The organism is Actomonas spartinae (assembly GCF_051209155.1).
Lineage (GTDB): Bacteria > Verrucomicrobiota > Verrucomicrobiia > Opitutales > Opitutaceae > Actomonas.
The window spans coordinates 1724776-1840118 of sequence record NZ_JBPJGB010000001.1 but is presented as its reverse complement, the minus strand read 5'-3'; the positions used below and the strand labels follow the sequence as shown (position 1 = coordinate 1840118).

At 64.3% G+C, this 115343-nt stretch carries 97 protein-coding genes and 2 tRNA genes (1 of these 99 running past the window's edge); 26 read left to right on the top strand and 73 right to left on the bottom strand.

Annotated features, from left to right (window positions below; all coding sequences use genetic code 11):
* The first annotated feature begins 35 nt into the window (after positions 1-35).
* Together AC0MRV_RS07485 and AC0MRV_RS07480 are read left to right on the top strand one after the other, a co-directional pair.
* The gene (locus AC0MRV_RS07485; protein WP_472763821.1) at positions 36-1592 is read left to right on the top strand and encodes a carboxylesterase/lipase family protein; all 1557 of its coding nucleotides are present in this window, start codon (positions 36-38) and stop codon (positions 1590-1592) included.
* A gap of 222 nt (positions 1593-1814) precedes the next feature.
* Entirely contained in the window at positions 1815-2957 is a 1143-nt protein-coding gene (locus AC0MRV_RS07480) for an alpha/beta hydrolase-fold protein (protein ID WP_472763820.1), read from the top strand.
* A 151-nt stretch (positions 2958-3108) separates the two neighbouring features.
* On the opposite strand, the gene AC0MRV_RS07475 is transcribed toward AC0MRV_RS07480, so the two are convergent.
* Positions 3109-4950: an Ig-like domain-containing protein gene (locus AC0MRV_RS07475; RefSeq protein ID WP_472763819.1), complete on the bottom strand. Its 1842-nt coding sequence runs from the start codon at positions 4948-4950 to the stop codon at positions 3109-3111.
* Positions 4951-5076: 126 nt separating this feature from the next.
* Between AC0MRV_RS07475 and AC0MRV_RS07470 the strand changes: the two genes are divergently transcribed.
* The gene (locus AC0MRV_RS07470) at positions 5077-6225 is read left to right on the top strand and encodes an alpha/beta hydrolase-fold protein (RefSeq protein WP_472763818.1); all 1149 of its coding nucleotides are present in this window, start codon (positions 5077-5079) and stop codon (positions 6223-6225) included.
* 16 nt (positions 6226-6241) lie between these two features.
* On the opposite strand, the gene AC0MRV_RS07465 is transcribed toward AC0MRV_RS07470, so the two are convergent.
* On the bottom strand, positions 6242-7219 hold the full coding sequence (locus AC0MRV_RS07465; RefSeq protein WP_472763817.1) for an NAD(P)-dependent alcohol dehydrogenase: 978 nt from the start codon (positions 7217-7219) through the stop codon (positions 6242-6244).
* A gap of 264 nt (positions 7220-7483) precedes the next feature.
* Between AC0MRV_RS07465 and AC0MRV_RS07460 the strand changes: the two genes are divergently transcribed.
* The 7 genes from AC0MRV_RS07460 to AC0MRV_RS07430 all read left to right on the top strand — a co-directional run bounded on the left by AC0MRV_RS07460 (position 7484) and on the right by AC0MRV_RS07430 (position 23186).
* The gene (locus tag AC0MRV_RS07460) at positions 7484-9421 is read left to right on the top strand and encodes an alpha-L-arabinofuranosidase C-terminal domain-containing protein (RefSeq protein WP_472763816.1); all 1938 of its coding nucleotides are present in this window, start codon (positions 7484-7486) and stop codon (positions 9419-9421) included.
* A 37-nt stretch (positions 9422-9458) separates the two neighbouring features.
* The gene (locus tag AC0MRV_RS07455; RefSeq protein ID WP_472763815.1) at positions 9459-11441 is read left to right on the top strand and encodes an alpha-L-arabinofuranosidase C-terminal domain-containing protein; all 1983 of its coding nucleotides are present in this window, start codon (positions 9459-9461) and stop codon (positions 11439-11441) included.
* A gap of 172 nt (positions 11442-11613) precedes the next feature.
* A complete protein-coding gene (locus AC0MRV_RS07450) occupies positions 11614-16002 on the top strand; it encodes a beta-L-arabinofuranosidase domain-containing protein (RefSeq protein WP_472763814.1) in 4389 nt (1462 codons plus the stop codon).
* Positions 16003-16129: 127 nt separating this feature from the next.
* Positions 16130-17833 (top strand): glycoside hydrolase family 43 protein, encoded by a 1704-nt coding sequence (locus AC0MRV_RS07445; RefSeq protein ID WP_472763813.1) that lies wholly within the window; start codon positions 16130-16132, stop codon positions 17831-17833.
* A 131-nt stretch (positions 17834-17964) separates the two neighbouring features.
* Complete coding sequence (locus tag AC0MRV_RS07440; RefSeq protein WP_472763812.1) at positions 17965-18378, top strand: PH domain-containing protein; 414 nt, start codon at positions 17965-17967, stop codon at positions 18376-18378.
* 458 nt (positions 18379-18836) lie between these two features.
* A complete protein-coding gene (locus AC0MRV_RS07435) occupies positions 18837-19286 on the top strand; it encodes a GNAT family N-acetyltransferase (RefSeq protein ID WP_472763811.1) in 450 nt (149 codons plus the stop codon).
* Between the two features lie 30 nt (positions 19287-19316).
* A complete protein-coding gene (locus AC0MRV_RS07430) occupies positions 19317-23186 on the top strand; it encodes an ATP-binding protein (RefSeq protein WP_472763810.1) in 3870 nt (1289 codons plus the stop codon).
* Between the two features lie 508 nt (positions 23187-23694).
* Here the strand turns inward: AC0MRV_RS07430 and AC0MRV_RS07425 are convergent.
* Both AC0MRV_RS07425 and AC0MRV_RS07420 read right to left on the bottom strand, forming a co-directional pair.
* Positions 23695-23771 (bottom strand) — tRNA-Pro (locus AC0MRV_RS07425).
* Between the two features lie 103 nt (positions 23772-23874).
* Positions 23875-24726 (bottom strand): MBL fold metallo-hydrolase, encoded by an 852-nt coding sequence (locus AC0MRV_RS07420; RefSeq protein WP_472763809.1) that lies wholly within the window; start codon positions 24724-24726, stop codon positions 23875-23877.
* Positions 24727-24802: 76 nt separating this feature from the next.
* Between AC0MRV_RS07420 and pyrE the strand changes: the two genes are divergently transcribed.
* Positions 24803-25372, top strand: a complete 570-nt coding sequence (pyrE, locus tag AC0MRV_RS07415) for an orotate phosphoribosyltransferase (RefSeq protein WP_472763808.1) — start codon at positions 24803-24805, stop codon at positions 25370-25372.
* Positions 25373-25491: 119 nt separating this feature from the next.
* Here the strand turns inward: pyrE and AC0MRV_RS07410 are convergent, their stop codons facing one another.
* The 10 genes from AC0MRV_RS07410 to AC0MRV_RS07365 all read right to left on the bottom strand — a co-directional run bounded on the left by AC0MRV_RS07410 (position 25492) and on the right by AC0MRV_RS07365 (position 34933).
* Positions 25492-26445: a ribose-phosphate diphosphokinase gene (locus tag AC0MRV_RS07410; protein ID WP_472763807.1), complete on the bottom strand. Its 954-nt coding sequence runs from the start codon at positions 26443-26445 to the stop codon at positions 25492-25494.
* A gap of 24 nt (positions 26446-26469) precedes the next feature.
* Entirely contained in the window at positions 26470-27525 is a 1056-nt protein-coding gene (lpxD, locus tag AC0MRV_RS07405; RefSeq protein ID WP_472763806.1) for a UDP-3-O-(3-hydroxymyristoyl)glucosamine N-acyltransferase, read from the bottom strand.
* Positions 27526-27652: 127 nt separating this feature from the next.
* Positions 27653-28318 (bottom strand): OmpH/Skp family outer membrane protein, encoded by a 666-nt coding sequence (locus AC0MRV_RS07400; RefSeq protein WP_472763805.1) that lies wholly within the window; start codon positions 28316-28318, stop codon positions 27653-27655.
* A 27-nt stretch (positions 28319-28345) separates the two neighbouring features.
* Positions 28346-30643 carry an outer membrane protein assembly factor BamA gene (gene bamA / locus AC0MRV_RS07395; RefSeq protein ID WP_472763804.1) on the bottom strand — a complete coding sequence of 766 codons (2298 nt, stop codon included), beginning with the start codon at positions 30641-30643 and terminating at the stop codon, positions 28346-28348.
* 40 nt (positions 30644-30683) lie between these two features.
* Positions 30684-32120: a replicative DNA helicase gene (gene dnaB / locus AC0MRV_RS07390; RefSeq protein ID WP_472763803.1), complete on the bottom strand. Its 1437-nt coding sequence runs from the start codon at positions 32118-32120 to the stop codon at positions 30684-30686.
* Between the two features lie 202 nt (positions 32121-32322).
* Positions 32323-32820 carry a 50S ribosomal protein L9 gene (gene rplI, locus AC0MRV_RS07385; RefSeq protein WP_472763802.1) on the bottom strand — a complete coding sequence of 166 codons (498 nt, stop codon included), beginning with the start codon at positions 32818-32820 and terminating at the stop codon, positions 32323-32325.
* A 53-nt stretch (positions 32821-32873) separates the two neighbouring features.
* Positions 32874-33350, bottom strand: a complete 477-nt coding sequence (locus AC0MRV_RS07380; protein WP_472763801.1) for a single-stranded DNA-binding protein — start codon at positions 33348-33350, stop codon at positions 32874-32876.
* A 33-nt stretch (positions 33351-33383) separates the two neighbouring features.
* A complete protein-coding gene (locus AC0MRV_RS07375) occupies positions 33384-33680 on the bottom strand; it encodes a 30S ribosomal protein S6 (RefSeq protein WP_472763800.1) in 297 nt (98 codons plus the stop codon).
* Entirely contained in the window at positions 33661-34260 is a 600-nt protein-coding gene (gene pth, locus AC0MRV_RS07370; RefSeq protein ID WP_472763799.1) for an aminoacyl-tRNA hydrolase, read from the bottom strand. The genes AC0MRV_RS07375 and pth overlap by 20 nt, the downstream gene beginning before the upstream one ends.
* Before the next feature lie 58 nt (positions 34261-34318).
* Positions 34319-34933, bottom strand: a complete 615-nt coding sequence (locus AC0MRV_RS07365) for a 50S ribosomal protein L25 (protein WP_472763798.1) — start codon at positions 34931-34933, stop codon at positions 34319-34321.
* A gap of 180 nt (positions 34934-35113) precedes the next feature.
* Here AC0MRV_RS07365 and AC0MRV_RS07360 point away from each other — a divergent pair.
* Positions 35114-35188: transfer RNA gene (locus AC0MRV_RS07360), tRNA-Asn, on the top strand.
* Between the two features lie 373 nt (positions 35189-35561).
* On the opposite strand, the gene AC0MRV_RS07355 is transcribed toward AC0MRV_RS07360, so the two are convergent.
* From AC0MRV_RS07355 to AC0MRV_RS07250, 22 genes are all read right to left on the bottom strand, one after another.
* The gene (locus AC0MRV_RS07355) at positions 35562-36701 is read right to left on the bottom strand and encodes a glycoside hydrolase family 43 protein (RefSeq protein WP_472763797.1); all 1140 of its coding nucleotides are present in this window, start codon (positions 36699-36701) and stop codon (positions 35562-35564) included.
* A 178-nt stretch (positions 36702-36879) separates the two neighbouring features.
* Positions 36880-38877: a methyl-accepting chemotaxis protein gene (locus AC0MRV_RS07350; RefSeq protein WP_472763796.1), complete on the bottom strand. Its 1998-nt coding sequence runs from the start codon at positions 38875-38877 to the stop codon at positions 36880-36882.
* Positions 38878-38902: 25 nt separating this feature from the next.
* A complete protein-coding gene (locus tag AC0MRV_RS07345; RefSeq protein WP_472763795.1) occupies positions 38903-39253 on the bottom strand; it encodes an energy transducer TonB in 351 nt (116 codons plus the stop codon).
* A gap of 144 nt (positions 39254-39397) precedes the next feature.
* Positions 39398-41800, bottom strand: a complete 2403-nt coding sequence (locus AC0MRV_RS07340) for a PAS domain-containing protein (RefSeq protein WP_472763794.1) — start codon at positions 41798-41800, stop codon at positions 39398-39400.
* Between the two features lie 70 nt (positions 41801-41870).
* Complete coding sequence (locus AC0MRV_RS07335) at positions 41871-42350, bottom strand: response regulator (RefSeq protein ID WP_472763793.1); 480 nt, start codon at positions 42348-42350, stop codon at positions 41871-41873.
* Positions 42351-42781: 431 nt separating this feature from the next.
* Positions 42782-43030 (bottom strand): carbon storage regulator CsrA, encoded by a 249-nt coding sequence (csrA, locus tag AC0MRV_RS07330; RefSeq protein WP_472763792.1) that lies wholly within the window; start codon positions 43028-43030, stop codon positions 42782-42784.
* 18 nt (positions 43031-43048) lie between these two features.
* Positions 43049-43477: a flagellar assembly protein FliW gene (fliW, locus tag AC0MRV_RS07325; RefSeq protein WP_472763791.1), complete on the bottom strand. Its 429-nt coding sequence runs from the start codon at positions 43475-43477 to the stop codon at positions 43049-43051.
* A gap of 17 nt (positions 43478-43494) precedes the next feature.
* Positions 43495-44391, bottom strand: a complete 897-nt coding sequence (locus AC0MRV_RS07320) for a flagellin N-terminal helical domain-containing protein (RefSeq protein ID WP_472763790.1) — start codon at positions 44389-44391, stop codon at positions 43495-43497.
* Positions 44392-44408: 17 nt separating this feature from the next.
* Positions 44409-45821 (bottom strand): flagellar hook-associated protein FlgK, encoded by a 1413-nt coding sequence (gene flgK, locus AC0MRV_RS07315; RefSeq protein WP_472763789.1) that lies wholly within the window; start codon positions 45819-45821, stop codon positions 44409-44411.
* Between the two features lie 20 nt (positions 45822-45841).
* Complete coding sequence (flgN, locus tag AC0MRV_RS07310; protein ID WP_472763788.1) at positions 45842-46333, bottom strand: flagellar export chaperone FlgN; 492 nt, start codon at positions 46331-46333, stop codon at positions 45842-45844.
* Positions 46330-46746, bottom strand: coding sequence for a hypothetical protein (locus AC0MRV_RS07305; RefSeq protein ID WP_472763787.1), 417 nt, complete (start codon positions 46744-46746; stop codon positions 46330-46332). Before AC0MRV_RS07305 ends, flgN begins: the two co-directional genes overlap by 4 nt.
* A gap of 21 nt (positions 46747-46767) precedes the next feature.
* On the bottom strand, positions 46768-47880 hold the full coding sequence (locus AC0MRV_RS07300; RefSeq protein WP_472763786.1) for a flagellar basal body P-ring protein FlgI: 1113 nt from the start codon (positions 47878-47880) through the stop codon (positions 46768-46770).
* 27 nt (positions 47881-47907) lie between these two features.
* Positions 47908-48528 carry a flagellar basal body L-ring protein FlgH gene (locus AC0MRV_RS07295; RefSeq protein ID WP_472763785.1) on the bottom strand — a complete coding sequence of 207 codons (621 nt, stop codon included), beginning with the start codon at positions 48526-48528 and terminating at the stop codon, positions 47908-47910.
* 15 nt (positions 48529-48543) lie between these two features.
* Positions 48544-49263, bottom strand: coding sequence for a flagellar basal body P-ring formation chaperone FlgA (gene flgA / locus AC0MRV_RS07290; RefSeq protein WP_472763784.1), 720 nt, complete (start codon positions 49261-49263; stop codon positions 48544-48546).
* Between the two features lie 41 nt (positions 49264-49304).
* Positions 49305-50087 carry a flagellar basal-body rod protein FlgG gene (gene flgG / locus AC0MRV_RS07285; protein ID WP_472763783.1) on the bottom strand — a complete coding sequence of 261 codons (783 nt, stop codon included), beginning with the start codon at positions 50085-50087 and terminating at the stop codon, positions 49305-49307.
* A 46-nt stretch (positions 50088-50133) separates the two neighbouring features.
* Positions 50134-50883 carry a flagellar hook-basal body protein gene (locus tag AC0MRV_RS07280; RefSeq protein ID WP_472763782.1) on the bottom strand — a complete coding sequence of 250 codons (750 nt, stop codon included), beginning with the start codon at positions 50881-50883 and terminating at the stop codon, positions 50134-50136.
* Between the two features lie 252 nt (positions 50884-51135).
* Positions 51136-51519 (bottom strand): glycine cleavage system protein GcvH, encoded by a 384-nt coding sequence (gene gcvH / locus AC0MRV_RS07275; protein WP_472763781.1) that lies wholly within the window; start codon positions 51517-51519, stop codon positions 51136-51138.
* A complete protein-coding gene (gene gcvT / locus AC0MRV_RS07270) occupies positions 51516-52622 on the bottom strand; it encodes a glycine cleavage system aminomethyltransferase GcvT (protein ID WP_472763780.1) in 1107 nt (368 codons plus the stop codon). Before gcvT ends, gcvH begins: the two co-directional genes overlap by 4 nt.
* 76 nt (positions 52623-52698) lie before the next feature.
* Entirely contained in the window at positions 52699-54201 is a 1503-nt protein-coding gene (locus AC0MRV_RS07265) for a cytochrome c3 family protein (protein WP_472763779.1), read from the bottom strand.
* Between the two features lie 12 nt (positions 54202-54213).
* Positions 54214-54558, bottom strand: a complete 345-nt coding sequence (locus AC0MRV_RS07260) for a c-type cytochrome (protein ID WP_472763778.1) — start codon at positions 54556-54558, stop codon at positions 54214-54216.
* Positions 54559-54605: 47 nt separating this feature from the next.
* Positions 54606-56648, bottom strand: coding sequence for a TonB-dependent receptor (locus tag AC0MRV_RS07255; protein ID WP_472763777.1), 2043 nt, complete (start codon positions 56646-56648; stop codon positions 54606-54608).
* Positions 56649-56692: 44 nt separating this feature from the next.
* Positions 56693-57472, bottom strand: coding sequence for a cytochrome c3 family protein (locus AC0MRV_RS07250; protein WP_472763776.1), 780 nt, complete (start codon positions 57470-57472; stop codon positions 56693-56695).
* A 385-nt stretch (positions 57473-57857) separates the two neighbouring features.
* Here AC0MRV_RS07250 and AC0MRV_RS07245 point away from each other — a divergent pair, with 385 nt between their 5' ends.
* The 3 genes from AC0MRV_RS07245 (at position 57858) to AC0MRV_RS07235 (ending at position 60403) form a co-directional block, all read left to right on the top strand.
* Positions 57858-58961, top strand: a complete 1104-nt coding sequence (locus tag AC0MRV_RS07245; protein WP_472763775.1) for a hemolysin family protein — start codon at positions 57858-57860, stop codon at positions 58959-58961.
* 24 nt (positions 58962-58985) lie between these two features.
* Positions 58986-59816, top strand: a complete 831-nt coding sequence (lgt, locus tag AC0MRV_RS07240; RefSeq protein ID WP_472763774.1) for a prolipoprotein diacylglyceryl transferase — start codon at positions 58986-58988, stop codon at positions 59814-59816.
* Positions 59817-59890: 74 nt separating this feature from the next.
* A complete protein-coding gene (locus AC0MRV_RS07235) occupies positions 59891-60403 on the top strand; it encodes a S24/S26 family peptidase (protein ID WP_472763773.1) in 513 nt (170 codons plus the stop codon).
* On the opposite strand, the gene pcp is transcribed toward AC0MRV_RS07235, so the two are convergent.
* From pcp to pxpB, 3 genes are read right to left on the bottom strand one after another with little or no spacing between them, the layout of a single operon-like run.
* Positions 60369-60989, bottom strand: a complete 621-nt coding sequence (gene pcp, locus AC0MRV_RS07230; RefSeq protein WP_472763772.1) for a pyroglutamyl-peptidase I — start codon at positions 60987-60989, stop codon at positions 60369-60371. The two genes, AC0MRV_RS07235 and pcp, sit on opposite strands and share 35 nt — an antisense overlap.
* A complete protein-coding gene (locus AC0MRV_RS07225) occupies positions 60986-61732 on the bottom strand; it encodes a LamB/YcsF family protein (protein ID WP_472763771.1) in 747 nt (248 codons plus the stop codon). The genes pcp and AC0MRV_RS07225 overlap by 4 nt, the downstream gene beginning before the upstream one ends.
* Positions 61729-63396: a 5-oxoprolinase subunit PxpB gene (pxpB, locus tag AC0MRV_RS07220; protein ID WP_472763770.1), complete on the bottom strand. Its 1668-nt coding sequence runs from the start codon at positions 63394-63396 to the stop codon at positions 61729-61731. Before pxpB ends, AC0MRV_RS07225 begins: the two co-directional genes overlap by 4 nt.
* 121 nt (positions 63397-63517) lie before the next feature.
* Between pxpB and AC0MRV_RS07215 the strand changes: the two genes are divergently transcribed.
* From AC0MRV_RS07215 to AC0MRV_RS07205, 3 genes are read left to right on the top strand one after another with little or no spacing between them, the layout of a single operon-like run.
* Positions 63518-64096, top strand: coding sequence for a hypothetical protein (locus AC0MRV_RS07215; protein WP_472763769.1), 579 nt, complete (start codon positions 63518-63520; stop codon positions 64094-64096).
* 2 nt (positions 64097-64098) lie between these two features.
* Complete coding sequence (locus AC0MRV_RS07210) at positions 64099-65268, top strand: cytochrome c biogenesis ResB family protein (RefSeq protein WP_472763768.1); 1170 nt, start codon at positions 64099-64101, stop codon at positions 65266-65268.
* A 21-nt stretch (positions 65269-65289) separates the two neighbouring features.
* Positions 65290-67140, top strand: a complete 1851-nt coding sequence (locus AC0MRV_RS07205) for a cytochrome c biogenesis protein (RefSeq protein ID WP_472763767.1) — start codon at positions 65290-65292, stop codon at positions 67138-67140.
* A gap of 110 nt (positions 67141-67250) precedes the next feature.
* On the opposite strand, the gene AC0MRV_RS07200 is transcribed toward AC0MRV_RS07205, so the two are convergent.
* The 28 genes from AC0MRV_RS07200 to AC0MRV_RS07065 all read right to left on the bottom strand — a co-directional run bounded on the left by AC0MRV_RS07200 (position 67251) and on the right by AC0MRV_RS07065 (position 99572).
* Positions 67251-68006: a cysteine hydrolase family protein gene (locus AC0MRV_RS07200; protein WP_472763766.1), complete on the bottom strand. Its 756-nt coding sequence runs from the start codon at positions 68004-68006 to the stop codon at positions 67251-67253.
* 6 nt (positions 68007-68012) lie between these two features.
* Entirely contained in the window at positions 68013-69299 is a 1287-nt protein-coding gene (locus AC0MRV_RS07195; protein WP_472763765.1) for an allantoate amidohydrolase, read from the bottom strand.
* 130 nt (positions 69300-69429) lie between these two features.
* On the bottom strand, positions 69430-71388 hold the full coding sequence (gene asnB, locus AC0MRV_RS07190; protein ID WP_472763764.1) for an asparagine synthase (glutamine-hydrolyzing): 1959 nt from the start codon (positions 71386-71388) through the stop codon (positions 69430-69432).
* Entirely contained in the window at positions 71388-72497 is a 1110-nt protein-coding gene (locus AC0MRV_RS07185; RefSeq protein ID WP_472763763.1) for an aspartate/ornithine carbamoyltransferase family protein, read from the bottom strand. The genes asnB and AC0MRV_RS07185 overlap by 1 nt, the downstream gene beginning before the upstream one ends.
* A gap of 173 nt (positions 72498-72670) precedes the next feature.
* A complete protein-coding gene (locus AC0MRV_RS07180; protein ID WP_472763762.1) occupies positions 72671-74089 on the bottom strand; it encodes a sodium:solute symporter family transporter in 1419 nt (472 codons plus the stop codon).
* Positions 74090-74097: 8 nt separating this feature from the next.
* On the bottom strand, positions 74098-74604 hold the full coding sequence (locus AC0MRV_RS07175) for a hypothetical protein (protein ID WP_472763761.1): 507 nt from the start codon (positions 74602-74604) through the stop codon (positions 74098-74100).
* A gap of 264 nt (positions 74605-74868) precedes the next feature.
* The gene (locus tag AC0MRV_RS07170) at positions 74869-75492 is read right to left on the bottom strand and encodes a LysE family transporter (protein ID WP_472763760.1); all 624 of its coding nucleotides are present in this window, start codon (positions 75490-75492) and stop codon (positions 74869-74871) included.
* Positions 75489-76322, bottom strand: coding sequence for a GNAT family N-acetyltransferase (locus tag AC0MRV_RS07165; protein ID WP_472763759.1), 834 nt, complete (start codon positions 76320-76322; stop codon positions 75489-75491). The genes AC0MRV_RS07170 and AC0MRV_RS07165 overlap by 4 nt, the downstream gene beginning before the upstream one ends.
* A gap of 17 nt (positions 76323-76339) precedes the next feature.
* Entirely contained in the window at positions 76340-78046 is a 1707-nt protein-coding gene (locus AC0MRV_RS07160; protein WP_472763758.1) for a GspE/PulE family protein, read from the bottom strand.
* A gap of 6 nt (positions 78047-78052) precedes the next feature.
* On the bottom strand, positions 78053-78703 hold the full coding sequence (locus AC0MRV_RS07155) for a hypothetical protein (RefSeq protein ID WP_472763757.1): 651 nt from the start codon (positions 78701-78703) through the stop codon (positions 78053-78055).
* Between the two features lie 35 nt (positions 78704-78738).
* Positions 78739-79761 carry a GTPase ObgE gene (obgE, locus tag AC0MRV_RS07150; RefSeq protein WP_472763756.1) on the bottom strand — a complete coding sequence of 341 codons (1023 nt, stop codon included), beginning with the start codon at positions 79759-79761 and terminating at the stop codon, positions 78739-78741.
* An 87-nt stretch (positions 79762-79848) separates the two neighbouring features.
* Positions 79849-81138: a cell division protein FtsZ gene (gene ftsZ / locus AC0MRV_RS07145; protein WP_472763755.1), complete on the bottom strand. Its 1290-nt coding sequence runs from the start codon at positions 81136-81138 to the stop codon at positions 79849-79851.
* An 11-nt stretch (positions 81139-81149) separates the two neighbouring features.
* Positions 81150-82364: a cell division protein FtsA gene (ftsA, locus tag AC0MRV_RS07140; protein ID WP_472763754.1), complete on the bottom strand. Its 1215-nt coding sequence runs from the start codon at positions 82362-82364 to the stop codon at positions 81150-81152.
* Positions 82365-82376: 12 nt separating this feature from the next.
* Positions 82377-83321, bottom strand: coding sequence for a cell division protein FtsQ/DivIB (locus AC0MRV_RS07135; protein ID WP_472763753.1), 945 nt, complete (start codon positions 83319-83321; stop codon positions 82377-82379).
* Positions 83318-84268: a D-alanine--D-alanine ligase family protein gene (locus AC0MRV_RS07130; RefSeq protein ID WP_472763752.1), complete on the bottom strand. Its 951-nt coding sequence runs from the start codon at positions 84266-84268 to the stop codon at positions 83318-83320. Before AC0MRV_RS07130 ends, AC0MRV_RS07135 begins: the two co-directional genes overlap by 4 nt.
* On the bottom strand, positions 84265-86604 hold the full coding sequence (gene murB / locus AC0MRV_RS07125; protein WP_472763751.1) for a UDP-N-acetylmuramate dehydrogenase: 2340 nt from the start codon (positions 86602-86604) through the stop codon (positions 84265-84267). Before murB ends, AC0MRV_RS07130 begins: the two co-directional genes overlap by 4 nt.
* On the bottom strand, positions 86601-87734 hold the full coding sequence (locus tag AC0MRV_RS07120) for a UDP-N-acetylglucosamine--N-acetylmuramyl-(pentapeptide) pyrophosphoryl-undecaprenol N-acetylglucosamine transferase (RefSeq protein ID WP_472763750.1): 1134 nt from the start codon (positions 87732-87734) through the stop codon (positions 86601-86603). Before AC0MRV_RS07120 ends, murB begins: the two co-directional genes overlap by 4 nt.
* Positions 87731-88888 carry an FtsW/RodA/SpoVE family cell cycle protein gene (locus AC0MRV_RS07115; RefSeq protein ID WP_472763749.1) on the bottom strand — a complete coding sequence of 386 codons (1158 nt, stop codon included), beginning with the start codon at positions 88886-88888 and terminating at the stop codon, positions 87731-87733. Before AC0MRV_RS07115 ends, AC0MRV_RS07120 begins: the two co-directional genes overlap by 4 nt.
* A gap of 51 nt (positions 88889-88939) precedes the next feature.
* Positions 88940-90121, bottom strand: coding sequence for a LysM peptidoglycan-binding domain-containing protein (locus AC0MRV_RS07110; protein WP_472763748.1), 1182 nt, complete (start codon positions 90119-90121; stop codon positions 88940-88942).
* A 31-nt stretch (positions 90122-90152) separates the two neighbouring features.
* A complete protein-coding gene (gene murD / locus AC0MRV_RS07105) occupies positions 90153-91406 on the bottom strand; it encodes a UDP-N-acetylmuramoyl-L-alanine--D-glutamate ligase (RefSeq protein WP_472763747.1) in 1254 nt (417 codons plus the stop codon).
* A gap of 41 nt (positions 91407-91447) precedes the next feature.
* Positions 91448-92569, bottom strand: coding sequence for a phospho-N-acetylmuramoyl-pentapeptide-transferase (gene mraY, locus AC0MRV_RS07100; RefSeq protein ID WP_472763746.1), 1122 nt, complete (start codon positions 92567-92569; stop codon positions 91448-91450).
* Between the two features lie 4 nt (positions 92570-92573).
* Positions 92574-93965: a UDP-N-acetylmuramoyl-tripeptide--D-alanyl-D-alanine ligase gene (locus AC0MRV_RS07095; protein ID WP_472763745.1), complete on the bottom strand. Its 1392-nt coding sequence runs from the start codon at positions 93963-93965 to the stop codon at positions 92574-92576.
* 8 nt (positions 93966-93973) lie between these two features.
* On the bottom strand, positions 93974-95572 hold the full coding sequence (locus AC0MRV_RS07090) for a UDP-N-acetylmuramoyl-L-alanyl-D-glutamate--2,6-diaminopimelate ligase (RefSeq protein ID WP_472763744.1): 1599 nt from the start codon (positions 95570-95572) through the stop codon (positions 93974-93976).
* Entirely contained in the window at positions 95569-97485 is a 1917-nt protein-coding gene (locus tag AC0MRV_RS07085) for a peptidoglycan D,D-transpeptidase FtsI family protein (protein WP_472763743.1), read from the bottom strand. Before AC0MRV_RS07085 ends, AC0MRV_RS07090 begins: the two co-directional genes overlap by 4 nt.
* A gap of 16 nt (positions 97486-97501) precedes the next feature.
* The gene (locus tag AC0MRV_RS07080) at positions 97502-97906 is read right to left on the bottom strand and encodes a hypothetical protein (protein ID WP_472763742.1); all 405 of its coding nucleotides are present in this window, start codon (positions 97904-97906) and stop codon (positions 97502-97504) included.
* Positions 97907-97934: 28 nt separating this feature from the next.
* Positions 97935-98894: a 16S rRNA (cytosine(1402)-N(4))-methyltransferase RsmH gene (gene rsmH / locus AC0MRV_RS07075; protein ID WP_472763741.1), complete on the bottom strand. Its 960-nt coding sequence runs from the start codon at positions 98892-98894 to the stop codon at positions 97935-97937.
* A complete protein-coding gene (locus AC0MRV_RS07070; protein WP_472763740.1) occupies positions 98872-99108 on the bottom strand; it encodes a hypothetical protein in 237 nt (78 codons plus the stop codon). Before AC0MRV_RS07070 ends, rsmH begins: the two co-directional genes overlap by 23 nt.
* A 2-nt stretch (positions 99109-99110) precedes the next feature.
* Positions 99111-99572 (bottom strand): division/cell wall cluster transcriptional repressor MraZ, encoded by a 462-nt coding sequence (locus AC0MRV_RS07065; protein WP_472763739.1) that lies wholly within the window; start codon positions 99570-99572, stop codon positions 99111-99113.
* Between the two features lie 277 nt (positions 99573-99849).
* Here AC0MRV_RS07065 and AC0MRV_RS07060 point away from each other — a divergent pair, with 277 nt between their 5' ends.
* Entirely contained in the window at positions 99850-100155 is a 306-nt protein-coding gene (locus AC0MRV_RS07060) for a gamma-butyrobetaine hydroxylase-like domain-containing protein (RefSeq protein ID WP_472763738.1), read from the top strand.
* Between the two features lie 17 nt (positions 100156-100172).
* On the opposite strand, the gene AC0MRV_RS07055 is transcribed toward AC0MRV_RS07060, so the two are convergent.
* A complete protein-coding gene (locus AC0MRV_RS07055) occupies positions 100173-100994 on the bottom strand; it encodes a PP2C family protein-serine/threonine phosphatase (RefSeq protein ID WP_472763737.1) in 822 nt (273 codons plus the stop codon).
* A gap of 130 nt (positions 100995-101124) precedes the next feature.
* On the opposite strand from AC0MRV_RS07055, the gene hisI reads away from it, so the two are divergent.
* On the top strand, positions 101125-101571 hold the full coding sequence (gene hisI, locus AC0MRV_RS07050) for a phosphoribosyl-AMP cyclohydrolase (RefSeq protein ID WP_472763736.1): 447 nt from the start codon (positions 101125-101127) through the stop codon (positions 101569-101571).
* A 124-nt stretch (positions 101572-101695) separates the two neighbouring features.
* Here the strand turns inward: hisI and lpxA are convergent, their stop codons facing one another.
* On the bottom strand, positions 101696-102481 hold the full coding sequence (gene lpxA / locus AC0MRV_RS07045; RefSeq protein ID WP_472763735.1) for an acyl-ACP--UDP-N-acetylglucosamine O-acyltransferase: 786 nt from the start codon (positions 102479-102481) through the stop codon (positions 101696-101698).
* A gap of 13 nt (positions 102482-102494) precedes the next feature.
* Positions 102495-103811, bottom strand: coding sequence for a bifunctional UDP-3-O-[3-hydroxymyristoyl] N-acetylglucosamine deacetylase/3-hydroxyacyl-ACP dehydratase (locus AC0MRV_RS07040; RefSeq protein WP_472763734.1), 1317 nt, complete (start codon positions 103809-103811; stop codon positions 102495-102497).
* Between the two features lie 148 nt (positions 103812-103959).
* Here AC0MRV_RS07040 and efp point away from each other — a divergent pair, with 148 nt between their 5' ends.
* Positions 103960-104517 carry an elongation factor P gene (gene efp, locus AC0MRV_RS07035; protein WP_472763733.1) on the top strand — a complete coding sequence of 186 codons (558 nt, stop codon included), beginning with the start codon at positions 103960-103962 and terminating at the stop codon, positions 104515-104517.
* A 137-nt stretch (positions 104518-104654) separates the two neighbouring features.
* On the opposite strand, the gene AC0MRV_RS07030 is transcribed toward efp, so the two are convergent.
* Together AC0MRV_RS07030 and AC0MRV_RS07025 are read right to left on the bottom strand one after the other, a co-directional pair.
* Positions 104655-105875, bottom strand: coding sequence for a class I SAM-dependent rRNA methyltransferase (locus tag AC0MRV_RS07030; RefSeq protein WP_472763732.1), 1221 nt, complete (start codon positions 105873-105875; stop codon positions 104655-104657).
* Between the two features lie 103 nt (positions 105876-105978).
* Positions 105979-107322, bottom strand: a complete 1344-nt coding sequence (locus AC0MRV_RS07025; protein ID WP_472763731.1) for a thymidine phosphorylase — start codon at positions 107320-107322, stop codon at positions 105979-105981.
* A 238-nt stretch (positions 107323-107560) separates the two neighbouring features.
* Between AC0MRV_RS07025 and argS the strand changes: the two genes are divergently transcribed.
* From argS to AC0MRV_RS07000, 5 genes are all read left to right on the top strand, one after another.
* Complete coding sequence (gene argS / locus AC0MRV_RS07020; protein ID WP_472763730.1) at positions 107561-109324, top strand: arginine--tRNA ligase; 1764 nt, start codon at positions 107561-107563, stop codon at positions 109322-109324.
* Positions 109325-109401: 77 nt separating this feature from the next.
* Positions 109402-110154, top strand: a complete 753-nt coding sequence (locus tag AC0MRV_RS07015) for a hypothetical protein (RefSeq protein WP_472763729.1) — start codon at positions 109402-109404, stop codon at positions 110152-110154.
* A 22-nt stretch (positions 110155-110176) separates the two neighbouring features.
* The gene (locus tag AC0MRV_RS07010) at positions 110177-111727 is read left to right on the top strand and encodes a YihY/virulence factor BrkB family protein (RefSeq protein WP_472763728.1); all 1551 of its coding nucleotides are present in this window, start codon (positions 110177-110179) and stop codon (positions 111725-111727) included.
* A gap of 74 nt (positions 111728-111801) precedes the next feature.
* Complete coding sequence (locus tag AC0MRV_RS07005; protein ID WP_472763727.1) at positions 111802-113481, top strand: hypothetical protein; 1680 nt, start codon at positions 111802-111804, stop codon at positions 113479-113481.
* Positions 113482-113724: 243 nt separating this feature from the next.
* Positions 113725-115203 (top strand): TolC family protein, encoded by a 1479-nt coding sequence (locus tag AC0MRV_RS07000; protein ID WP_472763726.1) that lies wholly within the window; start codon positions 113725-113727, stop codon positions 115201-115203.
* A 9-nt stretch (positions 115204-115212) separates the two neighbouring features.
* Here the strand turns inward: AC0MRV_RS07000 and miaA are convergent, their stop codons facing one another.
* A protein-coding gene (gene miaA, locus AC0MRV_RS06995; RefSeq protein ID WP_472763725.1) for a tRNA (adenosine(37)-N6)-dimethylallyltransferase MiaA crosses the window boundary here: on the bottom strand, positions 115213-115343 show its 3' portion. The gene runs 793 nt beyond the window's last position; only the last 131 of its 924 coding nucleotides appear in the window; the start codon falls outside the window, past its right edge — the gene reads right to left on this strand; the stop codon is at positions 115213-115215.

Genomic DNA, 115343 nt, shown 5'->3' with positions numbered 1-115343 from the left:
CTGTTTCGTCCCCCACCCCACAACCCCGCGTGTTGATGAAAAAACTCCTCCTCCCTCTCGCCGTGCTGTGCGCGGCTCAACTGAGTTTCGCCGCCGATCGTCCCGATCCGGTCCGCACCCAACAGGGACTCGTGCAAGGCACGACCGCCGATGGCCTCACCATCTACAAGGGTATCCCATTTGCCGCGCCGCCGGTGGGTGAACTGCGCTGGAAAGCACCGCAGCCCGCCGCCACCTGGGACGGGGTGAAGCAGACGACCGAATACGGTCCCGATCCCTTTCAGGGCGACGGCTCCGGCAACGTCAGCGAGGATTGCCTCTACCTCAACATCTGGACCCCCGCCACCTCCGCCGACGAGAAGTTGCCCGTCCTGGTTTGGATTTACGGCGGCGGCTTCGCCTTCGGTGGCAACGACAATCCCACCCACAATGGCGAACACCTCGCGCGCAAGGGCATCATCCTCGTCACCGTCAACTACCGCGTCGGCCCGCTCGGTTTCCTCGCCCACCCGGAGTTGAGCGCTGAGTCGCCACACGGCGTGTCCGGCAACTACGGCCTGCTCGACCAAATCGCCGGCCTGCAGTGGATTCAGGACAACATCGCCGCGTTTGGCGGCGACCCGGCCAAGGTCACCATCTTCGGCGAATCGGCCGGCGGCATCTCGGTGAGTATGCTCTGCGCCTCGCCCTTGGCCAAGGGCCTCTTCCGCGGCGCCATTTCGCAGAGCGGCGGCTCCTTCGGTCCGCACCGTGAGACCACCTACCCGGGCGAGAACATGCACCTGCTGGCCGACGCCGAACAGGCTGGCGTGGCCTTCGCCGCGCGGGCCGGCGCCAGCAGCCTCGCCGAGTTCCGGGCCATGGATCCCGGCAAGATTCCGCCCGGATTCGGCAGCGGAGCCAGCTGGCCGATCGTTGATGGCTACGTCATCCCCGGCGACCAATACACCCTCTACGAAGCCGGCGATTTCAACAACGTCGACATCCTCGTGGGCTACAACTCCGATGAAGGTCTGAGCTTCTCCCGCGAGACCGATCCGGCGGTCTTCACCGCCAACGTCGAAAAGCGCTACGGCCCCTATGCCGAGAAGCTGCTCGCCGCGTATCCACTCGATGGTGACCGCATCGGCAAGACCGCCCGCGATCTCATGCGCGACGCCGCCTTTGGCTGGCACACCTGGAGCTGGGCGCGCCTGCAGGCCCAACACGGCGGGGCCAACGTCTTCCTCTACTACTTCGACCAGCATCCCGAGCGCCCGCCCACCGGTCCGCAGGCCGACCACGGCATGCCCCACGGCGTCGATGTGCCCTACGTGTTCCAGACCCTGAATCGCGACGACGCCAACCTGACCGACGGCGACTGGGCGATCTCCGAAACCGTCGCCACCTACTGGACCAACTTCACCAAACACGGCAACCCCAACGGGCCAACCGTGCCGACCTGGCCCGAGTTCACCAACGAAGAGCCCAAGGCGATGTATTTTCATAACGAAGCCACGGTCGGCCCGGTCCCGAGCGAAGCCTCCCTCCACGTCCTCGATGACTACTACCGCTGGCGCCGCACCCCCGCAGGCGCCGAGTGGGCAAAATAGACGTTTTGTTTTACAGGAGCGAACAGAGGGCAACGGAGCCCACTGGATGAAGTTATTTCACAGAAGGTAACGAAGAGCACGAGGCCACTCCTCCGCCCTCCGTTTCAGTATCCCTTACGTCCTGCCTATTTCTTCGTTCCCTTCGTTTCCTTCTGTAAAAACAAACCACCCTGCCCCTCCGCTCTGTTTCACTCTGTTGCCTCCTGTAAAATCTGTCACCCCATGCGCGCTCTCCTCACCGCCACCCTGCTCGTTTCCTCGCTGTTTGCCGAACCCGCCGATTCCTGGCCGGCGTCTTCCAACGTGCCCGGCGCGGCCTATCCGCGCATCGACAGCGAGGGCCGCGGCATCTTCCGCATCAAAGCCCCGGACGCCCACCACGTGCAGGTCAATCTGCCGCAGGGTCACTTCGAGCTGACGCGCGAGGACGGCGACGAAGGGTTCTGGTCGGTCACCACCGAACCGCTCGAACCGGGCTTCCACTACTACGCCTTCCGCGTGGACGGCGCCATGGTGTTTGATACCGGCAGCCACGCCTTCTACGGCGCCGGCCGGCACGGCAGCGGCATCGAAGTGCCGGAGCCCGGCGTGGACTTCTATGAACGCCTCGACGTGCCGCACGGCGACGTGCGTTTCCGCGACTACTTCTCCGAAATCACCAACGAGTGGCGCCGCTGCCTCATCTACACCCCGCCGGGGTATGACGAGAACCCGGACGAGCGTTACCCGGTGCTCTACCTCCAGCACGGATCCTACGAGGACGAGACGAGCTGGTTCTTCCAAGGTCGCGCCAACCTCATCCTCGACAACCTCATCGCCGGTGATGAGGCCGTGCCGATGCTCATCGTGATGGACAACTGCTACGCGGCCTACCCCGACGCCGATCCGTCCGATCGCCGCAGCGCCACCGCCGCCTTTCCCGAGGTCGTCATCAAAGAACTCATTCCGATGATCGACCGCGATTTCCGCACCATCCCGGATCGCCATCACCGCGCCATGGCCGGACTCTCCATGGGCGGCAACATGACCTTCCGCGTCGTGGTGCCCAACCTCGATCACTTCGTCAACATCGGCTCCTTCAGTGGCACCATGAACGGCATCAGCGGCGACCCGCTCGACCACCGCACCTTTGCTGACGGCGCCTTCGCGGACGGTGACGCCTTCAACTCAAAAATGGATGTGCTCTGGATCGGCATGGGCACCAACGAACCCGACATCTTCCCCAAGGCGATCGGCGCCTTCCGCACCATGCTCGACGACGCCGGCATCGACTACGTTTACGTCGAGTCCCCCGGCACCCGCCACGAATGGCTGACCTGGCGCCGGGCCCTGCACGACTTCGCCCCGCGGCTTTTCCGGGAATAGGTCTTACAGGAGGGAACAGCGGGTAACGGAGCCGGTTGACTGAAGCTTTTTACAGCAGGGAACGAAGAGCACGAAGCCCCTCCACCGTCCTTCACTTTGTTTCCTTCGTTACCTCCTGCAAAACCCTCGGAGCGTTAAGTGAGTTCTTAACTCACTGGTGCTCTTCGTAGGTGATCTCAATCTGCGCGGCGAAGGCCTTTCGTTTGGCCTCACCTTGGAAACGAATGCTGTGCGTCAGTTCGTCGTAGACGTAACCGTCCACCGGGTCGGCGGGAATCTCCTCGCCATCGACGACGACGCGCAGACTGGGCACGTAGAGCGTCGCGCCGATTTCGACCGGGTCGAGCGCCACCGCCACCGTGTCGGCGATGCGGTCGCCGAGCGCGGCGAGGTCGGCGGAGAAGTCGCTCTCGATGTTGAGCACGCTGCCGCCGGTGAGTTCAGCGGCGCGCCGGTGCGACACGTTCCGCGGTGAAACGACGGCGTTCATCTCGATCTTTCCGCGCTGATTGCCCTTCACGATGATGAAGGGACGCAACACCCAGTAGTTGATGTAGCCGTCAAGCGTCTGCCGGTCGTCCGGATGCGTTGAATTGTAGTCCTGCAAGAGCTCGGGCAGCGTGCCGTCCTCGATCCACTTGGCCTCGCGCTCGCCTTTGCGATTTTCCTGCCAGGTGGCCATGCGCGTTTCCTCTTCATCCATGAAAAAGACCACGATGGTCGTGGCCTCGGGCCGGAGCAGCGCGTGCTGCCCGTTGTAGGCTCCGGCGACGAAGTTGTAGACGGCGGTGAAGGCGGTGCGGTTGCTGTCACCGTTGGTGCCAACCCGCACGAGTTCGGCAAACACGCTGTCGGGGGTTGCCGGCGTGATCCACGGCTGCCGCATCACCGGCAGCGTCACGAGGTTGCCGTTGCTGGCCACCCGTTTGGTGGTCGTTTTGGGCTCCCCTTTGCGGTCGAGCACCGGCTCGCCGGCGGCGTCGAGTTCGGTGCCGCGCACGCGCTTGTAGGGGCGTTGACTGGTGGTGACAAAGTCGGTGGTCAGCACGCCGATGCGGTAATCGAGCTGCTTCTCGTCAAAGAGCTGGCGGAAACGGCGCAGGTTGTCGGCGATACGGCTCTGGTGCGGCGCCATCGACGGCGAGTTGTTGATCACGAAGACGAGATCCACTTCGCGACTGGCGGAACGATCCGCTACTTTGCGCTTGGGCAGGCGAATCGGCTCCACACTCACCGACACGACGTTCTCCACGCCGAGCGCGGGGTTGTTCTCGTCGATCGTGTAGTAGGTGAAACGATCCTGACCGATGAAGTTGGGGGCCGGCGCGTAAGTCAGCTCGCCCGTGGCGCGGTCGAGCCGCGCGGTCCCGTGCTGGGGCCGATCGGCTTCGTCGATCACGAAGGCGATCTGCGGATTTTCAATCTCGAGCCGATCCGCTTCCGCCATGAAATCCGCGTGGCTCGGCAAGGTGGCGTTCACCGCGAGGTTGGGTCGCGTCTGGAGACTGACCGGCACCGCCGGGAGATCGTAGGCGCGCTCGGCACTCACTTCGAGTTCGTCCATTTCGATCGGCGGCGGAGGCACCACGTCGATCAACACCCGATTCCGAAACACCAGGCCGGTGGTGCGATTCAGCACTTCATAGGTAAAGGTGTCTGTGCCCTCAAACTCGTCGACCGGTCGGTAGGCGAAGTAGCCGAGGCGGGCCGTCTTGTTGGCGAACACATCTTCGTCGGCGCCGCCAGCCAACCCGACCTGCCCGCTCAGCGGTTCGGTCGTAATCGTGAACACGAGGTCGTCCGCCATCTGATTGCTCCGAATAGCCGATGCGACCGTGAGTTGCCCGGCCACCCCCTCACCGTCCGCCACCAGAAATTGGTTGAGCGTCACATCCGTGATCGGCGCGGTTTCCGCCGTCGGACTCTGCGCCGGAAGCAGCGGCAAGGCCGCCGTCCACATCACCGCGGCAAGCAAGGTTCGGGAGAAATTCATCTTCATGGCTGGAATGCAGATTCTATGGATGCCGAAAAACGACAACAGGTTCCGCGCAGCGTTTTTTCGTTTCCCCCCACCGGAACCGCCGCCCACGGTAAACCTCCGCCCCGTATCCCCTTTGCCATGAAAACCTCGCTTCGCCCCACCCTGCTCGCTCTCACCTTCGCTCTCGCCAGCGCGCTCCCGACCTCCGTGGACGCGGCCACCCCGGCCCCTTCCAACGTGCCGGGGGCCGACTACCCGCAACTCGACGCCGAGGGTCGCGGCACCTTCCGCCTCGAAGCGCCGCAAGCCACCGCCGTGAAGGTCAACCTGCCCCAGGGCAGCTTCGATCTCACCCGGGACGAGGAGGGCGTCTGGATGGTCACCACCCCGCCCCTCGAGCCGGGTTTCCACTACTACGCGTTTGAGGTCGATGGCCTCATGGTGTTCGACCGCGGCAGTCGCGCCTTCTACGGCGCCAGCCGGCATGGCAGCGGCATCGAGGTGCCCGAACCCGGCGTCGATTTCTACGCCGTGCAGGATGTGCCGCACGGCGACCTCCGACGGGAGCGTTACCACTCTTCCGCAACCGATTCCTGGCGCGAGTTGATCGTCTATACGCCGCCCGGATATGACACTTCGACCGACCGTTACCCGGTCCTCTACCTCCAGCACGGCGGCGGCGAGGACGAGACCGGCTGGGCCAACCAAGGCAAAACCGATCTCATTCTCGACAACCTCATCGCCGCCCAAGAGGCCGTGCCGATGCTCGTCGTGATCGCCAACGGCAACCTGCCGCGCCCTGCCGATGCTCCGCCCGGCTACAGCCGCGCCGGCATGGTTAATTTCGCGGCCGAGATGCTCGAAGTCATCGTGCCCTTCATCGATGGTCACTACCGCACGCAACCCGACGCCGCGCACCGCGCGCTGGCCGGTCTTTCCATGGGCGGTGGCCAATCCTTTATCGTCGGCCTCGCCCACCCCGAAACCTTTGGCTCCGTCGCCTCCTTCAGCACGGGCCTCTTCGGCGGGATTCGGCAGAGCGGTCCGTTTGAGGTTGAGGCCTACGTCCCCGGCTTGCTCGACGACGTCGCCGCCACCAACGCCGCCTTTGACCTCTTCTACCTCTCCTGTGGCGAGCAGGATGGCCGCATCGAACACACCCGCGCCGTGGTCGAATCGTTGCGAGCCGCCGGCCTTGAGGTCGCGTTCAACAGCTTCCCCGGTGGCCACGAATGGCAGGTGTGGCGCAAGTCCCTCCACGACCTCGCCTCCCGTTTGTTTCGCTAGGGCGGCGTGCCGCCCATCAGGGCACCAATACGACGGAGCCCAGCCGCTCTTCGGTCTCGACCAGCCGGTGCGCTTCGGCGACCTCGTCCAAGCCGAGCGTGCGATCCACGATCGGCGCGAGCGTGCCGTCCGCCAACATCGCGGCAATCGTATCCAGCTCGGCCTGAGTTTCTCCGGCAAACGCGATGTGAGCGCGTTTGCCATCCGGCGCTTTGCCGAACCCGGCCCGCAGCATGTCGGGGAAACGCGGGTTGCCCAACAACACCCGCCCGCCCGGTTTCGCGAGCCCGAGGGCGTCGGCCAAGGTCACGGCCACCGGCATGCTGAATACCACATCGTAACGGGCGCCATCCGCGCCGGGCGCCGTTTGCGTGTAGTCGATGAAATGGTCCGCGCCCGCCTGCCGGACAAGGGGCGCCTTGGCGGACTTGTCCACCGCCGTGACCACGGCACTACGCGACTTCGCGATCTGGATCGCCAGCAAACCGATGCTGCCGCCCGCGCCGATGATGAGCAGGTGATCCCCCGCCTTCACCGTGCCGAGGTTCAGAAAATGCAGCGCGTTCAAACCGCCCAACAAGGCCGCCGCCGCCGGCGCGAAATCCACGGCGTTCGGTAGTTTCGCGATCGTATAGTTTTCCGGATACACCGCGTATTCGGCGTAAGCGCCCATGCGCAGCTTGGCGCAGCCCAACACCCGATCCCCCGGCGCGAATCGCGTCACCGCCTCACCGCAAGCCTCCACCTCGCCGGCCCAATACCCCCCCAGCACCCGATGCGACCGGCGCGGACCGCGCACGCCCCAAGCCAGTCGCAACGCCCAGGCAAACCACTTGACCGGAAAACGCATGCTGCGCAGTTCGCAGTCGCCCTTCGTCGCTTCCACCGCACGGATGCGCACCAGGACCTCGTTGGCCTTCGGCTCCGGCCGGGGCAGCTCGGTGACCTGTAATACATCCGGCGGACCGTAACGCTCGTAAACCAAGGCTCGCATGGAACCTAGCTTCGACCGCGCCTCCCGCTTACCTCAACCCCGGAAATGAGGCAACGCATCCCCCACTCGATTCTCCCCGGGATCGTGCGCCGCCCGGCTTGGTGTCCGCCGGTGCGGCGGAGCGCGTGTCGTTCGCGGACTCAAAAACGCCACCCACACAGTGCAGGTGACAGAAACTTGGGCTATATAACCGTTTGGCCCGTCGAACGGCTGACACTCCCCCGCCCCCACGCAGGCTTTTAACGCCCCCAACCCCTGAGTTTCATGCGCGCTCTCGTTTGCCCCCGTTTTCGCCCCCTTGCCCTCTGCGGCAGCCTGATTCTTGCCGGGATCACCCTCCGCGCTGAATCCGTCGACTACACGGTCCACGTCGACCGCACGACCGCCACCGTGAGCGAAGGCATCTACGGGCAGTTCCTCGAACACATCTTCAACTCGGTGCACGGCGGCCTGTGGGGGGACCAGATTCTCAACGGCATGCTCGAGGACGCGCCGCCCTCGCCCTGGGCGCGGGCCGAGGAAAAGGCGGCCGCCGAATCCGCTGCCCCCACCCCGCTCAACTGGGAACTGCTCAACGGCGCCACGCTCGACGGTGACACGCCGCTCAACGCCAAATTCGCCGCCCTCCTGCCCGCCTCCGGTGCCGCCCTGCGCCAGAGTCACCTCGACCTCAAAGCGGGCGAGACCTACACGCTCGGCCTCTACCTGCGCGGCGAAGGCGACGTCGAGGTGTTGATCGAAGCCGATGGCCTCACCCCGATCAGCGAAACGGTCAAAGCCCCGGGCAAAGACCGCCAGGGCAATGCCGATTGGCGTCAACGTCTCGTCAAGTTCACCGCCCCGTCCGCCACCTCGGAGGCGACCCTCACCCTGCGCTCCGCCTCCACCGAGCCGCTGCGGGTCGAGCAGGTTTCGTTGTTCTCCGCCTCCGCCCTCGCCACCGGCGGCTACCGACCCGACTTGCTCAAAGCCGTCGCCGACCTTCGCCCCATGTCCATGCGCTGGCCCGGCGGGTCCTTCGTGAGCTTCTATAACTGGCAGGACGCCATTGGTCCGCGCGAGCGTCGCAGCCCGCACCCCATCGTGCAGTGGGACGACCGCGACACCTACCAGTTTGGCACCGACGAATTCATCCAGTTCTGCGAGCTCGTCGGCGCCGAACCCATCCTCGTGCTCAACACCCGCCGCGGCGTCGAAGACGCCCTCGACTGGCTCGAGTATTGCCTGGGCGACACCACCACCGAGTGGGGTGCCCGCCGCGCCGCCAACGGGCATCCCGAACCCTACGAGCTCAAGACCCTCGAGATCGACAACGAGACCTGGCGTATGGGCTTCGAGCGCTACCGCGATGTCGTCATCGAATTCTGCACCGCCATCCGCGCCCGCTACCCCGAGTTGAAACTCTCCGTTGTCGGCAGCTACGGCTACGAAACCCCGCGCGGCCAGGGCTGGGAGGTGGATTGGGACCCGCGCCTGATCGCGCAGGCCGGCACCACCTTTGACCTGCTCTCGCCCCACTACTACAACGGCATCTTCGTCGCCGACGATTACGCCGAGGATCCCTACCGCTACGAGGATTACCTCGCCACCCGGGCCGACCTCATCCGCCAATCGGACAACCCGGACATGAAGATCTACGTGTCCGAGTGGAACCTCACCGTGCACGAGCGCGGCAACGACTGGCGCATGGGGCTCTATGCCGGCGGACTGCTCAACGGCTTCGAACGCCAGGCCGACATCGTCACAATGTCCTGCCCCGCGCTTTTCATGCGCCGTCTCGGGGTGACCACCCAATGGGACAACGCCCTCATCAACTTCGACCAGACCACGTGGTATCCAGGCAGCACCTACGTCGTGATGAAGCTCTGGCGCGACGCCTACGCACCCCACCTGCTGGCCGTCGACGGCCCGACGCATCCGCTCAACTTCGTGGCCACCCGCAGCGCCGATGGACTCACCACCATCCTCAAGGCCGTGAATCCGACCGAGCAGCCCATCATCGCCAACATTCAACTCGAGGGTGGCGTGCTCCCCGCCCAAGCCGACGTGCAAGTCGTCGCGCCCGGCTCTCTCGACGCCCGCAACTCGCTCGCGGAACCCCGCGCCATCACCGCGGTCCCCGGCACCGCCAAGCTCGCCGGCCGCACCGTCACCTTCACCCTGCCCGCTCTCTCCGCCGCCGTCGTGAAGCTCACGCCCTGAGTGGCGCGAACACTCAGCCTTCCCGCCCTTCCTTCGCATGAAACCCCGCTGCACCAGCCTCCTGACGATCGTTACAGCGGTCGCCGCCTCTGCCGCGTCGCTCCACGTCGATTTGAACGATGGCAAGGCCATCAGTCCCGATCTCCTCGGCATCTTCTACGAGGACCTCAACTACGCGGCCGACGGCGGCCTCTACGCCGAGCTCCTGCAAAACCGCTCCTTCGAATACAGCGCCACCGAACAGTCGACGTGGACCAACTTTTCCTTCTGGGAACTCGAAAAACGCGGCGAGGCCGAGGGTCACTGGGGCCTCGGCGACGCCCGCCCCGTGCACCCGCGCAACAAACACTACCTGCTGCTCGCCGCCACGGCCGCCGGTGAAGGTCTCGGTATCAGTAACCCGGGCTTTGACCAAATTCCCGTCACCGCCGGTGCCGCTTACGAGGCCTCGTTCTGGGCTTACCAAACCTACAACGGCATCAAGTGGCGCGGCCAAGGCATCGATCAGGAAGCGCCGATGCCAGTCACCGTCCGCCTCGAAGCCGACGACGGCGAGGTGCTCGCCGAGGCTTCGTTTGCGATCACCGGCCGCGACTGGACGAAATACGCCGCCACCCTCACCCCCTCGCGCACCGACGAGCATGCGCGATTTGTCCTGCTGCTCCACGCCGTCGGCGGCGTCGCCCTCGACATGGTCTCACTCATGCCGCACGACACCTTCCGCGGCCACGCCAACGGTCTGCGCCGGGACCTCGCGCAAACCATCGCCGACCTACACCCGAAGTTCATGCGTTTTCCCGGTGGTTGCCTCGTGCACGGTCCCGGCATCCGGCATTTCTACGATTGGAAGAAAACCGTTGGCCCGCTCGAAGCGCGCCAGGCCGAACGCAACTCCTGGGGCTACCATCAGACCTACGGTCTCGGCTTTTTTGAGTTCTTTCAATTCTGTGAGGACATCGGCGCCAAACCCATCCCGGTCGTGTCCGCCGGCGTCTGCTGCCAACACGCCGGCGACAGCCCCGGTCGCGGGCAGGAGGGTCTGCCGATGGAGGAAATGCCGGCCTACATTCAGGACGTGCTCGACCTCATCGAATGGGCCAACGGTCCGGCCGATTCCACCTGGGGCGCCGTCCGCGCCGCCGCCGGTCACCCCGAACCCTTCGGCCTCGTCTACCTCGGCGTCGGCAACGAGGACGCGATCACCCCGATCTTCGAAACCCGCTTTAAAATGATCCGAGACGCGGTCAAAGCGCGCCATCCCGAGATCGTGGTCATCGGCACCTCCGGCCCCTTCGCCTCCGGTGTAGACTACGACAACGGCTGGGCCTTCGCCAAAAAGATCAACGTCGAGATGGTCGACGAGCACTACTACGTGCCACCCGCCTTCTTCTGGAAGAACCAGCACCGCTACGACACCTACGACCGCGCCGGCCCCAAGGTCTACCTCGGCGAATACGCCGCCCACGAACCCGACCGCCGCAACACCCTGCGCAGCGCCCTGGCCGAGGCCGCCGGCCTCATCAGCTACGAGCGCAACGGCGACCTGGTGCACTTCGTCTCCTACGCCCCGCTGCTCGCCCGCCGCGATCACACCCAATGGCACCCCGACATGATCTACTTCGACGCCACCGCGGTGTATCCGAGCGCCAACTACTACACCCAGCAGCTCTTTGGTCAAAACGCCGGTGACACCTACCACGCCACGACCGCGGGCGATCTGCCCGCCGGCACCAAACTCGTCGCCGGCACGGTCAGCGACTCCGCCACCGGTGACGTCATCGTGAAGATCGTCAACGGCGAGGACACCGACCAATCGCTCGACGTCGTCCTGCAGGGACTCGACCCGCAGACTGCCTACCGGATGACGCGCACCTTGCTCACCGCCGACTCCCCCGACGCCGTCAACGAGGACGGCCAGATCCCCGCGGTGCAGCCCGTCACCACGACCGTCACCACCGGCCCGGCGTTCGACTACGTCGCCCCCGCCCACTCCCTCACCATCCTCCGCTTCCAACGCTGATTTTTGACCACGGATGAACACAGATAAACACTGATACTTTTCAGTGCGTAGCCGGTAGGCGAAGCCATCTGCGTGCATCCGTGGTAAAACAAAGCCCTGCCTCGCGGTCTCTGTGCCCATCTGTGAAATCTGTGGTCAATCACTCCCCTGCCTCACCGCCATAACCTTCCCCATGCGTCGACTCCTCCTCGCCTCCACCCTCCTGCTCACCGCCGCCCTCCACGCTCAGACCTGGACGGCCGACAACGGTGACGGTTCCTACACCAATCCGCTCTTCGCCGACGAGTTCTCCGACCCCGACATGATTCGGGTCGGCGACGACTTCTACATGACCGGCACGACCATGCACTCCATGCCCGGCCTCCCCGTGCTGCACTCCAAGGACTTGGTCAATTGGGAGCTCGCCAGCTACGCCCTCACCGAACTCAACCTCGGCCCAGAATACCGGCTCGAAAACGGTGAAAGCGCCTACGGCCGGGGCATCTGGGCCCCCACCTTCCGCTACCACGACGGCGTTTTCCACATCTTCGCCAACGTCAACAATCATAAGACGCAGCACTTCTACACCACCGACCCGCACGGCGAATGGACGCACGAGGAGATGAACATCTCCCTGCACGACCTCTCCATCCTCTTCGAGGACGATGGCACCGCGTGGGTCATCTGGGGCTACCGCGGCATCCGCCTCGCACAACTCACCCCCGACCTCAAGGACATCGTGCCCGGCACCGAGCGCGAGTTGCTCGGCCCCGGCCGCGGCATCGGCGAGGGCGTGCACTTCTACAAGTGGGACGGCCGCTACTACATCACGTCCTCCAACTATGACCCGGTGGGTTACATGTCCTGCGCCCGCGCCGACTCCCTTGAAGGTCCTTGGGAAGTCACCACCATCAGCGCCTACGAAACGTGGGGCACCGGCAACGGCTACCGCCTCGGCGGCGTGGGCCGCGGCGCCTACGGCGAGTTCACCATCCATCCGCGCCGCCCGCACGAGATGGGCGTCATCCCCATGCATCAGGGCGCCATCGTCGACACGCCCACCGGCGAATGGTGGGCCGTATCGATGTCCGACCACAATTCCCTCGGTCGCGTCACCGGCCTCTCCCCCATCACCTGGCAGGACGGCTGGCCCTACTTCGGCCTGCCCAACAACCTGCTGCGCTCGCCACGCACCTGGATCAAACCCGACACCGGCACCGTCGTCGACACGCCGCACGCGCCCTACCAGCGGAACGACGATTTCTCCGGTCCCGCCCTGGCCAACGTCTGGCAGTGGAATCACATGCCGGTGCCCGACGCGTGGTCCCTCACCGCCCGTCCCGGCCACCTGCGCCTCACCGCCCTGCCGGCCAACGAACTCTGGTTCGCGCGCAACACCCTAACCCAGCGCGCGCTCGGGCCGGAGTCGGTCGCCACCACCGTCATCGACACCAACGGCATGCAGCCCGGCGACCACGGCGGTCTCGCCATTTTCAACTACCCCTACAGCTGGATCGGCGTGAGCAAACAGGCCGACGGCTCCCTCCGCCTCCGCCGCGTCGACCAAAACGGCGGCGAAAAATTCAGCCAACCCATCAACGCCGACCGCGTGTGGCTCCGCACGGCCTTCGATTTCGAAATCGAGGAAGCCACCCTCAGCTACTCCACCGACGGCCAGACCTTCACGACCGTCGGCGAACCTTTCCTCACCATCTTCCAGCTCCGCACTTTCCAGGGCGTGCGGTATGGGCTCTTCCACTACAACGATTCCGGCCACACCGGCGGCCACCTCGACTTCGACGCCTTCACCGTCGAGGAGCCGCGCGCGGTCCGCAGCATCCCGACGGGCAAGGCGATCCGCCTCACCAGCCGCGCCCACGGTTCCGTGCTGGCCAACTGGCGCGACCGCCTGCGCCTCGTGCCGGCCGACTCCGAGGTCGCTCAATCCGACGCCGCCTGGTTCAAGGTCATCGACCGCGGTCAGGGCCGTGTCGCGCTCGAAGCCGCCGATGGTTCGGGTTACCTCACCGTCACCGGCCTCGGCGCCATCGCCGACGTCAAGTTCCTGCCCGACCTCGACGAGACCGCCTCCGTTTTCCAGTGGCAGCACATGCTGCGCGACGACGCCATGTTCCTGTCGCTCGCGACGAACCGCCACCTCACCGCCTCACCCGGTATGGGCGGACTTGCCTCGGCCGATTCCCCCGGCGCGTCTCCCGGCCGCGAGGGCGGTGCAACGTTCCTCGTCGAGGTGCGTGAACCGCATCCCGTCACCACGCCGCTCAGCTACTTCGACCTCAAGGACGTCGAGCTGCTCGAAGGTCCGTTCAAACACGCGCAGGACCTCAACAAAGGTTACCTGCTCGCCCTTGAACCCGATCGCCTGCTCGCCGGCTTCCGGCTGGAAGCCGGTCTCGAACCGCGCGCCGAAAAATACGGTAACTGGGAGAACATCGGCCTCGATGGCCACACCCTCGGCCACTACCTCACCGCCACCGCACAAATGTGGGCCGCCACCGGCGACCCCGAAATGAAACGCCGCCTCGACTACTGCATCGAGGAACTCGCGCTCTGCCAGGCCGCCAACGGCAACGGCTACGTGGGCGGCGTGCCGAAGTCATCCGAGGTTTGGTCCCGCGTTGCCTCCGGTGGCTTCGACGCCCAAGGCTTCAGCCTCGGCGGCGCCTGGGTGCCCTGGTATAACCTGCACAAAACCTATGCCGGACTGCGCGACGCCTACCTCGTCGCTGGCAACACCCAGGCGCGCGATATCCTGATTAAACTCACCGACTGGTGCGCCGACCTCATCGGTCCGCTCTCCGACGAAGACGTCGAGATCATGCTCCGCGCCGAGCACGGCGGCATGACCGAAACGATTGCCGACGTCTACGCGATCACCGGCGACGAGAAATACCTTCGCCTCGCGCAGCGCTTCACCCACCGCGCCATCCTCGACGACCTGCTCGTCCGCCGCGACAAGCTCACCGGCAAACACGCCAACACCCAGATCCCGAAGATCATCGGTTTTGCCCGAATCGCCGAGCTCGGCGGCGACCCCAACTGGGACGACGCTTCCCGCTACTTCTGGGAGACCGTCGCCACGCACCGCAGCGTCGCCTTCGGCGGCAACAGCGTGCGCGAACACTTTAACGCCACCGACGACTTCCTCGGCATGCTCGAGTCGCGCGAAGGTCCCGAGTCCTGCAATACCTACAACATGCTCCGCCTCTCCGAGGCCCTCTTCCGCCGCGACGGTGACGCCCGTTACGCCGACTACTACGAACGCGCGCTCTACAACCACATCCTTTCCACCCAGCATCCCGACCACGGCGGCTTCGTCTACTTCACGCCCATCCGCCCCCGCCACTACCGCGTGTATTCGCAGCCCGATCAGTGCTTCTGGTGCTGCGTCGGCTCCGGCATCGAGAACCACGGCAAATACGGCCAGTTCATCTACGCCAAGAACGAGGCCGGCGACCTCTGGGTGAACCTCTTCATCGCGTCGCAACTCGAAGCGGGTAACGGGCTCGGCATCCGCCAAGAGACGGCCTTTCCCGATGCCGAGAGCACCCGACTCACCCTCTCGCTCGACGCCCCGCGTCGCTTCGCGCTGCACCTGCGCCAACCGAACTGGGTGAACGCCGCCGATTTCGCCGTAATTGTGAACGGCGAACGCCAACGCCTCCGCCCCGCCACCGACGGTTATGTCACCGTCGAACGCGAGTGGCGCGACGGCGACGTCGTCGAACTCACCTTGCCGATGACCACCCGGCTCGAGCGACTGCCCGACGGATCGGACTACGCCGCCATCCTGCACGGTCCCATCCTGCTCGCGGCCAAGACCAGCACCGACGACCTCGCGGGTCTCGTCGCCGACGACTCCCGCATGGGTCACGCCGCGCCAGGCGCATTCAAACCCTTGGACGCCGCCCCCATGCTCGTCGGCAACCCCAACAACGTCGCCGCCGCCATCCGTCCCGTGCCCGGCGAACCGCTGCATTTCACCGCCGCAACGGTGATCCGTCCCGACAGTTTCGATACGCTCGTGCTCAAGCCCTTCTTCCGCGTGCACGACGCCCGCTACATGATGTATTGGCGCGTCGCTTCCGCGGCCGACTACGATCAGGTGGTGGCCGACCTCCATGCCAGCGAAGCCGCCCGCCTCGCGCTCGACGCCCGCACGATCGACCTCGTCATGCCCGGCGAGCAGCAACCCGAGGTGGAGCACGATTTCGCCGGCGGCGACAGCTGGCAGGGACACAGCTTCGGCCGCTCAAACCGCTCTGCCAACGACTGGTTCTCCTACCGCCTCAACCCCCGTGGCGAAACCGCGCTCGAGCTTCAGCTCACCTACTGGGGCAACGCCTGGCGCCCCGAGCACCTCGCGGTTGAAATCAACGGCACGCCGCTCGCCACCGTCACAGTCCCCGGCAACGAGGGCGAAGCCTTCATCACCAAGTCGCTCGCCTTGCCCGCGTCCCTGCCCAGCAACGCTCCCTTCACGATCACCTTCCGCCCCGGCGAAGGCTCCGAACGCACCCCCGCCCTCTACGAAGTCCGCCTGCTCAAAACATCCGACTGACTGGTTTTTTCACCAAGGATGAACACAGATAAACACGGATGACCTGCTGAACGAGATTCTGAACGATCCGTGTCTATCCGTGTTCATCCGTGGTAAGAAACTCCCTGCTCCCCCGCCCGACCTTTTCATGAAACACCTCCACCCAACCCTCACTGCCCTCGCACTCTCCGCGACTGTGCTCACCGCCGCCGAACCAGTCGTGTTCGAGTCCTTCGACTACACCGGCAACGACGAGATCTACAACAAGCCGCTCGCCGAAGGCGAATACCGCAATCCCATCCTCGCCGGCTACTACCCGGATCCGTCGATCTGCCGCGTTGGTGACGACTACTATCTCATCAACTCCTCCTTCGCCCACTTCCCGGGCCTGCCCATCTTCCACTCCACCGACATGGTGAACTGGAAGCAGATCGGCAACGCCATCGACCGCATCGACCAGATGCCGTCCCAGGGCCTGCGCATCACCCGCGGCATCTTCGCTCCGGCCATCAGCTACCACGACGGTCTCTTCTACATCGTCTGCACCAACGTCGACGCCGGCGGCAACTTCATCCTCACCGCCGAAGACCCGGCCGGTCCGTGGTCCGATCCCATCTGGCTCGAGTTCGACGGCATCGACCCGTCCATCTTCTTCGACGAATCCACCGACCGTGCCTGGATCATCAACAACGGCAACCCGCCCGACAACAAGCCGCTCTACAACGGCCACCGCGCCATCTGGATCCAGGAGTGGAGCATTCCGGACAAGAAGCCCTTCGGTCCGCGCAAGATAATCATCAACGGCGGCGTCGACCTCGCCGCCGAGCCGGTCTGGATCGAAGGCCCGCACATCTACAAGCGCGGCGACTGGTATTACCTCAACTGCGCCGAGGGCGGCACCTCCGTCAATCACTCGCAGGTCATCTTCCGCTCCAAAAATCCCGACGGTCCCTACGTGCCGTTCACCGATCATCCCACCCTCACTCAGCGTGATCTGCCCGAGGATCGCGACCATCCCGTCACCTGCACCGGCCACGCCGACTTTGAGATCGGCCCCGACGGCGAATGGTGGACCGTCTTCCTCGCCTGCACGCCGTATGTGGACGGCCACTACAACACCGGCCGTCAGACCTTCCTCCTGCCCGTCACCTGGGGCGACGACGACTGGCCCACCATCCTCGAGCCCGGCCTCGAGGTGCCCTACGTGCACGCCAGCCCGGCCGGCGCCACCTTCCAGGAAGCGACCGACGTCGTGATGGCGCCCGAGTTCCCGCTCACCGGTAACTTCACCTGGCGCGACGAGTTCGACCGCGCCGAACTCGGCAACCCCTGGCTCTTCCTGCGCGCCCCGCAGGAGGTGTTCTGGAAACTCGACAACGGCGCCCTGCACCTCACCCCGCAGCACCTGAACCTGCGCGACCTCTCCACCCCGAGCTTCGTCGGTCGTCGCCTGCAGCACAACCGCTTCGTCACCTCCACGACCCTGCAGCTCCCGGCCGAGACGGGCGTCAGCGCCGGCCTCTCCGCCTTCCACAACGAGACGCGCCAATACAACTTCCTCGTGCGCCGCACCGCCACCGCCGGCAACCGCTACGAGGTCCTGGTTGAAACCCTGCGGGGCCGCGATCCGGCCGACAACCAAGTCACCGTCGGTCAGCTCGACGCCGCCCCCGGCACGAGCATCTCCCTGCGCCTCACCGGCCACGACGAGAACTACGTCTTCGACTACAGCACCGACGGCGGCGCGAACTGGACCCAACTCGGCGGCGTCTTCGACGCCCGCAACCTGAGCGTCTCCACCAGCTACGATTTCATCGGCGTGCTCCTCGGCCCCTACGCCACCACGAAGTAAGCCCTCGATCTCGCACTCGTTCCCGCTTTACCCAAGGGGCACCTCCAAAGGCGTCCCTTTTTTGTATTCCAGTTGGTTCAGGCGCGACGCGGCGGTGTTTGCGTGCAAACTTCTCCCCGCTTCATCCGCCCATGAAAAAGACTTACCCTTCTGCCATCGACTGGTGGATCGCGATCACGCTCATCGGCACGCCGGCCGCCTGCATCATTGGCGGCGCGATCCTGTTGTCCGCTTCGGCGATCGACGGTTTGATTATCATCGGCACTGGACTCTTCGTGGCCGGCATCACCGCCCTGCTGGCCTATCCCTGCACCTACACCCTCACGGCCACGTCCCTCACCATTCGCGCCGGGCTGATGAACGAGGAGATCCCGCTGACGAAGATCGAGGGCGCCGAGCCCTGCTTCAGCCTCTGGTCCAGCCCCGCCCTTTCGCTCAAACGCGTGCGCGTCGTCCTGCAGGATGGTGGCTCCCGCCTGATCTCCCCGAAAGACCGCGAGGCCTTCGTCGCCGACCTCGCGACGGCCATCACCCAAGCCAGGTAGTCACCCAAACGAAGGGTCTCAGCCGATGGCACAACCGGGCAGGTCAAGGAAGCGCTACAAAGTCCACTATGCCGGCGTGCCTGACAGTGAGCGCATCGTCTACGCCTACACGGCCAAGGAGGCCGGTTTTGAATACTTCCGACCGGAGATGCATCGGAACCATCTCTTCGTCAGCCGCGGGCTCCGGGAAGAAATTTTCAGTTGGAAAGACTATCGTGACCAGATCCCGAACTTTGACGAAAAGCGGCCACCTTTCTGCGCCTCCCACCGGAACCCCTCAAGCCTCGCACGTTCTGGTCGGATCTGATCGAAAATATCTTCAAGGGCCCGTTCCGCACATGGGATTGGCATCACCGCAAGTAAAGGCGACGAGGACTGGTGCTCACGCCCCTTAACCTTCGCGGCGCGCTCCTGCACCCAAGCTTGCTCCGTCGCGACCGGTGGCCGTTCTGGACTGCATGGCGCCGGCCCTCCGTTTTTCTCCCGCGACCCACCAGGACTTCGATCAATTGCTCGCCCTGCGCTTGGCTGCCATGCGTCCGAGCCTAGAGGCGATCGGTCGCTTCGACGTCGCGCGCAGCACCGAACGGTTTCGCGCCAGCTTCGATCCCGCTGTCACCACGATGATCCTCGACGGCGACACTCTGGTCGGATTCTACGCCGCTACGCGGCATCCCGATCACCTGCACCTTGACCACCTCTACGTGAATCCGGCGGCGCAGTCCCGCGGCATCGGCGGCCGCGCCCTGCAGCGCGTCATCGACGTCGCGGAATCACTCGGCCTGCCCATCCGACTCGGCGCCCTGCGCGCCAGTCGCTCCAACCCATTCTACCGGCGCCACGGCTTCGAGGTGACTCACGAAGACGAGTGGGATCTTTACTACTCGCGCCGACCTTCCTCGGATTGACGGTCTGAAACCGGTCTGCACTCTGGCGCGATGCTTCCCACCCGGCCGTCGGCGCTCCGCCGGCTTGTTGTTCTCCTGAGTTGCACGCTGGTTTCGTCGGCCGCGATCGCTCAACCCACCGCACTCGAGCTCGGCTTCCCCGTGCTGCGTTCCTTCAGCTCGTCCGACTATGAGGGCCACTATCAAACCTGGGGTGGCGTGCAGACGGCCGACGGAGTCATCCACATCGGCGCCTACGGCGACCTCATCCAGTTCGACGGTCAGAACTGGGACCGCGTCGCCATCGACGGCACCGCCGTGCGCAGTCAAGCCATCGGCCCCGACGGCCTCGTCTACCTCGCCGGCGACAACTTTTTCGGACGCGTCGAAACCGACGCCGCCGGAGTGCAGTCGTTCCAATCCCTGCTACGCGACATCGACGGCGAACCCATCACCGGCCAAGCCGCCCGCACCCTCGCCGCCAGCGCCGACGGCGTGTTCGTCGGCACCGGCGAAGGCGTGCTGCGCTACGATCCGGCGTCCGATGAGCTGACTCGTTTCGTGCTCTCGCCCACCGGCCAAAACCGGGTCTTCCGGCTCGGCGAGCGCATCGTCAATTTCGCCATGGGGACCAACCTCACCGAATACCGCGACGGCGCCTGGCACGTCATCAGCGAGGCCGCTCCTCTGCAGCAGGCCGGCTGGCATTTCTGGGCCGACCCCGTCGAACCTGGCGACATCGGACTCTACGGCCTGACCGGCCAAGGCATCTTCCGCATCACGGCCGACGGCGCCGCCGTGCCGTGGACCACCGCCGCCGACGAACTCCTCGCGCCGCGCCAATTCTTCACCGCTCGGGTGCTGCGCGACGGTTCCGTCGCCATCGGCACGGTCGACAACGGCCTCATCCTGGTCTCCGCCGATCGCCAGTCCTACCGCCACTACCCACCCGAGAGCGTCCTGCCCACTCCGACCGTGCTGGGCATTCTCGAAGACCGTGAGGGCGGACTCTGGATCTCCACCCTCAACGGCATCGTGCGCCTCGAACCGCGTGCCCCGGTGACCGTGTTCGACGAACGCAACGGTATCGCCAAGGGCGGCATGAGCGCGATCTTCCGCCACGAGGGCGAGCTCTACGGCGTCAACAACGTCAACTTCGTCAAACTTGTGCCCGGCGAACACCCGGCCGGTCCGTCGCAATTCGTGCGCGACGAACGCGTGCCCGCCACGACCATCGTCATGGGGGCCATCGCCCATCCCAGCGGAATCCTGCTCACCACCCGCGCCGGCATCGAACGTCTCACGGCCGACGGACTCGAAACAGTGATCCCCATCGGCCAGGGCGCCTCCACGCCCCGCCTGTCCGTCACCGACCCCGACCGCGTCTTTTACTCCAGCGCCCTCTCCATCGGCAGTGCGCGCTACGAAAACGACACCTGGATCGACGAAGGGGTGGTGCCGGACAGCCTCGGCGAAGCCCGCCAGATCATCGAGGAAGCGGATGGCACGATTTGGTGGGCCACCGACTCGCAGGGACTCATCCGCATCCGCCGCCAAGACCCGAACACTTGGGTCGATGCGGAAATCCGGCGCTACGGCCACGACGAGGGCGTGCTCGATTGCATCAAAGGCATGCGGCTCCAGAACTGGGGCGACGACATCCTCGCCAATACGCCGGCCGGCAATCAGCGCTACGATCGCCAGCTCGACCGCTTTGTGCCCGACACCCGCTGGCGCCTGAACGTGCCTGGGAAGGCCTACGTGCTGGCACAAATCGCGGATGGTCCCCGCGGCTGGGGTCCCATCGGCACCAAGGACAGTTTGGTCGCCACCGCCAAGCTGCAGGAGTATACCGTCCAACCCGATGGCACCATCGTGGGTCGCAGCCTCTTTCCCGGCATCGACGACCTGCTCGGCATCGCCGGCGCCAACTCCGCCCTCTACGAACCAGCCACCGCGGATCGTCCCGCCGTGCTCTGGGCCAAGGGTCTCGACAGCCTGCTGCGCTTCGAGCTGCGCGAAGAACCCGCCGTGCGCTTCGCCTGGGCTCCGCTGCTCCACCGCATCCGCGCCGCCGGGCAATCCGTGCCGCTGCGCTCGCCGGCGGCACCGGTTTTCCCCTACAGCACGGCCCCGACCGAGTTTGACTACAGCGCGCCACTCTTCGACGTCGTCCGCCGCGTCGAATACCAGACGCGCCTCCTGGGCTTTCAGCCGGAATGGAGCGAGTGGACGACTGATACGAAGGTTAGCTTCACCAACCTTGAGGGCGGTCCTTTCACCCTCGAAGTCCGCGCCCGCGACTCCTTCGGCAACCTGAGCGAGCCGATGCGCACCACCTTTCACATCTCCCCGCCGTGGTATCGCTCGGGCCTTGCCCGCGCCCTCTACACGGTGCTTGGCCTCGCGCTCGTGGTCGGTTTTGTGCGCTGGCGCCTCGCCGCCACCGAACGCGAACGTCTGCGCCTCGAGGGACTGGTGCAGACCCGCACCGCCGAACTCCAGGTCGCCCGGGAAAAGGCCGACCAGGCCAGCCGCGCCAAAAGCGATTTTCTCGCCAGCATGAGCCACGAGCTGCGCACCCCGCTCAACGGCATCATCGGCTACTCGCAGATCCTGCGCCGCAGCCCGACCGTGGCCGGCGAAGACCGCCGCAAACTCGAGGTCGTCAACTCCAGCGGCGAACACCTCATGCGCATGATCAACGAAGTGCTCGACTTCGCGAAGATCGAGGCCGGCCGCCTCGACGTGCGCCCCGCCCCCTTTGAGCTCTCCCAAGTCGTGCGTGACGTCGCCGCGAGTTCCGAAATCCGCGCACGCCAGAAGGGACTCAGCTTCACCGTCGAAACCGCCGCCGATCTCGGCGAGGGCTACGTGCTCGGCGACGCGCAGAAGGTGCGGCAAATCTTCGAAAACCTCCTCGGCAACGCCGTGAAGTTCACTGCCACCGGCACCGTTTCCCTGGCGGTGCGACGGGACGGCGACCACGTTTTCGCCCAGATCACCGATACCGGACCGGGCATCTCTGCGGCCGACCAAGCCAACCTCTTCGCCCCTTTTCAGCAGGCACGCGAAAACCGACCGGCCGAACCGGGCACGGGACTCGGACTCGCCATCAGTCGTCGCCTGGCCGAGCTCATGGACGGCACGCTCGAGCTGCGCAGCCCGGCCCACGCCTCGCCGCAGAACGGCGGAGGCCCCGGCGCAACTTTCATCGTGCGCCTGCCGCTGCCGCAGATCGAAAGCGACGCCACCGCAAACGGTGAACGCCGCCCGATCACCGGCTACACCGGTCCGCGGCGCCGCCTGCTCGTCGTCGACGACGTCGAGGTGAACCGCGAGCTGTTGCGCGACCTGCTCACGCCCCTCGGCTTCACCGTCGACCTCGCCGCCAACGGCACCGAAGGCCTGCGCCTCGCCCAAGAGCAGCATCCCGATCTCATCTTCCTCGACCTGCGGATGCCCGACATCGACGGCCTCCAGGTCGCTCAGCAGCTGCGCGACAATCCCACCACCCGCGACATCGCGATCCTCGCCATGTCGGCCAGTGTGCTGTCCTTCAATCGTGAGGACGCCTTCGCCGCCGGCTGCGATGGCTTTCTGCCCAAACCTTATCGCGAGGCCGACCTGTTCGACGCTCTCACCGCTGCCCTCAACCTCACCTGGGAAGAATCCACGCCCGAACCCGAGGCCACCGTCGTGGATCTCGCTGGCGCCGCCACCAATGCCGGCGACGAGACCGCGGCGCTGCACGATCTGCGCGAAGCCGCCCAACGCGGCAGCATCGCCGCCGTGCGCAAAGCACTGGCCACCCTGCGCGCCACGCGTCCCGCCGACGATCCCTGGCTCAACGCAGTGGAAAAGGCTGCCGCCAGTTTTCGGATGGAAGAATTGCGCCAGCTGATCGACCAACCCCGGTAGGGCCTTCCCGACCCCGCCGCACGCGCTGCCGCTCTGCCGATGGCCGTCCCGCCGCCCTCGGCACTTTCGGCGAAAGCGCCCTACCTTACCAGCCCCCCCTCCTGAATTTTAGCAGGAAAATGCTCGGGGTGAGAGGATTGGTCCCGCGAGCGCGGGAGTCCTTCGGACTCAACCCGCCTTGCGGGTTACCCCTTCGCCGGCGTCTGCTTCGCAGCCGCCTCCGTCGAACCGAGGTTCTCATCCTCTCTCGTCGCTGCGCCCTAAGGATTGTGAACGGGATAAGACGTTTTGCATCCCTTCCGCCCCAGGGAAAATGGTCGGGGTGAGAGGATTGGTCCCGCGAGCGCGGGAGTCCTTCAGACTCAACCCGCCTTGCGGGTTACCCCTTCTCCGGCGTCTGCTTCGCAGCCGCCTTCGTCGAACCGAGGTTCTCATCCTCTCTCGTCGCTGCGCCCTAAGGATTGTGAACGGGATAAGACGTTTTGCATCCCTTCCGCCCCAGGGAAAATGGTCGGGGTGAGAGGATTCGAACCTCCGGCCTCTACGTCCCGAACGTAGCGCTCTACCAGGCTAAGCTACACCCCGACGGTGTATCCTCCGGACGGCTTGCCATCCGTGAGGAGGGCAGAGCGAAAGGCGCGACCTGAGTCGGCGCAATCAAAATGTTTCACTCGATTTGCCCCCTGCGCTACTCACCCAAAAAGGGATTGTAGCGCCGTTCGTTGGCCATCGTGGTGAGCGGTCCGTGCCCCGGTGCCACCACCGTTTCGGGAGCGCAGCGGGCAAAGACTTCACGCAGGCTGTGCGACAGCCGTCGGGCGCAGAAAAACGCTCCACCCACCGAACCCGCAAAGAAGAGGTCACCCGACACCAGCAGCGAGCGGCCCTGCGGCGCGCCCGGCACCTCCACATGGTAGCAGTGGTGCCCTTCGGCGTGGCCCGGCGTGGACCATACTTTGACCATAAAATCCCGTTCACGCACAACCGCGCCGTCCTCGAGAGCCACCACCCCGGCCGGCCGCTCCTCGGCCGACGGACCAAACACCGGCACGTCGCGGTAGCGTTCACGCACCGCCGCGAGCCCACCACAATGTTCGGTCTCGTAGTGGGTCAGAAACACGGCCGCCACGCGCTTGATTTTGTGCGGCCAACTCCGCCACAGCCCTTCTGCCCCGGTGCCGGTATCGAAAAGGATGCCCCAGTCCTCGCAGCAGTTGGCGATGAGGTAGGCGTTGGCCACGCCAATGCCATGCGACATGCGCAAGGGGTAGAGGCAGAACGGCAGTCCACTGATCTCCGGCAGTGGATAGGCCTCGCTCGCGACCGCCTGCGTGCCGATCTCGTTGAGCTTCAACACACCGGCCAGTCGCGTGATTTCCGCCGTGCTCAGGCGTTCGAGATAATCAATCGCTCCCTGCAAGCGCTCGACCTGCAGTCCGGCCTTCTCCGCGACCTCGGCCTCGGTCATGCCGCTGCATCCGATGGCCTTGTCGAGCACGTCGCCCAACTCGTCTTCCAAAGGTGCCCGTTCAATGACCATGCCCGCAGCGTAGCGACCCGCGTGCCCAGCGCAAAAATGTTTTGGCGTGAAACGCGCGCCGGCTCAGCGTGGCGCCATGTCCGACCACCAGCAGGAAGTCCTCGATATTTTCACGGCCACCAAGGCGCTCTTGCGCGGCCATTTTGTGCTGCGCTCCGGTTTGCACAGCGGGCACTTTTTCCAATGCGCCAAGGTCTGCCAGAACATGGCGGCGGTGACGCGATTGACCGAGCTGCTCGTGCCCAAGCTGGCGGACCTGGAGTTCGACACCGTGCTCGCGCCCGCCATGGGCGGACTCGTGATCGGTCAGGAAGTCGCTCGTCAGACCAACAAGCGCTACATCTTCGCCGAGAAAGTCGACGACAAGCTGGCGATCCGACGCGGCTTCACCTTCGCGCCCGGCGAAAAGGTGCTCGTGGTGGAGGACGTGATCACGCGCGGCGGCCGGGTCAATGAGGCCTTGGCCCTCGTCAAAGCCGGAGGCGGCACGGCCGTCGGCGTCGGCGTGCTGGTGGATCGCAGTGCGGGGCAGACCACGTTTGATGTGCCCTGCGTGTCCCTGCTCGAGCTGAGTTTCCCGACCTACCCGGCCGACCAACTCCCGCCGGAGTTGGCCGCGCTCCCGGCCGAAAAGCCGGGAAGCTGATGTCGCGGCCAAGGCCGGATCGCCGGGGCAGCCGATGGCTCGGTGCGAGATCGACCGAGGTCAAAAAAAAACCGGGCTCAACGAGCCCGGCTACAGTCGCGATCAAACCAAAGGTCGCCTTAGAAGCCCTTCACCTTGAAGAGGCCGGTGACGCTTTCGTTGTTGTGAATGCGTTGGATCGCGGTGCCCAGGAGATCGGCGACGCTGAGCACCGTGATGGGCAAACCGCGCGGTTCGACCGGGATGGAGTTGGTCGTGATGAGCTCGTCGATGTGACCGAGCTTGAGGCGGTCGTAGGCCATCGGGCTGAGCAAGGAGTGGCTGACCGCGGCGCGCACGCTCAAGGCCCCATGCTCGCGCATAAGCTTGGCGGCGTTCATGAGAGTGCCGGCGGTCTCGGTGATGTCGTCCACCAGCAACACATCCTTGCCCTTCACTTCACCGACAATGTTGACCGATTCCACGGTCGTCGCGCTGGTGCGTTTCTTCCACACCATGCCGAGTTGCGAGCTCATCAGGCCGGCGTAGGCCGCGGCCATTTTCATGCCGCCGACGTCGGGCGACACCACGACCATGTTGTCGCTGCGCATCTTGATCTTCTCGACGTGGTCAAAGAAGACCGGCGAGGCGAAGAGGTGGTCGACCGGGATGTCGAAGAAGCCCTGGATCTGCTGCGAGTGCAGGTCCATGGTGAGAATGCGATTGGCCCCGGCGGCGACCACGAGGTTGGCGACCAGCTTGGCGGTGATCGGCACCCGGGGCTGATCCTTGCGGTCCTGACGGGCGTAACCGTAGAACGGCATCACCGCCGTGATGCGATGCGCGGACGCGCGCCGGGCCGCATCAATCATGATGAGCAGCTCCATCAGGTGATGGTTCGTCGGGGTGCAGGTTGACTGCACGATGAACACATCCTGACCGCGGATGTTTTCGTTAATCTTCACGAACGACTCACCGTCAGGAAAACTGGTGACGGTGGCTTCCCCCAGGGGAACACCAATCGCCGTGCAGATTTCCTCGGCGAGGGGCCGATTGGAGTTTCCGGAGAAAATTTTAAGGCCGGGCACGCTCATCAGGCCGCCATCCTGCCCACACTCTTACTCGGCGGAAGTCTTTTTTATTTCCTGCAGCAAGGTATCGAGCTGATCCACCCGTTTGAACAGATCCGGCAACTTGCGATTCAGCACCACGAGGCGGCGCTCCAAATGGAATGGCAGGGCCGGCGTGCCATTGAGGGTGACACCGGGTTCGGTGTTGGCCGTGATGCCCGCCTGCCCGCCGGCCTGGGTGCCTTTGGCAACGGTGATGTGACCGGCGACGCCGGCCTGTCCGCCCAACACCACGTAGTCCTCGAGGGTGGTGCTGCCGGCGATTCCCACCTGCGCGCACAGGATGCAGTGCTTCCCGATCACGACGTTGTGGCCGACCTGCACCAGGTTGTCGATTTTGGTCCCCTGCCCGATCAAGGTGCGGGAGAAACGGGCGCGATCGATGGTGGAGTTGGCGCCGATCTCCACGTCGTCCTCGATCACCACCTTGCCCACCTGGGGCACCTTGGCGTGCCGTCCCTCCACCATCTCGTAGCCAAAACCGTCGGCGCCAACGACCACGCCGCTATGCAGGCGCACCCGATCGCCGAGCTCACAGGCTGCGCCGACCTGGGAGGACGGGCCCAACCAGCAGTCGGCGCCGAGCTTGGCTCCCCGCCCGATAAAAACGTGCGCTTCCAGATGCGACCCCGGACCGATCTGCGCTCCCCCCTCGATCACACAGAACGGCCCGATCGCCACGCTATCGTCGATGCGGGCATCCGCCGCGATGACCGCCGAGGGGTGAATCCCGGCGACACGCGCCGGCCGCAGCTTTTGCTCGATGTGGCTGCAGAGCTTCGCGAGGGCCGCAGACGGATTGTCCACCAGCAACAAACATTGATCGGGCTGGGCGTCGCCCTCGTAATCCACCGGCACCAGCACGAGCGAAGCGCGCGAGACCGCGACATCGGCCCGGTATTTGGCGTTGCCCAGGAAGGATATGTCACCGGGTTGAGCTTCTTTCAGCGCGGCGATTCCAGTGAGGTGCCGCGAGGTGGAGCCACGCACCTCCCTGGGGTGGAGCATGTCCTGAATTTCGTCCCATTGATAGGAGAGCTGCATGGAATCAACGTGCTGAGAGACGATGCCGAGGCAACTCGGGAGTCGCTCCGAAAGCGCGGGATCCGGACACAAAAAACCCCGCTGCACCGAGCGGGGTTTCGCAGCAAGGGGCAATGACGGGCCGAACTTAGTTGGCGCCGGGGAAGCTGACCGTGGGGGCCTCGTCGCCCATGCTGGAGGTCGAAGCCGGACCTTCGGACGGAGCCACCGCGGAGTCGGCCGGACGATCCTTGTTGATCTCGGCGAGCACGGTCTCGGTGATTTCGAGGGAAGCGTCATTGAAGAGCACCGACGGCATGCCGAGCACGGAGGGGCCGGACTTGTCGAGCAGCAGGGTCGCGCCCTGACGCTTGGCCACTTCGACGGCCACCTTGGCGATCTCGTCGAGGAGGAGGCTGCGGAAGTTCATCACCCGCTTGCGCAGAGACTCGGTGCTGTTGTTCACCAGTTGGTTCATCTCGTTCTGCTTGCGCTGGAGCTCACCGACCTTGGCGCGGGCCTCGTCTTCGATCTTGGCCTTGGCGTCCTCGGAGAGGACCGGGTTGTTAAGCTGCTCGGCGATGCTTTGGGCTTCTTCCTGGAGCGCGAGACCTTCGCCGTTGAGGCGGTTGATCTCCGCTTTGACGCGCTCCTGCTCGTTCTTGAAAACGGTGTTTTGCTCGGCGGTCTTGTAGTGATTGTCGAACAAGTAGGCCATGTCGACGATCGCGATCTTGGGCGCTTGGGCGGAGGCGGTCACGGCCGCCGCGGCCACGGCCACGAGTGCAAAGAGGGTTTTGAGGGGATTCTTCATGAGTGGTAAAAGGTTCTGACTAGCAAATTAGAAGCGGGTGCCGAAGGAAAAATTGAACTGGTTGCCTTTGTCGTTGGTGCCGTCGCTGGTGAGCGGGATACCGAAGTCCAAACGCAGGGGGGCACCGGCCACGAAGAGACCGAGACCCACACCAAAGTTGTCGTTGTAGCCGGCGGGATTGAAGTCCCACGCGTCCTCGTTGACGAAACCGGCGTCGTAGAAGATGGCGAAACGAACCGGGGACACGACGTCCAAGGTGTATTCGATCGTCAACATACCGTAGGAACTGCCGCCGATCGGCTCGGTGGAACCGGGTGCCTTGGGACCCACTTCACGATATTCGAAGCCGCGCAGGGTGTAGGGACCGCCGAGGAAGAAGCGCTCGTAGAACGGCACCTGCGGCGTGTCGCCGTAGGCATCCACCACACCACCGCGCAGGATGACGGCGAGGACCTGCTCCTGGAACTCAAAGAGCGGGTAGAACTGGGAGCCGCGGAATTCGAGGCGGTAATATTCAGCGTCTCCGCCGAAGGGACCACCGGCGAGGTCCATGCGAAGCTCGGCCCGGTTGCCCGCCGTGGTGTTGACGATCTTGTTGCGGGTGTCCCGCTCGAGCGTGAGCCCGACCTTGGAAATGATCGTGTCGCCGGCCAACTGCTGGATCGGCAAGGGCGCATTGGGCGAAACGCCGTCGATGCTGACCACTTGGTAGGAGTAGGACAGCTGGCCGTTGACGAGCTCGAACAGGCGCTTGCGCATGTAGATCTCACCACCGGTGCGGATTTCGTTATAGATCGACGAATTATAGTCGGAGGTCGTGCGGAAGAGCGTGAAGCCGGTCGCGAGTTGCTTCTCGAAGAGCCAGGGCTCTTCAAACGACAGCACCACTTCGGACGAGTAATCACCCAGCTGCATGCGCAGGCGGAACTTCTGGCCGTCGCCCTGGAAGAAGGAACGGCGGTTGAAGATGTCGAAGTTGGATTGGGTGAGCTCGGCGAAAATCACGGCGCGCTCGAGTGAGCTGAAGCCGGCGCCGAAGGTGAGGTTGCCGGTGCGACCTTCGCGGACCGCGACCTTCATGTTGCGGCGTCCAGGGATGTTGGTCGTCTCATCGGTGAGGTTCACATCCTCGAAGAAGCGGGTGTTTTCCAGACGCAGCTTGGAAATCTCCATGCGGGAGGTGTCGAAGAGTTCGCCCGGACCCAGCACGAGTTCACGCAGGATGACGATGCTCTTGGTCTTGGTGTTACCTTCGATGCGCACGGACTCGACGTCGTAGGAATCGCCCTCGTCGATGATGTATTCCAAGTCGATGTCGCCGGTCTGCAGGTTCGGGATACGCAGCAAATTGACGCGGGCGTCGAGATGGCCGCCGCGACCGTAGAATTTCTGAATCTCCTCCGCGTCCTCATCGAGTTTCGTGGGGCGGAACACATCGCCGGTCTTGTTCTTCAGACCCAGGCGGATGAGTTCACCGGGGACCTTCGTCGCGCCGGAAACCTTGATGTCACCGATGCGATACTGCCGACCCTCATTCACATTGATGGTGATGATCAGCTTCTCCGGATTGGGATAGTCGTATTGGATCTGCTCCGGCGGGATCGAGACGTCGAGGTAACCCTCCTCACGGTAGTAATCGCGGAGCTTTTCGAGGTCGTCCTCGAAAACGTCGTCCTTGAAGCGGCCGGTGCCGAGCAACCAGGACCAAATCCACCAGCGCTTGGTCTCCATCTCCTTGCGGAGTTTGCGGGCCTTCACGTGGTCATTCCCGACAAATTTCACGCCACCGATCTTCACCTTGGCACCTTCGCGGATCTTGAAGGTCACGGTGCCGAAACCGGTCGAGCGGTCGCGATCGATCTCGTAGTAGACCGAAACACGGTTGAAGCCGACCTTCTGGTAATACTCGCGAATCTTTTCGGAGTCCTCCTTCACCTGGCGCTCGTCGAGCACGAGGTTGGCCTTGGTCTTGATCTCCTTGGCCAGGCGCTTGTCGCGCAGGCGCTCGTTGCCATCAAAAACCACCGCCAGCACGCGGTAGCGGGGCGTGAGTTCGAAGACGAGATTTACATTCCCATCCGGCAGGGTCTCGCGCTTGACCTCGATGAACTCGAAGAGCGCGGTGCGGTAAAGGGACCGAATGTCACGGTCAATGAGCACTTCGTTGAGGACATCGCCCTCCCGCACCTGCATGTTGGCGCGCACGATTTGCTCGCTCACGTTGGTCGCCCCTTGGAAACGAATGATGACCTTCTCAATCGACTGAGTGCCCGGGGCGGCGCCAAAAGCCTGCGCCAGAGCGGACGTGCCACTCCACGAGACCAAGGCAAATAAGACGATAAATCGAGCGATCCGGACGAGCGGATTACGGTGTGTAGTTTTCAAAGCGAGTGATGTCTCGGAGGAACGTAAGCTTCAAGTCTCCTACCGGTCCGTTTCGTTGCTTGGCAACGATTAACTCGGCGGAGTCAGCAGCCACTTGGAACTTCTCATCCGCGTCGCGGGGGCGGGCCAACATGAGCACCACGTCGGCGTCCTGTTCGATGGAACCGGATTCACGAAGATCGGAGAGTTTGGGAGTGCGGTTTTCTTTCTCGGCGGAACGGTTGAGCTGACTGAGAACCAGCACCGGAACTTCAAGTTCCTTGGCCAACGCTTTTAGTCCGCGGGAAATCTCGGCCACCTGCTGCTCGCGCGGGGTCTTGGAGTCGGTCGGGCTGAGCAACTGGAGGTAATCGACGACGATAAAGCCCAGTGGGTGGCGGGCGTGTAGGCGGCGGGCCTTGGCCCGCAACTCCATGATGGTCAAATGGCTGGAGTCGTCGATGAAGAGGGGCGCCTTGGACAGCTCGTCGGCCGCGTTTTGCAGATCCTGGAATTCGCGCCCGCCCGGACTCACAAACCCTTCGCGCAGCTTCTTCATGTTCACGCGACCGCGCGAGCACAGCAAACGCATGCCGAGCTGGGCCGCGCTCATTTCCAGGGAAAACACCAGCGTGGCGGCGGGTTTACCGCGCTTGGGCAAGGCGGCGTTCTCGGCCATGTTGAGCGCGAGCGAGGTTTTGCCCATCGAAGGACGGGCCGCCAGAATGATCATTTCCGAGCCCTGAAAGCCGTAAGTCATGCCGTCGAGGTCCTTAAAGCCGGACGACACCCCGGTGACCTCGCCCTTGTGGTGCATCATCTGGTCGATCATCACCCAGGCGGCCTTGGCCGTCTCCTTCATCGACTTGGCCCCGTCCGAGACCCGGTCCTGGGTGACCTTGAAGATGTCCTGCTCGATCTTGTCGACGAACTCCTCGAGCCCGCCCTGGAAATTGAAACATTGTTCGACCGTGTTGGTGCCCACTTTGATGAGCTGGCGCAACAGGTGCAGCTCGCGCACCCGCTCCAGGAAGTAATCAGTCTGGGCCGTGGTCGGAATCCGGCTGCTCACCTGCATGAGGTAAGGCAGACCGCCAATTTCATCGAGTTGACCGGTGGTCTTGAGTTCCTCGGCGAGCACCTCGATGGCGACGGGCGGCGCCTTTTGGTAGAGCTCGATCATCTTCTCGTAGATGATCCGGTTGGCCGGGAGGTAAAACGCGGCCGGCGGCAACTTCTTCTCCAGGCACTTCGCGATCGAATCGGAGCCGTCGAGCAGACAGCAGGAGAGCAGGTATTCCTCCGCCTCGACCGAGTGCGGCGGCTGCCGGCCGAGCGAAGGTCCCTCCCCGGCCGGCGCCCCACGATCATCACCGCCGCGGCCAGGCGCGCGACGTCGACGGAATTCGGTGCGGGAATCGGGAGGTGCGGAATCCATGGAAGGAAGGGCAGATCGCAACGGGCGACCGGACGGATGGCAACATGCGGGATGGAAAACTTGTTGCGCTTATCGACAAAAGCGGGGGAAGACGGGACGAAACGCGGATCGCGGCCCGATCAACGGGCGGCCGAACCGCGCAAAATAAAAGACCGCCGTCGGCACAGGGCGCGGCGGCGGTCGAAAGAAACCGGTGGGGCGATCAGGCCTCGGTCGATTCAGCCGCGTCGGCCGACTCTTCGATCGGGTTCTCGGACACGACGTCGAAGGACAGCTCGACGCTCACTTCGGCGTGCAGCTTGATCTTGGTCGAGTGGTTGCCGAGGGTCTTCACCGGAGTGTAGAGGTGGATCTTCTTGCGATCGATCTCCACGCCGGCTTCGACGATCTTGTCGTGCAGGTCGGCCGCGGTGATGGCGCCGAACATCTTGCCCCCCTCGCCCGTCTTGACGGCGAACGCGATGGAGAGTTTCTCGAGCTGCTTGGCGAGCTCCTGCGCGCCGTTGAGCTCGGCCGCTTCACGCTCGGCGCGACGCTTGCGCAGCGCATCGACGTGCTTGCGGTTGGCGAGGGTCATCGGCGTGGCGAAGCCCTGCGGGAGGAGGTAGTTGCGGGCGTAGCCGGCGCGAACTTTGACTTGGTCACCCTCGCCGCCGAGGCCTTCGACGGGTTTGAGGAGGAGAACTTCAGTATTGGCCATGGGAGGAATGGATTAGGTTTTGTTTATTTTTGGAAGGGTGCGAAGCGTGCGACTTAGAACGGCACGTCTTCATCGAGATTGTCGTCGGCCGGCTGAGCCGCCCGCGGCTGGCGGGGCGGCGGGGAATGCCGCTCGGGGGACTCGTTGCCCCCGCCATAGTTGCCCCCACCACCGCCGGAGTTGTCGTCACCATCGCCCCGGCCACCGAGGAACTGGAAGTTTTCCAGCACCACCGAGAGCCGGCTGCGCTTCTGCCCCGTGTTCTTGTCTTCCCACGAGTCAAACCGCAGGCGTCCCTCAACGAAGAGCGGACGTCCCTTGGTGCAGTATTTGGAGATGGTTTCGCCCTGACGGCCCCACGCCTCAACGTCAATGAAGGTGGTCTCTTCGCGCGTCTGCCCGGAGCCGTCCTTGAAGGTGCGGTTCACCGCCAGACCGAACTGGCAGATGGCGTTGCCCTTCGGGGTGACCCGTAGTTCGGGATCCCGAGTGAGGTTGCCGATGAGGAGGACGCGATTGAGATTGGCCATGGGGTGGAGGCGCGGAGGTGAGGCCGACGCAGGTTAGAGGGTCTCGACGTAGGTGCGGTAGACGACGTGGTTGAGGCGCAGACGCTCCTTCAGGGCCGCCGGAGCGGTGCTGGGGGCGCTGAAGTCAACCTGCACGTAAATGCCGGCGGGACGCTTCGGGTTGGTGACACGCGCGAAATCGCGCTGGCCGAGGTTCTCGACCGCGGAGACTTCGCCTTCAACGACGGCGATCTCCTGCTTCATGTTCTCGATGATTTGCTCAACGGTTTCTTCAACACCGCGGGTATCGAGGATGAAGGTGGCGCGATAGTTACGTTTGTTCGGGTTCATTTTGGACTCTACGATTTAGAAGGTTCATGGCCCGTTCCGGACCGCTGGTCAGCAGCAGGTCGAGACCGGACAGATAATTTGAAAGGTTTTGATCAACGAGGTGGCGTTGCTCGGGCGTGAATTTGCTCAGGACGAAGTCCGCGAGGTCCATCTGGGGTGGCGCCTTGGGGCCGATGCCGAGGCGGTAACGGAGGAATCCGGAACCAAGTTTCTCGAGCAGGTCGGCGACACCATTGTGACCGCCGGCACTGCCGCGGTCGGAGACCTTGACCAACCCGAGGTCGATGTTGAGGTCGTCGTAGACAACCGCAACCGCGGGGTTGGGGATCTTGTAATAGCTCGCGAGAGCGCGGGCGGCGCGACCACTTTCGTTCATGAACGTCTGGGGCTTGGCCAACAGCACCGGGCGCCCGGACGGATGATTCCACCGGGCGACCTCCGCCGCGAAGGCGGGTTGCTGTTTCCACGTCAGTCCCTCGCGGCGGGCGAGCTCGTCGAGCACGATCCAGGCGAGGTTGTGACGGGTGTCCGCATAGTCCCGGCCGGGATTTCCCAGACCGAGCACGAGCGTGATGGACATGATGCAAAGAACAGGCGGCGAGCGGCCGCATCACGCGGCGCGAGGCGCCGCGGCGAGATTATTTCTTCTTGCCGGCGGCAGCGGCGTCGGCCGGGGCTTCCTCGACCTCTTCACCCGCCAAGCAGGCGATGACGGCCTGACCCGCCGGGTCGCGGTATTCCACGCCTTCGATGGCAGGGAGCGCGCCGACCTTGATGGTCTCGTCGGTCTTGAGATTGGTGACGTCCACCTCGATGGCGCCGGGGAGGTCCTTGGCGAGACAGCGCACGCGCACGGTGTGCGCCGCGATCTCGAGGATACCGCCCTGGGTCTTCACGCCGTGGGCTTCACCCACGACCACGACCGGAACCTCGACCTCGAACTTCTCGTCCGGGTGGATTTCCTGGAAATCGGCGTGGAGGTAGCGATCCGTGATCGGATCGCGTTGCACTTCCTGCAGGAAGGAAAGGGCCGCTTGATCGGCGCCTTCGCTCTGGAGCTCGATGATCGTCTTACGACCCGCGATCTTCTTGAGGAGCTTGGAGAACTCCGCGATGTCGACGGACAGGGCCTTGGGCTCGCTGTGCTTACCGTAGAGGATCGCGGGGATCTGATTGACTTTACGCAAACGACGGGAGGCCGAGCGGCCGGTTTGTTCGCGCAGGTTTACTTTGAGTTCGGTGGATGTGGACATAACTTTCATTCCCCCTGTCACCCCGGAATTGAGGGCAGGCGTAGGTGAAAAGAGGGCGAGAGCATAGAATTGCCCCGGGGAAATCAACCAAATCTTTGGCTGCCTAAAGTTTTTACGGTGGAAGTCGTAAAAGGAGCATTGACAACGGTCAGGGAGCGCCTGTTTTTCACCGCTCCCCATTGCCCGGTAGCTCAGTGGCAGAGCAGGTGACTGTTAATCACTTGGTCGCTGGTTCGACCCCAGCCCGGGCAGCCACTTTTGAAAACCCTTCGGCTCGCCGGAGGGTTTTTTGTTGGCCGCTCCCCTGCCCCGTGATGGGCCGAACGACGCGACGTTGCGGCTTCGCCGCGTCCCTGGTGTCTGGCCGCACCTCCGGTGCTGAACGACCCCAGCCCGGGCAGCCACTTTTGAAAACCCTTCGGTTCGCCGGAGGGTTTTTTGTTGGCCGCTCCCCTGCCCCGTGATGAGCCGAACGACGCGACGTTGCGGCTTCGCTACGCGGTCACTCGGGTTTGAGCGGTAGCCGGCCTCGGTGAGGCCGGTCTTCCGGAAAACGAACTGCAACCTGGGCCTGCGACCAAGCGCACCGCGTCGCGACCGCCGCCCTCGGTTTCGCCCCGGGCGCGTCCTACGGAAGTTCGATTTCGACGCCCCAGTGCTCGGCGACTTTGCGGAGTTCCGCAGCGGTGAGGTGAATGACGGCGCCGTGTTTGGGGCGCTCGAAGTTGGTGCCCTTCATCACGCCTTCGTTGAATCGACCGATGTCGGTGTAGGTCTCGAAATCGGTGGTCTCGCTGAAGCCCATGTTGTTGGGGCGGCCCCCATAGACGTCATACATGAGCACATAGGTGTGATCGGTGCCGAGGCGCTTGAAGACGTTGGGCGCTTCGGTGGGTTGCGTGTTCGGATCGATGCGACGGTCCTCCGCGACGAAGCCTGCATTGATCCGGTCGGACTTCGCGTAATAGATCGCCGCTCCGGCGACGTAGAACATGTGCCAGGTGTCGTCGACCAGGGTGAGGTCGGCGTCGATGCCGCCGATGTTTTCGATCTTCTTCGGCGTGGTGACGAGTTTCGTGAACTCCTCGTTGGCGTAGGCGGTGTAGATGTTGGCGTAGGCGTTCTCGTATCGAATGGTGAAATACACCATCATCTTGTCCTCGACCGGATCATAGGTCGTCTGCGGCGCCCAGGAGCAGTCGATGTCGCCGAGCTCCGGGAATGCCAGGTCGACGCGAAAATCGGAATGCGACCAGTGAATAAGGTCCCACGATTTCATCAGCACCAGGGCGCGGTTGTTGCCCCAACCGTGCTCCTCCTCCGGCCGTTGCCAACGGGTTTCGCGAAAGCCCATGCGGTCGCCGAAGATGTGCAGATCGGTCATCGCCAAATAAAAAGCGCCGTCCGGGCCGCGCGTGATGTGCGGATCGCGCACGCCCTTCTGCTCGGCGAGGATCTCACCGTCGAAGACCGGTTCGCCGCCGTTCACGTCGGTGAAATGGTAGCCGTCGGCACTGATCGCCATGTAGGCCGACTGGGTCTGGTCCTTGAAGTAGACCATGAGGTAACCGGTCATGTCGGCCTCGGTCCGGGGGCCGGCGTCGGCCGGCATCTCCAGCGTCTCCACCAAATGGATACCGGTGGGCTGCTTGGGTCCACGCTCCGGCCAGGGCGGACGGTTGGCGGGTGCCCCGCCTTGAGCGAGGGTGAGGGTCGCCGTCGCGGGCAGGACCGCGGCGAGGAGGAGGGAACGAATCGGGGTAAACATGGAATCAGGCGCACTCCTAGTCGGTCCGCACGGTGGTGGCAAGGGACCGCCCCCATCTGACCGCGATTTCCGATCCCGCCCTCACCCGCTCTGGCGACCAACCAACCATAGAAAAGCCCCGGTGCCGAGGCACCGGGGCTGCAAGTCTACGTAATGTGGGAAGAGGAAGTCGGACGGATCAGCTGTCCTTGCCGTCCATCGGCGCGAAGAACTCGCAGTCACCACCCGTGGCATCCCAACCACCGTCCTGGGCGGGCGGGGCCGCCGGAGCCGGTGCAGCGCTGGCGCGCTTGGGCGCCGCGGCCTTCCGGGGGGCGGCCGCGGGAGGCGGCGCAGCCATCGAGAAGTCGTCGCTGTCGTCGAAGCTGAGTTCGCCGTCGGCACCACCGGTCGTTTCGACGCCGGCCAATTGACCGAGGTGAGCGACGGCAGTGAGCATGACCTGCGACTGCTCGTTGAGCTCGGTCGCGGAGCTGGCTGTCTCTTCGGCGGCGGCGGCGTTGCCCTGAGTGACCTGGTCCATCTCGGAGACGGCGCGGGAAACCTGCTCGATGCCTTGCGTTTGCTCGCGGGAAGCGGTGGCGATCTCGGCCACCAGTTGGTCGACCTCCTGAGTCTTGCTGGTGATCTCGGCAAAGTGCTGGGCGAGTTGCTCGGAGAGCTTGGCACCCTGCTCGGAACGTTGGGTGGCGTCGGAGATCTTGCCGGCGGTGTCCTGGGCGGCGCGGACGGAGCGCTGGGCGAGGGCCCGCACTTCGTCGGCCACCACAGCAAACCCGAGACCAGCCTCGCCGGCACGGGCGGCTTCCACCGCGGCGTTGAGGGCGAGGATGTTGGTCTGGAAGGCGATTTCGTCGATGGTCTTGATGATCTGGGAGATCTCGGAGCTCGACTGACGCAGCGCGGTCATCGCGTTCTGCAACTGACCCATGTCGCCAGCGCCAGCTTCGGCGGCGGTGCGGGCCTGGGTGGAGAGTTGTTTGGCGTGCTCGGCGTGATCGGCGTTGCGACGGGTCATGCCGGCGACCTCTTCCAGGGAAGCGCTGGACTCCTCGAGCGCAGCCGCTTGGCGGGAGGCGCCGGAGGCAAGCTCGGACGAGGCCGACGACATGCGCTGGGCGGCGCTGGCGGTCATCTCGGCACCATTGTTCAACTTGTGGGCGAGATCCACGATCGGAGCGCGAACGCTGCGACCGATATACCAGGCGCCGAAGATGCCACAACCGATGCCGATGAGGCTGAGGGTCGCGAGGAACACCTGCTGGCGAGCCTGGCTTTGCAGGGAATCTTCACCGAGCGCATCGTTGTTGCGCAGCATGGAGGCGCGGATGGAAGAGATCTTTTCCTCAAACGCGGTGCCTGCGGGACGCATCGTTTGTTCCATGGTGGTCTTCTGGGCGACGGCGTTTTCGACCTGGCGGTCAAAAGAGGATCGAAACTGGCCGCTGGCGATTTCGAGCGCCGCGATCACGGCCTTCTTCTCCGGCGAGGCCAAGGAGGCGTCGAGTTCCTCAGCTTCCAACTGATCCGCAAGCATGCCCGCGATCTCCGCATCGAGCTCCTTCAGAGCCGAGTCGACGTCCTGCACCTTTTCCACTGAATTGCGCAGGCGATAGCTGCTGGCGCCGGCTACGGCGGCAAAGTAGTGCTGGAGGCCGGTGTTGCCACGGGCGGCGATGATCTGGTCACCGGAGGCGCGGGAAAGCGCAATGATCTCGTCCAGGCCGGTGCGGAGCGAATCCGCGGCAGTGTCGAGCTCCTGATCGGCGATGACTGCTTCTTCATCCTTGAGCTGCTTGAGCTCGTGATAAGAAGCGGCAAAGGCCTTGGCGAGTTTGGCGGCTTCCTGCAGGTCAGCGCGCACGCGCTCATCGGCGCTTTCGATGTTTGCCTGCAGATTTTTGTCAAAGTTCGCGAAGGCAGTATCACACGCCGCAGCATTTTCAGCGGAAGGATTCTGCATCCAGCTCGCAACTTTGAGGCGCAGGTCCTTGATCGCCGCTTCGGTGCTGTCGACTGCGCTCAAACGAGCGCCGCTGGCGAGCACGGTCTTGAGCGTGCCACCGGCGTCATTGACGACGTAGGCGGCCAGTCCAGCCACGACCGCGAACAGGACCAATACGATGGCAAAGCCGACCGCGATGCGTCGACCGATGGTGGTGGAAAAACGGTTCATAGCCGGGTCTTGGGGTCAGGGTTGATCAATCAGCCGAGAACTTCAGCGGCAGCGCGACCTTGCAGCGGATGGCGTTGCCTTCCTTTTTGCCCGGCTTGAAGCGCCAGTTTTTCACCGCGTCGAGGGCCGGCTTTTCAAATTCAGCATTGGTGGACTTACGCACTTCCACATCGGCGACCTTGCCGGATTCATCGATGATGACGTTGACGACGACCATGCCGGAAACGCCATCGCGCTTCAGTTGCGTCGGGTAATCCGGCGGCGGAGTCCGCACGGGCACCGGCGGGGTGTCGGGGGTTTCGAATTCCTCCGCGAAGCCGATGGTGCCGGCGGTGACGAAGGCGAACAAGAGACTGAGTTTACGTAGATTGGTCATGGGACGGAATGGAGACTACCCATCCCATCGACCCATCGACGCCGGACCTTAACGCAGAATTTGCATCGTCCCATGAATCACGCTTCTGGTGGGCCGGAATCGCCCGGCAACCCGCCTCAAAACTCCCTCGGCCCATTGCCGCGGCTAGCGCGGACCGAGCACGCGCGAGATCGCCATGGTGAGCGTCTCCGCCATGAGCGGCTTGCGCAGCACTTCACTGATGCCGGCATCAAAGAGATGGTCGGGCGCGGCAATGTCGTCGTAGCCCGACATGAGGATCACCGGCACGTCGCCGCGAATTTTGCGAATCCGGCGGGCCAGATCGACGCCCGTGAGCCCGGGCATCGTCAAATCGGTGAGGACCAAATCAAAACCCTGCGGATTGGCCTCAAAGGCGGCGAGTGCCTCGACCGGCTGCACGTATCCTTCGACCGTGTAGCCACTGCGTTTCAGCAAGGCGCGCAGCCAGCCGACGATCGGCTTCTCGTCGTCGACCAGCAGCAGGGATTGCCCGTCCCCCTTGACCAGGACGGGCTTGGCCGGCGGCGGCTCGGGGGCCTCGGTTTCCTCGACCGGGAACGCGAGGTAGAAGGTCGAGCCTTTGCCCTCTTCGCTCTCGACCAACACCCCGCCGTTCTGGGCCTGCATGATGCCATGAACGACCGCGAGGCCGAGGCCGGAGCCTTTTCCGGTGGGTTTGGTGGTGAAGAAGGGTTCAAAAATACGGTCGAGCATTGGCGGCGACATGCCCTCGCCATTGTCGCTCACCGCGATGCACACATAGCGGCCCTCATCGATTTCGGTGGGGGTCGCGAGGCCGTCGCGCGGCAGGGTGAGGTCGACCAGTTCGACGGTGATCTTGCCCGCGCCTTCGGGCATGGCGTGCCAGGAATTGGTGCAGAGGTTGACCATCGCCTGGTGCACCTGCACCGGGTCGGCCCGCACGACCGGCAGATGTTGGGGCACCGGTTTGATTTCCACCTCGATGGTGGAGGGCAGCATCGACGAGATGAGTTTGATGGCCTCGGTGGTGACGCCACCGATGTCGCAGGGCGCGACCTCCTGCTCCTGCTGGCGACTGAAGGTGAGGATCTGCCGCACCACATCGCGGGCGCGCATGGCGGCAGCCATGACTTCCTCCAGCCAGGTGTGCGCGCTGTGCTCCGGGGGCAGGTCGTCGCGGGCCAGCTGCACGAAGCCGAAGATGCCGGTGAGGATGTTGTTGAAATCGTGCGCGATGCCACCGGCCAGGGTGCCGACGGCCTCCATCTTTTGAGCCCGGCGCAACTGGCGTTCGAGATGAGCACGCAACTCGTCGTCCAGCCAGCGCTCGATCGCGATCGCGGCCAGCCCGGCCGCCACTTGGCAAAAACTCCGCTCCGCCTCGGTGGGCCGCCGCGCGATGTTGGAAAAGGCGATGAGGGTGCCGATCGGAGAATCGGACGCCGACGAGATCGGGGTTGCCCAAGCCGAACGGAAACCGAGTTCCTTGGCCTGCCGTTTGAGGTCGGAATCAGGCAGGTCCGAGAGGTCGGCTTCGACGACCGCCTGACCGGTGGCGGCGGCGGCCGCGCTCAACACGCCGTGCGAATCGACGGGCTCACCGTGAGCCAGTTCAAAAAAGGCTTTCGGCAGACTCGGGGCCGATCTCGCGATGAGCGTGCGGTCATCCTGATCGACCAGGAAGATGCCCGTCCGCAGCGCGGGAAACTGCTTCTCGAGGGTTTGCGTGATGACCTGCAGCACATCGTCGAGCCGCTGTCCGCGGGCGAGTTTCTTGAGCACGCTTTCCTCAAAGTCACTTTGCGCGCGAAAGTGACGGCGCTCCGTCACATCGGTGCAGGTGCCGACGAAGTGGGTGAGCACGCCACCATCGCCACGGACCGGTCGGATTTCGAGGTCGTTCCAAAAGGGTTCGCCATCCTTGCGGTAGTTGAGCACCTCGCCGCGGAATACGCTGCCGTCGCTCAGGCATGCCCGCATCTTTTCGACGGTGGCCTCATCGGTCCCGTGCCCCTGCAGGAGGCGCGAGTTGCGCCCGATCGCTTCATCCAGACTATAACCCGTCATGCGGGTCCAGGATTCGTTGACGTAGATGATCGGCAGATCCGGATCGGACGCATCGGCGATCACCACGGCCTCCGCCATTTGCTCGAGCACCAGATCGTGCAATTGCATCGGACTCTCGGTGCGATGGCCCGCCGTGTTGTCGTGGTAAAGCGCGACGTGGTAGATCTCACTCCCCTCCTCCACCGGCGCGATGAACGCTTCGACCCAGCGCAGCGATTCTGTCGGCGTGCGGTTGCAAAGCTCGCCGCACCACACCTCGCCGCGCGCCAGCACGGCGTGCATGTGCTCGTAGACCACCCGACTTTGATAACTGGAGCGCAGGCTCTGTTGGTTCTGTCCGATGAGCTCGGCGGCCGGCAGTTGGTAGACCGAGAGCAAGGCCGCATTGGCGTGCAGGATGATGCCGGCGGCGTCGCTCACCGAAACCGGGACCTCCCCGCTTTGCTCCAAGATACGCCGCACCGTCGAATCCGGCATGCTGGATTTCAGCCGGGACCTGGCAGCCGCCACCAATCGGTCGAGCTGCTCGGGGGAAAAGATCGCGGGGTTAACGGCCATTCGAAGCGCCGATGTTGGCACTGTCCCGACCGGGCAGGCAAGTATCGCCGTCATCGAAAGTCGCGCGTCGGAGTTCGTCGCTCGCCGCCGCCAGAACTTCACGCAAATCGGCGAAGGCAAAAGGCTTGGCCAGCAGGCGCATGCGCGGGGTCTTGGCCTGCGTCTGACGGGCCTGCTCATCGAGATCTCCGCCCATGATGATGATCGATGCCGCCGGCACGAGCTCGCGCAGCGAGCGCGCCAACTGCAGGCCGTCTTCCTCGCCCACGTGCACATCGAGCAGGACGAGTTGCACGGCGGTGGCGGGATCGGACGCCAAGCGCAGCGCTTCACCGCAATCGGCCGCGACGACCGGCCGGTAACCCAGCCGTTCAGACATGCGTTGCGCCACCGTCCGCACCGATTTCTCGTCGTCCACGATCAAAATCGTGAGTCCGGTGGCGGGGTTCGATGGATCGGGGTTGGACATGTCGGAGGAGGCGACGACGGGGGATCAACTAGCGGCTCGATTTGCGGCTCGCTGGGCCCACGGGGGCGCGGAAGCCGTGGCGGGCAAGGGCCGCCAAAAACGACGCCGTTCGACGGCGGTCAGGTCATAACAACGCTCACCCTCGCAATGGCAACACCCGGCTTGCTCGAGCCAGAAAATGCAATTGATGCACGCCCGATGGTCGGACCCCGTCAGCGCGGGAAACGGGGTGATGGTGGCCGTGGTCGAGGACGTGGACATCATACTCAGGAACGTGCAATCGGATGACTGGGGAACATCTTAAGCGTTTTTTTGGAAAAGGTGGTCGCAACCGTCGGCGGGCGGGTTGGCAGGACCTTTTCCACTAGAGAGGCGGCGCCGAAAACACCGATCGCCCGGTGCTGAGAACCGAGCGATCGCAGAGCGGGACATCAACCTTGGCGGGGCGCGATGCGCGGCAGCGCCGGCATGGCGGGCAAGGGCCCCCCGCGGGTGCCTTTGACGGCGGCCGATTGGTTGGTCTTGGCAATGTCCGCCAGCACTTCCTTGCGATAAATGGGCACGTTGCGCGGGGCATCGATGCCGATTTTCACGATGTCGCCATCGACGCGGGTGATGCGGATTTCGACGTTGTCGCCGATCTTGATGGCTTCGCCAACTCTACGGGTGAGAACGAGCATAGGGGGCTCCTTTGAGAGTTAGGCGGTGACCAGGGGATGGCGAGCGCTATATTGTTGATGGTTCGCAAGAACCACTTGTTTGGCCCGTCCGGTGCGGCGGTTGATCACGACCGGTCCGGTGAGGTTGACGGTGGCGGTGGCCTGAGCCCCATGAGTGACCGTGACGATGTTAAGCACCATCGCATCGGAGGGCTCGGTGAGCTCGAGATACAGGGCATCCTCGTCGAAGAGCTCGGGTTCGTAATCGGGCAACACATTGCCCGGCTCGACGACCACGAAGTGCAGCTCGTCGTCGGCGCCCATCAGGCGCAGCCAGCAGAAGGGCAGTTGCTCTTCTTGGAAAATCACGGTGAAGCGATCGTATTCGGGGAAGCCCACCAGGCCCTGCGGAAGCAGAAACTCGTCGGTGGGACCGGCAGTGGTGAGGGGTTCGGCGGAGACTTTCATCGGACGGCGGGCAGCGGTTAACGCAGATAGTCGAGGATGGACATGTTGAGGATTCGCGACGCGGAAGCGAGCGCCGCTTCATAGGCCGTGGTGGCCTGGGAAAGTTTTACGACCGTGCTCGGAAGGTCGGCATCCGCTTCGGCGGAGATCAGGCGCTCGATTTCGTCATCGCGCGTGCCGAGCTGTTTTTTGCTCACCTCAATGCGCATCTGCGCGGCGCCGGTCGTGCCGATCGCCTCGACGAGAGCGTCTTCGGCGGTTTCCAAACCGGCGATCGAAGTGTCGAGTCCGGCCCGGTCACCGTTGCTGAGCGAATCGCGGAGGGTGACGAGCGTGTTGATGAAATCGGCGATCGCCGTGTTGGTCGCGCCGGTGGAACCGATCTCCAGCGAAGACTGTTCGGTGAGCGAGACGGTGCGGTTGCTGGTGTTGCCGGCATAGGTGACGCTCGCCACTTTGCCGTCGGCTCCGCGGGTGACGGCGATCGGTTCGGTGCCCACGGCCGTGCCGGCAAAGATGAAGTCGTCGCGCAGGCGGCCGTTGCCGACGCGCACGGCCTGTTCGATGAGTTGATCGACTTCGGCGGCGTAGGCGTTGGTGGCCTCCTGCCCCAGCGTGCCGGTGCCGAGGAGTGAAAGTTCGCCGGCGCGCACGGAGAGGTCCTTGAGCGAGCTGAGGTGCGAAAAGGTGGCTTGGGTGAGTTCAAGCGCGACGTCGGAGTTGCGTTCAAACTGGGCCACGCGGCGTTGCTCCGCGCCGAGCGCGAGCAGGCGCCCGACCGCGGCGGGATCGTCGCCGGGGAGTTTGACCCGCTGGCCGCTGGCAATCTGGTCCTGCAGCGTCGTCTGCTTCGAGCTGAGCTCGGCGATCTGGCTGATGACCGTGGTGGTGGCGGCGTAGGTGGGAACTCGCATGGCGGGGAAAAGCGGGTTTAGCGGCCGAGGCCGTTCACGACGGTGTTGAGCAATTCGTCGACCACGGAAATCACGCGGGACGAAGCCTGGAAGGCACGTTGGAATTTGAGCAGGTCGGCCATCTCCTCATCGAGGGACACCCCGGAAACGGAGTCCCGCTGGGCGCGCACCAGTTGTTCGATGTTGCGCTGATCGCCCAGGCGGGCGTCGGAGCCGGCGACCTCCTCACCGAAGTCGGAGATGGAGCGGGCGAGAAACTGATTGAAGGTGCCGCTGATCGCGTCGCCGGCGCCCGTATCAAATGCTTGATACGCGAGGTCGGCGATGGCGCGGGCAATGGTGTTGTCACCGGCGGCCCCGCCATCGGAAGCCTTCAGCGAAACGGCGTTCACGCTCGAGTCGACCCTGATGGTCGCGGCGGTGGTGCCGGAGGCGACGAAGAAGTCACCCGTGGCGCCGGTCGGATTGTAGGCGGCGTTGACGGCGGTGACGAGCTGGCCGGCGAGCGCATCGAGATCGGTCCGCAGTCGGGTGAGACCCTCGTCGCGGGCCCGCAGGTGGCCGGCGATGCTGCCGCTGGTCGCATCGATGGTGTCGGTGCCGACGGTGAGGTTGGTGCCATCAAAGGCCACCGGTGTCGGCACGGTCGCGAGGTTGATGAGCTGGACCTCGTTGCCCAGCGCGTCGCGGGCGAAGATATCGATCTGGCCGGACTCGGTGGCGTTGGCGCGGGTCTCGATACCGAGCTTGCCGGCGAGTTCTTCGACGCGCGCCTGGCGCTGGTCGCGCAGGTCGACGGCGGAGCCGGGCGCGTTGACCTCGAAGCGACCGATCTGGCCGTTGAGTTCGGCGATGGCCTGAAGCAGGCGATTGACGTCCTCGACGTCGGAAGCGGCGGCGGAGGTGAGATCCGTCTCGAGCTGATCGAGGCGCGAATCGGTGGCGTTGAGGCGATCGGTCAGGATGGCGGCGCGCTGCAGGAGCGTCTGGCGTTGGCCGTTGTCGGTCGGGCGCGAAGCGAAACCTTCGAAGGCGGTGAAGAAGTCGGTGACCGATTCAACCACGCCCTGGCTGCCACTGGCGCCGGAACTGCCGGCGTCGCCGGTGCGATCGATGGATTGGCCGAGGGCGGCCTGGCCCTTGGCGTAGGCGTTGGCCTCGGCTTCGGCGCCGGCGGTGACGGCGATCTCGCGCACGACCTGTTGGTCGAGCAAACGGTCGCGAATCTGCTCAACTTGCTTCGCCTCGATGCCGAGCGACTGTGCGCCGAGCGGGGTCAGAACGGTGCCGCGGTCGCCGTAGACCACCCGTTGGCGCGCGTAGTTCGGGTTGTTGACGTTGGCGAGGTTGCGCCCGGCGGTCTCCACGCTGCGTGAGTGCGCGGCGAGGGCTTTTACGCCACCATTGAGTGCTCCAAAGAGTCCGGACATTGCGGGTGAGGCGGAAAGGGTTAGACGGCGGTGGCGAACGAGCCGGAGCCGCTGCCTTCATGCAGGCCGCCGCGTCGGTCGTAGGTGGGCGAGAAGATGTCGGGGCGCAGGATGCGCAGCGAATCGCGGTGCACCTCGACGGTGCGGGCGAGCAGGCGCTGGTTCTGGCGGGCCGTGCGGCGGGTCTGGTGCACAAGGCGGTTCACCTCTTTGACGAGGGCTTCGAACATGGGCTGAACCTCGGCGGGAAAATCGGTGAGCAGGCGCAGCAACGTCGTGGAAGGCGCGCGGCCGTGAGCTTTGGCCATGGTCTGCACGAGCTGTTCGCGGCGGACGCGGAAGCGGTTGGCGACGCGCGCGGCCTGTTCGATCAATTGGGCCTCGGCGAGGACCTTTTCGGGATCGGGCTGCAGCAGGCCTTCCTGTTGGTCGCGGAAGAGGCCGAGCAGGTTGCCCAAGTGTTCAATCTCGTCGCGCAAGGCGTCGGCGAGCGAGTCGAGTGATTCGTTCATGATTGCGTGGAAAGGTGGTTGTCGGTGACCGCGTCGGCGGCGTCGGCCGAGTTGGCGCGCATCGCTTCAGCGTAGGCCGCCTGGAGGGCGGCGGGGGTAAGTTGTTTCTCGATCAGGTTGGCGAAGCCGAGCTGGCCGCCCTCGGACAAAGAGCCGGCGAGCACATCGGTGAGCAGGTAACCGTAAACGCCGCCGCCACCGCCGCCCATCGCCCCACCCTGCGCGCCGGAGCCGCCGTTCATGATCGGATCGATGGCGGGTTTGAGCAGCTGGCGCACGATGATGGCCTCGAACTGCGCGGCGACTTTCTTGACGTCCTCCGGCGTCGTCGGCGCCTCACGATCGCGCGGACCCTCGGGGCGGTTGGCGAGCCCGAGGGAGGCACTGACGGCGGCGACGTTCATCGAAGACATGGTGAAGGCGGAGGATTGAGCTTAGTTGATGATGAGTTCGGCTTGGAGCGCGCCGGAACGCTTGAGCGTTTGGAAGATCGACATCATCTCGCGGGTGCTGACACCGAGGGCGTTGAGCGCGGCGGCGAGACGTTCGATGGAAGGCGCCTCCTCGATGACGGTGAATCCGCCCTTGGCCTCCTCGACGTTGGTGTTGGTCGAGGGCACGATCGCGGTCTGCGCACCGCCTCCCGCCAGCGGCGGCGGTTGGGAAACGCCCAGGGTCTGCGCCACCGTGATGGTGAGCGCGCCGTGGGAGATGGCGACCTGCGAAAGCCGCACCGTGCTGGTGGCAACGATCGTGCCGGTGCGCTCGTTGATGACAATGCGCGCCGGGGTGTCGGGCGTGACCTCGATGGTGCCGAGGGCGGCGAGGAAGGCGACTTCCTGGCCATAATAGTCATCGGGCAAATCGAGCGAAACGGTCGCAGCGTCTTCGGCCAACGCGATGGTCGGATATTCGCGGTTGATCGCGGTGGCGAGTCGGGCGGCGGAGGTAAAATCGGGATTGTAGAGCTGGAGGCGGAGTTTGCCCCGGTGCACGATCTCCATCGGGATCTCGCGCTCGACGATGGCGCCGTTGCTGATGACACCAACGGTCGGGTGATTCTTCTGCACGGTGGCGCCGCCGGCACCACCGGCACCGCCGGAGAAACCGCCGATCGCGATGGGGCCCTGGGCAACGGCGTAGACTTCGCCATTGGCTCCGAGCATCGGCGTTTGGAGCAGCACCCCACCCTGCAGCGATTTGGCGTCGCCCATGGACGCAACGGTCACATCGATGCGCGCGCCCTCCTTGAGAAAGGGACCGATGTCGGCCGTAATCATCACGGCCGCGACGTTCTTGGCCTTGATTGCCGTGGCGTCGACCGTGAGACCGTGCCCCTGCAGCAGATTGGCCACCGAACGCAGCGTCGTCTCGGCGTTTGAATCGCCGTCGCCCGCCAGACCGACGACCAGGCCGTAGCCGACGAGCTGATTGTCCCGCGAACCCTCAACCTGCGCGATGTCCTTGAGGCGCACCGCAGACAAAGGGGCGGTGATCGCCAGGGCGAGCAGCAGAATGGAAATCAGGCGAAAACGGAGACGGTTCATTGCGAAGGGAGTGTCGTAAGGGGTTTCTTAATACGGGCGGACGATCTCGTAGAGGCGCGTGATCCAGCCGCGGCGCTGGGCCTCCGAAAGCGCACCGTCGCTCACGAACTCCACCCGGGCGTTGGCGATGTCGGAGGAATAAACGACGTTGTTGGCCATGATGTCGTCGGGCCGCACGAGGCCGTGCAGGATGGCATGCTGGGTTTCCTTGGCAAAGGTCACGCGGCGCACCCCCTCGATGACGAGCACACCGTTGGGCAAAACATCGATGACCATGACCGCGGCACGGCCGGTGAGGGATTGCGAGGCGCTCACGTTGCCACCACCCTGGAAGTCGTTGGAGCCCGACATGGCGGTGCCGGGCAGTTCACCATTGTGGGTGCCGAAACTGCTGCCCGGGAAAAGGAACTGCGCGACGGTGTTGCTCACGTTCGCCCCGCTGCCGGTCTTTTTGTTGGACGAGGCGGAGTTGGTGACGGACTCGCTGATCTGAACCGTGAGGATGTCACCCACCGTGCGGGCCTTGCGGTCGGCATACATGGTGCGCGGTTGGGCGCCGTTGGCCGACCAAAGGGAGCCCTCGCTGGCGAACAGCGCGAGCGGGCTGGCGAGGAGAAAACAGGAACAAAGCAGAGAGGAAAGGCGCATGGGATGGGGGAAAGGTTAGAAGTTCACTTCGGCCTGCCCTTGGGCGGTGACGACGGCGGCGAATTCGCGGCGCGATTCGGTGTTGCGCACCCGCACGAGTTCGCCGGCGAGGCCGTCCTGCAAAGCGAGCGCTTTCATGGAAATGGTGAGGCTGCCATCGACGGCGGCGACCTCGATCATCTGCCCCTTGCGCACAAGCGGGCGCCGCACGACGTCGCGCCAGGTGAGGAAGCGACCGGCTGGCAGCGAGCGGTTCATCATGAGGTCTTCCAGCGGCGTTTCCACCGGCACGAGATCGCGCTGGCGCAGGATGTCGACGCGGCGGGTTTCGAGCCGTTGCGGTTCGATGTTGGCTTGGCGGGTGAGCGGCTCGCGGGCGAGCCAGCCGTCGCGCCAGATCTGCGCGCGAACGAACACCGTCTCGTTGGTGGTGGTGCCGTCGAGCGCGTGCACCTGCAGGCGCAGCATCATCTGGCTGGCCGGCTTGGACGGCATTTCGGTGATCTCGACGATGGTATCCGGCCCCGGCGTGAACGGGCGCACGAGTTCAAGGCTCCACTCCCCTTCCGTTCGGTAGTGGTCCTCAAGGGTGAGCGCGGCATCGTCGAGCCACGCATCCGGATCGGGCTGATCGGCGGGCGGCGGCATGATGGCGTCCATCTCGGCGCGGAGCGCAGGGCCACACCCGAACGCGAGGACGGTGAGGAGGAGGCGGAGGAGGGACGGTCGTGACACGGCGAATACGGGGAGGAGGGACGAGGGGAATGGCGGCGGCATCAGCGCTTCATCTGCGCGATGTTCTGGAGCATTTCGTCGGAAGTCTGGATGGACTTGCTGTTGATTTCGTAGGCGCGCTGGGCGACGATGAGGTTCACCATTTCCTCCACGATGTTGACGTTGGAGGCCTCGGCGTAGCCCTGCATGATCGAACCGTAGCCGAGCTCGCCGGGAGCACCGACCTCGGGGGCGCCGGATGATTCGGTTTCCTCGTAGAAATTGCCGCCCATGGAACGCAGGCCGCCGGGGTTGGGGAAACGCGTGAGGGTGAGGCGGAAGGTGGTGTTGCCGGCCGCGCTTTGGTAGGTGACCTCACCGGTTTCGGAGATGTTGATCGATGTGGTGCCGGGGGGCACCGCCTGGAAACCGGAGAGGACCGGCATGCCATCGTTGGTGACCACGGTGCCCTGGGCGTTGAGCTTGAAGGAACCGTCGCGGGTGTAACCGAGGGAGCCGTCGGGGCGTTGAATCTCGAAGAAACCGTCGCCCTGAATGGCGAGGTCCAATTGCTCGCCGGTGTGGTTGAGCTGCCCCTGGGTGAAAACCTTGCCGGTCGCGGCGACGCGGGAACCATTGCCCACCTCGATACCGGTCGGCACGACGTTGCCGCCACCCGCCTCGGCACCGGACGCGCGCGGCTTCTGGTAGAGCAGGTCCTGAAACTCGATCTTGGAGCGCTTGAATCCGGGGGTGTTCACGTTCGCAAGGTTGTTGGCGATCGTGTTGAGGTTGAGCTGCTGCGCTTCCATACCGGTGGCAGCAGAGTAGAGGGACATGTTCATGGCTTGATCTCGGGAAAGGGGGTTGGCGGGAAAACGTCAGGCGGGTTCAGCCGAGTTTCTCCAAGGTTTGTTTCATGATTTCATCGCGGTGACTGATCATCTTCTGGTTGGCCTCGTAAGCGCGGGCGATGCCGACGAGGTCGACCATTTCACGCAGCGGCTGGATGTTGGCCTGCTCGAGATGGCCCTGGAGGACCTCCGGCTCCTCGACGACCTCGGGCTCCTGACCGGGGCTGGCGCCGAAGAGACCCCCGCCGAGGTTCTGGAGCGCGTTGTTGTTCTCGAAACGCATGATCTCGATCTTCCCGATGACCGCGCCGTTCTGGCGGATCTGACCATCTTCATCGACGGCGATGCCGCCGCCGCCCGGCTGCAGTTTGATCGGAGTGCCCCCATCACCGAGAACCGCGAATCCGTTATGATTCACCAGGTCGAGTTCCGGCGTGGTCGTGAAGGAACCGTTGCGGGTGTAGTAAATCTTGCCGGCCTCGTCCTGCACCTGGAAGAAGCCCGGGCCGCCGAGCGCGAAATCGAAGTCGCGGCGCGTCGGCATGGACTCACCCTTGGCAAAACTGATGCCGAGGTTGGCCGCCGGGTAATAAACGGGCGTCGCGCCACCGTCCCCGACCTTTTGGGACTCGTCGCCCTTCAGCTCACCACCGTAGACCGACCATAACTGCACCGTCTGCTTTTTGTAGCCCGCCACCTGGTTGGAGGTGATGTTCTGGGCTACGGCATCCTGCCACCGCTCGAGCGCGGAGAGGGAGGCTGCACTTTGGTAGAGACCGACATTCATGGTGCCCGCACTGTTGCAGAACCAATGCCAGCGATTTTAATTCACTGCCTTGCAGCGTTTTAAAATTTCCGAGGCCGGCACCCTCCCCTAAACTGCCGCCGCCGCCGCGACGAGGGGGCATATTCTGCCGGGGCGCGGCCGACCTCTTCGCGAAGGGCCAAGGCAACGCCTTTCCGGGCAGGCGGGAGCAGGCGCAAGCGCCTCGCCGACCAGGTGTTTTCGGGCCCGGGATGCCAGCCGGGGCCGGCTCCCTTAGGCCGTTTCGGCCGTGTAACCGTCGCTGTCGAGCAGCGCTTCGAGCTCGTTGGCGTCGTTCACTTTCAGCTTCATGATCCAACCACCCGCATAAGGTTCCTGATTTACCAGCTCGGGCTGGCCGTCGAGGGACTCGTTGACGGCGACGACTTCGCCACCGACCGGAGCGTAGAGATCGGAAGCCGCCTTGACCGACTCGACCACGCCGAACACCTCACCCGCGGCGAAGCTGTCCCCCACCGCGGGCAGATCGACAAAGGTGATGTCACCGAGACTGTCCTGCGCGTAGTCGGAGATCCCGACTTCCACGATGCCGTCTCCGGCATCTTTGACCCATTCGTGGGACTTGGCGTAGCGGCGGTCGGCGGGGATGTTGCTCATGCGGATTTCTTTAGTTCGACGAAGGGCGGTTTGACCAGTTGCAAAGTGAATTTCGTGCCGCGCACGTCGACGCAGAGCCCACCGGCATCCACAGCCGCGGCCGGCACGACCGCCGAACCGATGGCTTCACCCAGGATGGGCGACATGGTGCCGGAAAGCACCCGCCCCACCACCCCGCCGGCGGCGTCCAACACCTCGGCCCCGGCGCGCACGATGCGCCGGTCGCCGGTGCGGAAATAAACCACCTGGCGCCGATCACCTGCGGTCTTTTCGGCAGCCAGGGCTTCGGCGCCGATGAAACCGCCCGCTTTCTTGAGCTTAACCGTCCAGCCCAGGCCGGCGGCGATGGGCGACAGGTCGGCATCGAGCTCGTGCCCGTAGAGTGGATACCCGGCCTCGAGGCGCAGGCTGTCGCGGGCACCGAGGCCGGCGAGTTGGAGGCCGTGGGCCTCGCCCGCCTGCAGCAGGGCTTCCGCCAGCGCCGGGGCGTCGGCAACGGCGTGGTAGAGTTCAAAGCCGTCTTCGCCGGTATAGCCCGTGCGACTGATCAGGCAGTGAATGCCGGCCACGGTGCCTTCACCAAAATGATAATAGCGCAGCGTGGGCAGCTTGGCGCCGGTGAGGCCCTGCAGGATGGCCTCCGCCTTCGGCCCTTGCAGGGCGAGCAGCGCGTAGTCGGCGGAGCGATCGGTGATCGTTACGTCATGGCCGGCGGCCTGCTCGCGCATCCACGCAAGGTCCTTGGTGATGTTGCTCGCGTTGATGCACAAAAAGTAGCGTTCGGGCTCGTGCAGGTAGACGAGGAGATCGTCCACCACCCCACCGTCGGGACGACACATCGGCGAATAAAGGACACGGCCCGGATAGAGCGCATCGACGTCGTTGGTGACGAGTTGATTGAGAAACGCCGCGGCACCGGGACCGGTCACGTCGACCTCGCCCATGTGACTCACATCGAAGAGTCCGGCGGTCGAGCGCACGGCTTTGTGCTCCTCGATGATGCTCTTGTATTGGACCGGCATCTCCCAGCCTGCGAAGTCCACGAATCGGCCGCCGTGGGCGACGTGGAAAGCGTGAAGAGGCGTGCGTTGCAATTCAGACATGGCGACGAGCAAGTTCCGCCGTGGGAGGGGCCGCAAGCCAGATCAGGACCGCGACCGCATGCCGGCCCGCCCGGCGTCACATTTCCTGGTTCTTGCCTTCGTGACAGTCGTTGCAGAGCCATCCCGTGACGTCGTCCATCGGGTGGGCAAACTCGAGCCCCTCCGGCGCGAGCGACTTGAGGTCGTCGCCGCTGCCTTGGGCAAGGATGGTGTGGCAGGCGCCGCACTCGTGGGCCGGCAACTGGCGATCGGTGTCGCTCACGAGTTCGTGGTTGCCGTCGTGGCAACGGAAGCAGCCGGTCCAGTCTTTGTGGCCGGCATTGTCCGGGTAAGCCAACCAGTTGGACTGCATGAGGGGGAAGAAGTTGGCCCGGTAGATGGACTGCGCGGTCTGGACGGCTTGATCCACGCGTTCATCCTCCGCATAGGCCTCGCGCAGACCGCCATCGATGGCCGCCATCGCTTCGTCGACCGTGGCGTATTCGCCGGTGAGGAGCTCGACGACGGTGCGTTTGATCGAGGTCATGTCGCGATCGAGGTTGCCCAGGTGGAGCGCCTCATCGACCGCGTCGTTGGGCGACATGAATTTGTGCGCGGGGCGATTGTGGCAATCGATGCAATCCATCACCCGCAGTTGGGCGTGATCGACCTCACCCTCGAAGTCGGGGTTCAGGTATTCCTGCACCGAGCCGTCGGCTTTGGTCACACGCACCCAGGGGATCTCCTGCCGCTGTTCATCGGCGGCATAATATTCGATGCGCGTGTCGGAATTGGTGTGCCAATGGATGCCGCCGGCATGGGCACCGCGATCGGCGCCGCCGCCCACGTGCAACAGCAGGCGCACGGTGAACTCGGTGTTCTCCTCGTCGCTCAGATACCGGTGGTAGGTCTTCTCGAGATTGCCCACATGCTGCTCGGGCCAGTGACATTGTTCGCAGGTCTCGCGCGACGGCCGGAGATTGCGGACAGGGGTCGGGATGGGCCGGGCGAATTCGCCGGTGATGACCCCGAGGAGCTGGTGCGCGCCATTGAGTTTGGCCTGCGCGTAGGCGCCGGCGCCGGAACCGACGTGGCACTCGACGCAGTCGACACGGGCGTGCGAACCCTCGTGGTAGGCGGTGTATTCCGGCTCCATGACGGTGTGGCAGACGAGGCCGCAAAACTCGTTGGTCTCGGAGACGTGGTAGGTCTGGTAACTGCCGATGGCGGTGAGCAAAAGGAAGCACATCGTGCCGGCGGCGAAGTAAAGCAGGCGCCAACGAGTGCGCGGGTTCGAGAGATCGATCGTGACGCGCGGGATGGAGCCAACCGGCGCGAGTTTGCGATGCCGCCGTTCCCACCAGCCGCCGAAGAGGAAGATGCCGATGCCGAGGAAGAGGAAGCCCGGCGCGACGACATAACTCAGGATGCCGATGTAGGGGTTGCCCGCGCCCGGTCCCCACTGGTCGATGACGAAGAGGAACAGAAACGCGAACAGCGCCGCGCCGGCCAGCACCATGCCGGACCAACTGATCCAGTTCCGCCAGATGGACTGGACCGGAACGGGGGCGGAGGAGGATTCACCGGTCTCAGGTTGCATGGCGGGAGGCCCTTACTGTGGACTGGCCAGGCTTCGCACGTAGGGGATGAGGGCTTCCATTTCCTCGGGCGAAAGTTTCTCGGTGTAGGATGGCATCTCCTGTTTGCCTTTGTCGTTGGTGATGCCCTCGACCATGACCTTCATGATCTCTTCATCGGAGAACAGGGCCTGCACGGCCGGATCCCGATAGTCCTTTAATTTGAGTTTCTTGCCGGGCTTGGTGTTGGCGGAGCCATCCTTGGCATGGCAACGGGCGCATTGTTTTTCCCAATTGGTCTGCGGGTCGTTGGTCTGAGCGCGAGCCACCGCACCGGCGGTGCAAAGGACGGCGACCAGGATCAAGGTTCGAGTTTTCATAGTGATGGAACGGTTCGGCTGGGGTTCGGGCTGACGGGTAAGGGCAATCAGAACATATACTGCACCTTGGCGTAGAAGGTGTGCGCCTCGTAATCGTTGAAGTCGCCGACGAGGTCGTCGTCGTTCTTCGCATAACTGTAGCGGAAGTGGTAAACCAGTTTTTCCGACGCGCGGTAGACCCAGGTGGCGGCGGCGTAGGTGTTCTTGAATCCGGAGAGGTAGGGCACGCTGAGGGCGGAGCTGTCCACGTAGTTGTCGGCTTCGGTGTATCCGAGATCGAAGAGCAGGTCTGACTCCTCGTTGACCGCGTAGCCGGCCGTGAGGGCGCCGCTCAGGTAGTCGTTGTTACCATTGAGCACCCGAGCAGTGGCGGGGGTCACGAGGTCGTCGTTGACGGCATTGACGGTGGCCACGATGTAGAGCCGCGTCGTCGGCAACCAGGTGACGCTCTGGCTGAGAACGCGCGACTTGGTGGTGGAGCTCTCGGCCTTGAGGAAGCCGGCCTCGGTGGTGACCACGGAGTTGTCCTGCAAGTCAAAGCGGGTGACGAAGGTGAGGTTGCTCGCAGGCCGCCAGGTCATGCGGATGTTGAAGTCGGTGGTCTCAAAATCCTGCCCGATGATGTAGGCCGGGTAACGGTCGCCGCCCGTGGCTCCGGGCGTGCTGTCACGGAGGTTGGTGAAATCGTTTACGCGGAGACGATAGTAAGCCTGGGTGGCGAAGGTGAGCCCCGGCTGCACATACCAATTGGCGGTGTAGGTGTATTTGTGGGTCGTGCGGTCGAGCTCGGTGTCGCGGTCGATGTCGATGGAGCCCGTGTGCTCATCGATGAGTTCCTCCATGAGCGTGCCGTTGCCACTGAGCCACTCGCCGCGAAGGTTGTGCGTCCAGTTGGGGATACCGGTGTAACGAACTTCGAGGCGGCCGGAGACCTCCTGCCAGTCCTTGTTGGACTCACCCATGAAGTGCTCCTCGGCCATCGGGTAGGCCGGTCCCCGCCCCACTTGCGTTTCGACGAACTCCGAGACGTTGTCCACGCGCAGGTCCTCGAACCGGATCGTGGGGCGGATCGACCAATTCTTGCTGGGCGTGTAAACGAAGTTGAGGTTGGCGACAGTCTGCTTGAGCTGATTCTCCCCGGTGAGATCGTAGTAGCCTTCGTCGCGCTGCTGACGTGTCGGGTAGGACACATCGTAAACCGGATCATAGCCGGCCGAACCGAAGATGCGCGTGCCATCGAGTTGCGTGTCCAAGCGGGTGTGAATCGCCCCCACCGACATGCGCCACTGCTCGCTGAGATTACGGCTCACGTAACCGTGCGCGGCGAACAGGTCGCTGGTGGTTTGATCGTTGGTGGTGAGGTAGCGGTCGGCCGATTCAAAGGGACGCCGGCGGGTGTTCTTTTGGTTGTCCGAGGCGTTTTCCTGGTAACGCACGCCGGCCTGCCACGAGCCATTGGCCGACTCGTCGGAAACATCGACCGTGAACCGATCGGTCCGTTCTTCGAGCACATAGAACGTCGGCACGATGTAACGTGAACCGGCGGAGGACAAACTGCTGTCGCCCCAGTGCGTTGAACCCTTCGTGCCATCGCGGGTGTCACGTTGGTAGCGAATGACCCAGTCCGGATGATCCTCGGGCAGGAAGCCGAGCTCGATCCAGTAACTGCGCCGATCGATCTGCGCAATGTCCGGAATCACCGGCAGCCACAGGCCATCGGTCGGGATGTAACCACCGTCCGCGTCGTAGAAGGTGCGAAACGCCTTGAAACCGGCATCAACGTAGACGCCGGAATACGACTCCCAGTCGACGGTCAGACCGTAGTCCCCGGTGCCAACGAGCGCGCGGGCGTCGATCTGCAAGGACGAGTTATCGCCATCCTGGGTCAGGGTGAGTTGCTCGAGTCCGCCGAAGCCGTCCTTCTTTTGCTGAGACCATGATTGATAGGCGGCGCGATTGCCATCGAGCAGCGTGCCGCCGCCGCCAACGGCCAGCGTGCCGCTGACATCGACTTGGGCGGTAAGGGCGGGCGCTAAGGAGGCGGCCGCGATGGTCGCCAGCAGATTCCGAATGCGTCGTGAAGAGGACATGGCAGGCGGTGTTTTGGAAGGCTATGGGCAAGGGGTGGGTCGAATCAGAAGCGAAGTGAGGAGTTCACATGGGAGCCGTGGATGGCTTCGTGGCAGCCGGCCGTCCAGCAGGTGCCGCGGGTCACGAAACTGTTGTGATTGCGGCCACCGATGAGCAGGTCACCGGCGACGGTCTGCTCTTGGAAGTGGCACTGCAGACACAACGTCTGGTTGCGGGCCTTGAGCATCTTGTCGTTCACGGAACCGTGCGGTGAGTGGCAGACCACGCAGCCCTCGCGACCGGCCTCGTGTTCAAAGACGAACGGCCCCTGCTGCGCCGAGTGGCACTGGAAACAGGTGTCGTTGGCAGAGGCCAACTGCATACCGCCGCCGAGCGTGGCGTCACCCTTGTGCGAATCATGGCAATCGGTGCAGGCGAGCTTGCCCTCGCCGAGCGGGTGCGCGTGCGGCAGCGCGAACTCACCCCGCTTGTCGGTGTGGCACTGGAAGCAGGTGTCGGGATTGCCGCGCGGATTGAGGATGGTGCCGAGCGTGCCACCGGCCTCGACGTGCAGGCTGCCGGGACCATGGCACGACTCGCAACCGATCTCGGTCGGCGAGGCGCCATCAGCGATCAAGCGAGCGTGCGTGGCATCGTGGAAGGAGGAGGTGATCTTCTCGTGACACTCCACGCAGCTCTCGGAGCCGGCGAAGGTGGCACCCGGAATCGTGGGCGGCAGCAACATCGTGCGCTGCACCATCACGCATCCCAAAAAGATCAACGACCAGAGACCTACTCCGAGGAAGAGGTAGCGTTGAGACCACCGAAATCGTCCGACATTCATGGCAAGGACAGGCTGGAAGTTGTAGGGCAAGAGGGTCGGGTCCGAAGACCCTTCCCGGGTTGCGGCGATCCTACCGCAAATTGTGCGGTGGCGCTGCGCACGGGTTGGTCGTTCCTGCGCAACCGTTGCGGCGTCATGGAATAGGCAATACACCCCACCATAACTCACCAACCGAGCGTGGTTTACCTATTCGCCAACTTGCTAAGATCCTTTCCCTCAGTTCGATCCAAAACCGGGATTCCATCGCCTGATCAGTGGACCTGTGCAAACGGGCCTAGCGGGCGCGAGCCAACCGGTGGCGTTTCAGCTCACGCGAACGCCAAAAACCGCGCCATCCGTTTTTCATCGTCATCCCCCACCCGCTCACCGCTAATCACCGGAACTCATGTTCCTGTTCGCCCTCGCGATCATTCTTACTCTCGGCATCTCCTTCGTCTGTTCCCTGATGGAGGCGTTGATTCTCAGCACCACCGTCAGCGAGGTGGAATCCTTGAAAAAGGCCCGCCCTCGCCGCGGCGCGATCCTCGAGCAGCTCAAGAACGGACTCGACGAAACCATCTCGACGATCCTCACCCTCAACACCATCGCGAACACCCTCGGCTCGATCATCATCGGCGGCCTCGCGATCAAACTCTACGGGGAGGCCTGGCTGGGCGTGGTGTCGGGGCTGATGACGCTCGGTATCCTGTTCATCTCCGAAGTCATCCCCAAGAACCTCGGCGTCGTCTACCGCAAGCAACTGCAGCCGCACGTCGTTTATCCGCTCCTCTGGATGCGCAACGCGCTGCGCCCCATCACCTATTTCTGCAACCTGCTCGTCCGCTGGGTCATTCCCAACCCGCCCGAAAAGACGGATTCCGAAGAGGAGATCATCCTTCTCGCCGAACGCGGCGCGCAGGAGGGCTCCCTGACCAAGAGCGAGTCCAGCATCATCGCCAACGCGCTCTCCCTCGACGAGGTTCGGGTGGTGGAAATCATGACGCCACGCACCGTCGTCACCGCGCTCAAACGCACCGACACCGTGGGCGAGGTCTTCGACGCCTACCCCAACATCCCCTTTGCCCGCATCCCTGTGTATCAGGAAAGTCTCGACGACATCGTCGGCCTGGTGCGCCGTCGGGATCTCCTCAAAGCCGTGGCCAGCGATCTGGAAAACGACCTGATCGCGGCGCACATGCACGAGATCCATTTCATCCCCGAAACCGCTACCGCCAGCCAAGCCTTGCAGGAGTTCTTAAAGACCCACCAGCAGCTTCTCGTCGTGGTCGATGAGTTCGGCTCGACCGCCGGCGTGCTCACGATGGAGGACGTGATGGAACATCTCATCGGCAAGGAGATCTTCGAAAAGGACGACATGGCGGTCGACATGCGCGAACTCGCGCGCAGCCGCCTGCTCAAGCAACCCCGCCAAAAGCGTCCGGCGACCTCTTCCGACAAACCGCCCGCCGACGGCGACAGCAACATCGCGCCCTTCCCTCCCGCCGACTAGAACGGCCGCCGCGTTTCTCGACTCATGGAGCCCGTCAACGAGCCCTCGCACTGGGTGCACGATCTGGATCCGTTCCTGATCCAGTTTTCCGAAAACTTCGGCATCCGTTACTACGGCCTCGGTTACCTGCTCGGCTTCGCGATCGGGGGCTGGATCCTTTACCGCGCCGCCGTGCGCGGCCGTTTGCCGATGCCGCCCGCCGCCGTGTCGGATCTGCTCACCGCCCTCATCGTGGGCGTCATGCTCGGCGGGCGGCTCGGTTATTTTGTGCTCTATGAACCGGCCACGATCTTCCGCGCGCCGCTGGACCTGCTCAAAGTCTGGCAGGGAGGCATGGCCTCGCACGGCGGATTCGTCGGCGTGGCCTTCGCCATGCTTTGGTTTGCCCGCAGGCACCGGATTCCGTTTGCCAAACTGGCCGATGCCGTGGTCACCGCGACCCCGCCGGGCCTGTTCCTCGTGCGCGTCGCCAACTTCATCAAAGGTGAACTCTGGGGCAAGGTCACCGACGTGCCTTGGGCTGTCATCTTCCCGCAAAGCGATCCCAAACTCAAAGTCATCATGGTGCCGCCACGGCACCCTTCCCAGCTCTACGAGGCCGCATTGGAAGGGCTCGCCCTGCTCGCCTTCACGGCTTGGCGCTACTGGCGCACCGACGCGCCCGAACGCTCCCCGGGGCGGCTCACCGGCGAATTCCTCATCGGCTACGCGATCGCGCGCAGCGTCAGCGAGATCTTTCGCGAGCCGGATGCCGACCTCATTTTCGGCCTCTCTCGCGGCACCTTCTACTCGATTTTTATGGTCGTGGTCGGAGCGATCATGATCGCCCGCGCCAAACGAACCGCGGCCACCTGACCGTTTGGACTGGGCAATCAACCCTAGTGAATTGGGTTGGGCACTCAGCATGCTTTTTGCATGCTACTCTTTCCGTGGCACGTGTCCTTCGGCTAACGGCAATCACTCTCGCCCTGCTCACGATCAGCAGTGCCAGCTTCGCCGCCGAACGATCCGCCAAACCGGTGAAATGGGTGCGCGGCATCTACGTCGCGGAAACGCCCGCTTCGCAAGGTGTTCCGAGTTCCCTGTTGTGGGCCCAGGCCGAAGCCCGCGCCGCCGCGTTCAACGGCATCACCCTGCGCGGTCAGGGACAGTCAATGCTCCCGCTCTACCAACCCGGCACCGTGCTGGTGGTTGCTCCCGTGAAATTCGATGAGCTGCGCCGTGGCCAGACCGTGATCTACACCAATTCCGAACAACGTTCGGTGGCGCACGTGCTCGTGGCCAAATGCAAAACCGGTTGGCGCGTGGCCGGCTTGAACAATCGCATGCACGACGGTGAAGGCGTGACGGCCGAGAACCTTTTCGGCGTCGTCGTCGAAGCCTACCACGCCGATCCCCACGCCAAGGTCACCGCTGTCGCTGGCCTCGCCCCGAGGTCTTAGTCGCCACCGCCGCGGCCAACGCGATCTCGACCGCCGCGGCCATCCGGGCCGCACTCAGGCCACGCCGCGCTCGCGGCACATGCACGAAGCCGCCGCGCACGCCGCGACGCTGCCGCAGCACATGCATGAGCCCATAAAAAAGTTGGTTGCAGACGTAGGTCCCTGCCGTGGATGAAAGTTCAACCGGCACCTCGGCACCACGCAGCGCCGCCTCCATCACCCGCAGGGGCAGGCTCGACCAATACGCCGTCGGACCGCCCCGCTCCACCGCCAGGTCCCGCGGCTGCACCCCCGCGTTGTCCGGGATCGACGCATCCGCGACGTTGATCGCCACCCGCTCCAGCGAGATCGCCCGCCGATTACCCGCCACACCGAGACAAACCACGAGGTGCGGACGATGCTCCTCCAGCAAAGCTTCCAAGCGTCGCCGCGATTCACCGAAAACGACGGGCAAGGTCTCGCCCACCACCGGGTGTCCCGCGATCGTGCGACCCACCAGCCGATCGACGATGGCCGCCGAGGGATTGGTTTTCTCGGGCCCAAAGGGCTCGAAACCGGTCAACAAAATCGGGCGGCGGCGGGTCATGTTCCGCCCCCGGCAAAGGCCCTCACCGTCACCCCGCTTTGCTCCAGTGACTCGCGCAGCCGCCGCGCAAACGCCACCGCGTGCGGACCATCGCCGTGCACGCAGACCGAGTCCGCCACGACCTTCACCCACTTCCCTTCCCGGCTGAGCACCTGCCCCTCGGCCACCATCGTCCAGATCCGCCGCTCGACCTCGGCTTCGTCCTCAATCAAGGCTCCGGGTTCGCCGCGGGGCAGGAGCTGCCCGTCCTCGTCGTAACCGCGGTCGGCAAACACCTCGCTCACCACGCGCAGACCGGCCTCCCGCCCCGCGGCCAGCAAGGCGCTGCCCGCCAGGCCCAGCAGCGCGAGCCGCGCGTCGTGCGCGCACACCGCCCGCACGATCGCCGCCGCCACCGGCGCTTCGCGCGCCGCGAGGTTGTAGAGCGCGCCGTGCGGCTTCACGTAATGGAAATCTCCATACACGGCCAAGGCCGCCAACTGCCGCGCGACCAGCGCCTCGATTTCGCCCGGCGACAGACCCAACTCGCGCCGCCCAAAATGTTCGCGATCGGCAAAACCCGGATGCGCCCCCGCCACCACGCCGAGCCGCCGCGCGAGCGCCATCGTCTCGGCCATGATCGCATCGTCGCCGGCATGCGCGCCGCAGGCCACGTTGGCCGAGCTCACCCACGGCAACAGATCCGCTTCGATGCCAACGCCCTCGCCCACGTCGCAATTGAGATCAATCGTCAGCACCGTCATTTTCGCACAAAACGACCGCCCACCGCCGTCGCGAAGAGGTTGATGTCATGTTCTTCGGCCAAGCGCAGCGCCTCCGCCTCGGCCAGGGTCGTCTCGATGAATCGCACCCGGCCGCCCGGCGGCACCTGCGCCAGCACCGGCAGATCGACGGAGATCACCGTCGCCATGCGCGCGTAACCACCCAGCGACTGGCGATCGGCCAGCAGCACGATCGGCTGTCCATCGGCCGGCACCTGCATGGTGCCCGCCACCACGGGCGCGGAGACCTGCTCCATCGGCTCACGCGGCTCGAGCACCGCCCCCTGCAACCGCATGCCCATGCGATCGGAACTGCTTTGCACGCGATAAGGCTCGCCCAGCAGACGGTTCCACGCCGCCAGCGGAAAACGCTCACCTTCGGGTCCACGCAGCACGCGCACTTCCGGCAGATCGTCGGTCACCGGCTGCGCCAAGGACGGTGAAACCAACCAACCCGACTGCACGTCACGCACGTCCGAAGGGCCCAGCGGCAGGCGATCCCCCGCCAACAGCGCCCGCCCCCCCCAACCGCCAAACCCGGCGCGCAAATGGGTCGCGCGCGAACCGAGCACCGCCGGCACATCGAGCCCGCCCGAAATCGCCAGCACCCCGCGAAAGCCCACCGGCACTTTCGCCAGGTTCACCTCCTGGCCCGCCTCCACCACAAACGGCCGACCAAACGGCACGCCCGCCACAATCGCCCCCATCACGACACAAACTCGACGATCGCCAAAACGCAGCCGCGGCCCTTGCAAGGAGAACTCCAGCGCCGCCGCTCCGGCCGCGTTGCCCACCATCAAATTCGCCAGCCGCAAGGCCCGGCGATCGACCGCCCCGCCTTCGGTTACCCCCACCGCCTGATACCCAACCCGCCCCAAGTCCTGCACGGATGTCATGAGTCCCGGATGCAACACCTCCAATGCGGCCGCCCCCGCCGCCGCGGTTGGTTCGGTGCCGGCACTTGCCCCCCCCTCAAGCCGCGCAAACTCGGCCTCGTCGATGGATCGAAAACGCACGCGATCACCCGCACGCAACCGCGAGGGTTCCGCCGCCTCCACGTCGAACAATCGTTCCGGGGTGCGGCCGATGATCTGCCAACCACCCGGCGAGGCCTGCGGATAGATCCCGGTCTGAGCACCGCCGATGCCGACGCTGCCGGCCGCGACCTTGCGGCGTGGAGTTGCCCGTCGCGGGCAGGCCAAGGCCGGGTCCAAACCCGCTAAGTAAGGAAAGCCCGGGGCGAAACCCACCGCCTGCACCAGGTAATCGCCGGCCGTGTGCCGCCGCACCACCTCCTCCGCCGAAAGCCCCGTGTGCTGCGCGACCTCCGGCAAATCGCTCCCCAGTTTGCCGCCGTAGCAAACGGGCAACTCGACCGTCCGACCAGCGGGTTCTGGAATCGGAGTGCCCGGAGAAAAGCCGATTTCCAAGCACTCGCGCACCCGTTTCGCGACCTCCGCCCAATGTGCGTCGGGCGCGAAGTGCACCGCCACGGTGGTCAAACCCGGCACGATGTCGCGGACGCCGGCAATCTCCGCCCTCCGCAGCTGCGAAACCGCGTGGTGGACGCGGGCAAAGGCATCGGGCTGCGGACGGGGCGTCACCTCCACCAACACCGCCGTGTCGCCCAAGACCTTGATCATCATGCTCCGATTTATCCTCCGCGTCCCCAAGCGACACAAGTCTGAGTAATCGGTGACCACCGGTCGGCTTCTACTTCGCCGGAATTGGTTGAAGTTCCGCTTCTATGGCGAAATAGGTGCCTCTATGTCTCCCCGCCTTGCCTTGCTGCCAGCGCTCGCCGCGCTCGCCCTGATGGGTTGTTCCCGCGACGAAATCCAAACCTACCGGGTGCCCAAGGAAGATCCGACGGCCACGCTGCCGGCCGCAATGAACGCCAACCCCGCGCCGGGCACGGCATCGGCGCTGGCGTGGCAGGCGCCCGCGCATTGGCAGGAGCAAACGGCCGGCGGTTTCCGCCGCGGCAGCTTCAGTATCCCGGGGGACGGCGACGCCGCGGCCGATCTTTCGATCATCGCTTTTCCCGGTGACGCCGGCGGTCTCGCCGCCAACCTCAACCGCTGGCGCGGCCAGATCGGCCTCGCCGCGCTCTCCGCCGCCGACGTCCAAGCCAGTGTTGAACATGTGGATACGCCGACGTTTCACGTCGACCTGGTTGACTACCTCGGCGAAGCCGACGGCACGCCCACCCGTATCCTCGGAGCCATTCTGGAACACGGCGGCGAGTCGTGGTTCTTCAAACTCATGGGGCCCGATGCCATCGTCGCAGGTGAGACCGAGGCTTTCCGCAACTTTATCCAAACCGTGGCTCCGGCCGCCCCCTGATCATGTCCGAGGTTAAGAAAGCCTTCATTCAGTTCTTCACGTCGCTGCGGCTCACCGTGGTGCTGCTGGTGCTGTCCATGGTGCTCGTCTTCGTCGCCACGCTCGCCCAGGTGCAGCTCGGCATCGTGGGCGTGCAGGAACGATTTTTCCGCACTCTGTTCGTGCTCTCCTTCTTCGGCGAAAACCGCATCCCCGTGCCGGTTTTCCCCGGCGGTTATCTGATTGGCGGATTCCTGATGGTGAACCTCATCGCGGGCTTCATCTACCGGTTCAAGTATTCGGCCAAGAAGATCGGCATCCACCTCACGCACATCGGCCTCATCGTCCTGCTTCTGGGTGAACTCATCACCGGCATCCTGCAGGAGGATTTCGCGCTCACCCTGAATGAGGGTGAAACCAAGGGCTACTCCGAAGCCTTCCGCGATCACGAACTCGTGGTCATCGATGCCAGTGACCCCGACTTCGACGAGGTCGTGGCCATTCCGGAATCAATCATCGCCGAAGGCGACCCGATCCAGCACGGCAAACTCCCGTTCCGCGTCCTCATTCACGGTTATTACCCGAATGCCAACCTGGTGATGCGCACGCAAATGGACGCCAACCCTGGGGCCCAGTTCGCTCCCAATCCCGCCACCGTCGGTCTCGGCACACGGGTCGCGATCATGCCCCAGCCGATCACCTACCGGGACGATGAGCGCAACCTGCCGACGGCCATTGTCGAGCTCGTGGGCACCGAAGGCTCCCTCGGCACCTGGGTGGTCTCGCCCATGCTCGTGGCCCCGCAGAGTTTTGACTACGATGGTCGCACCTACCGGCTCGGCATGCGTTTTACGCGCGAATACAAGCCCTTCACCGTCGAACTGCTCCAGTTGAAGCACGACGTCTACCCCGGGTCCAACATCCCCAAGAACTTCTCCTCGCGCGTGCGGGTGAAGGCCAACGACGGCAGCGAGGATCGCGAGTCCCTCATCTACATGAACCACCCGCTGCGCTACCAGGGTTACACTTTCTACCAATACCAGATGGACAGCGCCAACGGCATGAGCCGCCTGCAAGTTGTCCGCAACCCCGGCTACGCCCTGCCCTACATCGCCTGCGTGCTCATGACCCTCGGCCTGCTGATTCAGTTCGGCATCCACCTGAGCTCCTTCGTCAAACGCCGCACCGCCTAACCTCCGCCGGAAACCACCGCGATGAAACGTTTCATTCCCTTCCTTCTCACCATCCTCTTCGCCGCCTGGGTGATCGCTGGGTTGCGCACGCCGAAGCAGGAGTCCGCCTCCGACTTCGACCTCGATGGTTTCTCCCGCCTCCCGGTGCTGGCCAACGGCCGCATCAAGCCGATGGATACGATCGCCCGCACTCACCTGCTCAACTTCCAGGGCCGCCAGCGCGTCAAGGACACCGAGGGCGAGACCATCGCCCCCTCGCAGTGGTTGCTCGACGTGCTGTTCCGACCGGCCATCGCCGACGATTACCGCGTCTTCGAGATCGTGCACCCGGGCGTGCTCGACGTCACCAACCTCACCATCGAGGACGGCGACGGGAAGAAGCGCTTCTCCTTCAACCAACTCGCGCCGTCGCTCGCCGAGATCGACCGCCAGGCCAAGTTGGCCGACGAACTCGAATCGGCCCAACGTGACGCCTTCCAACGCGGGGTCGTGCAGCTCCGCAACCGCCTCGTTTCGTATCAACAGCTCAAGCACAGCCTCAATCCCGGGGACGGGCGCGATTTCCTGAGCCAACTCAAACAACTCGACGAAGAGCTCGTCACCGGGGTCGCCGCCATGCGCGCCCAGCTCAACAACCAGGAACACGACGCCGAACTCGCCACCCGCATGATGCGCACCGGCCAGGACTTTGTGATGATGGATGAGGTCGCCTCCATGCTCCCCATCCCACCGCTCGGTGAAGATACCTCCGACAGCCAGTGGCAGAAGACCGGCCGCGCGCTGCTCACCTCCTTCCAGTCCGGCGAGATTCATCCCTACGCCCTCACCTATGCGGGGCTGGGCCAAGCCTGGCAGGAGCAGAATCCCGAAACCTTCAACACCATCGTCCGGCTCTACCGCGAGAGCCTCGAAAGCCGGTTCGCCGAACAACTCAACAAAGCCGACCGCGAAAACACCTTCAACGGCGCCGAACCCTTCTATCGCGCCATGGTGCTCTTTGTCCTGGCCTTCCTGTTCGCCATCGCCTCCTGGCTCATCTGGCCGCAAACCCTGCGCGCCTCATCGGAAGGACTGCTCGCCCTTGCGTGGGTTATCACGACGATCGGCATCGCGACGCGCATGTGGCTGGAGGGACGCCCGCCGGTGACGAACCTCTACTCGTCCGCGCTGTTTGTTGGCTGGGGCGCGGTGATGCTTTGCATCATCCTCGAACGCCTCTTCCCCAAGGCCATCGCCGTGACCGCCGGCGGCTTGGTTGGCTTCGCCACCCTGCTCATCGCCCATCACCTGTCACTGTCCGGCGACACGCTTGAGATGATGCGCGCGGTGCTCGACTCCAACTTCTGGTTGGCGACCCACGTCATCATCATCACCATCGGCTACTCCGCCACTTACCTCGCCGGCGCACTGGCAATCATCTACATCATTCGCTCCAAGTTGCCGGGCGGGCTCGATAAACCCACGGGCGACGCGCTCAACCGCATGGTCTACGGCATCGTCTGTTTCGCCGCACTTTTCAGCCTCGTGGGCACCATCCTCGGCGGCATCTGGGCCGACCAAAGCTGGGGCCGCTTCTGGGGCTGGGATCCCAAGGAAAATGGCGCGCTGATCATTGTGCTCTGGAACGCCATCATCCTGCACTCCCGTTGGGGCGGACTCGCCCGCACCCGCGGCATCATGGCGCTGGCGGTCTTCGGCAACATCGTCACGAGCTGGAGCTGGTTCGGCACCAACATGCTCGGCGTCGGTCTGCACAGCTACGGCTTCATGGACGCCGCGTTCTGGGCGCTCATCGGTTTTGTGCTCAGCCAACTGATCATCATCGCGGTGGCCTACCTGCCCACGAAGACGGATCGGCTGGCCGCGGCCTAAGCGACCCTAAGCCGGCGCAAGCGCCTCGCCTAAAGCACCGTTGCGAACCCGCACCGTGGGCAGCCCGCTTGCAGGCGCTGCGTTGCCCCGCAGGCGGTCAGAGCCGCAAATCAGAGCGCCGTTACGTTGCCTTTGGCTTCATCGGCCGTGGCCTCGGCGTATTCTTCGATGTCACCGATACCTTCGGCCGTCGTGACGATGCGACAATAGCGGTTGCGCAGCGTCTTCAGCGAGGCCTCGTGCAACTCCGGTGTCACCGTGGTGCAACCGTCCTCAATCAAGGTGACCAGATAGCCCAGATCACACGCGTCGCGCACCGTCGTTTCCACACATTCGTTGGTGTAGACGCCGGTCACAAACAAGGCCTCGATGCCCATGTTCTTGAGCACGTAGTGCAGGTTGGTGGAGGAGAATACGCCGCTGGCCGTCTTGTTGATGATGATCTCGTCGCCGCGGGGGGCGACTTCCTCCAGAAAACAGGCGTCGGCCGATCCCGGCGCGGCGAGCAGCTTGAGGCGTTTGTGGCCTTTGGAGCGATCGCGGCCGTCGTGGGTCAGCGCTTGGATGCGCACATGGATGACCTCCAGACCATGGCGACGGAAACAATTCTGCAGCTGGTGCACATTGGGCAGCACCTTGGACTTCAGTTGGCCGAAGTAATAGTCCCGCCCTTCGCGCGAAACCGGCGAAGTCTCGTCGTCCTTGAAGAGGCCGTGACCCTCCGCGGCGTCGAGATACTGCATGTCGATACAGAGCAGCGCCGTGTGGCTATGCGCGATGTATTCGTAGTGCGCGGGATTCTGAACGATGTTCTTGCGGTAAATTTTCCGCAAGGGATCGGGCGAGTTCGGCGGCGGCGTTTCCATCGGGATTCAGGTTGCGGGAAGTTCGTCGTGCATCGCAAGGCGGTGGAGCGCGCCGAGCATGAGATTGGCACCCGCTTCGATGTCATCCCAAGCCGTCCACTCCGCCGGCGAGTGACTCATCCCGCCGCGACTGGGCACGAAGACCATCGCCATCGGCGCCACCCGCCCGACCATCTGGGCATCGTGCGCGGCACCGCTGAGCATGCGGCGATAGCGCAGATCAAGACGTTGGGCCTCCGCTTCGAGCACTTCGGTCAGCGCCGGCGCGCAGGGCACGGGTTGGATGTCGCCTTGCACGTTCACCTCGAACTGCAGGCCGCGGCGACGCGAGATCGCGGCGAGTGCTTTTTGAAAAGCCTGCGAAAGCGACTCCAGCGTCTCCGAGGAGGGGTCGCGAAAATCGAGGGAGAACACGACGGCGCCCGGCACAGAGTTGGGCGCGCCCGGTTGAATCTCCGCTTTGCCGATGGTGGCACGGCTGTGCTCGCCACCGTTTTCGTCGAGGATGCGCGGAATCTCGTGCGCAAAGTCCGCGAGCCCCATCAGCGCATCCTTGCGATAGTCCATCGGGGTGGTGCCGGCGTGGTTGGCCTCACCGGTGAGTTTCAGCGACCACGAACGCAGGCCGGTGATCTGTTCGACGATGCCCACCTGCTGCAGGCTTTGGTCGAGCACCGGACCTTGTTCAATGTGCAGTTCAAGATAGGCACCGATGTCGGCCGGATTGCGCCGGGCGTCGAGGGCCCGCTTCGGATCGAGTCCCTGCTCCAACATGGCGTCGCTGAGCAGGACGTTGTTGAGGTCCTTGGCGCGCAGCAGCTTTTCCGGCGTGAGTGCGCCGGTGAAAGCCTCGGATCCGAACATACCGCCGAAACGGCCTTCTTCGTCGCTGAACGCGATCAGTTCAACGGTGCGTTCCGGTTCGACGCCGGCCGCGCGCAGGGTGCGCAGGCACTCGAGTCCGATCACCACGCCGAGAGTGCCATCGAGCATGCCGGCACACGGCACGGTATCGATGTGCGAGCCGACATAGATGCGCGGTTTATCGGATTTTCCGGCAAGGACACCGGAGATATTGGCCGCGCCATCGGAGGCCGGGGTGAGATCGTTCTCCTCGATGCGATGCAAGAGCCAACGTTTGCCCTCCATATCCGCATCGGTGAACGCCATGCGGTAGATGCCCCGGTCGATTTCATTGTGTCCGATCGCGGCCAAGGCATGGATGTCGGATTTGATCCGATCGATATCAACAGCGAGCGGCGCGGAGGATGAGGCGGGTTGAGAGGAGGGCATGTTTTTTTTAACCACGAATAGACACGAAAGGCTTCGTCTACCGACTACGCACCGTCCTCACGAAAACTGAATACACCAAGCTCTTCAGGCGAAACGGGAGTGGAGCCATTCGTGGTTCAAAAAGTCTCGGTTAGGCCGCGATGAACTTGTGGTGGAGGATGTGCAGGGTGAGGAGGTGATTGAGGAGCGTATCCTTGCGCACCAGCGACGTCGGGTCGGTATCGGAGCGATAGGCGTTCAGGAAAGCGGCCACCCGCTCCGGCGAGCAGATGCCAGCGTCCTTCACCGTGTCGCGGTTCAGGAACGAAACGATGAGTTCCTCGACCTTGGCTTTCTTCGAATCGTCGGTGTGGGCCGGTGGTGCCATGAAGGCGAACTTCTCGCGCTTGTAGAGCACCTCGGGCAGGACGCCTTTCACCGCTTCCCGCAGCACGTATTTCTCGATGTTGCCCTTGATGCGGAGCGACGGCGGCACGTCCACCGCCGCGGCGGCCACGTGGTGGTCGAGAAAGGCCGGGCGTGATTCCATGGAGTTGGCCATGTCGACCCGGTCACCGCCCCAGTTGAGGATCTGACCCTCGAGCTGGCACTTCGACCACGTGTATTGCGCGATGTCGAGCGGGTGACGGCCGTCGAGCATGGACTTGTCGATGCGTCCGGCGATCTCGGCGATCGGATCATAGTCACGCAGTTCGTGCGCGACATCGTCGGCGAGCAGCGGACGGGCAAGATCGAGCGTGTCCATCCACGGCTGAATCCACGACGGCGTGAAGCCACACAACGTTTCCCACGCGTCGTGGTGACGCTGGTTTTCGGCGAGGATGGCACCTTTGAAGATGGCGTTGGTTTTCTCCAGCGCAGCCTGGTATTCGGCGCGCACTTCCGGCGGCTCGTGTGTGAGACCGTGCAGGAACATGTCGCGTTTGAGCGCGGGGTAGCCGGCGAACAGTTCGTCGGCGCCCTCCCCGGTGATCACGCAGCGATAGCCGGAGTCCCACACGCGCTTCGACATGAGGTTCTTCGCCACCCCGAGGGTGTTGTAGAAGGTGCGCTCGGCGTGCCACGCGGTCTTGATGTAGTTCTCGCCGTAGAGGTCCTCGGCCTTGAGGTGGATGAGCTCCTGATCGGCCCCCATCGACTGTGCCATCTCCCGGGCGATCGGCGCCTCGTCGTATTTGTCGTCGTCGAACGAGATGGTGTATGCCTTGACCGGTGACTGCATCGCGCCGGTGGCGAGACCAAGGATGCAGCAGGAGTCGATGCCGCCGGAAAGGTAACACCCCACCGGCACGTCGGCCTCCAGGCGCAGGACGATCGCACGAATGAGTTCTTCGCGCACGCGCTCGACATGTTCCTGCTCGTCAAACTTCTCCGGGCGATCGGCCTCCAGCGGAAAGTCGAAGTCCCAGTAGCGGTGCGTCGTGATGTCGAGACGGCCATCGCGTTTGCGCACCCGCAGGAAATGCCCCGGTGCCAACGAGGTCACGCCGGCGAAGGCACTCATACCCGGCGCGATCGTTTGCATCAGTTGATGCAACGCCGCCTTCGGATCGAGGCGGGCATCAACATCACGGTGAGCCAGGATCGCTTTGACCTCGGAGCCGTAGACGAGCGTCGAGCCATCCGGCGAGATCCAGGTGAAGAGCGGGCGCACGCCGAAGCGATCACGCACGAGGATGAGTTCGTCCTGCTGCTTGTCGTAGAGCGCAAAGGCGAACTCGCCGCGCAGTTGCTCGGTGAACTTGAGCCCCATCTTGCGATAGAGCCCGATGGCGATCTCGGAGTCCGACTTGGTGGTGAAACGATCCCCCTCGGCCATGAGCGTCGAGCGATGGCGTTTGAAGTCGTAGAACTCGCCGTTGATGGTGAGCACGCAGCTGCCGTCGCGGGCGTGGATCGGTTGCTTGCCACCCTCCAGGTCATTGATCGACAGGCGGGTGTGCCCTAGGGCCACCCCGCGCGCCGGGTCGATGAACTCTCCGGTGGCGTCGGGGCCACGATGGCGGATCGTCGCCAATTGCCTGGCGAGGATGTCCGGCGTGTCGGGCGGAAGGGTCTGGGCGGAGAAAAATCCAGCGATGCCACACATTACGATTCAGGGTCCTCGAGGTTCACGAAACTGGGCAGGGCCTTGAGGCGGCCGAGCACCGACATGAGCAGCGCCTGGCGCACGAACACCGCGCCGTGCGCCTGGGAGAAGTAGAGGTTGTGGGAGGTCTTGTCCAAAGAGGTATCCAATTCGTCGAGACGGGCGAGCGGGTGCAGGATCACCGCGCTCTCCTTGAGCGGACTCTCCGCGTTCAGCTTGAAGCGGCTGTCCATGTTCTTGTAGGAGTCGCCGAGGAAGGCGATGGAGTTCATGTAGATCACGTCGAGGGTCGGCAGGTGTTCGCGGACGTCATTGGTCACCTGATACGAGATGCCGGCATCCTTGAGCTTCTCGGTTACTTCCTCGCCGAAGGGATCGGCCATCTCGGAGATCACCGTGACCTTGCGAATGTGATCCTTGAAGAGCAGCGCCATGAGCAGGAAGGACTTCACCGCGCGCATGGAGCCGGGGGTGCCGAGGATGCCGAGGTTGAGTTTCGGCGTGCCGCGGCGGTAGGGTTCGGCCAGACGCGGGTTCCACTTGAGCAGGGCATACCAGTCGGCCAACGCCTGCGTCGGGTGCTCACCGCTGCCGTTGCCGGCGTTGATGAGCGGGATGCGCAGGTTTTCCAGAATCTCCTGCGGTGCCTCGGTCTTGGTGTGGCGCATGATGATCACGTCAGCGTAAGCGTTGAACATCTCGCCGATATCCTGCAGCGACTCGCCCTTCGCCTGGCCGGTGGTCGAACCGTCGGCGATGGAGATGATCTTGCCGTCGAGCCGCAGGATCGCGCTTTCAAAGCTGGTGCGGGTGCGGGTCGAGGCCTCAAAGAAGGCCGTCACCGCGATCTTGCCGTCCAGCGGGTGGAATGGCCACACCTCGATCTTCTCGAGGATGGCGGCCAGCTTGCAGATCTCGACCACGTGCTCGAATTTGAACTGGCCCGCTTCGAGCACACTCTGACCCTCCAATTCGCGGAGGATGGCGAGGCTTACGGGATTATCCCGGAACAAACCGGCGGGTTCGGGGCGAATGGCTTCGGAGTCGGCCGGTGGCTTGAGCACCGCGTGGCGACGCTTCGCGGAAAACGCGGGAGGTGGATCTTCCATGTCCATGGTCATGAGGAGGGAGTTGAAGGTGGAGGCTGACTCACCAGAGCTTGCCGTTCTTGAAGTCACGCAGGAGCAGCGCGATCAACGCCACCGCGCCGGCGGCGGTCCAAGTGAGGGCCAGCAGGACAAGTCCGTGAATGAAGGCTTGGGAAAACATGGCTAGACTGGGCTTAGGCGGAATGGTTCGCGACCGGTGCCGCGAACGGAGTCGGCGCAATCCAGCGCGCCGCCAGAGTGAAGAGCATGGAAACCGCCGCGCCCACGAGGGAGGCGGTGAACCAGCCGATGGTGAAGTAGGCGATCACGCCCAGCGTGCAGCCGAGCACAATGCCGGTCAGCACGAGCGGTCGATTGATACCCTGCCAGAACAGCCCGCCAATCACCGGCCAGATGAGGCTGGCGACGAGCGGACCGGAGATGAAGAGCGCCTCGATGATGGGCCAATGCGGCGCCGCCAGCAGCCAGGTCACGGCGCCGACGATGAGGATCACGGTGCCGGTGATGCGGCGAAAGCCCTGCTCCGGCAGCTCCTTCTTCAACAGGCCGCCGTGCACGTCCTTCAGCAACAGGTCCGAGGTCGCAGCCAGCAGCGAATCGATGGAGGACGCCATCGAGCAGAACAGCACCACCAGGATGATGATGCCGGCCAGCGCTCCCAGGCCCGCGTTTTGCATCACGGTGGTCGCAACCAGCGGGCCCGTCTGGTTGGCCTCGGCGATGTTGATCCCGAGCGGCCCCGCCGCGAGCGCGATGAACCCGGCGGCGATCGGAATGGGAAACCACAACAGGCCGGAGAGGAAGAACGCCTTCGGCGCAACCCCGGGCCGCATGGCAAAGGCCCGCGACCACCATACGTTGTTGTGAAACACTTCACCGAACCCGAAGAGCATGTTGTTGAACACCGCCAAAAGAGCCGCCGGCATCACGTGCAGGAGCAGCGCCGGCTGTCGCGTGCGCATGTGGTTGTAGGCTTGATCAAAATCGAGCTGCGACACCACCAGCCCACCGATGATCACGATGCCCACGAGGATGATGAGACTCTGGATAAAGTCCGTGCCGATGACCGCGTAGAGTCCACCAAACAGCGTGTAGAGCACACACACGACCAGGATGATCGTCATGCCGTGCAAATAGGGAATCCCGGCCAAGGCCTCGAGCAGATCGCCGCCGGCGATGGCCATGCTCACCAGCCACGACAACGAATAGAGCATGGTGATGAGCAGAAAAAGCGCCCACCCCGTCCGGCCGTAACGCAGGCGGAAAAAGTCACCCGCCGTGTGTCCCTCCGGCAACAGGCGACAGATCCGCATCGCCATCGGCGCAAAGAGCAGCAGCCCAAAGCTCGCGGTCGAATACGCCACCATACCCCACACCCCCAGCGTGAGGGCCATCACCGGCGCCAACATCGTCGTGTTCGAAGTCACCCATGTGGCCATGGCCGTGGCCGAGCCCAGCGAGAGTCCCACGTTCCGTCCCGCGAGGATAAAACCTTCCGAGGTCTGGGCCTTCTTGCCCCAGTAGAGACCGAGGATCACCCACAGGACGCCGAGTCCGAAAACGATCGACCAACCGATGGTCGGAGAAATCACCGTCGCCATCATGCCGCCCCTCCCGCCTCACCCCGGAGGTCATCGCGATGACGCAGAAACCCCGCCACAATCGCGCCGATGGTCAGCAGCACCACCACCGCGCCGAGTCCGAGCAGACCAAACAGACGGCCGCGGTCCATGAACCCGACCTCCACCACCAACGGTTCCGACCACGCACTCCCCTCGCCTGCCGTGTCCAAAGTGCGAATACGAAAGTAGTGCGTGCCTTCGGGCAGTCCGGTCACCACCGAACCCTCGTCGCGTCCCTGAAAACGCGTGAACGCATCAGCAAACTCGGGCGACGCGGCCTGCTGCAATTCCACCCGCGTCGTGATGGCGAGGGCCGGCCACGCCAGAGTCACGGTGCCATCCTCCGACGCCAACGGCGCGTTATCCGGCGCGCGCATGGTAAAGTCGGTGGGCGGCGGTGCGGCGGCGGCACGCACGCACAAGAAGCACGCGGCTGCGATCATGCAGCCGCGACGGGCACAGTGATAGAGACCTGAAGGCATCATGCGAATCAGTGGAAGGGTTTGGCGGGGGCGGGGACGGATGAACCACGCCGGTCAAAACCGGCGATCAACGCTCACGGGGCGCAAAGGCGAGAAACACAAAGCCTCAGCAAGAGGCACGGCGCGCACCCGATCCGTCGGGATGGACTGTCAAGGGGAGCGGCAAGGGTTTGGACCGATCCCGGTCACGTCAACCCTCTCAGACTCATTCGCCCATGAAATTATCTGATTCGGGATAATTTATCTCCCTGTCTCACATCACCTTGCCTAAGACCACACCAAGCTTAGGGCGAAGCCCAGGAAGACCAATCCGAGCGCCCGATCGACCCATACCGATCCGCGAAGATAAGCGGCGCGCACGCTCGTTTGCGTAAACAACAACGCGACCAAACTGAACCAAACGCCGGTCGCGATCGCCATCCACAGGCCATAAACCGCCTGCATCGCGACCGGAGTCTCCGGTGAAATACCGAGCGAAAACAAGGCGATGAAAAACAGGGTCGCCTTGGGATTAAGGAGATTGGTGAGAAACCCGCGCGACCATGCTCCACGGTCCGAATACGGCGTCACGGCGACGGATGCAGTCGCATCGGTCGCGTGGGGCTTCGCGCGCAACGCCTGCAGACCCAACCACGCCAGGTAGCCGGCGCCGGCGTATTTGAGGCCGGCGAACACCAAGGGTTGATGGCGCACCAAGGCCCCCACGCCAACGAGCGAATAGGTGACGTGCACCAATATCCCGCAGCCGACTCCAATCGCACTCAGCACGGCTGCGCGCCGACCGCGCGCGAGGCTTTGCCTCAGCACCAGGGCGAAGTCCGGTCCCGGACTCGCCACCGCCAGCGCATGGGCCAGGGCGACACTGCCAAACTCAAGCCACCAAGCGTTCATGGCACCTCGGCAAAGGTCAGGTTCAAGTAATCCCCCACCGGTCGGTAGCCCACTTTGGGATAGATGCTGTTGCTGACCGGGTTGCTGAGATCGGTGAAGAGGTAACAACGCCTGAACCCATCCGCGAGCAGGTGCCGGGTGGTGGCCCCCACCGCGGCGGTCGCGTAGCCACGGCGGCGGTGCGGCCGCGGCGTGTAAACCTGGGTGATGAACGCCGCTTCCTCGCTCGCCGCCCCGGCATAGACCATGGTCACCGCTTCGCCCGCGTCATCACACCACAGAAAATAACCTCGCGCCGATTGCGGTGCTTCCCGGCCGGGATTCGAAGGATCGGCCTCCAACTGAAACGCTTCGTTCCATGCGACCAACTTGGGCAGATCGGACGCTTCCGCCAAACGCCACGCCCCCTCGGTGCTCGGCCAATCGAGCGCGGCGTTCGTCTCATAAATCCTCAGTTTCATCGAAACTTGAGCCACAGAGGCGTGCCGTTGCGTCCACCCGTGCGCAAACGCACGCGCGTCCGCGGTGGGACCGATCACGCCCGGCAAGGCTTCATCGCGCAAGGCCTCCACCAATGCCTCGATCCCCGCCATGGGGGCCGACAACACCAAGTTGTAAGGCGGGGTGCGCACCGCGATTCCGACCAGGTCGCTTCCACAGTGCACCGACCAGAGTCGGCGCTCGCGGGTGGCGCGCCCGCCGAGCACATCTCCCAGAATCCGCAGCGGCAGGTTGTTGAGCGCTTCTGTCCGGCGCAAAAACGGCACCGCCAGCGCGGCGAAGACGACGGCATCCGCGTGTTCGCGGATTTGGAATTCCGGCGGCTGCATGACGACCGCGACCGGGATCACATGTCCGGCGGCACGTTGGACAGGGCCTCTTCGAAGGTCGTGACGCCTTCCTTGACCTTGAGCAGCGAATCCTGGTGCAGCGTCTTCATGCCGCTCTTCATACAGATGCGCTTCAGTTCCGCAGTGTCGGCTTCCTTGTTGATCGCTTCCACCAACTCCTCGTTGTTGATCATGAGTTCGTGGATACCGACGCGACCCTTGTAGCCGGTGCCGTTGCACTTCGGGCAACCGTCGGGATTGGCTTTGAAGATCTGGCCACTCCACCCGATCGCCTTTTCCAGGATCTCCTTCACCCGGCCTTCCGGCTCATACGGCTGCTTGCACTGCTTGCACACGCGACGCATGAGGCGCTGGGCGCAGACGCAGAGCAGTGACGAGGAGATCATGAACGGCTCCACACCCATGTCGGTGAGACGGGCCACCGTCGACGGCGCGTCGTTGGTGTGCAGGGTCGAGATGAGCAAGTGACCGGTGAGCGCGGCCTCGACCGCGATGTTGGCCGTCTCCTTGTCACGAATTTCACCCACCAGAATGATGTCGGGGTCCTGGCGCAGGAAGGCGCGCAGCGCGGACGCAAAGGTCAAACCGATCTGCCGGTGCATCTGCATCTGATTGATGCCCGCGAGCGTATACTCGATCGGATCCTCGGCGGTGCGGATGACGAGCTCGGGCGAGTTGATCTCGTTGAGCGCGGAGTAGAGCGTCATCGACTTACCCGAGCCGGTTGGACCGCAGTGCAGGATCATGCCGTAGGGCTGTTCGATGGCGCCGCGGTATTTTTCCAAATTCTCCTGCGAGAAACCGAGCGCGGTCATTGGCAGGGTCGACTTCTGCTTGTCGAGGATACGCATCACGACGCCTTCGCCATGATTGAGCGGCGCGGTGGAGACACGCAGGTCGACATCGAGCCCCTTGCGGGTGTATTGCTTGAACACGATACGGCCGTCCTGCGGCAGGCGACGCTCGGCGATATCGAGGTTGCACATGATCTTCAGACGGGCGACGAGCGCCGGACCGACTTTGCCGGGCAAACGCAGTTTCTCCTGACACACACCGTCGATGCGATAGCGCACGATGATCTCGTGCTCCCACGGCTCGATGTGAATATCGGAGGTGCCGGCGAAGTAGGCGTCTTCGATGATGCGGTTCGCCAGATCGATGATCGGGCCGGATTCCTCATCCGTGAGGTCATCGTCACCGCCTTCACCTTCGGCGCCAAATTCCATGCCGATGGCACTGACGACGTCGGCGAAGTCGGTGGGTTCGTTCTGGTTCTTCTTGAACTTCTCCCGGATGTCGGCCTCGCGACCGAGCATGCGCACGATCTGCTTGCCGGTCATTTCCGCGGCCTTGGAGACGATCGTAACGTCGAAGGGGTTGGCGACCGCGAGCAGGAACAACTCCCCGACTTCGCCAACCGGCAACACCATGTTCTCCTCACAAAACTCCTGCGGCAGACGCTCAAAAGTCCCGGCGTGCACCCGGTAGCGGGCCACGTTGAAGGGAGGTAACTTGAAGGCCTGGCTCTTGGCGACCTGGAGTTGGAAGGGGGTGATCTTGAAATCGTCGAGCAGCATCGCGTCGAGCTGCTCGCCGGTCATTTCCTCGGAGATCTCCGCGATGGCCGTGCGATGCTCATCGGTCAGCCGATCGGCCTCGTCGAGCGCGTTGATGATCTGGGTCTGGATCTTTCCTAGCGACATGATCGATCAGGGGTTGGCGGGGGAATCGGGGGGCGGGAACGCCGGCGCGGTGCCGGAGGCATCGGCGCTGCCGCCGGGCGGTGAGTCGGCGGCGGGCGGCGATTCCAGCGGCGGGCGGGAAGCACTCGGCACCGGGACGGGCGCGGCGACGGGTTTGGCGGCGGCGGCCTGCGCGTCGGCGTTCTCCATCGCCTCGATGAAATCAGCAACGCCTTCCAAGGTCGTGCCATACCACAGCACCCGACCGTCGTATCGATCTTCCCAATACTTGCGCACCGCCGGACTCAGGTAGTAGGCCGTGGCGATGAAGGTCATGTCCTCCTCCACGTCGAAGGGCACCGACCAGGTCACCCAGCAGGCCTCGCGCTCGAGCGTGAGCTTGAGGTCTTCGTTGGCCTCGTAGTGGCGCAGGTCGACCAACCCGATGCCCTCGTTGTCCCGCAGGTGCGACAACACGTCCTCTTCCTGCACCGCCTTCAGGTCGTAGGCGAGAATCCCCAGGACGGTGCGTTGGCGCGGGGAGCCGGTATTGATGAGTTCGAGCAGCTTCTCGTTGGCCGACTCCAGATCGTCGATCTTGATGAGATTGTGCTCCACGAGCTGCGCGCCGAGCAGGCGATTGGCGCGCATGAGCAAGGAACGGTGGGCGGACTTCATGGGCTCGGGGTCAGGAAACTAAAGTGGCAGGAGAATCAGGCGGAGGCCGGGGTCTCGGTCTGCGCGCGATCGGCACGCACCCGTTCGCGCAGGGCGGTTTTGAGCGCTTCGAGACCATCGCCGGTCTCGCACGAAATGGGGATGATCTCCACCTTGTGGCGGCGCTTGAACTTGGTGAGCCACGCTTTGGCTTCGGGCAGATCCATTTTGTTGGCCACCACGATGCGTGGTTTGTCCATCAGGGCGGCATCGTAGGCCTCCAACTCCGCCAGCAACACGGCATAATCCTCGCGGGGATCGCGCGCGTCGACCGCCGCCATATCGATGAGGAACATCAACACCGCGCAACGTTCGATGTGCCGCAGGAAGCGGTGACCCAGTCCCCGGTTGTCGCTCGCCCCTTCGATGAGGCCCGGCACATCGGCCAGCAACAGGCGGTCATATTCGGTCGGATAATGGATCACGCCGATCTGCGGGTGCAGCGTGGTGAAGGGATAGGCCGCCATGCGCGGACGCGCCTGCGTGATCTTGTTGGTGAGGGAAGATTTGCCGGCGTTGGGAAAGCCGACCAATCCGACATCGGCGATCGACTTGAGCACGAGGCGGTAGACGCCCTGTTCGCCCTCTTCCCCCGGATTGGCCCGACGCGGGGCGCGGTTGGTGGAGGACTTGAAGTGGGTGTTGCCCCAGCCGCCGTTCCCGCCCTTGCAGAGCACGATGCGTTGGTCGTGGGCGATGACTTCGGCCACGACCTGCCCGGTGGCTTCGTCGGTCACGAGGGTGCCGAGCGGCAGCTTGAGGATGGCGTGACGGCCCTCGCGGCCGTTGCAGTCCTTGCCCATGCCGTGCTCCCCGCGCTCGGCCTTCCAGTGGGGCTTGTATTTGAAGTCGATGAGATTGTTGGTGTTCTCATCGCCCAGCAAAACCACGTCGCCGCCCTTCCCGCCGTCCCCACCATTGGGGCCGCCAAAGGGCTCATACTTCTCGCGCCGAAAACTGATACAGCCGCGACCACCATCCCCGGCAAAGGCTTTGATGACGCATTCGTCGATAAACATGGGCGCGATCGTGCATAATCCCTCCCGCTTGCCAAGGGGAGGCTTTGTGAACCACGGGTAAACTTCCCGCGCGGGTGGCGAGCGACCTTAGAGGTTGATCTTGATCCCTTTGCGCAAGTAGGTCGGCACGTCCAGATCCTGCCCTTCGAAGAGATTTCGGTCCGTGCGTTCGAAGTGACCGCGATTCTCGGCGAGGGTTTGGAAGAAGAATTCGTTCTGCGACTCATCGGCCGTCGGGCGCTTGGATCGCGCCTTGCCCGTTGCCCCGGCGGCTTGCGGGACGGCCACGGGCTCGGACGTCTCCACGCGAGCGAGCTCCGCTTCCTTGGACGGCGAACTGGCCGTCGCGGGCAGCCGGGTGCGCCCCGAAGGACGACGCGGCGGCAGGCGGCCGCCGATGTCGCTGGTGCCGATCACACAGATTTCCACGCGGCCCTGCAGGTCTTCATCGATCACCGCGCCCATGATCACGTGCGAGTCGCGGCCGTAGCGTTCGGTGACCGCGGTCATGATCTCATTGACCTTGGCGAGGGTAAGATCGGTTCCTCCGACAATGTTGACCAGCAGGCGGTCGGCCTTGCGGGCATGTTCCGGGGTGGCCAGCAAAGGACAGAGATCGAGTCGGGCGATGGCCTGTGTCACGGCGTCCTCGCCCTCACCCCGACCGAGCCCAAACAAGGTCTTGCCGCCGCGGTGGTGGAAGGCCTGCCGCAGGGTCGCGAAGTCGAGATTGATGAGGCCGGTGCGGAACATCATGGCCCACACCGAACGCACGGCCTGGCCGATCCAGGCATCGGCGCGGGCAAAGGAATCGAGCGCGGTTTCACCATCGGCGGCTTCCTGCAACAGCACATCGTTGGGCAACGGAATGACCGCGTCGCAACTGCGGCGCAAGGCGAGCAAACCTTCCTCCGCCTGCTTCACGCGGCGGGCGCCTTCGAAGGTGAAGGGCATCGTGACGAACGCGATCACCAGGGCGCCGCTTTCGCTCGCCACGTCGGCCACGATCGGCGTCGCCCCACTGCCCGTGCCGCCCCCCATGCCGGCGATGAGAAACACGAGATCACAATCGCGCACCACTTCGGCGATCTTTTCGCGATCGGATTCCGCCGCGTCGTAGCCCAGATCCGGATCACCGCCGGCGCCGAGGCCGCGCGTGACGGCCGAGCCGATGAGCACCTTTTCCTCGAGCGGCGAGGCGTTGAGCGCCTGCAGGTCGGTGTTGATCGCGGCGAGGCGCAGGCGATCGAGGTTCTCCATCTTGAGGCGATCGACCGCGTTGCCGCCGGCGCCGCCGAGCCCGATGACTTTGATGGCAACATCGCCGTCCTCCATGACGGCGTTGTCGTTGGCGAGGGGAAGTTCGGTTGGGTTCATGGCGGGATGGATCAGGAGCCGACGGCGAAGAGTTTGCGGAGGAAGGTGCCACCACCCGAGCGGCGACGCTGGGTGGGACGGTCGCCCCGGGATTGCAGGCCAAAATAGAGGAGTCCCAGCACGGCCGTGTGCGTCGGATCCTGCAGTTTGTCTTCGATCCCCGGCGGCATCTGACCGCGTTGGGCATTCAACCCAAAGACCTGCGCCGCCGCGTCTTCGATGCCCGGCAGTTTGGAGGTGCCACCGGTCAGCATCACTCCGGCGGCGCAACGCTCCGGGGTGAGAGCCGGTCCGAGTTTCTTTTTGATGATTTCGAAGAGCTCCTCGATCCGGGCCGAGGTGATCGTCTCGATGGTCTGCTGCGGGAACTGGCGGTCACCGATCGCGTAGTCGCCGTTGAGCCAAACCTTTTTGCTCTTTTCGTGCGTCACCACGTTGGCGCGGCCGTGGCGCAGCTTGAGCTTCTCGGCCTGACCTTCCGTAACGCGCAAACCCAGCGTGAGGTCGTTCGTCAGGTGCTCGCCGCCCACCGGCACGACGCCGGTCATGAAGGGCACACCGTCGCGATAAAGCACATAGTCACTGGTGCCGGCGCCGATATCGATGACCAGCGCGCCATGCTGCCGATCCTGTTGAGTCGTCACCATCGTGCCCGACGCCAGACTGGAGAGAATCATGTCCCCCACCCGCACATCAAAACCGCGGATGACGTGAATGCTGTTGGCGATCATTGCCTCCTGCCCGTGCACGGTCCAATACCCCACCTCGAGCCGCTGGCCGTTGAGGTGCTCCGGATTCGCGCCGACCATCTTGCCGTCCAACAGATACGGACGACGAATGTGATGCACCACCATGCGGCCCTCCGGCAACGCCTTGGCTTTGGCGAGGCGGCAGACGGTGTCGATATCGACCTGGCTCACCATGTTGTCGGCCGCGCTGACGCTGACCGAGGCTTGATTGTAGAAACCCTCCAGGTGCCCGCCGGACTGCGCGAGGTAAACTTCGTCGATCTTCACCCCGGCACTTTGCTCGGCCGTGATCAGCGCGTTGTGCGCGGCGTCGCTGGCAGCTTTGAAATCGGTCACCACGCCCTTCATCACCCCGTGTGACTGACACTCGCCGAACCCGATGAGGTTGACCGAGTTTTGCACGATCTCTCCGATGAGGACGGCGATCTTGTTTGTGCCGATTTCAACGGCGCCAATGAAGCGGGATTTGGAACTCACGAGCGAAGAAGTTTAGCGAGGTTGAGCGGGAAAGCGGACGGAGGGTGCGCCGGCGCTGCCGGCGGAGAGATTGAGGGCAACCGGCACCTGTTCGGCGCCGACGGAAAGGTCGATGGATTGCAGCGGTTCGGGACGGTTCCGCACCTTCTCCAGGATGAGATCGAGCCGCGCCACCTGGGTGTAGAAATCCTCGCGCAGGCCGAAGATGATCCGCGGAACCTCGGAGGTCTGCACAATGATCTGACCGTCACGGGCGAGCTTGCCGAGCGAGACCACCTTCCACGTGGCGTAGAGCTCGGGCACGTTGCCCTGCGCGGTGGCGAGCAGATCGGCGACGCGGTCCATGCCTCCGAGGGGTTCGTAGCCACCGGGCCCCTCCAACAACTTCACTCCGCTGATCCACGGCAGCGAACGAACGTTGCCCGGGGTAAACTCGTGCCCCTCGAAAATCACCCCGTCCCGGCTGACGAGATAGTCATTCAATTCGCGGTCATCGAGCCGGGCGCGCAGGCGCACAACCGGGGAACGTTCCTCCAGATGAACCAAGAGCGTATCGGGAAACTTGCGACGCAAATCAGCCTTCCGCACCTGCCGATGCGCTTCCAACTTCGCCCGCAGCGCCCACAAATCGAGCTCCATCAAGCCGACGGTGGTGTCGAGTTGCAGCACCTCCTCCACCCAAGCCTGGGTCAATACGCCGTCGGTTTCCAACACGATGTGTTGCACCGGCTGGCCACCGGCCGCGGCGGTCAGCAGCGCAGGGTCGGTCTGCATGGTCTCGTAGAGCCGGAACCCGCCGTAGACCAGCACCAGCGCGAGCGCGATGAGGCCGATGTTGCGAAAGGTGCGCAGGGTAAGACGACGACGGCCCACCCGCGACATGGCCCGCGGCGTGATCTCTTGCGGGATGTCGCGCCAGTGACGCGCGGAGGGACTGGAGGTATCGGAATCGCTCATGGCTGGACCACGGTTTGCCGTCGGGCGTGGAAGCGCTCGCGTGCCGGCGCGACGAGTTCGCGCACCAACGCGGTGAAGTCCAAACCGTCACACTGCGCGCCCATCGGCAGCAGACTGGTTTCCTTCATCCCGGGCAGGGTGTTGATTTCAAGAAAGTGCACCTGTTCGTCCTCCGTCACCATAAAATCGATACGGCCGTAATCACGGCACCCGCAAGCCGCAAACGCGCGTTCAGCCTCAACCTGGGCGCGATTGGCCACCGCCGGCGGCAGGGGCGCCGGCGCGAGGTATTCCGTGAGACCTTTGGTGTATTTGGACGCGTAGTCGAAGACGCCCGACCGCGGCGCGATTTCCACCACCGGCAGGGCCCGGCCGTGCAGGATGCCGACGGTGATCTCGCGACCGTAAACTCGTTTTTCGACCAGCCACTCGCCTTCTTCGATTTCGGCCAACGCGGCCTCGATCTCGGCCACGGTGGCGCAGAGATGAAGCCCGACACTGCTGCCACCTTTGAGCGGCTTGATCACCACCGATGCGCCGAGGCGGTCGGCAATCCCGGACGCGGCAGGTTTCGCGTGGGCCTGGAAGATCAGACCGGGGATCACCGGCACGCCCGCCTCGGCGACGGTTTGCTTGGTGAGATTCTTGTCGAAGGTAAGTGCGCTGCTGGCGGCATCGCAGCCGGCGTAGGCGATGCCCGCTGCCTCCAGCAGACGCTGCATGCCGCCGTCCTCGCCGAAAGTGCCGTGCAAGGTGGAGAACACGAGGTCGCGCTCCGGGCGCAGCCCACGCGGCAGCTCCGCCTTCTGCACATCGATCAGCCGGGTCGGCCAGGCGCGCGCCAGCGCCACCGCACTGGCTTTGCCGGAGCCGAGCGACACCTCACGCTCGGTCGATACGCCTCCGCATAGCACCACAATTTGGAATTCACCGGGCAGCGCTCTCACAACACGTCCTCCCACTCGCTGCCGTAGAGCAGCACCTCGGGTTGCAGCAGGATGCCGGTCTGACGCTGCACCTCATCGCGGACCCTCCGCACCAACTCGATCACGTCGGCGCTGGAGGCCTTGCCCCGATTGATGATGAAATTGCCGTGCACGGCGGACACCTCGGCATCACCGATGCGCTCGCCCTTGAGCCCGCAGGCATCGATGAGCCGGCCGGCGGAATCGTCCTCCGGATTCTTGAAGATGCAGCCCGCGCTGGGCTCGCGCGGTTGGCTTTCCTGCCGCTTGGCGCGATAGACGTCGATCTGTCTGCCCACCGCGGAGGAGTTCGCGGTCGACGCCGGCCGCAAGGTCGCCCCCACCGCAATGCATTCGGCCAACTCGCGGCAATGGCGGTAACCCGTGTGCAACGCTTCGCGGCGCAAGGTAAGCGGTTCGCCTTCAGCCGTGACGACATCCACCGACTCCACCACGTCGAACATCCAGCCGCCCATCGCCCCGGCGTTCATGCGCAAAGCGCCGCCAATGTTGCCGGGAATGCCTTCCAAAAACTCAAATCCGGTCAGCCCCGCTTTGGCGGCGAGGCCGCAAAGGTTCTTGAGGCGCAGGCCCGCACCCACGCGCACGCGGCCATCGGCGAGTCGTGAAAAGGACTCCCAAGCCGGGCGCCGCAACGACACCACCACCGCGTCCACACCGGCATCCGGGACCAGCAGGTTGGAGCCGCGGCCCAACATCCGCACCGGCACGCCGGCGTCCCGGGCGATCCGCACCACCGCGCCGAGATCATCACGCGTTTCGGGTTCGACGTAGATCCGGGCCGTTCCGCCCACGCGCAGGGTGGTCTTGCTGGCCAAGGGCTCCTCGCGGGAAACCTTGGCCTCACTGGAGATTGCGGCCCGCAGCCGTTTGGCCAGGCCATCCCACTCGCCGGCTCGGGCGGCCTCATCGGCCAAGACCTGCAGCCATTCCCGGGCGCGTTTCTCGATATCGCCGGCGCCGACAAACACGACCACATCCCCGGGGCGACGTGACTGTCGCAACAATTCCAATACGCCGGTCGCGTCGCCCGGCAGGTAGTTCACCGGCAGACGTGGCGTTGCTTTGACCAGCTCGGCATAAAGATCCGCGGTCGTGCCGCCGGAGATCGGGGCCTCGCCGGCACCGTAGACATCCAGCAGGTGCAACGAGTCCGCCAAGGCCAGGGCGGCCGCAAACTCAGCCTTGAACTGCTTGGTGCGGCTGAAACGATGCGGTTGGAAAACCACCACGAGGCGCCCTTCGCCCTCGACCTCGCGCCGCACGCTGCCCAGCAAGGCGCGAATCTCCGCCGGATGGTGCGCGTAGTCCTCGATCACGGTCAGATCCGGACGCGCCAACAACACGGCCTGCCGGCGCCGCACGCCGCGATAATCGTCCAAACAGCCCGCCGTGGGCGTCTCGCCCATGAGGCAAACCGCCGCCAGCGCCGCAGTCGCGTTGAGCGCATTAAAATCACCGCGCGCATGCAGCGCCAGCGTAAGCGCGGGCAGGTCGCCCCCGACTTCGAGGGTTAACCCACCACGCTCGGCCGTGGCTTCGACCAAGCGGAAGTCACCACTGCGACCAAAAGTCACGGTGCGCGCATGGCCGCTGCGCGCGAGCAGGCGGCCGCTCAGCGCGCACCCATCCCAGCCCAACACCGTCTGGCGCGTGCGGTTCACGAGACCACCGAAGGTCGCGACGAGTTGTTCCTCGGCGGCGTAGTGATCGGCGTGGTCCCAATCGAGGTTCACCAACACCGTGATCTCCGGTCGAAAATGTTCGATCGTGCCGTCGCTTTCATCGACTTCGGCCACCAACCAGTCGCCATGCCCGACCGCGGCCGGCGCGACCGCGTCGTCAATCCACAAGCCACCGAGCACGTAATCCACCTCGCAGCCAATGCCGCGCAGTGCGCTTACCAGCATCGCGGTGGTGGTGGTCTTGCCGTGCGATCCGCACACCGCGACGAGACGGCAATCGTTGGCGAGTTCGGCCAACACTTCGCCCCGGCGCGCGACCTGCACGCCGCGCTCTTGCGCCCTGCGCCGCGTCGGATGCGTCAGCGGCACCGCCGTGGACACGATCACCAGATCGCACGCGTCGGGCAGCTGGCCGCTTTCGGCCAAGCGCACGCCCGCGCGCTCCAGTTGCACCGCCATCGCGGGCGTGAGCGCCGCGTCTTCTCCGCTCACGTTCCAGCCCCGCGCCGCCAGATAGATGGCCAGCGGCCCCAAGCCCATGCCGCCGACGCCCACCGCATGGATGCGGCGAACGGCGCGACCGAAGAGCAGGTTGGAGCCGGTGGATTTCATGCCGGGGCGAGCCAGGGGGTTCCGGTGTGGTGGTCCTTTTCGCCTTTCGCGATCGAAGCGATGTCGGCGAACATGAGGTCTAGGGTGCTGGCCAGCGCGAGGTGACCGACATTGGCCCGCAGTTCCGCCAGTCGGGCGTCATCGGTGATCTGCGCGAGCACGTGTTCCGTGAGCGTCGCGATCTCGGATTCCTCCACCACCCACCCCCCGCCCGAGCTCGCGAACTCGAGCGCGTTGGCGGTTTGGTGACCATCGGCCGCATACGGGTAAGGCACAAGCACGGCCGGCACGCCCACCTCGACGAGCTCCGCCAGGGTGCCGGCACCGGAACGCGAGACGACCAAATCGGCCGCGGACAAGGCCGCCGCCATGTCATCGCAGAACGGCAAAAGGGTGTGCCGAATGCCAGCGCCGTCGGGGCCGGCCAAGTCCTGAGTCTCCGCCTCGCTCTTGCCCGGCCCGGTGACCACGAGCATTTGCACGCCGCGCGCGGCGAGCGTCGCGGCCGCGTCGGTAGCCCAATGGTTCAGCGCCTGCGCGCCTTGGCTGCCGCCGAGCACCACGACCGTGGGCCGGTTGGGATCGAGGCCAAACTTATGCGCACTCTCCCCCCGTGGGCGACGTTGAATTTCGTCGCGCACCGGCAAACCGGCATGGCGCAGCTTGCGCGGCGCGGCTTGCGGCAGCTGGATGCCGCGCGGCACGTAGACCCGCTTGGCAAAACGCGCCAGCGAGCGCACGGCCCGTCCCGGCACGCGATTGGCTTCATGCAATGCAACCGGCACGCCGCGCACCCAACCTGCGACAATCACCGCCGCGGTCGTGAAACCGCCGAAGCCCATGATCATGCGCGGCCTTTCGCGGCGGATGAGTTTCCAAGCGTAGATGAATCCCCGGGTCTGTGAGACCGCGAAACGCAGCACGCCCGGCAAGGTGAGCAGCAGGGGCGCGCCCTGAATGCTTTGGAAACGGCGCTGCGGGTATTTTTCGGTCAGCTGGCGATCGATGCTCTTGTTGGAAATGAGCAAGAGGGAACTGAATCCGCGACGCTCCATCTCCTCGGCCAACGCGATACCCGGCGTGAGGTGTCCGCCAGTGCCACCGCAGGCGATCAGGAAATCGGCACTCATGCGACCACCTCCTCAAGTTCGCGTTCGCGACGGCCGAAACGGGGTTTGGCCCAGGTGCGCGCACTGTTGATGATGATGCCGATCAACAAGCCCATGAGCAACAGATTGGAGAGTCCCGCGCTGATGAACGGCAGGGACATGCCTTTGGTTGGCAGCAGACCCGTGACCACCCCCAGGTTCACGATCGCCTGCAGGCTGATGAGCAGGATCGCGCCAGCGACGAGCAGAAACTGAAACAGGTTCGGCGCCCGACGCAGGTGCATGAGACCGAACAGGAAAATGATCGCGAAGGTGACCACGACGCCGAGCGTCACGCGCAGGCCGAGTTCCTCGCCCATCACCGCGAAGATGAAGTCGGTGTGCGCCTCGGGCAGGAAGTGGTTCTGCTGCCGCCCTTGGCCGATACCCGCGCCATTCACACCACCCACCGCAAAGGCCGCGAGCGATTGGTAGAGTTGGTAGGTGCCGTCGAGCTTGTTGGCCTCGACATCGAGAAACGCGGTGAAGCGATGCAGCCGGTTCGGATTGTTGATGACCAACACCGCAAAACCCGCGACCACCGCGCCGAGCGTGGGCAGAATGTAGAGCCAACGCGCACCGGCGAGGAAGAGCAGCAGCACGCCGACCGCCACGATGAGGGCGGCGGTGCCGAAGTCCGGCTGCAGGAGCACCAAGCCGGCAAAGACGCCGATGAGCGCAATGGGGAAAACATAACCGCGCTTGAATTCACCGATGCGCGTCTGGTTGATGGCCAGATAATGCGCGAGGCAGAAAACCATCGCCAGTTTGGCGAACTCGGATGCCTGCAGCCGAACGGGACCGACGCCCAGCCAGCGCCGGCTGCCATTGACGGAAATGCCAATGCCCGGGATGGCGGTCAGCAACAAGGTCACGAGCGAAACCGCGCCCATGATCCAGGCGAAACGCCGCAAGTATTCGAGGTCCATGCGGCTGACCAACAGGCAGAGCACCACCGCGCCGGAGATCCCGACGGATTGTTTGACGAGATAAAAGAAGGGCCAGGACGACTTGGCGGCGGTCGCGCTGAACAAGACCGGCAGGCCCACGATCATCAACCCCAACACACAGAGCACGATGACCATGACCGGACTCTGCGCCATGGCGGTGGGAGATTTGGCGGGGGACTTCTTCACGTGGCGGGTGGTGCGGATGGAATCGGAGCGTGTGGTGATGCGCGCGGGGCTTTAGTTGAAGAGCGGCGGTTCGTCGCTGCCACCGCCGGAACTGCCGCCGCCGATCGAGATCGTCGGCACCGCGCTGTCATCCTCGGCATCGGTCTCGCCTGCACGCTCCACATCGATGACTGGCACATTGTCGAGCGAGTCATCCAGGCCCGCGTCGAGGTCCTCGTTGGCCGGAACCGAGGCCGAGCTGGCGGGTGTCGATGCGGCGGAGGGGATCGGCTGCACGGTGCGGGCCGGCGCCGGCGCGTCAGTGGCGTTCCACCCCGGAATGATCAACTCCTGCCCGGGACGGATGAGGGACGGATCACGGATCTTGTTGGCAAGGGCGACTTCCCCCACCTTCACACCGTAGCGGCGGGCGATCACAGTCAGGCTTTCACCCGGCGCGACGACATGCTTGTAGGCGCCCGCCGGCGCGGTCGCGGCCGGCGTCGCGGTGGTGGATTGGGCCGCCGCCGGCGTCGTTGTGACCGCGGCCGAAGAGGTGGTTTCCGGGATCGAAAGCGTATCGCCGGCGCGCACCATGTCGCTGCGCAGATTGTTGAAGGCCTTGAGCTGCGAGACGGTCACGCCGTGCACGCGCGCAATGCGGCCCAGGGTGTCACCCGGTTGGATGGTGTAGGTCTTCATCGGCACCTCGGCGGTCGCCATGCTTGTCGCGATCTCGGGTTCCGGTTCCTTGCCTGGAATGACCAAGACCTGGCCGAGTCGCAGCATGGAGTCGGCGGCGATGTTGTTGGCGTTGGCGAGCTCGCGCACGGAGATGCCGTTGCTCTTCGCCAGGCTCCAGAGGTTGTCGCCACGTTGCACGGTGTAGGTCGTGGCGGGCGTCACCGGCGCCATGGTCGTCACCGGCGCGTTGATCGCCGAGGCCACGGTGGAGTCCGGGCGGGTCGGACTGAAACGGGTGTTGCCGCCGGCGGCCACCGCCGGGGCATTCGGATCAAATATCGGGGGCTCACTGCCGGCGAGTGGAGGATTCAGGTCGCGATCGGAAAGTTCCGGCGCGGCGGAGAATGCCGGGGTGGAGGAGCGGGCGGGCGCCGGGGTGTAGGTCGCGGTGTTGTCGTCGGCGGCCGGTGCGGTGGTGCGCGTGGAACGGCAACCGGGAATGGCCACAGCCAAAACCAGAACGGCGACGTGAGCGGCGATGACCGCGCCGAGGATGTTGAGAAGTTTCATAACGTCGGGGTGGGTGTTTCGTTGAAAGATTTCAGGCCGAGGGCGCCGCAGGCAGCGCCTCGACCAAGGATTCGAATTGAAGGCCTCGCTCCGTGTAGCCGGAGAACGTGTCGAGGCTCGAGAAACCGGGGCTCAGCAACACGTGATCGCCCGCTTGCGCGAGAGCGGCCGCGGCGTGCACCGCGTCGGCGAGTTCGGCGCACACTTGATGCGACACGGACGCCGCACCAAAGAAGGTGGCCAAGATATTGCGGGTTTCGCCAATCAGCAAGACGTGCTTCACGCGGGGCGCGATTCTTTGCACGAACGCGGCCACGTCGCCGCCCTTGGATTTGCCGCCGGCAATCAGGATAACCGGTGCGCCGAAACGGAGCAACGCGGCCTCGGTGGCGTGGAAGTTGGTGGCCTTGGAATCATTCCACCAGGTCACGCCGTCCCGCTCCCCCACCCGCGCGAGGCGATGCGGGCCCACCTCAAAAGTGCGCGCGGCGGCGTAGAGCAGCGGCTCGCGCATCCCGGCGGCCCGCCACCACGCGGCGGCGAGCAGGAAGTTCTCCCGCTGCGGTTGATCGTCGAAAACGGTGCCGCTGAGCAGGATGTCGCCCGCCGGGTCCTCGGTGTCGATCACCGCCGATTCCGGCAGGGTCTGCCCGTAACGTTCGGCCGCGCGTTGCACGCTCGAACCGGCGAACACTTCGCCGCCGACGGCTCGCTCGAACAGGTGCCACTTGGCCTCGAAGTAGCCCTTCATGGACCCGTGGCGCTCGAGATGATCTTCGGCAAAGTTGGTCCAGATGACCGCATCGGCGCGGAAGTGACGCAGCATTTCCGCCTGGAAGGAACTCACCTCGCAAACCGCGATCGAATCCGGCGCGCCGCCGTCACGTTCGACCACCACTTCGCTGAACGCCTTACCCACGTTGCCGACGGCCCAGGCATCAATGCCCGCTTGGTCGAGCGCGTAACACAAGAACTCGGTGAGGGTCGTCTTGCCGTTGGTGCCGGTGACCGCGACCAGGGAGCCGCGCCAGAACAGCGAGGCGAAATCAAGTTCCGGCAGGCAAACCGCGGACGTCGATCGTGCGTCCACCACCCAGCCATGGCTGGGCGAAAAACCCGGTGACACGATCACAAGTTGGTGCGCCGACGCGCGAAAATCCGGTCGCGCGCCACCCTCGCCGCGTTCGTCGTAGAGCACCGCCTCTCCGCCGAGTTGCTCAACCAATCGGACCGCCGCTCGACCGCTCACGCCCGCGCCCAACACTCCCACCGGGGAAGCGAGCAAGGGTCCAAGGAAAGCGGGCGGGTTGAGCATCGGGAAAAGAATCAGCGGAGTTTCAGGGTGCCGAGACCGGCGAGCGCGCACATGAGCGAGAGTATCCAGAAACGCAGCACGACCTTGGTCTCAGGCCAGCCGCGCTTCTGAAAATGATGGTGGATCGGCGCCATGCGGAAAAAGCGGCGCCCCTCGCCGAAACGACGGCGGGTGGCTTTGAAATAGGAGACCTGAATGATCACCGAAAGCGCCTCGGCGACAAAGACTCCCCCGACCAGCACGAGCGTGAGGGGTTGCTGCACCATGAAGGCGATCACGCCGATGAGACCACCCAGCGCGAGCGAGCCGGTGTCGCCCATGAAGACTTCGGCCGGGTGCGAGTTATACCAGAGAAAGGCCATGCCGGCACCGACCAGCGCGCCGCAAATGACCGCCAGCTCTCCCACCCGCGGCACGTAGCCGATCAGCAGGTAATCCGCGATGCGGGTGTTGCCTGCCGCATAGGCCATGATGCCGTAGACCAGCGCGACCGTGATGGTGCAGCCAATGGCCAGGCCATCGAGCCCATCGGTGAGGTTGATCGCGTTACTGAAACCCACGACCCAGAAGAACATCATCACGAACAGCAGGATCGTGCCGGCGACACCGAGGAAGAGGAAGATGGGCTCTTTGAAGAAGGGCACCCAGAGCTCGCGAATGTGCGAGGCGCTGGTGTCGCTGGAGGCCAGCATGACGAGCGCGATGGCGGTGACCGAGGTTTGCCAGAACAGTTTCTCCCGCGACGAAATGCCATCGCGGTTCTTTTTCACCGCCTTGAGGTAATCATCGCGAAATCCAACCGCGGTGAGCGCGCCGTAGACGAAGAGCGAGGTGAGCACCCAAACATTGGGCTCGGCCCAGAGCACGGTGCTGACCGCCACCGCGAAAAAGATCAGCAACCCGCCCATCGTCGGCGTATTCTTCTTATCAAAGCGCGAAGCCAGATCGCCCGTGCGATCGTCATCGTAGTGCTGACCAAATTTGAGCCGTTGCAGCTGCGCAATGAGCCACGGTCCGATCACAAACCCGACCAAGGTCGCCGTGCCTGCCGCCAGCAGGGTGCGCAGCGTGATATACCGCAGCACGCGCAGCGGCCCCCAGACGTGTTCGTATTCGGCGAGGTAGGACAGCATCGGTTCAGTGGTTCACGGACGCCGTGGACGACATGACGGTTTCAAGACGATAACGGCGGCTGCCTTTGACAAATACGGGGCCGGCCCATTGCGCGACGCGGTCGGCCACGCCCTCCAAGTCCGCCAGGATTTCGACCTGTGCGGCGTCCGCGCCAGCGGCGATCGCACCGGTTCGGACCTCGGCACTGCCGGTGCCGATGACGAGCACGCGATCGCCGGCGTTGAGGCGGAGCGACCGGCCGAGTTCTTCGTGCTTTTGCGCGCACTCAGCGCCGAGTTCCTCCATGCCACCGAGCAAAAAGAGCCGCGCGTCCTCCGCGCTGGTGAGTTCGCCAAATGCGGTGAGGGCATCGGCCATGGAGGCCGGATTGGCGTTGTAACAATCGATGTAAAACAGTCGGCCCTGCTCGCGCCGCACTTCACCGCGCAATGGCGCCGGTCCCCACCCCACCAGGCGCTGCCGAATCTGCTGCGCTTCAACGCCCAACCAGCGAGCCACACAGATCGCCAGCACCGCGTTCTGCGTCATCCCCGCGCTGGCGCGGCGAAAGGTATAGGTCTCCGGCGAACTCCCCGCTCCGGCGCGCGCGATGGTGACCGCGGTCTCCTCGTCGCGTTCGGTCACGGTGTAGAAGACGCGATCGTCGACCACCGCTTCGGGACGGATCACATCGGCGCGCTCCACGGTGAGACGTCGCACCGGCAAATGCCTGAACTGCTCGCGCCGCGCCACATCGGCGGGCAAGACCGCGACGCCGTCCCGGCGGACCGCGGCCGGGAGCTGCGCTTTCTCGCGGGCAACGCCATCGATATCACCGAGATCACGGGTGTGGGCGTGGTCGACCATCGTGATGACCGCCACATCGGGCTCGATCATGCGGGCCAACGGAGCCATGTCGCCGGGTCCGCTGATGCCGGCCTCGATGATGGCGAATCCGTGTTGCTCCTCATCAAGACGAGTGAGCGTAAGCGGCACGCCCAAGTGGTTGTTGAGATTGCCCTCGGTCGCCAGGGCTCGCTCGCCGAGCAGTCGGGCCAGGAGGTCCTTGGTCGAGGTCTTGCCCGCGCTGCCGGAGATTCCGGTGACCGGTCCGCGGAAACCGCGACGATGCTCGCGCGCGATCGTTTGAAACGCCGCCAAGGTGTCCTTGACGACGAGCTGGGGCAGATGGATCGCGGGATTCGGCACTTTCACCAAGGCCGCCGCCGCACCGGCCTCCGCCGCACCGGCGAGGAAATCGTGCCCATCGCGCAAGTCGGTGCGCAGCGCAACAAACACCTCACCCGGCTTCACCCGCCGCGAATCGATCGCGAACCCCTGCAACGCGCACGACGGGACCGCGGTCCATTGACCACAGGTCCAATCGGCGAGTTGCAGGGGGTCGAAGCGGGGCATCGGCGGTGTTAGGAAAGGGATTGGCGGGAAATGTTTTTGATGCCGATCAACTCGCGCGCCACGAGGCGGTCGTCGAAGGGCACGACGGTGTCGGCAAATTCCTGATACGGTTCATGGCCCTTGCCCGCGATGAGCAGCGAGTCGCCGGGCTTGGCCATGTCGAGCGCGAGGCTGATGGCGCGGCGGCGATCATCAATCCAGGTGATTTTGCCCGGTTCCGTGACGCCCGCTTTCATGTCGGCAAAGATTTGGTCGAGCTCTTCGCGTCGCGGATTGTCGGCGGTGGCAAAGGCAAAATCGGCCTGTTCCTGCACGGCCTGCACCATCATCGGGCGCTTGGCGCGGTCGCGGTTGCCCCCGCAGCCAAAGACCACCAACAGACGGCCCGGCGTCACTGCGCGCAGCATGGTCAGCGCATTGCGCAACGCATCGTCGGTGTGCGCGTAGTCGACCAATACATTGAAGGCCTGGCCTTCCTCGATGCGCTCCATGCGGCCCGGAACTCCAGTGAAGGTGTCGAGACGCGACAGAAAATCCTCCGGCTTGCGCCCCACCCCGTAAACAGCGGCCACCGCCGCCAGCACGTTGGAGAGGTTGTAGGCACCGAGCATGGGCGAGGAAAGGGTGCGCTCGCCTCCCGGCCAGATCAGGCGGAACGTCGTGCCCTTAAACCCGTAGTCGATGTCGACCGCGCGAATGTCCGCCGCGGCATGCTCGCCGAAGGTGACGCGCTTTTGCTCCGGCGCCAGCTTGGCCAACAGGCGCGCACCGTGGGCATCGTCGAGATTGATGACCGCCACCTCGGGGCGTTCACCGAGTTCGCCGGTGAAGAGACGGGCCTTCACCTCAAAATACTCACCCATCGACTGGTGGTAATCGAGGTGGTCACGCGTGAGATTGGTGTAGATGGCGGCCCGCAGGCGCAGACCATCGACACGGTGCTGATCGATGCCGTGGGAACTGACTTCCATCACGGCCTCGCGACAGCCGGCATCACGCATCTGCGCGAGCATGCCGTAGGTATCGATCGCTTCCGGCGTGGTCTTGAACGAGGGCACGGTGCGCACGCCCAGATCGTAGGCAATGGTGCCGAGCAGACCGACCGGCTTCTGACCGGCGAGCAAGTGGCGCACGAGGTGGGCGACGGTCGTTTTGCCGTTGGTGCCGGTGACGCCGACGACATCAAGGTCCTGATCCGGCTCCGCGTTGTAGCGGCGGGCGATCCGGGCGACGAGCGCGCGCGGGTCGGCCGCCTGCACAAAGGTCACCTTGGCCTGGGTGGTGCGCGGCATCACCTGCGAAACCACGGCGACCGCGCCGCGGGAAATCGCTTCGTCGACGTAGTGCGCGCCGTTGGTGCGCAGGCCCGGGAGCGCGAAGAAGACATTGCCCGGCACGACGCGGCGACTGTCGATCGCGAGGCCGGAAATGGGCCGGGCGAGCGACCCCTTGACGGCGGTCACTTCGTCTTCGCTGAGGTAATCGGAAAGTTTTGGAGCCATCTTGAAGACGCGGTTGTGGGCGATCGTTTCGCGACGGGTGCGGGCGGCCGGGCGGGTGGAGAATGCGTTGATGAGAGGATAGTCTTGGGTCAGGTAACCGATCACGGTCGGCCTCCTTCCATGGCATAACGGGGCGAAGCGGGCTCCGCCACGGGTTGAATGTCGAGATACGAGATGAGTCCCTGCGCGACCCGGGCAAAGGCCGGGACGGCGACTTGGGAACCGTAATTGGGAATGCGCACCGCGGGGTTCCATTTGCTGCGCACATCGGCGTCATCGACGATGACCGTCACCACCACCCGGGGGGCGGAGGCGGGGAAGAAGCCGGTGAAGCTGCCGACGTGGTGCTTTTTTGAATACCGGCCATCAATGAGCTTCTGCGCCGTGCCGGTTTTGCCGGCGATCTGGTAACCCGGAATCGCGGCGCCCTCGGCCGTGCCCTCGGAGGAGGCGACCCCCATGAGCATGAAGGCCATTTGACGGGCGACCGGCTCGGAAATGACGCGGTGGCGCGAGACGGGACCGAAGTTGAAAATCTCACTGCCGTTCTGATCGAGCACCCCGCGGATGATCTGCGGTTTCAACAGTTCCCCGCCGCTGGCGATCGTCGCCATGCCGTAGTGAATCTGCAGCGGCGTGGCCGAGATGCTGTAGCCGGCCGGAATGCGGGTGATCTCCAGCGCGCTCCACTTGGAGGGATGATTGAGGAGACCCGGGCTTTCGTAGCCAAGCGGCAACCCGGTCTTTTCGCCGAAGCCAAAGCTGCGGGCGAGATCGTAGAGCCGCTGCTCACCGAGCTTCATCCCGAGCTGGGCCGCGCCAATGTTGGACGAATGGGAAATGATCTCGGCCACGGTCAGCGGGTGGTCGTTGGCATGATCATCCGGGATGAACTTTCGCACCCGGCCCTTGTATTCGATGGAGTCGATCGAGCAGTTGAAGCGGGTCCGCGGCGTGACCAGTCCGTCTTCCAATGCACCGGCGGCGGACACGATCTTGAAGGTCGATCCCGGATCCAGCTGGTCGGTCATGGCGACGTTGCGCTGCACCTCTTCCGGGGTGTGGCCGTAGTCGTTGAGGTCGTAGGTCGGGTAGTTGGCGAGGCCGAGGATGAAGCCGGATTTCGCGTCGCTGACGATGATGGTGGCCTTCTGCGGCCGGTAGGTCTGCGCGACGTAGGCGAGCTCGGTTTCGATCAGGTGCTGGACCGCGGAATCAATCGAAAGCTGCACGTTGAGGCCGTCTTCCGGCGGGACGTCGCGCACCCGCAGGTGCGCCATCTCACGGCGGCGACCGTCCTTTTGCGACTCCCACCAACCATCGAAGGCGCGCAGGTAATCGTTGGCGTAGGCCTCGATGCCGCCGAAGGGTTTGTTCTCCTTGTTAACGAAACCGATGACATGGGCGGCCATCTGCTTGCGCGGATAGACGCGCTCGTAGCGCCGCTTGAAAGTGAGACCGAGCGGCAGGCCCTTGTAAGCGCGCGGCACATCGGCGACGGCCTTGGTCGGATCCCCCACGTTGATGGCCAGGATCTGATTGAAGATGCTTTCGTCGACGCCCTCGTGAAGCTTCACCCAACGCACCGGAATCTGCGCGCCGTCGCTGGAGCGAGTGCGCGTGGTCGGGTTCCAATAGTTCTCGAGTTCGCTGAACGACATGCCGAGCAGGCGCGCGAGCTCGACGCGCTTTTGGCGCTCGATCGACTCACGTTCGACGACGACCGCGGCATTGTTCTTACCAATGTGTTCGAGGTATTCGCCCACATACCACGGGTCGACCGCGAGTTGCACGAGCGGACGCGAGGTGGCGAGCACGTCCCCCCGCGTATCCAGAATATCACCACGACGGCCGTGCTCGCGTTCCGTATCGTAGCGGGCCTGATCGACGTAACTGACCAATTGGGCCCGCTCCAGCACGTGCAGATCGACCAGACGCACCCCCACCGCGACGAAGCACAGGAGCACTCCGGTGGCGATGAGGACGAGGCGATAGCTGGACGCGAAACCTTTGGACATCTACGGGGCTGGTCGGCTAGCTGCGGTCGGCCAGGGTGAAACGCACCAGTTCGGTGCCCTGGGTGGTTACATCGCGGGAAAAAATCTCGAGGTTGCGCTTGGCGGCGAGACGCTCCTCGGGGGATTCGTAGACGCGCATGATCATGTCCTCCCGGGGCCGCTCGAGGCCGAGCTTCATGGCCACGTTCTTGGCTTGGAGCACGTCGGGCGAAAGTTCGGCGGCGAGGTGCGCGTTGGTTTCGTCGAGACGACGCTCAATCGCGGCGAGACGTTCCTCGGCCTTCTTGGTTTCGGCGGCGGAAGCGGAGATCTGGTGATTCATCCACACGGTGGCGAGACCGACGGAGCCGTTTACCCCGATCATGAGCAGCACGTAGAGCAGGAGTTTGTTGATGAAGGCGTGGGCGGTGGAGGTGTTCATGACGCGAAGGAGAGACGGGGAGCTGGGTTCAAAGTTTGGCGAGGGCGCGCAGCTTGGCGGAGCGGCTGCGGGGGTTGGCGGCGAGTTCGGCCTCACCGGCGGTGATGGGCTTGCGGGTGAGCGGTTCGGCGAACTTCGGGCGCAGGTCCTGGGGGGTGGAATCGTTGGTGCCGACCGGCTGGCCGCACTGGCGACGGAAGAACTGCTTCACCGGGCGATCCTCGAGGGAGTGAAAGCTGATGACGGCGAGCACACCGCCCGGGTTGAGGCGATCGAAGACCGCGGGGAGCGCGCGCTCGATGGCGCCGATCTCGTCGTTCACCGCGATGCGGATGCCTTGGAAACTGCGGGTGGCCGGGTGGATTTTGCTCTGGCGGCGCTGGGCGGCGGGGATCGCCTCGGCGATGACCTCGGCCAGCGAAGCGGTGCGGGCGAGTCGGCCGGTGCCACGCGCCGCGACCAGGGCGCGCACGACGCGGCGCCAGGCGTTCTCTTCCCCAAAGTCGCGCACCGCGCGCACGAGCATCTGCTCGGTGGCCGTCTCCAGCCATTGCGCGGCCGACACCCCGCTGCGGGGATCCATCCGCATGTCGGCCGGGGCGTCGGCGCGGAAGGAGAATCCGCGCTCGCCTTCGTCGAGTTGGAAAGAGGAAACACCCAAATCGAAAAGCGCGCCATCCAACGGACCGGTTTCAGTCTCGGCGAGGCGACCGAAGTCGCGATCGATGAGCTGAAAGCGTTCGCCAAACTCGGCCTGCAGCGGCGCAGCACGCTCGCGGGCGGCCGGATCGCGATCGAAGGCCACGACCTGCACCCCCTCGGCCGCCTCGAGAATGGCGCGAGTATGCCCTCCCCCGCCGAAGGTGCCGTCGAGGATGCGCGCGCCGGAACGCGGAGCGAGCAGCTCCAGCACCTCGTTGAGCAGGACGGGTTGGTGGCCGGGTGTCATCGTCGTCGCGTGGGGTTCAGGCGAGGTGATGGCGGCCATGGTGGCTCCTCCAGAGGACAAGACGGTCAACCGCCGACGGCAGTGCGGCCGGCGACATGAGGGGGGAAAACATCGCTTCGAGCTGCTGGCGCCGACGGCGTAGGCGCTCGTATTGCGCGCGGAGCGCTTCCACGGCCTCACAGCGGTCGGGGCCGAAACCAACCGTGGCGGAGTGACGGGCGGGTTTCGGGAGATCGTATGCACCGGTGGCCATGATCAGATCCCGAAGCGCCGCATCGCGTCGCCCTGGGTCGCGGGCGTCGATTTGGCCTGGATGGCAGCCCAGCGTTCCGGGCTGTAGATGTTGAATTTGTTCATGCCGCCCACGAGGACGACTTCGGCTTTCGCCCCCTTGAGGTCGGCGTGCTGAAACAGCGACTCCATGAGGGCCAGACGACCGGCGCTATCGAAGTTGAAGGCCTGGGTGCTGGAGAAAAAGGTCGAGATCTGGTCCTGCGCTTCGGTGTCGCTCATCGGCACCGCGGCAAACTTCTCGTAGAGCTTATCCGCTTCGGCCGGCGGCAGCACGGTCACGTAGCCGCCTGGATTCGGCACGGCGAGAAACTGATCCTCCTTCTCAAAATTCTTCCGCCACGCCGACGGCACGGTGCAGCGCCCCTTATCGTCAAGGGTGTGCCGGAACTGGCCGGTAAAGTAGTTTTTGCGTGGGGAAGACATCAATCGGGGGCCGCCGAATGCTACAATTCGCAACATATCGCCCCATTTTCTCCCCCAGCTCAAGAAAATTAGCCGCAAATCCTGGCATAAGTTATTCACACGAATGTGCCTCCGCCCGGGCCTACTTCCGGCCATTAGCCGCGCTCCAAGCGGCTGATTTGTGCATGGTTAGCACGGGGACTCGGCGCCGGGCGCGGCGCGATCGGCCACGCGCCCACGGAGTCAATTCCGGGGCTCGCCACGCCCCATTTCGCCCCCCAAGGTCCCCGGCCTCGACATGCAGACTCCCACCAACATTCAGCTCATCGGCAACGAAGTCGCCATCGTTTGGAGTGACGGCGCCGAGACCTATTTCGGCATGGAAATGCTGCGCGCGGCCTCCCCCAGCGCCGAAAACGTCGGCGAGCACGACATCCTCGGCAACCAATACGGCGGCGACGGCCCAACCGAATTCCCGGGTGTGACGGTCGAAGGCTGGGAAATTGTGGGCAACTACGCGGTGCGTTTCGACTTCAGCGACGGCCACCGCACCGGCCTCTACAGCTACGGCTACCTCCGCGACCTCGCCAGAAAAGGCGAATAATTGCCGATTAGCGGAAATTATTCCGCCACGCAGCGGGCCACGATGACCGTGACATTGTCGCGGCCGGAGAGGTGATTGGCCCGCTTGATGAGCTCAGCGACGGACTGCTCGAGCGTCATTTCGCCGGTGAGCACCGCCCCGAGCACGCCCGCAATCTCCGCGTCGCGCACCCCATCATTCAGCCCGTCGGTGCAAAGCAGAAGGACGTCGTCGGCCTGGAGCTCCAATCCGACGCAATCCGGCTCGAGCCCGGGGTCACCGCCGCCGAGGCACTGGTCGATGACATGCCGACTCGGGTGACGCCGAGCGTCGGTCTCGGAAAGTCGACCAGCCTGCCGCAGACGGCCCACCGGAGAGTGGTCGACACTAAGCTCTTCCAGCCAGGTTTGCCGCAGGCGGTAAACGCGGCTGTCGCCCACCTGCCCGATCATCGCCCCACCCGCTTCGATCCACACAAACGACAAGGTCGCCCCCATGCCGGCCCACTCGGGATTGGAACGCGAGGCGGCCAGCACCGCGCGATTCGCCTGATCCAACGCCAGACGCGCCGTCGCCTCCAGGAGTTCGCCTCGCGGAGCCGCCGCGACCGCGGCCTGCGTCTCGGTGAGCGCGATGCGACTGGCGACTTCGCCGGCGTTGGCCCCGCCCAAACCATCACTTACCCCCAACCACACCCCGTTCCGGAACGGGATGCGTCCGGATTGATTCACCAAAGGTCGCCCAACCTCCGCACCCAGCGTGCCGGCCCACCAGGCATCCTCGTTGTTGCTCCGCCGCAGGCCCACATCAGTGGACCCGGCGTATTCCAAAATGAGCTGTGAAGTGGCGCTGACGGACATCGGAAACCGATAGCTCAAACAGCCCCCCATCACGGCGCAACGCTGGGTTGAAACTGATTTTAAGCCCTAACAGACCCAGTCCATCCGGTGCTGGACGGAACCCGCCGCGCCCCCCAAGGTTGCCGGTCCCATGTCCACGTTTCCTGAACGCACCACCCGCCAAGAGGTCGAACTCGGTTCGACCCTGCAACCGAAGTTCGGTCCCGACGGCCTGATTCCCTGCATCACCCAGGACCACGCCACCGGTGAAGTGCTCATGTTTGCCTTCATGAACGCCGAGTCGCTGCAGCTCACGCTCGACAGCGGCAAGGCCACCTACTGGAGCCGCTCGCGTTCCAAGCTGTGGATGAAGGGCGAGGAATCCGGCAACGTGCAGCTCGTGCGCGAGGTGCGCACCGACTGCGATCAGGACGTGATCCTGATCAAGGTCGAACAATCCGGCCCCGCCAATGCGTCGTGCCACAATGGATACAAGAGCTGCTTCTACCGGAAGCTGGTCGATCCCAAGGCCAACGACTACCAGCTCGAAACCACGACCGAGCCGCTCTTCGATCCGAAGACGGTTTATAAGAAGTAAGGGGGCGCCATCTTCAGCGTTTCGCTTGCCTTGCTGTAGCCGGGGTCGTTGCCCCCGGTCCGTTTCCAGCGCGTGTGCAGCCGACCGGGGTCACCGACCCCGGCTGCAGCAAGGATCGACGCCCCTACGCCCCCGGCGCCAGGCCCCGCTCGCTGGCCGCGGCGAAGTCGAGCACGGCTTTGATTTCCTCCGCGTCGGCGGCGGGGTGAGCCTTAAGTTTCTCCAGCGCCTGGCTGCGGTTCAGGCCTTCGCGGAAAAGCACCCGAAAAACCTGCTTCACCCGGTCGAGTTGCTCGGGGGTAAAACCGCGACGCTCCAGGCCGATCTTGTTGATCGCCCGGATGATCGCCGGCTGACCGTCCGCGATCATGAAGGGCGCGATGTCCTGCACGATCTTGGCGTAGGCACTGATCATGGAGTGCGCGCCGATGCGGCAGAACTGATGCACCCCCGACATGGCGCCGAAGACAACGTGGTCCTGCACGATGCAGTGACCGGCGATACCGGTGCTGTTGCTGGCAATGATGTGGCTGCCGAGCACGCAGTCATGGGCGACGTGACCGTGGGCGAGGAGCACATTGTCGTCACCGAGGATGGTGTGCCCCTCGGGCGCGGTCGCGGCGTGCACCGTGACGTATTCCCGAAACACGTTGCGGGCGCCGATGCGCACCCCGGGATTGCCGCCGGCGAATTTCAGGTCCTGCGTCTTGGCCCCGATGTTGGCGAAGGGAAACACTTCGCAACCCGCGCCAAGCACGGTGTTGCCCTCGACCGCGGCGTGGTGATGCAGGCGGGTGCCGTCGCCCAGCGAAACGCCCGCGCCGACGTAGGCCAGCGGGCCGACCTCGACGTCGACACCAAGTTTGGCGCCCGGATCGACGACCGCGGTGGGATGTATTTGCGTAGCCATGACAGCGGCGGGGTCAGCCCTCGTCTTCGACGATGGCAAACATGAGTTCGGCGCCGGACACCACCTGGCCATCGACCGAGCAGGTGCACTCGGCCTGCGCCATCTTGGAACCGCGCATCTTCACGATCTTGGCGTTGATGATGAGTTGGTCGCCCGGTCGCACCGGACGACGGAATTTTACCTTGTCGGCGCTCATGAAGAAGGCGGTTTTGCCACCCTCCCCACCCTTGCGCAGCATGATGATACCGGCGGCCTGCGCCATGGCTTCGAGCTGGAGCACGCCCGGCATGACCGGGTTGTTCGGGAAGTGGCCGGTGAAGTAAGGCTCGTTGATGGTGACGTTCTTGATCGCGACGAGCGCGTCGTCGCCGATGAACTCCACGATGCGGTCCACCATCACAAAGGGATAACGATGCGGGATGGTGTCGAGAATGCGGCGGATATCGAGCGAGGTCTCGGTCGGCAGCAGCGTCTTCGGCCGCTTTTTCTTTTTCTTGGCGAGACCCGCGAGTTGATCGGCGAGGCCTTTGGTGAGTTCGGCGTTGATCGCATGGCCCGGGCGCGTCGCGATGATGTGCGCTTTGATCGGCATGCCCAGCAGCGTGATGTCGCCGATGATATCGAGCATCTTATGGCGGACGAACTCGTCCTTAAAGCGAAGCGGGTCTTTGGAGATGATCTTGTCCCCCTTGATCACCACCGCGCAGTCGAGCGACCCGCCCTTGATCTTGCCGAGTTTCAGCAGTTCCTCGATGTCCTCGTAAATGGTGAAGGTCCGCGAAGCGGCGATCTGGGTGATGTAAACATCCGGATCGATATCCAGGGTCAGGTGCTGGGTATGGATGCCGCGATCATCGGCGGAGGTGCAGGTGATCTTGAAACCATCGTAAGGCAGCGCGATGACCGAGGACTGGCCGCGGGTGACCGATACGGGCTCCTCCAGCACAAAGACCTCGCGGTTGGCATCCTGCTCGATCGGTTCGCCGGACAGGATCATGTCCACAAACGGCTTGGCGGAACCATCCATGATCGGCGGTTCGGCGGCATCGAGCTCGATGATGGCGTTGTCGATGCCACAGCCGGACAACGCGCTGAGCACATGCTCGACGAGGTTGATCTTGGTGTGGCCCTCCTGGATCGTGGTGTTGCGCACCAAGTCGGTGACTTGGGCGACCCGGGGTTTGATTTCGGGTTGGCCGGAGAGGTCGGTGCGTTTGAAGACGAGGCCGGAACCGGCGGGCGCGGGCTTGAGGGTGAGCTTGACGGGCTCACCGGTGTGCAGGCCTTGACCGGTCACCGAAACCTCACGCGTAAGCGTGCGTTGTTTCATGGATTGGGGCGAAATCTCGGGGCAAGCCCTTGGCCAGCGCAAGTCCCGAGATGCCAGCGGGGTGAGCATGGGTGGGCATCCTTGACACTCGTAACCCTCCTTGGTTACGCATCGCCCTTTTCCAACGACAAACCTCCCTGTTTTTACCATGCCCTCAGCCAACGACGTCCGCCGCGGCCAAGTCATCAAATACAACGGTGCGCCTCACCTGATCCTCGAGACCACCCACCGCACGCCGGGCAACCTCCGCGCCTTTGTGCAAATCAAGATGCGCAACCTGGTCTACGGGAAGTCGCTCGATCAGCGCTTCTCTTCGTCCGACAACATGGACGTGCTCATGACCGAGCGTAAGAAGCTCGAGTTCTCCTACGTCGATCGCGACACCTTTGCTTTCATGGATCCGGAAACCTTCGAGACGGTCGAGCTCATGGCCGACCTCGTGGGTGACACCAAAAACTACCTCACGCCCAACGGTGAAGTGGAAGTCCTCTACGTCGACGGCAAGCCCCTCACCATCGACCTGCCGCCGTCCGTCGTGCTCGAAGTCACCGAGAGCGCCGAGGGCATCAAGGGCGACACCGCCAGCAACGTGCAAAAGCCGGCCACCATGGAAACCGGCCTCGTGGTGCAGGTCCCGCTCTTCATCAAGGAAGGCGAGAAGCTCAAGATCAGCACCACCGACGGTTCCTACATGGGCCGCGCCTGATGCGACGGCTGCGCCGTCGCATCGAGGTTAAGTTCAAAGTTTAAGTCTAAGGGCGCCGGCCGAAAGGCCGGCTTTCTTTTGGGCCTTAAACTTCGACCTGCCCCGTCAACTCGCGGGCGGGGCGAGCTCCCCGCTCGCTAGACCACCCTCGCCCACAGCACCTTGAGGTAGCGCTGATCCGGCGCGTTGGAAAACACCGGGTGATCGGCGCCGGGACCGGTGCGCTCAAGAAACTGCAGGCGCCGCTGCTGGCGGTGCGCGGCCTTGGTCACGAGTTCCTCAAAAATCTCCGCCGACAACAGGCCCGAACACGAACAGGTCACGAATACGCCGCCGGGTTTCACCAACGAAATCGCGAGCGCGTTGAGGTCCTCATACTTGCGACGCCCTTCCGCCGCGCCGGCGGGCTCACGCGTGAGAATGAACTTCGGCGGATCGCATACGACCACGTCGTAGCTCTCCCCGTTTGTCTGCATTTGCCGCGCGTAGGCGAAGGCGTCAGCGTGCACGTATTTGATGCGGGCTTGATTGAGGTTGGCGTTGCGCTTCGCCTGGGCGATCGCGGCTTCGTCGAGGTCCACCGCCGTCACGTCCTCCGCGCCGCCGGAGACCTTGGCATTGAGCGAGAAGCCCGAGGTGTAGCAGCACAGGTCGAGGACCCGGGCACCGGACGTGAACTGCGCCAACAGGCGGCGGTTCTCCCGCTGATCGCAGAAGAAACCCGTCTTGTGCCCTTCACTGAAGTCGACCTCGTAGCGCACGCCGTGCTCGGTGATCTTCACTTTGCGCGGCGCGGCCGCGTTGGTCTCGTTGAAGGTCGAGGGTTTGATGCCTTCGAGGCTGCCGAGGTCATGATCGACCTGCACCCGCGCGAATCGGGTGCCGGCCAACTCGTGCAGCAGCGGCAACCAGACCGGCAGCCGTTGCGCGATGCCGAGGCTCATCACCTCGCACAGCAGCGTGTCGCCGTAGCGATCGACGGTGAGACCACTGAGCCCGTCCCCGTCGGAATTGATCAGCCGGTAGGCGTCGGTGACCGCATCGAGTTTCAGCAGGTCCCGCCGCAGCGCGACCGCCCGGCGCAGCGCGGTGTCGAAGTATTCAGATTCTTCACACGCCTCGAGTCCGTGCCGCACGACCCGCAGCGGAATCTTGGCCCGCGGATTGTAGAGTCCGGAGCCGCAGACCCGGCCGGCCTTGTCGTAAACCGTGACCCAGTCACCGGGACGCGCGCCCGGCGAGACCTTGCCCAGCATACGGGGAAAGATCGCGGGCTGGAAGGTGAAGAACTTGAGCTGGGCCCAGGGCGTCGGGCGATCCGCGGGATCAATCGGCGCGGCGGTTTCGAGGTCGGACATGATGGGAAAGATGCGGCAACGGCGGTGGCGGGACTGCAAGCAAAAGGCCGGCGCCAAATGCACCGGCCTTCGAAAGGATTGCGATTCGAATGCTCGACCGCGCTCAGGCGACGCGCTCGACCACCAAGGGCGGCGGAGTCGGACGCTTCGGCGCAAGACGGTAGGCGTTCTTGAAGTATTCGAGCGCCTGCTCGAGCTTCGCCTCGTCGTTGTAATGGATCATCATGAGCGGCTCACCCTGTTTGACCTGGGTGCCGACCTTCTTGATTTCGGAGACGCCGACGGCGTAGTCGATCTTCGCCTTCGGCCCGGTCTTGCCGGCGCCGAGCAGGTGCACGCCGCGCGCGATCATCGCCGCGTTGATGGTGTGCACGTAACCACGCTTGGGGGCCGGCAGCTTGCGAATGTGTTTCGCCTCCGGGAACTTGTCCGGGTTGTCGATGAAGGAGGTGTCGCCGCCCTGAGCGCCAACGAGGTCCTTGAGCTTCTCGAGCGCGGAACCATCGGTGAGGTGGCGCTGCACGGTCTGCTTGGCGGAGAGGGTCGACCCCGCGACGCCGGCGAGACGCACGATCTCCATGCCGAGCTTGAGCACGAGCTCCTGCAAATCTTCGGGGCCCTCGCCCTTGAGCAACTGGATGGCTTCCTTGAGCTCGAGGCCGGTGCCGACGGTGTCGCCAAGCGGCTGGTTCATGTCGGTCACGAGGGCGACGCAGCGACGCTTCATCGAACGACCCACGCGGGTCATGGAGCGCGCGAGCTGCTTGGCCTGCTCGAGGTCCTTGATGAAGGAGCCGTTGCCCCACTTCACGTCGATCACGAGGCCTTCGGAGCCTTCCGCGAGCTTCTTGGAAAGGACCGAGCCGGTGATGAGCGGAAGGCTCGGGATCGTGCCCGTGGCCTTGCGCATGTCGTGGAACTTGGCGTCGGCCGGAGCGAGGTCCTTGTCCTGTTTGACAATGGCGCCGCCGATCTTGCCGAGCTGCTTCACGAAGTCGTCGATCGAAAGCTCGGACTTGAAGCCCGGAACCGCGCTCAGCTTGGTGAGCGTGTTGATGATGTAATCGTGCTCATTGCCGCACATCATCGGAACCACCACCCCCGAGGCCATGGCCAGGGGCACGAGCACGAGCGACGTTTTGTCGCCGACGCCGCCGGTGGAGTATTTGTCGATCTTCGGCTTGGCGATGTGCGAAAGGTCGATCACTTCGCCGGAAAGCATCATCTCCTCGGTCAGCTCCGCCGTTTCCTGGGCGGACATCTGCTGGAAATAGATCGCCATCAACAGCGCCGAGAGCTGGTGCTCCGGCAAATCCCCGTCGAGGGTGCTATCGATGATGTAGCGGATTTCTTCTTGCGTGAATTCGCCGCCGTCGCGCTTCTTTTCGATCAGAAACTCAAACGTGGGCTTGATGAACCTGCGTGGAGGCAGAGTGCGTTTCGTCATGTGTGGTGGTTAATAACTCGAAGGACCTGTCTGGCCGTAAACCGACAAGGTTAGGCAAAAAAAACCTAGGTTGTCGAGTCAAAATTACGGCTGCTAATAGCCCGGCATAGATACTTTCCCCCTCGCCCCCAAACACTTAGACAAGCCAAGTCGGTGCTGAAAGTAGCCGAATTAGGCCGAAAAAGGGTGCCAAATCGGCGCTTGCCGCGCCCGCCCACGCCTCAGTTGAGTGAGAGTTATGTCCGTCTCGTTCAACTTCGCCACTTCGATTGAGGGCGCGCTCAACAGTGCAGCCGGTAGCCTGGGACTCGACCTGAGTCTCTTCGCACCGGAAGTTCGCACGGCCGATCCCCGCCATGGCGATTTTCAAGCCAATGGCGTGCTGCCCTACGCCAAGCGCACGCAGCAAAACCCGCGCGCCTTGGCTGAGCAGGTGGTGAAAACGCTCCCGGCCGAGGTGAGCGAATCCTTCGAGGTGGCGATCGCCGGCCCGGGCTTTCTTAATTTCACCCTCAAACCCGCCGCCCTCGACGCTTGGCTCGACTCCTTTGCTGATGAGGCCGCCCTGCGGGCAGGCGCCCGCGCCACGCAAAGCGAGGCCGGCCAGACCTTTATCGTCGATTACAGCTCGCCCAACACCGCCAAACAGATGCACGTGGGTCACCTGCGTTCGGCCGTGATCGGCGAAGCCATCTGCCGCTTGCTCGACTTCGCCGGGGCCAAGGTCACCCGCGACAATCACATCGGCGACTGGGGCACCGGCTTCGGTAAACTCATCTGGGCCTACAAACGCCACCTCGATACCGACGCCTTGGCGAACGACCCGCTGGAGGAATTTGAACGCCTCTACAAGGTCGGCAACAAGGCGGCCGACGAGGATGAGGCCGTGTTGGAGGAAGCCCGCCAGGAACTCGTCAAGCTGCAGGGCGGCAATGAAGAGAACCTCGCGATCTGGAAGCGCATCAACGAGGTGTCCCTCGAAGCCTTCCAGAAGATCTACGATCAACTCGGTATCCACTTCGATCTCACCCTCGGCGAGAGCTTCTACAACGACAAGGTCAGCCAGGTCTACCAGGAGCTGAGCGACCTCGGTCTCGCCGAAATCAGCGAAGGCGCGCTCGTGGTCTTCCATCCGGAGCACCCTCGTTTCGCCAAGCAACCCTTCCTCGTGCGCAAGAGCGACGGCGCCGCCAACTACGCCTCGACCGACCTCGCCACGATTCTCTACCGCACCGAGCACCTCGGCGCCGACGCCTCGATCTACGTGATCGACTCCCGCCAAGGCGACCACTGCGAACAACTCTTCCTCACCGCGAAAAAGTGGTTCGAGAAGACCAACCGCAAACTCCCCCGCCTCGAGCACACCTCCTTTGGCACCGTGCTGGGCGAAAACAACAAGCCGCTCAAAACCCGCTCCGGCGAAAACATCAAGCTGCGCGACCTGCTCCACGAGGCCACCGAGCGCGCCGCTCGACTCGTCGCGGAGAAGAGCACCCACCTGCCCGCCGACGAACAGGCCGCAGTCGCCGCCATCGTGGGGGTGGGTTCGGTCCAATACGCCGACCTCTGCCAAAACCGTTCCTCCGATTACGTCTTCTCCTGGGACAAGATGATCTCCCTGGAGGGCAACACCGCCGCCTACCTGCTCTACGCCGTCGCGCGCATTCATTCCATCTTCCGCAAGCTCGAACTCGAACCGACCGACGCCAGCGCCCACGCGGCCGCCGACGCGCTCGAGACCCCGACCGAGCTCGCCCTCGCCCGCAAGCTCGCCAAGTTCCCCGAGGCCCTGCGCGCCGCCGTGGGGCCGCTGCGACCGCACGTGCTCTGCCTCTACCTCTACGAACTCGCCGGGGATTTCAGCGCGTTCTACAACGCCGACAAGGTCGCGGTCGAGGAGCCCAACCTCCGCGCCCGCCGCCTGCGCCTTTGCGCCCGCACCCTCCTGCTGCTGGAAACCGGCCTGCACCTCCTCGGCCTGCGCACGCTAAAACGGATGTAAAACCGCTCGCGCTCCTCCCGAAGCGCTTCGCCAAAACAGCCTTGCGGAGCCCCTCCGCCTGAAACACCGTCCCGCCAATGGCCCCGCAGGAGTATTATATCCGCAACGCGTCCGACACCGAGGCACGAGGCCCGTTCAACCTCGAGCAACTCTCCTCGTTGGCGGAAAACGGTCAGGTCACTCAGGAAACCGTCTACTACGACACCGAGAAGGAGAAGTGGGTCAGCGTGGGTTCCGACACCGAGCTCATGGCTCAATTGTTTCCGCAGAAACAAAAGCTCAAGGTCCGGCCCAAGGATCAGGTCCAGTCGCTCAACAACTCGACGGAAAGCATGCCGCCCATCGAGGTGACCGACATGTTGGCTGCCGCCGAAGGTCGCTCCGCCGACACCAAGGACAAGGCCGATCCGCGCGAGGCCCTCGCCCGCGCCGCCCGCCTTGGCATGTTTGCCAACACCGCAATCCTGCTCATCAGCGGCCTCGCCCTCATCGCGCCATCCATCGACACCATCGTGGCCGGCAACTACCCCAAGCTGCTCTCGCAACCCTTCGCCATCCTCGGTGCCGTCGATCTCCTGCTCTTTCTCCTGATGCTGCTGCAGGCTGTCGCCCTCTACCCCTTCATCCGTTTCCGCGCCGCGCTCGGCGCCGGCTTCCTCGGGCTTTTCTTCTACGCGCAAGGTGAACCGCAGACGGCCCTCTACGCCGCGCTCGGCTGCGTCGGCATCTACTTCTCGACGATCTTCACCAACCTTTTCGCCGTGGTCCTAACCGCCGTCGTCGGCATCGGCGGCATGAGCGCGTTCGCCTGGGCGGTGTTGAATTCCTGAGCCCACGGGCTCCTCGCCCCCCGTGTCTGCTTCCTCCAACGGCAACTCCCTCCTCGACTGGGCCAAACGTCAGTCGGCGACATTTGCCCGCCTGGTGAAAGTCGACATCTGGTCCGCCGATTCGTTGCGTAAGACCAACACCCGCGGGCGCCTGCATGCCTTCCTGCGGGTGGTTTCGATCACACTCTCCGGGGTGCAGGAAAATCGCGCTGTCAGCCGCGCCGCGGCGCTGAGTTTCAGCTCGCTCATCGGTATCGGCCCCTTGGTCGCGCTGACCATGATGGTCGCGGGATTCATGCTCAACGACGAGGACCCCGACCTCGCGGTGAACACGCTCAACCGCGTGCTGCGTTTCGTCGCGCCCCAGATCGATCAATACGATCTCGCTGCGGCCGCCGATGCCGCCACCAACGGCGAAACCGGCGCCGAGATCGACGCCAAGGCCAACATTTCCAACGCCCCCATCGAAGTCCGCCCCGAGTTGGTCGACTTCATCAACGGCTTCGTCTCCAGTTCGCGCAATGGCGCGGTCGGCGCGGTCGGCGCAGTCACGCTCATCATCATCGTGCTGCAGCTTTTCACCTCCATTGAGAGCGCCTTCAACGACATCTGGGGCGTGCGCCGCGGGCGCGCCTGGATCATGCGCATCGCTTTCTACTGGATGGTGATCACGCTGGGCGCCGTGTTGTTCTTCGCCGCCCTCACCGGCTTGGCGGGCGGCGCCTTCACCAATGCCTTTGCCGAAAACCTGCCTTTCGGACCGCAGTTGGTCGCGCTCATGCAGTATTTCCTGCCGCTGCTGTCGTTCATCACCCTGGTGGTCGTGCTCACGGTCTTTTACCGCGCGATCCCGAACACCCACGTCAACTGGGGCGCGGCCGCGATCGGCGCCTTCATCGTCGGCCTGTTGCTCATCGCCAACAACTACCTCGCCTTCCTCTACATCCGCAACGTCCTCATCTCCCGCGCGCTGTATGGCTCCCTCGCCATTCCGATCGTGCTGATGTTCGGCCTCTACATTTTCTGGCTCTTCGTGCTGCTCGGTGGACAGGTCAGCTACGCCGTCCAAAACGCCCGTTTCCGCAACTCGCAGGCCGCCTGGCACACCCTCGCCGAATCGATGCGCGAGCGCCTATCGCTCGTCGTGCTGCTCACCGTCTGTCGCCGTTTCCATTCCTGCCAGGAACCGCCCACCGCCTCCCAACTCGGCGACATCATCGGCGTGCCCGACCAGCTCCTCAACGAGTGCCTCAATCGCCTCGTGCGCATGCAACTGCTCACCCCCATCCCGTCGCCCGACGGCCAAGCGGCGGTCGACGATCGCTACATGCCCGCCCGCCCGCTCGGCCGCACGACCCTGGCCCACTTCAAACACCGCGACGACGACCTCGGCGAAGATCCCGCCGGCCCCGACCTCGTCGACGCGGATCCCTTGCTGGTCAATTACCACCGGGCCACTCGCGAGCTCACCCAGTCCCAACTTTTCCAAACCCCGCTCGACCAATTGTTCGAGCAATTCCCCCTCCCGGCGGCAAACGAAGCCGCGGCCGACACCCCGTCCGCCTCGGCCTGATCGCCACCGCCCGACCCCCGCCACTCCCCGGTTGACACCCATGGGCGCCAACCTAGCTTCGCTCGTTTCTCCCCATGATTTCCTGGATTCAGATCACGTTCCAACGTCACTTCCGCGTCATCTTTCTGGTGCTGTTGGCGGTCCTCATCGTCTCCTTCGTCTTCACCATCGGTGCCGCTCCGGGCATCGGTCGAGGCGACCAGCGCGCGCAGGCCCGCACCTTCTTCGATCTCAACCTCGCCTCGCCCGAAGGGCAGGCCGCGCTCTACAACGATGCCACCCTCAGCATGATGCTGCAGTCCGGCTCGATGCAGTTTGCCCAGGCGCAGATCCAGGAATTTGCCCTGTTCCGCTACACCAGCCTCCACCTCGCCCGGGAACTCAACCTCCCCGAACCGAGCGAAGCCGAGCTCGAAGAGTCCATCCGCGCGGTCCGCATCTTCGCCGGCCCGACCGGTGAGTTCGACCCGCAGGCCTACGCCGACTTCCGCGCCAACCTCAAGTCCGGCGGTCGCTACACCGAGGCCGACATCAAGCGCGTCCTCGTCGGCGACTTCCTCGTCCGCCGGGTCGGTGATCTCCTCAGCGGTCCCGGCTACGTCGACGACAGCGAAGTCGCCTTCCAGTTGGAGCGCACCGACACCACCTGGTCGGTCGAAATCGCCAAGGTCGACTACGCGACCTACGCGCCGACGATCGAGCCCACCGACGAGCAACTCCGCACCTATTTTGAGAACAACGCGTTCCGCTACGAAACGCCGGCCATGGTCCGCGTGAACTACGTGGAGTTTCCCGCCACCCGCTACCTCGCGCAGGTGCAGCTCACCGACGACGAGATTCGCGCGTTCTACGAATCCAACCCCGCGCGCTTCCCCAAGCCCGAGACCGCGACCGAAGGCGAAGCCCCGGTCGTGGGCGCCGACACCCTCGACGCCGACTTCCTCGCCGTGCGCGATCAAGTCTCCGCGGCCCTCCGCTACGATCGGGCTCGCCGTCTCGCCCAGTCCGCTGCCGCCGACATGAGCGTTGAGATTTTCGACTCCAAGCTTACCGGCGCGGCCCTCGGCGCATTCGTCGCCGAAAAGGGCGAAGTCCTGCGCACCGCGCCTCCCTTCGCCCGCAATGCCCCGCCGGCCTTCCTTGGTGGTTCGGCCCAAGCCGCCGCCGCCGCCTTCCAACTCACCAGCGACCGTCCCTTGTCCGACGCCATGCCCACCGCCGCCGGTGCCGTGGTCATGATTTTCGAAGAACGCATCGAACCCGCCCCGTCCGCATTCGAGACCGTGGTTGAGCGCGTGCGCACCGACTTCGTCGCCGCTGAAAAACGCGAGCGCTTCGCCGAGCTCGGTCGCCAACTCCGTGCCTCGCTGCAAAGCAAACTCGCCGCCGGTTCTTCCTTCGCCGACGCCGTCGCCAGCTTGGACAACACCGACGGCGCCACCATCACCACCTCCTCCTTTGAGAACTTCACCGCGATGGATCGTCCCGAAGACTTCCCCTTCTCCGTCGGTTCGGCCATGCAGAACCTCGAAGCCGGACAAGTCTCCCAAATGGTCATGACCAACAACGAGGGGCTGATCACCTACGCCGCGGCCAAGACCCTCCCGGTGCTCGACGCCAGCAATCCCCGCTACGCCGAGATGCGTGAGCAGGTGGCCGCCGCCAACAGCAACACGACCGCCAGCTCCGTCATCCGCGACCTCTTCACCCAAGAGCTGAGCGGTGGTCAGGCCAACGCCGATCTCGAGGAATAAGCCTCCGCCAAGGCTTCCATCCCCTTTCCGGCGCCCGCATCACCGCGGGCGCCTTTTTCGTGCCCCGCCCATCCCTGCTTCAAACCGTCCATCCGCTTAACCGTCGCCAGAACCGAAGTGATCACTTCGTTCGCAATCATGCGGTCGACCGCTCCAATTGATCAGAAAATGAACCAACACGCTGAAACCCCGCGACTTTTGCCGGCGTCCCGTGTATTCACTGCAGACTCTCCGCTTTTAATCATGTCCCGACTGTTTCGCTCAGCTTGCCTCATCGCTTTAAGTTTCTCCGCGCCCGTCTTCGCGCAGGAGCCGGTGCTCACCCTCGAGGAAGCGGTGGCGCGCGCGCTCGAAAAGAATTTCGCCGTGGAAATCCAGCGCTACTCCAAGGAGACGGCCTCGGCCGCGGTCGATATCGCCGACGCCAACTTCGACCCGTCGTTCTTCGTCAACGCGACCAAGAGCCTCAACCAGCAGGCCCAACCCAGCAGCACGCTCGACGGCGTCAGCTCCGAGGGTCCGCGCAGCGAGAACACCTCCATCCGCGCCGGCGCCCGCCAGCGGATCGTGACCGGCGCCAACATCGAGGTCGGCGCCAACCTCAATCGCCGCGAAACCAACTCCACCTTCTCCCTGCTCAATCCGGTCTACGCCAGCGACGTCTCCCTCACCGTCACCCAACCGCTGCTCGCCGGCTTCGGCAGCGAGGTGAACCGCGCCGCGCTCAAGCGCGCCCGACTCGGCCTGGAGCGCGCCGGACTCGATTTCGAATCCACCCTCCTCGACATCATCCGCAACGTGGAGGCCGCCTACTACAACCTCGTCTTCGCCCGCGAACAACTCGCCGTGCGCCAGTTCAGCCTCTCCGTTGCCGAGGGCCTTCTGGAAGAGAACCAGACCAAGCGCGAAACCGGCGTCGCCACCGACCTTGACGTGCTGCAGGCGCAGGTCGGCGTGGCCAACGCCAACCGTAACGTGCTCCTCGCTGAACAAACCGTGAAGGACCGGGAGGACGCGTTGAAGAACCTCATCACCCAGTTCGAACTCGACCGCCCGCTCGGAGAGGTGGCCCTGCAGCCGGTCGCAACTCCCACCGTCTCCTTTGCCGAGTCCTACCGCCTCGCCCGCGCCAACCGGCCCGACTACGCCTCCGCCGCACTCGCCGTCGAACAGTTCCGCATCGACGAAAACACCGCCCGCAACGGTCGCCGCCCTTCCCTCGATCTCAGCGCCGGCGTCGGCCTCAACAGCAACGAGGGCTCCGCCAGCGACGCCACCAGCAACCTCTGGGAGGGCGACGGCTACTCCTGGCAACTCGGCCTCTCCCTCAACGTGCCCTGGGGCTTCAAGGAAGAGAAAGCCCGCCTCGCTCAGGCCCGCGCCACGCTCAGCCGCGAAGAGACCCGTCTCCGCCAGCTCGAGCAAAGCATCATGGTCGACGTGCGCGCCGCCATTCGCTCGGTCGAGACCAACAGTGAGAGTTTCAACATCAGCCAGCTCGCCACCAAGTTGAGCCAGGACCAATTCGACCTCGAAAAGGCCCGCTTCGACGCCGGCCTCTCCACCTTCCGCCGCGTGCAGGAAGCCCAGGAGGATCTCGACACCGCCCGGGTCAACCAGATCCAGGCGGCCGTCAACCTGCGCATCGCCCTCGCCGAACTCGCCCGCCTCGAGGGCAGCTCGCTCGACCACTACGGCATCGACCTCGACGCGGCCGAGTAAACGAACCCGCTAGGCTTCGAACAACTCGTCGACCGTCACCGTCGCCGCATCGACCTCGCGGTGGGCCGGCAACTGGGTGCGAAACCACGTGCGCTGTTTCTTCACCAGCGCCCGGGTGTTGCGCGCGATCTCATCGGCCA

Coding starts and splice junctions, on each gene's coding strand:
- AC0MRV_RS07485 (WP_472763821.1), top strand. CDS start 36: ATGAAAAAACTCCTCCTCCCTCTCGCCGTGCTGTGCGCGGCTCAACTG.
- AC0MRV_RS07480 (WP_472763820.1), top strand. CDS start 1,815: ATGCGCGCTCTCCTCACCGCCACCCTGCTCGTTTCCTCGCTGTTTGCC.
- AC0MRV_RS07475 (WP_472763819.1), bottom strand. CDS start 4,950: ATGAATTTCTCCCGAACCTTGCTTGCCGCGGTGATGTGGACGGCGGCC.
- AC0MRV_RS07470 (WP_472763818.1), top strand. CDS start 5,077: ATGAAAACCTCGCTTCGCCCCACCCTGCTCGCTCTCACCTTCGCTCTC.
- AC0MRV_RS07465 (WP_472763817.1), bottom strand. CDS start 7,219: ATGCGAGCCTTGGTTTACGAGCGTTACGGTCCGCCGGATGTATTACAG.
- AC0MRV_RS07460 (WP_472763816.1), top strand. CDS start 7,484: ATGCGCGCTCTCGTTTGCCCCCGTTTTCGCCCCCTTGCCCTCTGCGGC.
- AC0MRV_RS07455 (WP_472763815.1), top strand. CDS start 9,459: ATGAAACCCCGCTGCACCAGCCTCCTGACGATCGTTACAGCGGTCGCC.
- AC0MRV_RS07450 (WP_472763814.1), top strand. CDS start 11,614: ATGCGTCGACTCCTCCTCGCCTCCACCCTCCTGCTCACCGCCGCCCTC.
- AC0MRV_RS07445 (WP_472763813.1), top strand. CDS start 16,130: ATGAAACACCTCCACCCAACCCTCACTGCCCTCGCACTCTCCGCGACT.
- AC0MRV_RS07440 (WP_472763812.1), top strand. CDS start 17,965: ATGAAAAAGACTTACCCTTCTGCCATCGACTGGTGGATCGCGATCACG.
- AC0MRV_RS07435 (WP_472763811.1), top strand. CDS start 18,837: ATGGCGCCGGCCCTCCGTTTTTCTCCCGCGACCCACCAGGACTTCGAT.
- AC0MRV_RS07430 (WP_472763810.1), top strand. CDS start 19,317: ATGCTTCCCACCCGGCCGTCGGCGCTCCGCCGGCTTGTTGTTCTCCTG.
- AC0MRV_RS07420 (WP_472763809.1), bottom strand. CDS start 24,726: ATGGTCATTGAACGGGCACCTTTGGAAGACGAGTTGGGCGACGTGCTC.
- pyrE (WP_472763808.1), top strand. CDS start 24,803: ATGTCCGACCACCAGCAGGAAGTCCTCGATATTTTCACGGCCACCAAG.
- AC0MRV_RS07410 (WP_472763807.1), bottom strand. CDS start 26,445: ATGAGCGTGCCCGGCCTTAAAATTTTCTCCGGAAACTCCAATCGGCCC.
- lpxD (WP_472763806.1), bottom strand. CDS start 27,525: ATGCAGCTCTCCTATCAATGGGACGAAATTCAGGACATGCTCCACCCC.
- AC0MRV_RS07400 (WP_472763805.1), bottom strand. CDS start 28,318: ATGAAGAATCCCCTCAAAACCCTCTTTGCACTCGTGGCCGTGGCCGCG.
- dnaB (WP_472763803.1), bottom strand. CDS start 32,120: ATGGATTCCGCACCTCCCGATTCCCGCACCGAATTCCGTCGACGTCGC.
- rplI (WP_472763802.1), bottom strand. CDS start 32,820: ATGGCCAATACTGAAGTTCTCCTCCTCAAACCCGTCGAAGGCCTCGGC.
- AC0MRV_RS07380 (WP_472763801.1), bottom strand. CDS start 33,350: ATGGCCAATCTCAATCGCGTCCTCCTCATCGGCAACCTCACTCGGGAT.
- AC0MRV_RS07375 (WP_472763800.1), bottom strand. CDS start 33,680: ATGAACCCGAACAAACGTAACTATCGCGCCACCTTCATCCTCGATACC.
- pth (WP_472763799.1), bottom strand. CDS start 34,260: ATGTCCATCACGCTCGTGCTCGGTCTGGGAAATCCCGGCCGGGACTAT.
- AC0MRV_RS07365 (WP_472763798.1), bottom strand. CDS start 34,933: ATGTCCACATCCACCGAACTCAAAGTAAACCTGCGCGAACAAACCGGC.
- AC0MRV_RS07355 (WP_472763797.1), bottom strand. CDS start 36,701: ATGTTTACCCCGATTCGTTCCCTCCTCCTCGCCGCGGTCCTGCCCGCG.
- AC0MRV_RS07350 (WP_472763796.1), bottom strand. CDS start 38,877: ATGAACCGTTTTTCCACCACCATCGGTCGACGCATCGCGGTCGGCTTT.
- AC0MRV_RS07345 (WP_472763795.1), bottom strand. CDS start 39,253: ATGACCAATCTACGTAAACTCAGTCTCTTGTTCGCCTTCGTCACCGCC.
- AC0MRV_RS07340 (WP_472763794.1), bottom strand. CDS start 41,800: ATGCCGGATTCGACGGTGCGGCGTATCTTGGAGCAAAGCGGGGAGGTC.
- AC0MRV_RS07335 (WP_472763793.1), bottom strand. CDS start 42,350: ATGTCCAACCCCGATCCATCGAACCCCGCCACCGGACTCACGATTTTG.
- csrA (WP_472763792.1), bottom strand. CDS start 43,030: ATGCTCGTTCTCACCCGTAGAGTTGGCGAAGCCATCAAGATCGGCGAC.
- fliW (WP_472763791.1), bottom strand. CDS start 43,477: ATGAAAGTCTCCGCCGAACCCCTCACCACTGCCGGTCCCACCGACGAG.
- AC0MRV_RS07320 (WP_472763790.1), bottom strand. CDS start 44,391: ATGCGAGTTCCCACCTACGCCGCCACCACCACGGTCATCAGCCAGATC.
- flgK (WP_472763789.1), bottom strand. CDS start 45,821: ATGTCCGGACTCTTTGGAGCACTCAATGGTGGCGTAAAAGCCCTCGCC.
- flgN (WP_472763788.1), bottom strand. CDS start 46,333: ATGAACGAATCACTCGACTCGCTCGCCGACGCCTTGCGCGACGAGATT.
- AC0MRV_RS07305 (WP_472763787.1), bottom strand. CDS start 46,746: ATGTCTTCGATGAACGTCGCCGCCGTCAGTGCCTCCCTCGGGCTCGCC.
- AC0MRV_RS07300 (WP_472763786.1), bottom strand. CDS start 47,880: ATGAACCGTCTCCGTTTTCGCCTGATTTCCATTCTGCTGCTCGCCCTG.
- AC0MRV_RS07295 (WP_472763785.1), bottom strand. CDS start 48,528: ATGCGCCTTTCCTCTCTGCTTTGTTCCTGTTTTCTCCTCGCCAGCCCG.
- flgG (WP_472763783.1), bottom strand. CDS start 50,087: ATGAACATGTCCCTCTACTCTGCTGCCACCGGTATGGAAGCGCAGCAG.
- AC0MRV_RS07280 (WP_472763782.1), bottom strand. CDS start 50,883: ATGAATGTCGGTCTCTACCAAAGTGCAGCCTCCCTCTCCGCGCTCGAG.
- gcvH (WP_472763781.1), bottom strand. CDS start 51,519: ATGAGCAACATCCCCGCCGACCGCCGCTACGCCAAGTCCCACGAATGG.
- gcvT (WP_472763780.1), bottom strand. CDS start 52,622: ATGTCTGAATTGCAACGCACGCCTCTTCACGCTTTCCACGTCGCCCAC.
- AC0MRV_RS07265 (WP_472763779.1), bottom strand. CDS start 54,201: ATGCAACCTGAGACCGGTGAATCCTCCTCCGCCCCCGTTCCGGTCCAG.
- AC0MRV_RS07260 (WP_472763778.1), bottom strand. CDS start 54,558: ATGAAAACTCGAACCTTGATCCTGGTCGCCGTCCTTTGCACCGCCGGT.
- AC0MRV_RS07255 (WP_472763777.1), bottom strand. CDS start 56,648: ATGTCCTCTTCACGACGCATTCGGAATCTGCTGGCGACCATCGCGGCC.
- AC0MRV_RS07250 (WP_472763776.1), bottom strand. CDS start 57,472: ATGAATGTCGGACGATTTCGGTGGTCTCAACGCTACCTCTTCCTCGGA.
- AC0MRV_RS07245 (WP_472763775.1), top strand. CDS start 57,858: ATGTTCCTGTTCGCCCTCGCGATCATTCTTACTCTCGGCATCTCCTTC.
- lgt (WP_472763774.1), top strand. CDS start 58,986: ATGGAGCCCGTCAACGAGCCCTCGCACTGGGTGCACGATCTGGATCCG.
- pcp (WP_472763772.1), bottom strand. CDS start 60,989: ATGACCCGCCGCCGCCCGATTTTGTTGACCGGTTTCGAGCCCTTTGGG.
- AC0MRV_RS07225 (WP_472763771.1), bottom strand. CDS start 61,732: ATGACGGTGCTGACGATTGATCTCAATTGCGACGTGGGCGAGGGCGTT.
- pxpB (WP_472763770.1), bottom strand. CDS start 63,396: ATGATGATCAAGGTCTTGGGCGACACGGCGGTGTTGGTGGAGGTGACG.
- AC0MRV_RS07215 (WP_472763769.1), top strand. CDS start 63,518: ATGTCTCCCCGCCTTGCCTTGCTGCCAGCGCTCGCCGCGCTCGCCCTG.
- AC0MRV_RS07210 (WP_472763768.1), top strand. CDS start 64,099: ATGTCCGAGGTTAAGAAAGCCTTCATTCAGTTCTTCACGTCGCTGCGG.
- AC0MRV_RS07205 (WP_472763767.1), top strand. CDS start 65,290: ATGAAACGTTTCATTCCCTTCCTTCTCACCATCCTCTTCGCCGCCTGG.
- AC0MRV_RS07200 (WP_472763766.1), bottom strand. CDS start 68,006: ATGGAAACGCCGCCGCCGAACTCGCCCGATCCCTTGCGGAAAATTTAC.
- AC0MRV_RS07195 (WP_472763765.1), bottom strand. CDS start 69,299: ATGCCCTCCTCTCAACCCGCCTCATCCTCCGCGCCGCTCGCTGTTGAT.
- asnB (WP_472763764.1), bottom strand. CDS start 71,388: ATGTGTGGCATCGCTGGATTTTTCTCCGCCCAGACCCTTCCGCCCGAC.
- AC0MRV_RS07185 (WP_472763763.1), bottom strand. CDS start 72,497: ATGGAAGATCCACCTCCCGCGTTTTCCGCGAAGCGTCGCCACGCGGTG.
- AC0MRV_RS07175 (WP_472763761.1), bottom strand. CDS start 74,604: ATGATGCCTTCAGGTCTCTATCACTGTGCCCGTCGCGGCTGCATGATC.
- AC0MRV_RS07170 (WP_472763760.1), bottom strand. CDS start 75,492: ATGAACGCTTGGTGGCTTGAGTTTGGCAGTGTCGCCCTGGCCCATGCG.
- AC0MRV_RS07165 (WP_472763759.1), bottom strand. CDS start 76,322: ATGCAGCCGCCGGAATTCCAAATCCGCGAACACGCGGATGCCGTCGTC.
- AC0MRV_RS07160 (WP_472763758.1), bottom strand. CDS start 78,046: ATGTCGCTAGGAAAGATCCAGACCCAGATCATCAACGCGCTCGACGAG.
- AC0MRV_RS07155 (WP_472763757.1), bottom strand. CDS start 78,703: ATGAAGTCCGCCCACCGTTCCTTGCTCATGCGCGCCAATCGCCTGCTC.
- obgE (WP_472763756.1), bottom strand. CDS start 79,761: ATGTTTATCGACGAATGCGTCATCAAAGCCTTTGCCGGGGATGGTGGT.
- ftsZ (WP_472763755.1), bottom strand. CDS start 81,138: ATGAACCCAACCGAACTTCCCCTCGCCAACGACAACGCCGTCATGGAG.
- AC0MRV_RS07135 (WP_472763753.1), bottom strand. CDS start 83,321: ATGAGCGATTCCGATACCTCCAGTCCCTCCGCGCGTCACTGGCGCGAC.
- murB (WP_472763751.1), bottom strand. CDS start 86,604: ATGAAATCCACCGGCTCCAACCTGCTCTTCGGTCGCGCCGTTCGCCGC.
- AC0MRV_RS07120 (WP_472763750.1), bottom strand. CDS start 87,734: ATGAGTGCCGATTTCCTGATCGCCTGCGGTGGCACTGGCGGACACCTC.
- AC0MRV_RS07110 (WP_472763748.1), bottom strand. CDS start 90,121: ATGAAACTTCTCAACATCCTCGGCGCGGTCATCGCCGCTCACGTCGCC.
- mraY (WP_472763746.1), bottom strand. CDS start 92,569: ATGCTGTCCTACCTCGCCGAATACGAACACGTCTGGGGGCCGCTGCGC.
- AC0MRV_RS07095 (WP_472763745.1), bottom strand. CDS start 93,965: ATGCCCCGCTTCGACCCCCTGCAACTCGCCGATTGGACCTGTGGTCAA.
- AC0MRV_RS07085 (WP_472763743.1), bottom strand. CDS start 97,485: ATGTCCAAAGGTTTCGCGTCCAGCTATCGCCTCGTCCTCATCGCCACC.
- AC0MRV_RS07080 (WP_472763742.1), bottom strand. CDS start 97,906: ATGAACACCTCCACCGCCCACGCCTTCATCAACAAACTCCTGCTCTAC.
- rsmH (WP_472763741.1), bottom strand. CDS start 98,894: ATGGCCGCCATCACCTCGCCTGAACCCCACGCGACGACGATGACACCC.
- AC0MRV_RS07070 (WP_472763740.1), bottom strand. CDS start 99,108: ATGGCCACCGGTGCATACGATCTCCCGAAACCCGCCCGTCACTCCGCC.
- AC0MRV_RS07065 (WP_472763739.1), bottom strand. CDS start 99,572: ATGTCTTCCCCACGCAAAAACTACTTTACCGGCCAGTTCCGGCACACC.
- AC0MRV_RS07060 (WP_472763738.1), top strand. CDS start 99,850: ATGCAGACTCCCACCAACATTCAGCTCATCGGCAACGAAGTCGCCATC.
- AC0MRV_RS07055 (WP_472763737.1), bottom strand. CDS start 100,994: ATGTCCGTCAGCGCCACTTCACAGCTCATTTTGGAATACGCCGGGTCC.
- hisI (WP_472763736.1), top strand. CDS start 101,125: ATGTCCACGTTTCCTGAACGCACCACCCGCCAAGAGGTCGAACTCGGT.
- lpxA (WP_472763735.1), bottom strand. CDS start 102,481: ATGGCTACGCAAATACATCCCACCGCGGTCGTCGATCCGGGCGCCAAA.
- AC0MRV_RS07040 (WP_472763734.1), bottom strand. CDS start 103,811: ATGAAACAACGCACGCTTACGCGTGAGGTTTCGGTGACCGGTCAAGGC.
- efp (WP_472763733.1), top strand. CDS start 103,960: ATGCCCTCAGCCAACGACGTCCGCCGCGGCCAAGTCATCAAATACAAC.
- AC0MRV_RS07030 (WP_472763732.1), bottom strand. CDS start 105,875: ATGTCCGACCTCGAAACCGCCGCGCCGATTGATCCCGCGGATCGCCCG.
- AC0MRV_RS07025 (WP_472763731.1), bottom strand. CDS start 107,322: ATGACGAAACGCACTCTGCCTCCACGCAGGTTCATCAAGCCCACGTTT.
- argS (WP_472763730.1), top strand. CDS start 107,561: ATGTCCGTCTCGTTCAACTTCGCCACTTCGATTGAGGGCGCGCTCAAC.
- AC0MRV_RS07015 (WP_472763729.1), top strand. CDS start 109,402: ATGGCCCCGCAGGAGTATTATATCCGCAACGCGTCCGACACCGAGGCA.
- AC0MRV_RS07005 (WP_472763727.1), top strand. CDS start 111,802: ATGATTTCCTGGATTCAGATCACGTTCCAACGTCACTTCCGCGTCATC.
- AC0MRV_RS07000 (WP_472763726.1), top strand. CDS start 113,725: ATGTCCCGACTGTTTCGCTCAGCTTGCCTCATCGCTTTAAGTTTCTCC.